The organism is Viridibacillus arenosi (assembly GCF_001955655.1).
In the GTDB taxonomy this organism is placed as follows: Bacteria; Bacillota; Bacilli; order Bacillales_A; family Planococcaceae; genus Viridibacillus; species Viridibacillus arenosi.
Genome location: NZ_MSPW01000001.1, coordinates 634,385 through 749,727 on the forward strand (window position 1 = coordinate 634,385; position 115,343 = coordinate 749,727).

112 protein-coding genes and 1 pseudogene (2 of these 113 running past the window's edge) are annotated in these 115,343 nt (G+C 36.1%); 26 read left to right on the plus strand and 87 right to left on the minus strand.

Annotated features, from left to right (window positions below; translation table 11 throughout):
* From ftsA to BK137_RS03215, 23 genes are all read right to left on the minus strand, one after another.
* Positions 1 to 550, minus strand: partial view of a cell division protein FtsA gene (ftsA, locus tag BK137_RS03105; RefSeq protein ID WP_038183863.1) — the 5' portion only. It extends 728 nt beyond the left edge of the window; only the first 550 of its 1,278 coding nucleotides appear in the window; its start codon is at positions 548 to 550; its stop codon lies off the left edge, out of view.
* 97 nt (positions 551 to 647) lie between these two features.
* Positions 648 to 1,016 carry a small basic family protein gene (locus BK137_RS03110; RefSeq protein ID WP_038183861.1) on the minus strand — a complete coding sequence of 123 codons (369 nt, stop codon included), beginning with the start codon at positions 1,014 to 1,016 and terminating at the stop codon, positions 648 to 650.
* Positions 1,017 to 1,019: 3 nt separating this feature from the next.
* A complete protein-coding gene (locus BK137_RS03115) occupies positions 1,020 to 1,739 on the minus strand; it encodes a DUF881 domain-containing protein (protein WP_038183858.1) in 720 nt (239 codons plus the stop codon).
* A 25-nt stretch (positions 1,740 to 1,764) separates the two neighbouring features.
* Positions 1,765 to 2,493 (minus strand): DUF881 domain-containing protein, encoded by a 729-nt coding sequence (locus BK137_RS03120; RefSeq protein ID WP_038183856.1) that lies wholly within the window; start codon positions 2,491 to 2,493, stop codon positions 1,765 to 1,767.
* Positions 2,471 to 3,265 carry a cell division protein FtsQ/DivIB gene (locus tag BK137_RS03125; RefSeq protein ID WP_038183851.1) on the minus strand — a complete coding sequence of 265 codons (795 nt, stop codon included), beginning with the start codon at positions 3,263 to 3,265 and terminating at the stop codon, positions 2,471 to 2,473. The genes BK137_RS03120 and BK137_RS03125 overlap by 23 nt, the downstream gene beginning before the upstream one ends.
* 24 nt (positions 3,266 to 3,289) lie before the next feature.
* Positions 3,290 to 4,339, minus strand: a complete 1,050-nt coding sequence (gene ftsW, locus BK137_RS03130) for a putative lipid II flippase FtsW (RefSeq protein ID WP_038183849.1) — start codon at positions 4,337 to 4,339, stop codon at positions 3,290 to 3,292.
* A 58-nt stretch (positions 4,340 to 4,397) separates the two neighbouring features.
* Positions 4,398 to 5,747 (minus strand): UDP-N-acetylmuramoyl-L-alanine--D-glutamate ligase, encoded by a 1,350-nt coding sequence (gene murD / locus BK137_RS03135; RefSeq protein ID WP_038183846.1) that lies wholly within the window; start codon positions 5,745 to 5,747, stop codon positions 4,398 to 4,400.
* On the minus strand, positions 5,744 to 6,718 hold the full coding sequence (gene mraY / locus BK137_RS03140) for a phospho-N-acetylmuramoyl-pentapeptide-transferase (RefSeq protein WP_038183843.1): 975 nt from the start codon (positions 6,716 to 6,718) through the stop codon (positions 5,744 to 5,746). The genes murD and mraY overlap by 4 nt, the downstream gene beginning before the upstream one ends.
* Positions 6,719 to 6,796: 78 nt before the next feature.
* Positions 6,797 to 8,710: a stage V sporulation protein D gene (locus tag BK137_RS03145; protein ID WP_038183840.1), complete on the minus strand. Its 1,914-nt coding sequence runs from the start codon at positions 8,708 to 8,710 to the stop codon at positions 6,797 to 6,799.
* An 83-nt stretch (positions 8,711 to 8,793) separates the two neighbouring features.
* Positions 8,794 to 10,926, minus strand: coding sequence for a penicillin-binding protein (locus BK137_RS03150; protein WP_038183837.1), 2,133 nt, complete (start codon positions 10,924 to 10,926; stop codon positions 8,794 to 8,796).
* A gap of 35 nt (positions 10,927 to 10,961) precedes the next feature.
* Positions 10,962 to 11,339, minus strand: a complete 378-nt coding sequence (gene ftsL / locus BK137_RS22790) for a cell division protein FtsL (protein ID WP_038183833.1) — start codon at positions 11,337 to 11,339, stop codon at positions 10,962 to 10,964.
* Positions 11,340 to 11,343: 4 nt separating this feature from the next.
* Positions 11,344 to 12,291 carry a 16S rRNA (cytosine(1402)-N(4))-methyltransferase RsmH gene (gene rsmH / locus BK137_RS03160; protein ID WP_038183819.1) on the minus strand — a complete coding sequence of 316 codons (948 nt, stop codon included), beginning with the start codon at positions 12,289 to 12,291 and terminating at the stop codon, positions 11,344 to 11,346.
* A 23-nt stretch (positions 12,292 to 12,314) separates the two neighbouring features.
* Positions 12,315 to 12,746, minus strand: a complete 432-nt coding sequence (mraZ, locus tag BK137_RS03165) for a division/cell wall cluster transcriptional repressor MraZ (RefSeq protein WP_038183816.1) — start codon at positions 12,744 to 12,746, stop codon at positions 12,315 to 12,317.
* 328 nt (positions 12,747 to 13,074) lie between these two features.
* Positions 13,075 to 14,691, minus strand: a complete 1,617-nt coding sequence (bshC, locus tag BK137_RS03170; RefSeq protein WP_038183814.1) for a bacillithiol biosynthesis cysteine-adding enzyme BshC — start codon at positions 14,689 to 14,691, stop codon at positions 13,075 to 13,077.
* 75 nt (positions 14,692 to 14,766) lie between these two features.
* Positions 14,767 to 15,162, minus strand: a complete 396-nt coding sequence (locus BK137_RS03175) for a DUF3397 family protein (protein WP_038183811.1) — start codon at positions 15,160 to 15,162, stop codon at positions 14,767 to 14,769.
* Positions 15,159 to 16,061 (minus strand): ketopantoate reductase family protein, encoded by a 903-nt coding sequence (locus tag BK137_RS03180; RefSeq protein WP_038183809.1) that lies wholly within the window; start codon positions 16,059 to 16,061, stop codon positions 15,159 to 15,161. The genes BK137_RS03175 and BK137_RS03180 overlap by 4 nt, the downstream gene beginning before the upstream one ends.
* Positions 16,062 to 16,132: 71 nt before the next feature.
* Complete coding sequence (locus tag BK137_RS03185; RefSeq protein ID WP_038183795.1) at positions 16,133 to 17,674, minus strand: acyl-CoA carboxylase subunit beta; 1,542 nt, start codon at positions 17,672 to 17,674, stop codon at positions 16,133 to 16,135.
* A gap of 39 nt (positions 17,675 to 17,713) precedes the next feature.
* A complete protein-coding gene (locus tag BK137_RS03190; RefSeq protein ID WP_038183783.1) occupies positions 17,714 to 17,926 on the minus strand; it encodes an acetyl-CoA carboxylase biotin carboxyl carrier protein subunit in 213 nt (70 codons plus the stop codon).
* On the minus strand, positions 17,913 to 19,283 hold the full coding sequence (locus BK137_RS03195) for an acetyl-CoA carboxylase biotin carboxylase subunit (protein ID WP_038183780.1): 1,371 nt from the start codon (positions 19,281 to 19,283) through the stop codon (positions 17,913 to 17,915). The genes BK137_RS03190 and BK137_RS03195 overlap by 14 nt, the downstream gene beginning before the upstream one ends.
* Before the next feature lie 197 nt (positions 19,284 to 19,480).
* Positions 19,481 to 19,867 (minus strand): transcriptional regulator, encoded by a 387-nt coding sequence (locus BK137_RS03200; RefSeq protein WP_235175720.1) that lies wholly within the window; start codon positions 19,865 to 19,867, stop codon positions 19,481 to 19,483.
* A 43-nt stretch (positions 19,868 to 19,910) separates the two neighbouring features.
* The gene (locus BK137_RS03205; RefSeq protein ID WP_038183777.1) at positions 19,911 to 20,672 is read right to left on the minus strand and encodes an enoyl-CoA hydratase/isomerase family protein; all 762 of its coding nucleotides are present in this window, start codon (positions 20,670 to 20,672) and stop codon (positions 19,911 to 19,913) included.
* Between the two features lie 516 nt (positions 20,673 to 21,188).
* Entirely contained in the window at positions 21,189 to 21,362 is a 174-nt protein-coding gene (gene rpmF / locus BK137_RS03210) for a 50S ribosomal protein L32 (protein WP_038183775.1), read from the minus strand.
* A gap of 24 nt (positions 21,363 to 21,386) precedes the next feature.
* Entirely contained in the window at positions 21,387 to 21,920 is a 534-nt protein-coding gene (locus tag BK137_RS03215; protein WP_038183773.1) for a YceD family protein, read from the minus strand.
* 127 nt (positions 21,921 to 22,047) lie between these two features.
* On the opposite strand from BK137_RS03215, the gene BK137_RS03220 reads away from it, so the two are divergent.
* Positions 22,048 to 23,259, plus strand: coding sequence for a nucleotidyltransferase (locus BK137_RS03220; RefSeq protein WP_038183768.1), 1,212 nt, complete (start codon positions 22,048 to 22,050; stop codon positions 23,257 to 23,259).
* A 3-nt stretch (positions 23,260 to 23,262) separates the two neighbouring features.
* On the opposite strand, the gene BK137_RS03225 is transcribed toward BK137_RS03220, so the two are convergent.
* Positions 23,263 to 24,318 (minus strand): SepM family pheromone-processing serine protease, encoded by a 1,056-nt coding sequence (locus BK137_RS03225; RefSeq protein WP_327192123.1) that lies wholly within the window; start codon positions 24,316 to 24,318, stop codon positions 23,263 to 23,265.
* Between the two features lie 115 nt (positions 24,319 to 24,433).
* On the opposite strand from BK137_RS03225, the gene BK137_RS03230 reads away from it, so the two are divergent.
* Positions 24,434 to 25,342 (plus strand): hypothetical protein, encoded by a 909-nt coding sequence (locus tag BK137_RS03230; RefSeq protein ID WP_155981179.1) that lies wholly within the window; start codon positions 24,434 to 24,436, stop codon positions 25,340 to 25,342.
* Positions 25,343 to 25,396: 54 nt separating this feature from the next.
* On the opposite strand, the gene coaD is transcribed toward BK137_RS03230, so the two are convergent.
* The 3 genes from coaD to BK137_RS03245 are packed head-to-tail and all read right to left on the minus strand — an operon-like array spanning position 25,397 to position 27,913.
* Entirely contained in the window at positions 25,397 to 25,882 is a 486-nt protein-coding gene (gene coaD, locus BK137_RS03235) for a pantetheine-phosphate adenylyltransferase (RefSeq protein WP_038183761.1), read from the minus strand.
* Positions 25,875 to 26,450 carry a 16S rRNA (guanine(966)-N(2))-methyltransferase RsmD gene (rsmD, locus tag BK137_RS03240; protein ID WP_038183758.1) on the minus strand — a complete coding sequence of 192 codons (576 nt, stop codon included), beginning with the start codon at positions 26,448 to 26,450 and terminating at the stop codon, positions 25,875 to 25,877. The genes coaD and rsmD overlap by 8 nt, the downstream gene beginning before the upstream one ends.
* 41 nt (positions 26,451 to 26,491) lie before the next feature.
* The gene (locus BK137_RS03245) at positions 26,492 to 27,913 is read right to left on the minus strand and encodes a hypothetical protein (protein ID WP_038183754.1); all 1,422 of its coding nucleotides are present in this window, start codon (positions 27,911 to 27,913) and stop codon (positions 26,492 to 26,494) included.
* A gap of 55 nt (positions 27,914 to 27,968) precedes the next feature.
* Here BK137_RS03245 and BK137_RS03250 point away from each other — a divergent pair, with 55 nt between their 5' ends.
* Positions 27,969 to 28,358: a DUF7147 family protein gene (locus BK137_RS03250; protein ID WP_038183750.1), complete on the plus strand. Its 390-nt coding sequence runs from the start codon at positions 27,969 to 27,971 to the stop codon at positions 28,356 to 28,358.
* 80 nt (positions 28,359 to 28,438) lie between these two features.
* On the opposite strand, the gene BK137_RS03255 is transcribed toward BK137_RS03250, so the two are convergent.
* Complete coding sequence (locus BK137_RS03255; protein WP_038183747.1) at positions 28,439 to 28,711, minus strand: YlbG family protein; 273 nt, start codon at positions 28,709 to 28,711, stop codon at positions 28,439 to 28,441.
* A 130-nt stretch (positions 28,712 to 28,841) separates the two neighbouring features.
* On the opposite strand from BK137_RS03255, the gene BK137_RS03260 reads away from it, so the two are divergent.
* Positions 28,842 to 29,741 (plus strand): glycerophosphodiester phosphodiesterase family protein, encoded by a 900-nt coding sequence (locus BK137_RS03260; protein ID WP_038183744.1) that lies wholly within the window; start codon positions 28,842 to 28,844, stop codon positions 29,739 to 29,741.
* A 54-nt stretch (positions 29,742 to 29,795) separates the two neighbouring features.
* Here the strand turns inward: BK137_RS03260 and BK137_RS03265 are convergent, their stop codons facing one another.
* Positions 29,796 to 30,242, minus strand: a complete 447-nt coding sequence (locus tag BK137_RS03265) for a YlbF/YmcA family competence regulator (protein WP_038183741.1) — start codon at positions 30,240 to 30,242, stop codon at positions 29,796 to 29,798.
* Positions 30,243 to 30,599: 357 nt separating this feature from the next.
* Here BK137_RS03265 and BK137_RS03270 point away from each other — a divergent pair, with 357 nt between their 5' ends.
* The gene (locus BK137_RS03270) at positions 30,600 to 30,887 is read left to right on the plus strand and encodes a YqhV family protein (protein ID WP_179078241.1); all 288 of its coding nucleotides are present in this window, start codon (positions 30,600 to 30,602) and stop codon (positions 30,885 to 30,887) included.
* A 75-nt stretch (positions 30,888 to 30,962) separates the two neighbouring features.
* Here BK137_RS03270 and BK137_RS03275 read toward each other — a convergent pair whose 3' ends face one another.
* From BK137_RS03275 to BK137_RS03285, 3 genes are all read right to left on the minus strand, one after another.
* Positions 30,963 to 32,204 carry an MFS transporter gene (locus BK137_RS03275; protein ID WP_179078232.1) on the minus strand — a complete coding sequence of 414 codons (1,242 nt, stop codon included), beginning with the start codon at positions 32,202 to 32,204 and terminating at the stop codon, positions 30,963 to 30,965.
* A gap of 130 nt (positions 32,205 to 32,334) precedes the next feature.
* Positions 32,335 to 32,961: a LysE family transporter gene (locus tag BK137_RS03280; RefSeq protein WP_038183734.1), complete on the minus strand. Its 627-nt coding sequence runs from the start codon at positions 32,959 to 32,961 to the stop codon at positions 32,335 to 32,337.
* A 513-nt stretch (positions 32,962 to 33,474) separates the two neighbouring features.
* Positions 33,475 to 34,947, minus strand: coding sequence for a UDP-N-acetylmuramoyl-L-alanyl-D-glutamate--2,6-diaminopimelate ligase (locus tag BK137_RS03285; RefSeq protein ID WP_038183731.1), 1,473 nt, complete (start codon positions 34,945 to 34,947; stop codon positions 33,475 to 33,477).
* 117 nt (positions 34,948 to 35,064) lie between these two features.
* Here BK137_RS03285 and BK137_RS03290 point away from each other — a divergent pair, with 117 nt between their 5' ends.
* Positions 35,065 to 35,835 (plus strand): amino acid kinase family protein, encoded by a 771-nt coding sequence (locus BK137_RS03290; protein ID WP_038183727.1) that lies wholly within the window; start codon positions 35,065 to 35,067, stop codon positions 35,833 to 35,835.
* Here the strand turns inward: BK137_RS03290 and BK137_RS03295 are convergent.
* Positions 35,802 to 36,872, minus strand: a complete 1,071-nt coding sequence (locus BK137_RS03295) for a CAP domain-containing protein (protein ID WP_038183713.1) — start codon at positions 36,870 to 36,872, stop codon at positions 35,802 to 35,804. The genes BK137_RS03290 and BK137_RS03295 overlap by 34 nt on opposite strands.
* Before the next feature lie 146 nt (positions 36,873 to 37,018).
* Between BK137_RS03295 and BK137_RS03300 the strand changes: the two genes are divergently transcribed.
* Positions 37,019 to 37,384, plus strand: coding sequence for a YugN family protein (locus BK137_RS03300; protein WP_038183710.1), 366 nt, complete (start codon positions 37,019 to 37,021; stop codon positions 37,382 to 37,384).
* 104 nt (positions 37,385 to 37,488) lie between these two features.
* Positions 37,489 to 38,544: a sporulation integral membrane protein YtvI gene (ytvI, locus tag BK137_RS03305; protein WP_038183708.1), complete on the plus strand. Its 1,056-nt coding sequence runs from the start codon at positions 37,489 to 37,491 to the stop codon at positions 38,542 to 38,544.
* Positions 38,545 to 38,586: 42 nt separating this feature from the next.
* Here ytvI and BK137_RS03310 read toward each other — a convergent pair whose 3' ends face one another.
* The 7 genes from BK137_RS03310 to cyoE form a co-directional block, all read right to left on the minus strand.
* Positions 38,587 to 39,048 carry a DUF420 domain-containing protein gene (locus tag BK137_RS03310; RefSeq protein ID WP_038183705.1) on the minus strand — a complete coding sequence of 154 codons (462 nt, stop codon included), beginning with the start codon at positions 39,046 to 39,048 and terminating at the stop codon, positions 38,587 to 38,589.
* A 29-nt stretch (positions 39,049 to 39,077) separates the two neighbouring features.
* Positions 39,078 to 39,998: a cytochrome c oxidase assembly factor CtaG gene (ctaG, locus tag BK137_RS03315; RefSeq protein WP_038183703.1), complete on the minus strand. Its 921-nt coding sequence runs from the start codon at positions 39,996 to 39,998 to the stop codon at positions 39,078 to 39,080.
* A 279-nt stretch (positions 39,999 to 40,277) separates the two neighbouring features.
* Entirely contained in the window at positions 40,278 to 40,610 is a 333-nt protein-coding gene (locus tag BK137_RS03320) for a cytochrome C oxidase subunit IV family protein (RefSeq protein ID WP_038183700.1), read from the minus strand.
* Entirely contained in the window at positions 40,610 to 41,236 is a 627-nt protein-coding gene (locus tag BK137_RS03325; RefSeq protein WP_038183699.1) for a cytochrome (ubi)quinol oxidase subunit III, read from the minus strand. The genes BK137_RS03320 and BK137_RS03325 overlap by 1 nt, the downstream gene beginning before the upstream one ends.
* Positions 41,236 to 43,107, minus strand: coding sequence for a cytochrome c oxidase subunit I (gene ctaD, locus BK137_RS03330; protein ID WP_038183696.1), 1,872 nt, complete (start codon positions 43,105 to 43,107; stop codon positions 41,236 to 41,238). The genes BK137_RS03325 and ctaD overlap by 1 nt, the downstream gene beginning before the upstream one ends.
* Positions 43,108 to 43,141: 34 nt before the next feature.
* Positions 43,142 to 44,227: a cytochrome c oxidase subunit II gene (coxB, locus tag BK137_RS03335; protein ID WP_038183693.1), complete on the minus strand. Its 1,086-nt coding sequence runs from the start codon at positions 44,225 to 44,227 to the stop codon at positions 43,142 to 43,144.
* Positions 44,228 to 44,323: 96 nt separating this feature from the next.
* Positions 44,324 to 45,241, minus strand: a complete 918-nt coding sequence (gene cyoE, locus BK137_RS03340; RefSeq protein ID WP_038183690.1) for a heme o synthase — start codon at positions 45,239 to 45,241, stop codon at positions 44,324 to 44,326.
* Between the two features lie 323 nt (positions 45,242 to 45,564).
* On the opposite strand from cyoE, the gene BK137_RS03345 reads away from it, so the two are divergent.
* Positions 45,565 to 46,485, plus strand: a complete 921-nt coding sequence (locus BK137_RS03345; RefSeq protein WP_038183687.1) for a COX15/CtaA family protein — start codon at positions 45,565 to 45,567, stop codon at positions 46,483 to 46,485.
* A gap of 60 nt (positions 46,486 to 46,545) precedes the next feature.
* On the opposite strand, the gene pyc is transcribed toward BK137_RS03345, so the two are convergent.
* The 3 genes from pyc to BK137_RS03360 form a co-directional block, all read right to left on the minus strand.
* Positions 46,546 to 49,977: a pyruvate carboxylase gene (gene pyc / locus BK137_RS03350; protein ID WP_038183684.1), complete on the minus strand. Its 3,432-nt coding sequence runs from the start codon at positions 49,975 to 49,977 to the stop codon at positions 46,546 to 46,548.
* Positions 49,978 to 49,989: 12 nt separating this feature from the next.
* A complete protein-coding gene (locus BK137_RS03355) occupies positions 49,990 to 51,159 on the minus strand; it encodes an FtsW/RodA/SpoVE family cell cycle protein (RefSeq protein ID WP_038183681.1) in 1,170 nt (389 codons plus the stop codon).
* A gap of 66 nt (positions 51,160 to 51,225) precedes the next feature.
* On the minus strand, positions 51,226 to 51,507 hold the full coding sequence (locus tag BK137_RS03360; RefSeq protein WP_038183678.1) for an Fpa/YlaN family protein: 282 nt from the start codon (positions 51,505 to 51,507) through the stop codon (positions 51,226 to 51,228).
* 178 nt (positions 51,508 to 51,685) lie between these two features.
* On the opposite strand from BK137_RS03360, the gene BK137_RS03365 reads away from it, so the two are divergent.
* Together BK137_RS03365 and BK137_RS03370 are read left to right on the plus strand one after the other, a co-directional pair.
* Positions 51,686 to 52,186, plus strand: a complete 501-nt coding sequence (locus tag BK137_RS03365) for a hypothetical protein (protein ID WP_038183675.1) — start codon at positions 51,686 to 51,688, stop codon at positions 52,184 to 52,186.
* Between the two features lie 14 nt (positions 52,187 to 52,200).
* Complete coding sequence (locus BK137_RS03370; RefSeq protein ID WP_038183673.1) at positions 52,201 to 52,404, plus strand: YlaI family protein; 204 nt, start codon at positions 52,201 to 52,203, stop codon at positions 52,402 to 52,404.
* A gap of 103 nt (positions 52,405 to 52,507) precedes the next feature.
* On the opposite strand, the gene BK137_RS03375 is transcribed toward BK137_RS03370, so the two are convergent.
* Positions 52,508 to 52,897, minus strand: coding sequence for a YlaH-like family protein (locus BK137_RS03375; RefSeq protein WP_038183669.1), 390 nt, complete (start codon positions 52,895 to 52,897; stop codon positions 52,508 to 52,510).
* A gap of 29 nt (positions 52,898 to 52,926) precedes the next feature.
* A complete protein-coding gene (gene typA, locus BK137_RS03380; RefSeq protein ID WP_038183666.1) occupies positions 52,927 to 54,768 on the minus strand; it encodes a translational GTPase TypA in 1,842 nt (613 codons plus the stop codon).
* Between the two features lie 184 nt (positions 54,769 to 54,952).
* Here typA and BK137_RS03385 point away from each other — a divergent pair, with 184 nt between their 5' ends.
* Positions 54,953 to 55,138, plus strand: a complete 186-nt coding sequence (locus BK137_RS03385; RefSeq protein ID WP_038183663.1) for a DUF5325 family protein — start codon at positions 54,953 to 54,955, stop codon at positions 55,136 to 55,138.
* A gap of 66 nt (positions 55,139 to 55,204) precedes the next feature.
* On the opposite strand, the gene BK137_RS03390 is transcribed toward BK137_RS03385, so the two are convergent.
* Entirely contained in the window at positions 55,205 to 55,996 is a 792-nt protein-coding gene (locus BK137_RS03390; RefSeq protein ID WP_038183661.1) for an inositol monophosphatase family protein, read from the minus strand.
* Positions 55,997 to 56,137: 141 nt separating this feature from the next.
* On the minus strand, positions 56,138 to 56,335 hold the full coding sequence (locus BK137_RS03395; protein WP_038183657.1) for a hypothetical protein: 198 nt from the start codon (positions 56,333 to 56,335) through the stop codon (positions 56,138 to 56,140).
* A 158-nt stretch (positions 56,336 to 56,493) separates the two neighbouring features.
* Between BK137_RS03395 and BK137_RS03400 the strand changes: the two genes are divergently transcribed.
* Positions 56,494 to 57,126, plus strand: coding sequence for a YktB family protein (locus tag BK137_RS03400; protein ID WP_038183655.1), 633 nt, complete (start codon positions 56,494 to 56,496; stop codon positions 57,124 to 57,126).
* A gap of 24 nt (positions 57,127 to 57,150) precedes the next feature.
* Here BK137_RS03400 and BK137_RS03405 read toward each other — a convergent pair whose 3' ends face one another.
* From BK137_RS03405 to BK137_RS03425, 5 genes are all read right to left on the minus strand, one after another.
* On the minus strand, positions 57,151 to 57,438 hold the full coding sequence (locus BK137_RS03405; RefSeq protein WP_038183652.1) for a UPF0223 family protein: 288 nt from the start codon (positions 57,436 to 57,438) through the stop codon (positions 57,151 to 57,153).
* 39 nt (positions 57,439 to 57,477) lie between these two features.
* Positions 57,478 to 58,440, minus strand: coding sequence for an NAD(P)H-dependent flavin oxidoreductase (locus BK137_RS03410; RefSeq protein ID WP_038183651.1), 963 nt, complete (start codon positions 58,438 to 58,440; stop codon positions 57,478 to 57,480).
* A gap of 134 nt (positions 58,441 to 58,574) precedes the next feature.
* Positions 58,575 to 59,252, minus strand: coding sequence for an LrgB family protein (locus BK137_RS03415; protein ID WP_038183649.1), 678 nt, complete (start codon positions 59,250 to 59,252; stop codon positions 58,575 to 58,577).
* The gene (locus tag BK137_RS22570) at positions 59,249 to 59,908 is read right to left on the minus strand and encodes a CidA/LrgA family protein (RefSeq protein ID WP_235175718.1); all 660 of its coding nucleotides are present in this window, start codon (positions 59,906 to 59,908) and stop codon (positions 59,249 to 59,251) included. The genes BK137_RS03415 and BK137_RS22570 overlap by 4 nt, the downstream gene beginning before the upstream one ends.
* A 164-nt stretch (positions 59,909 to 60,072) precedes the next feature.
* Positions 60,073 to 63,162 (minus strand): efflux RND transporter permease subunit, encoded by a 3,090-nt coding sequence (locus BK137_RS03425; protein ID WP_038183646.1) that lies wholly within the window; start codon positions 63,160 to 63,162, stop codon positions 60,073 to 60,075.
* A gap of 116 nt (positions 63,163 to 63,278) precedes the next feature.
* Between BK137_RS03425 and BK137_RS22945 the strand changes: the two are divergent.
* Both BK137_RS22945 and BK137_RS22575 read left to right on the plus strand, forming a co-directional pair.
* Positions 63,279 to 63,404, plus strand: a pseudogene (locus BK137_RS22945) (TetR/AcrR family transcriptional regulator); the annotation flags it as partial.
* Between the two features lie 165 nt (positions 63,405 to 63,569).
* Complete coding sequence (locus tag BK137_RS22575) at positions 63,570 to 64,103, plus strand: hypothetical protein (protein ID WP_235175717.1); 534 nt, start codon at positions 63,570 to 63,572, stop codon at positions 64,101 to 64,103.
* Positions 64,104 to 64,405: 302 nt separating this feature from the next.
* On the opposite strand, the gene qoxD is transcribed toward BK137_RS22575, so the two are convergent.
* The 9 genes from qoxD to pdhA all read right to left on the minus strand — a co-directional run bounded on the left by qoxD (position 64,406) and on the right by pdhA (position 74,866).
* Entirely contained in the window at positions 64,406 to 64,687 is a 282-nt protein-coding gene (gene qoxD, locus BK137_RS03440; protein WP_038184419.1) for a cytochrome aa3 quinol oxidase subunit IV, read from the minus strand.
* On the minus strand, positions 64,687 to 65,289 hold the full coding sequence (gene qoxC, locus BK137_RS03445; RefSeq protein ID WP_038183643.1) for a cytochrome aa3 quinol oxidase subunit III: 603 nt from the start codon (positions 65,287 to 65,289) through the stop codon (positions 64,687 to 64,689). The genes qoxD and qoxC overlap by 1 nt, the downstream gene beginning before the upstream one ends.
* Positions 65,289 to 67,232 carry a cytochrome aa3 quinol oxidase subunit I gene (gene qoxB / locus BK137_RS03450; protein ID WP_038183641.1) on the minus strand — a complete coding sequence of 648 codons (1,944 nt, stop codon included), beginning with the start codon at positions 67,230 to 67,232 and terminating at the stop codon, positions 65,289 to 65,291. Before qoxB ends, qoxC begins: the two co-directional genes overlap by 1 nt.
* 35 nt (positions 67,233 to 67,267) lie before the next feature.
* Positions 67,268 to 68,179, minus strand: a complete 912-nt coding sequence (gene qoxA / locus BK137_RS03455; protein WP_038183638.1) for a cytochrome aa3 quinol oxidase subunit II — start codon at positions 68,177 to 68,179, stop codon at positions 67,268 to 67,270.
* A 691-nt stretch (positions 68,180 to 68,870) separates the two neighbouring features.
* A complete protein-coding gene (locus tag BK137_RS03460) occupies positions 68,871 to 69,653 on the minus strand; it encodes an SDR family NAD(P)-dependent oxidoreductase (protein WP_038183635.1) in 783 nt (260 codons plus the stop codon).
* A gap of 343 nt (positions 69,654 to 69,996) precedes the next feature.
* A complete protein-coding gene (gene lpdA / locus BK137_RS03465; protein WP_038183632.1) occupies positions 69,997 to 71,412 on the minus strand; it encodes a dihydrolipoyl dehydrogenase in 1,416 nt (471 codons plus the stop codon).
* Positions 71,413 to 71,416: 4 nt separating this feature from the next.
* The gene (locus BK137_RS03470) at positions 71,417 to 72,739 is read right to left on the minus strand and encodes a dihydrolipoamide acetyltransferase family protein (RefSeq protein ID WP_038183629.1); all 1,323 of its coding nucleotides are present in this window, start codon (positions 72,737 to 72,739) and stop codon (positions 71,417 to 71,419) included.
* Positions 72,740 to 72,769: 30 nt separating this feature from the next.
* Positions 72,770 to 73,747 carry an alpha-ketoacid dehydrogenase subunit beta gene (locus tag BK137_RS03475; protein WP_038183626.1) on the minus strand — a complete coding sequence of 326 codons (978 nt, stop codon included), beginning with the start codon at positions 73,745 to 73,747 and terminating at the stop codon, positions 72,770 to 72,772.
* 3 nt (positions 73,748 to 73,750) lie between these two features.
* Positions 73,751 to 74,866: a pyruvate dehydrogenase (acetyl-transferring) E1 component subunit alpha gene (gene pdhA / locus BK137_RS03480; protein ID WP_038183623.1), complete on the minus strand. Its 1,116-nt coding sequence runs from the start codon at positions 74,864 to 74,866 to the stop codon at positions 73,751 to 73,753.
* 358 nt (positions 74,867 to 75,224) lie between these two features.
* On the opposite strand from pdhA, the gene def reads away from it, so the two are divergent.
* Complete coding sequence (gene def / locus BK137_RS03485; RefSeq protein ID WP_038183620.1) at positions 75,225 to 75,782, plus strand: peptide deformylase; 558 nt, start codon at positions 75,225 to 75,227, stop codon at positions 75,780 to 75,782.
* 54 nt (positions 75,783 to 75,836) lie between these two features.
* Here def and BK137_RS03490 read toward each other — a convergent pair whose 3' ends face one another.
* Positions 75,837 to 76,610, minus strand: coding sequence for a Cof-type HAD-IIB family hydrolase (locus BK137_RS03490; RefSeq protein ID WP_038183618.1), 774 nt, complete (start codon positions 76,608 to 76,610; stop codon positions 75,837 to 75,839).
* Positions 76,611 to 76,892: 282 nt separating this feature from the next.
* Between BK137_RS03490 and BK137_RS03495 the strand changes: the two genes are divergently transcribed.
* Positions 76,893 to 77,102, plus strand: a complete 210-nt coding sequence (locus tag BK137_RS03495; RefSeq protein WP_038183616.1) for a DNA-dependent RNA polymerase subunit epsilon — start codon at positions 76,893 to 76,895, stop codon at positions 77,100 to 77,102.
* Between the two features lie 4 nt (positions 77,103 to 77,106).
* Positions 77,107 to 78,774 (plus strand): ribonuclease J1, encoded by a 1,668-nt coding sequence (rnjA, locus tag BK137_RS03500; RefSeq protein ID WP_038183613.1) that lies wholly within the window; start codon positions 77,107 to 77,109, stop codon positions 78,772 to 78,774.
* A 134-nt stretch (positions 78,775 to 78,908) separates the two neighbouring features.
* On the opposite strand, the gene BK137_RS03505 is transcribed toward rnjA, so the two are convergent.
* From BK137_RS03505 to aceA, 7 genes are all read right to left on the minus strand, one after another.
* Complete coding sequence (locus BK137_RS03505) at positions 78,909 to 79,568, minus strand: potassium channel family protein (protein ID WP_038183611.1); 660 nt, start codon at positions 79,566 to 79,568, stop codon at positions 78,909 to 78,911.
* Between the two features lie 144 nt (positions 79,569 to 79,712).
* Entirely contained in the window at positions 79,713 to 80,171 is a 459-nt protein-coding gene (locus BK137_RS03510; RefSeq protein WP_038183608.1) for a TlpA disulfide reductase family protein, read from the minus strand.
* Positions 80,172 to 80,269: 98 nt separating this feature from the next.
* Positions 80,270 to 80,818, minus strand: a complete 549-nt coding sequence (locus BK137_RS03515; RefSeq protein WP_038183596.1) for a peroxiredoxin — start codon at positions 80,816 to 80,818, stop codon at positions 80,270 to 80,272.
* 361 nt (positions 80,819 to 81,179) lie between these two features.
* Positions 81,180 to 81,458: a hypothetical protein gene (locus BK137_RS03520; protein ID WP_038183590.1), complete on the minus strand. Its 279-nt coding sequence runs from the start codon at positions 81,456 to 81,458 to the stop codon at positions 81,180 to 81,182.
* Positions 81,459 to 81,752: 294 nt separating this feature from the next.
* A complete protein-coding gene (locus BK137_RS22500) occupies positions 81,753 to 81,875 on the minus strand; it encodes a YhfH family protein (protein WP_200866437.1) in 123 nt (40 codons plus the stop codon).
* 20 nt (positions 81,876 to 81,895) lie between these two features.
* Entirely contained in the window at positions 81,896 to 83,500 is a 1,605-nt protein-coding gene (gene aceB / locus BK137_RS03525) for a malate synthase A (RefSeq protein WP_038183587.1), read from the minus strand.
* An 18-nt stretch (positions 83,501 to 83,518) separates the two neighbouring features.
* The gene (aceA, locus tag BK137_RS03530; RefSeq protein ID WP_038183584.1) at positions 83,519 to 84,802 is read right to left on the minus strand and encodes an isocitrate lyase; all 1,284 of its coding nucleotides are present in this window, start codon (positions 84,800 to 84,802) and stop codon (positions 83,519 to 83,521) included.
* Between the two features lie 184 nt (positions 84,803 to 84,986).
* On the opposite strand from aceA, the gene BK137_RS03535 reads away from it, so the two are divergent.
* The 7 genes from BK137_RS03535 (at position 84,987) to BK137_RS03565 (ending at position 91,679) form a co-directional block, all read left to right on the plus strand.
* On the plus strand, positions 84,987 to 85,658 hold the full coding sequence (locus tag BK137_RS03535; protein WP_038183581.1) for a LytTR family DNA-binding domain-containing protein: 672 nt from the start codon (positions 84,987 to 84,989) through the stop codon (positions 85,656 to 85,658).
* A 385-nt stretch (positions 85,659 to 86,043) separates the two neighbouring features.
* A complete protein-coding gene (locus BK137_RS03540; RefSeq protein ID WP_038183578.1) occupies positions 86,044 to 86,586 on the plus strand; it encodes a helix-turn-helix domain-containing protein in 543 nt (180 codons plus the stop codon).
* A 15-nt stretch (positions 86,587 to 86,601) separates the two neighbouring features.
* Positions 86,602 to 87,708: an ABC transporter ATP-binding protein gene (locus tag BK137_RS03545; protein ID WP_038183575.1), complete on the plus strand. Its 1,107-nt coding sequence runs from the start codon at positions 86,602 to 86,604 to the stop codon at positions 87,706 to 87,708.
* Complete coding sequence (locus BK137_RS03550) at positions 87,698 to 88,522, plus strand: ABC transporter permease (RefSeq protein ID WP_038183572.1); 825 nt, start codon at positions 87,698 to 87,700, stop codon at positions 88,520 to 88,522. The genes BK137_RS03545 and BK137_RS03550 overlap by 11 nt, the downstream gene beginning before the upstream one ends.
* Entirely contained in the window at positions 88,506 to 89,309 is an 804-nt protein-coding gene (locus BK137_RS03555; RefSeq protein ID WP_038183569.1) for an ABC transporter permease, read from the plus strand. The genes BK137_RS03550 and BK137_RS03555 overlap by 17 nt, the downstream gene beginning before the upstream one ends.
* Complete coding sequence (locus BK137_RS03560; protein WP_038183565.1) at positions 89,306 to 90,379, plus strand: ABC transporter substrate-binding protein; 1,074 nt, start codon at positions 89,306 to 89,308, stop codon at positions 90,377 to 90,379. The genes BK137_RS03555 and BK137_RS03560 overlap by 4 nt, the downstream gene beginning before the upstream one ends.
* Positions 90,380 to 90,509: 130 nt before the next feature.
* Positions 90,510 to 91,679 carry an MFS transporter gene (locus tag BK137_RS03565; RefSeq protein ID WP_038183562.1) on the plus strand — a complete coding sequence of 390 codons (1,170 nt, stop codon included), beginning with the start codon at positions 90,510 to 90,512 and terminating at the stop codon, positions 91,677 to 91,679.
* 38 nt (positions 91,680 to 91,717) lie between these two features.
* On the opposite strand, the gene BK137_RS03570 is transcribed toward BK137_RS03565, so the two are convergent.
* The 17 genes from BK137_RS03570 to BK137_RS21825 form a co-directional block, all read right to left on the minus strand.
* A complete protein-coding gene (locus tag BK137_RS03570) occupies positions 91,718 to 94,318 on the minus strand; it encodes a VWA domain-containing protein (RefSeq protein WP_038183559.1) in 2,601 nt (866 codons plus the stop codon).
* Positions 94,302 to 96,071, minus strand: a complete 1,770-nt coding sequence (locus BK137_RS03575) for a vWA domain-containing protein (RefSeq protein WP_038183556.1) — start codon at positions 96,069 to 96,071, stop codon at positions 94,302 to 94,304. Before BK137_RS03575 ends, BK137_RS03570 begins: the two co-directional genes overlap by 17 nt.
* Before the next feature lie 10 nt (positions 96,072 to 96,081).
* Positions 96,082 to 96,957: a DUF58 domain-containing protein gene (locus BK137_RS03580; protein ID WP_235175716.1), complete on the minus strand. Its 876-nt coding sequence runs from the start codon at positions 96,955 to 96,957 to the stop codon at positions 96,082 to 96,084.
* A complete protein-coding gene (locus tag BK137_RS03585) occupies positions 96,954 to 97,949 on the minus strand; it encodes an AAA family ATPase (protein WP_038183553.1) in 996 nt (331 codons plus the stop codon). Before BK137_RS03585 ends, BK137_RS03580 begins: the two co-directional genes overlap by 4 nt.
* A 12-nt stretch (positions 97,950 to 97,961) precedes the next feature.
* On the minus strand, positions 97,962 to 99,458 hold the full coding sequence (locus BK137_RS22185; protein ID WP_038183550.1) for a hypothetical protein: 1,497 nt from the start codon (positions 99,456 to 99,458) through the stop codon (positions 97,962 to 97,964).
* 12 nt (positions 99,459 to 99,470) lie between these two features.
* Positions 99,471 to 100,319, minus strand: coding sequence for an ABC transporter permease (locus BK137_RS03595; protein ID WP_038183546.1), 849 nt, complete (start codon positions 100,317 to 100,319; stop codon positions 99,471 to 99,473).
* The gene (locus BK137_RS03600; protein WP_038183544.1) at positions 100,316 to 101,245 is read right to left on the minus strand and encodes an ABC transporter ATP-binding protein; all 930 of its coding nucleotides are present in this window, start codon (positions 101,243 to 101,245) and stop codon (positions 100,316 to 100,318) included. The genes BK137_RS03595 and BK137_RS03600 overlap by 4 nt, the downstream gene beginning before the upstream one ends.
* Positions 101,242 to 103,626 carry a DUF7408 domain-containing protein gene (locus BK137_RS03605; protein ID WP_051448681.1) on the minus strand — a complete coding sequence of 795 codons (2,385 nt, stop codon included), beginning with the start codon at positions 103,624 to 103,626 and terminating at the stop codon, positions 101,242 to 101,244. Before BK137_RS03605 ends, BK137_RS03600 begins: the two co-directional genes overlap by 4 nt.
* Positions 103,627 to 103,798: 172 nt before the next feature.
* Positions 103,799 to 104,929 (minus strand): N-acetyldiaminopimelate deacetylase, encoded by a 1,131-nt coding sequence (locus BK137_RS03610; protein ID WP_038183541.1) that lies wholly within the window; start codon positions 104,927 to 104,929, stop codon positions 103,799 to 103,801.
* Between the two features lie 13 nt (positions 104,930 to 104,942).
* Positions 104,943 to 105,656 carry a 2,3,4,5-tetrahydropyridine-2,6-dicarboxylate N-acetyltransferase gene (gene dapD, locus BK137_RS03615; protein ID WP_038183538.1) on the minus strand — a complete coding sequence of 238 codons (714 nt, stop codon included), beginning with the start codon at positions 105,654 to 105,656 and terminating at the stop codon, positions 104,943 to 104,945.
* Between the two features lie 63 nt (positions 105,657 to 105,719).
* Positions 105,720 to 106,628, minus strand: coding sequence for a transcriptional regulator CcpC (locus tag BK137_RS03620; RefSeq protein WP_038183535.1), 909 nt, complete (start codon positions 106,626 to 106,628; stop codon positions 105,720 to 105,722).
* Between the two features lie 96 nt (positions 106,629 to 106,724).
* Complete coding sequence (gene cbpB / locus BK137_RS03625) at positions 106,725 to 107,168, minus strand: cyclic-di-AMP-binding protein CbpB (protein WP_038183532.1); 444 nt, start codon at positions 107,166 to 107,168, stop codon at positions 106,725 to 106,727.
* Positions 107,169 to 107,367: 199 nt separating this feature from the next.
* On the minus strand, positions 107,368 to 107,610 hold the full coding sequence (locus BK137_RS03630) for a hypothetical protein (protein WP_038183530.1): 243 nt from the start codon (positions 107,608 to 107,610) through the stop codon (positions 107,368 to 107,370).
* A gap of 60 nt (positions 107,611 to 107,670) precedes the next feature.
* Positions 107,671 to 108,438: a 2,4-dienoyl-CoA reductase gene (gene fadH / locus BK137_RS03635; RefSeq protein ID WP_038183527.1), complete on the minus strand. Its 768-nt coding sequence runs from the start codon at positions 108,436 to 108,438 to the stop codon at positions 107,671 to 107,673.
* A 128-nt stretch (positions 108,439 to 108,566) separates the two neighbouring features.
* Positions 108,567 to 110,594, minus strand: coding sequence for a sensor domain-containing protein (locus tag BK137_RS03640; protein WP_051448680.1), 2,028 nt, complete (start codon positions 110,592 to 110,594; stop codon positions 108,567 to 108,569).
* A 195-nt stretch (positions 110,595 to 110,789) separates the two neighbouring features.
* The gene (locus BK137_RS21820) at positions 110,790 to 112,901 is read right to left on the minus strand and encodes an RNA degradosome polyphosphate kinase (protein ID WP_038183525.1); all 2,112 of its coding nucleotides are present in this window, start codon (positions 112,899 to 112,901) and stop codon (positions 110,790 to 110,792) included.
* 3 nt (positions 112,902 to 112,904) lie between these two features.
* Positions 112,905 to 114,443 (minus strand): Ppx/GppA phosphatase family protein, encoded by a 1,539-nt coding sequence (locus BK137_RS21825; RefSeq protein ID WP_038183522.1) that lies wholly within the window; start codon positions 114,441 to 114,443, stop codon positions 112,905 to 112,907.
* Positions 114,444 to 114,592: 149 nt separating this feature from the next.
* On the opposite strand from BK137_RS21825, the gene BK137_RS03655 reads away from it, so the two are divergent.
* On the plus strand, positions 114,593 to 115,048 hold the full coding sequence (locus BK137_RS03655; protein ID WP_038183519.1) for a YkyB family protein: 456 nt from the start codon (positions 114,593 to 114,595) through the stop codon (positions 115,046 to 115,048).
* A 67-nt stretch (positions 115,049 to 115,115) separates the two neighbouring features.
* On the opposite strand, the gene BK137_RS03660 is transcribed toward BK137_RS03655, so the two are convergent.
* Positions 115,116 to 115,343, minus strand: partial view of a chemotaxis protein gene (locus tag BK137_RS03660; RefSeq protein WP_038183517.1) — the 3' end only. It continues 675 nt past the right edge of the window; 228 of the gene's 903 nt are visible here — the last part of the coding sequence; its start codon lies off the right edge, out of view; its stop codon occupies positions 115,116 to 115,118.

Here is a 115,343-nt window from a genome sequence, read left to right on the forward strand (position 1 = left end):
AAATTTCTTGTATATCTAATCCCGCTTTTTCAACGCAACGGAGTACATTATGCAGGATTGTTTTAGAAGTAGTAATTAATGTACCATCCATTTCTAATCGGATACCAATCATACCTCGAGGGTCTTTGATTTCATCTAAATTATCTACTATAAATTGTCTAGGAACTAAATTGACTAGCTCTCTCTCTGGCGGAATAGACATCACTTGTGCCGATTCCATTACGCGATCTAAATCCTCATCGCCTATTTCACGGTTGTCACTATTAACAGCAACTACCCCTTTAACAGGTTGAAGCATAGCCTGATTGGCAGGAATACCTAGAATAACTTTATTAATAGTCATCCCTATCATTCTTTCGGCTTGTTCGACCGCTTTTTTAATAGATTGTACTGTAGCATCTATATCTACAATACTCCCTTTACGAATGCCAGTAGATTTTACATTACCTACTCCTATTACATGTAAAGTCTCATTATTTACTTCTCCAATAACGACTTTAATGGATGATGATCCTATATCTAGTGATACATATAATTCTGAGTGACTCAATCTGTGGCACCTCCTTCAACAACTCTTATCAATATTCTATTGTAAATTGAGTAACTTGTCTAAATAAATTCCTGTTTTTTTGAAAAAATTCCTTCTATTAGACTGCTTTTTCAGATTGCTTTGCTTTTTTATCATTCCATTTTGATAATAATATCCTTCTAATGATAGCAATATTTTGGAAAAGTCGCACTCCAAAAGCAAATACGGCTGCCAAATAAAGATCAACACCTAAGTGAACTCCTAAAAAAGCTAATCCTGCTGCTAGAGCAATATTAAAGAAAAAACCTGTCACGAATACATAATCATCATATACTTGTTGTAATTGTGCTCTTATCCCACCAAAGAGAGTATCTAAAGCAGCAAGGACTGCAATTGATAAGTAACTTTCGTATATTGTAGGTATTTGAACGTCAGTTAACAGACCAAGGGAAATACCTAATAGTAAACCTAGTAATGGTAACCACAAATTCTATTCCCCCTTTGTCGTTTCTGATAAAAATTTATTATGAAAAGAACGATCAAATCCATTTAAAGTTACCTTCTTCTGTGGTTTTCCAATTGATAAAGTTAAATTATCAAGATAAAATTCATCTGCTATGGATGAAGATTCCAAATAACTTGCAAGCTTATTAGCATCCGCTAAAGTACTTGTACCAATAGTTATCATAAATGGAGGTGTTCGAACAGCCAAACTATTAACTGTTGTTTGTCCATTAATATCACGAATAGCTGTCGTTTGAACGATTCTCTTACCATCAATCACAACTGCATTGCCCTTAAAACGATTAATATCATTGACAAGCTTTACTAATAAATCGGGCGAGATATTTGATACTGCTTGTCCTAATGCCTTTGCCTCAGGCGAAACATCAACTCTAAGTACTAAACCCGGAGATTTTATTTCTGCTAATCCCGCTTCTTGTTTCAGCCCTTGAACTGTTTCCCTCAATATGCGATCTGGACTATCATTATCCATATTCTCATATTTGCTAATCGTGGAATTTAATAGCTGAATGTTTGCTAACAGTTCTGAATGACGCTGCTTTTCTAGCGATAGTTCCCGACGAATATCCCATAAATCACGTGTATCACGTTGTTGTGGATTTTTCACTGTGTTATACTGCATCGCTAACATAAATCCAATGATGAAAAATACAATGATGAACGGTGTATGCATTTTACGCTTCAATCTATCGCCTCCTTACCTTAGACCATTAAGAATTTCCTTGGACAGCAGGCATGACGAGCTGCTTACTACCATCTATCGTCACAATAATATTATCATCAATGAGTTGGTCAAAAACGCCACCAGCTAGTGTTAAACCTGCAGACAATACCTTTGGATTACCTACTGCTTCAATGACAAATGGCGCTGGGAATTGGTCGTCATCAATCGTGATTACTGGACCATTACATTTAATATAAGAATTAGCTTTTAATCGATGACCATTAATGGCAATCGCTTGTGCTCCAGAAATCTTTAATTCATTTAATACTTTGAAAACGTGACTTTCATGAACGATATAGTCATTCGGGTTGACCGATTTCGGATCATATTCAGCATCTTGTAAGGTCACAGTAACACCCGATCCTCGTCCAGGTATTTTACCAAGTAAAAGACGTAAATCATCAGCCTGCTTCACTAAACCTTTATATCCCTCTTTACTACCCGAAAAGTCTTGTTCATAATCCTTTATTTTTTGTTGTAAAAGTAATTTTTCTTCTTCAAGTTCTTTATTACGCTCTTGTTGAGCAATTAAATCTTCACGTAATTGTTCTTTTTTTTCAAAATCAGAAGAGCTTGTTTCCGTCATCGTGTGATCTTTTGTCTTTGCCGTGTTATAGGCATATGCGAAAAGAAAGCCTAGTGCAATCGAAACTACTAAAAAGGCAAATTGATGTTTAAATGAATGTCGTTTTTTATTGGCCGGTTGTTTGGTCATCTATTTCCTCCCTTGAAGTTGGTTTACCATATTCACTCGAATACGAGCGATAGAATGAACCTACTTCTAAGTCAATAACCCCTTTTTCACCTTTTTTGACTTGCGAAATGATAGATGGATAATAACGCAATTTTTCAGCCAGTGTCGTAATAGTTGCACGAACTTCAAAACCATCATTCATAAATAAACGTACCGCATAAGGATTGGATTTTGTTGGAATAGCATTTACTTGAGATATTAAAGTCTTTAATTCTTGATCGACCTTGTCCAATTGTTTAATCATTTTAAGTAATAAGGCGTCTTCTTGGAAACCAACCAAGATGGGCAAATTCAAATCATGTGGTATTTCATCTAAGCTGTAAATTACGCCATTTTGCAACACTAGATTATATTGACCACCATTCTTAATAAAAGCTTTTTTATCGTACTCTTTTACTTTTATAGTCACAGTGTTTAACCAATTTCGTTCAACTGATACACTTTCGACCCAATCTTTTTTTTGAAGGGTCTCTTCAATTTTTTTCGGCTTAAATGCCCACAAAGAATCCCCTACACGGATCTTGCTATGTTTTGTGTAGTATTCTGCTTTTTTTAATTGACCACCAGTTACTTTAATTTCCCCTATATGACTTAATGATGATTGAAAATAAAGAAGTGCCAGTAAGATAATGCCGAAAATGGCTAGCAATATTGTAAACCGCTGATTCGTCCGTTTTTTACGACGTTCACGAAGCGTAGGAATACGTTCTTCTATATCTATAATTTTCTCCATACTGTGCACTCCTTCCTCTTTTATTTAAATTCTTTTTGTAAAATTCCAAATTACACCGACTATAAGCCAAGCGGACATTAGGGATGAACCACCATAACTTATAAAAGGCAAAGTCACCCCTGTTACAGGGAGTAAGCCTGAAACAACTCCAATATTCAAAAATGCTTGAAAACCTAGCATACTGATCAATGCTGCAACACTGTAATAATAGCTTAATTGCTGCGTTCTGACGGCCAAAGCATAACCAGAGTATAAAGCCACAGCAAAGGTTATAACGATCAATGCTGCGCCTATAAAGCCTGTTTCTTCGGCAATGATTGAAAAGATAAAATCATTTTGCGGTTCGGGTAAATAGAGATACTTTTGACGACTGTTACCAAAACCATGTCCAAACAGTCCAGCAGGTCCAATTGCAAGTAAGGATTGGATTGCTTGGAAGCCACTACCTAATGGGTCAGACCAAGGATCCAGATACGCCTCTATACGCTTTAATCGATAAGGAGCCGCCATTATTAAACCCACTAAACCACTAATACCAATCATCATTAGAAAAACGTAAAAACGAATTGGATAACCAGCTATAAACAGTAAAGCAAAGGATGATACGAGTAAAATAAACGCAGAACCAAAATCAGGTTGCAGCATTATAAGCGCTGCTGGCAATAGAATCAAAACAAAGTGACTTAGTTGAATAGTTCTTTCCGTACTTTTCTTACGCGCTAATACAAAGCTCAATTTTACAAGCAATGCAATCTTAGCAAATTCAGCGGGCTGAATACTAAGGGGTCCAAAAGCAATCCAGCTTTGAGAACCATTTCGCACAGCGCCTATTCCAGGAATCAATACCGCTATTAAAAGTAAGAGTGAAAATATGTACAGTATTGTCCAACTTTTTTCCATTCTTAGAAGGGAACTATTGGAAACAACATAAAATGCTCCGACTGCCACACCTAAATAAATTAGTTGCTTAAAAAGAAAAGGGGCAGTATTACCATAGTGTACCTTGCCCCAATATGTCCCTGCAGAATAGACGAAAACAATGCCTATCAATGTCAATAAAATGATTGCACTCATAAAAAGTGTGCGTTCACGTTGATTCAGCTATGGCATCCTTCCTGTTGTTCGAATTTCCTTACAACTTCATTGCAGCTTCGATGAACTTATCACCACGCACCTCGAAAGTCGGGTATTGATCCCAGCTTGCGCATGCAGGAGATAATAAGATGACATCTTCTTCATTTGATAAATCTGCTGCTTGTTTAACACCTGATTCCATATCATTAGCATATGCTATCTTTTCAACACCACATGATTCTGCGAATTCAGCAAATCGCTTAGCTGTTTCCCCAGCTACGACAACTGCGTGAACATTCCCCATATGTGGACGTAGTTCTTCAAATGAGTGCCCTCGATCTAAGCCACCTGCAAGTAAAACAATCGGCTGTGTAAAAGCTGCTAACGCACTGCGAGTAGCTAATGTATTAGTCGCTTTAGAATCATTGAAAATTTTACGACTTTGCCATTCTCGAACAAATTGTGTACGGTGCTTAACACCCGTAAATGATGATAAAACATGCTCTATCTTATCTTTCGGACAATCCATAATTATTGCTGCTGCAACTGCTACTAAAACATTCTCTAAATTATGTTGTCCAGGAAGAGCTATAATGCTACGTTTGATAAATGGTTTACCTAACCAGTAAACCATTTCATCATCTGCACTTATTCCTAGATAATTAATACCATTTGTTGTGAATGGAATTTTACGTGCATGTGATTTATTTGCATAACTCACAACTACTTCTTGATCTGCGTTATAGATTAAATAATCTGATGCATCCTGGTTGCGTGTTACAGCAAATTTAGCATTACTGTATTCTTCCATCGAACCGTGATAGTCAATATGCGCTTCATATAAATTCGTCCAAATCGCAATTTTTGGCTTGAAATGTTCAGTACCCATTAATTGGAATGAAGATAATTCTGTAACGACTACATTATCTGGTGTAGCATTTTCAGTGACTGAACATGCTACTGTACCTATATTTCCAGCGATGAGAGGATTTAAACCACCTTGTTTTAAAATATGATAAAGCAAGGTGGTCGTTGTTGTTTTACCATTTGAACCCGTAATACCAATCATTGGAGCCTCGCTAATTAAGTAAGCGAGCTCTATCTCAGTCCAAATTGGAATACCTCGTTTTACAGCATCTGCTACTAGAATATTTGTATAAGGAATACCAGGGTTTTTCACAACTAATTCGAAGCCTTCATCTAGTAAATCTTCTGGATGACGGCCACAAATCACTGTAATTCCTTGTTGTAACAGACGTTGTGCATCAGTGTTCTCTTCAAATGGTTTAGCATCATTCACAGTAACGAAAGCACCCATTTTATGCAGTAATTCCGCAGCTGCGACACCACTTTTAGCTAATCCTAGTACAAGTACTTTTTTATGTTCCATCTCTTTTATGCTTTTCATTTCAAGACCTCCGGAACCACTGCGATCAACGCTGCAACTACTGCTGTCAACCAGAATGTTAGAACAATACGCCATTCAGACCAGCCTGATAACTCAAAATGGTGATGTAGTGGACTCATTTTAAAAATTCGCTTACCTGTTAATTTGAAACTTGCTACTTGTAAAATAACAGATAGTGTTTCAGCTACAAAGATAATACCAATCAGTAATAGTAATACTTCATGCCCAACTAATACTGAAAGCATTGCAAGTGCTCCACCTAAAGCAAGTGAACCAGTATCTCCCATAAACACTTTTGCTGGATTAGCATTAAATAATAAGAAACCAAGTAAAGCACCTGTTACAGCAAATGCAAATATCGCGATATCAACTTGACCGTTTACAAGCGCTAGTACACCAAATGCAGTAAAAGCAATGGAAGCTGTACCCGACACAAGCCCATCTAACCCATCTGTTAAATTGACAGCGTTTGAGAAACCTACTAACCAAAAGATTAAGAATAAAACATAAAATCCACCTAAGTTAAAGGCGAAATCAGTAAGCGGTATCTGGATTGTATTATGGAAAACGCCTAGACCTAATAAGAAATAGGCAGCAATCGAAATAATAATTTGTCCGATTAACTTTTGGAGGGATGTTAATCCCAAATTACGCTTGAAAATAATTTTAAGACCATCGTCTAAAAAGCCGATTAAACCAAAGCCGAATAAGACGAGAATTAATACAACAGATTGTGAAGTAAAGGCATCATTTAGATAACCTAATACTATAGTTGTAACGATAATAGCGAATAAAAATATTACGCCACCCATCGTTGGAGTTCCCGCTTTTTTCTGATGTGATTTTGGTCCTTCTTCTCGAATACTTTGACCAAATTTCATTCGACGTAATAACGGAATAACAGCTGGTGCTGTGATAGCCGTTAAGACGAATGAAGTGGCCAAAACAATTAAAGTTGTTGCAATTGTCATGAAAATTCTCCTTCTAACCTTCTTTAGTACATGTACTATCATAGTAGTTTCAATTCTATTTTTAAAGACTAATACACGCTATTTTTCTAAATAAACGTGAATTATGCCATCTAGTCCGATTTGTGCATCTGCTTTTGGCAGTTGAGAGGCAATTTTGGAGCCATTTCCATGCCATTCTAAACGAAACGGATATTGTAATTTTGCTATATCTTCTTTTGTCTGACCGACCAAATCAGGTACGCGCACTTTTTCAACATCCCCCCATTTATATATCTTTTCTAATTGTCCCTTTCGCTCTGTAATACCGACTTTATCATGAACATCCTCAATGATTTGCCCTACAATTGGTGCCGCAATAACACCACCAAATTGCGTAACGTTCTTTGGATTATCTATTGCAACATAAACAACGATTTCTGGATCATCTGCTGGTGCGAAGCCGATAAAGGATACAATATATTCCCCATCCTTATACCGTCCATTTTCAACTTTTTGAGCTGTTCCAGTCTTACCACCTATGCGCAGGTGATCTCTAAATGCATTTCTACCAGAACCTAAAGCAACAACCGATTCTAATGCTTCACGAACTTTTTTGGACGTTTCGGGCTTAATGACTTGTCGTTTTTTTACAGGCTTGTAGCTTTTCAATATCTTGCCTGAATTTGAATCGATTAGATTTTTAACTATATAGGGTTGATAGAGTGTACCACCATTAATCGCTGCTGATACTGCCTGGACTTGTTGAATTGGTGTGACAGAGATTCCTTGCCCAAAAGACGTTGTAGCATGTTCAACAGGACCATATGCCTTTTCAGAGAACAATATCCCACTTGATTCTCCAGCCATATTCGATCCTGTTGTTTGCCCAAAGCCAAAATCACGTATATATTTTTGAAGTTTTGTTGGTCCTACTCTTCTTCCGAGCTCTATAAAACCTGGGTTACAAGAATTTTGTACGACTTCTAAAAAGGTTTCGCTTCCGTGGCCTTCACGCTTCCAACAACGTAGACGAGCACCTTCTACCATTGAGTAGCCCGGATCAAAGAAATGATCCTTATCTAAATCAACAACCTGTTCTTCTAACGCTGCACTTAATGTAATGATTTTAAATGTAGAACCTGGCTCAAAGGTCATCCACACTGGTAGGTTTCTGTTATAAATTTTGGAATCGACTTTGGAAAATGAAGGAGGAGAGAATGTTGGATAAGATGCTAACGCTAATATTTCACCAGTTTTAGGATTCATAGCAATACCCATTGCCTGGTCTGCCTCGTATTTCACCATAGCTTGAGAAAGTTCACGTTCTACGACCTTTTGAACATCAACATCAATGGTCAATTCCATTGTTGCACCGTCTTTACCATCTTTCCAACTATCTTGGACATGAGGAAGTGCTGAACCTTTAGCATCTGTAAATAGGCGAATTGCGGAAGCTTTTCCCATCAATAAATCATCATACTGATACTCTAATCCAGCTAATCCTTGCTGATCATAACCAGTGAAACCAATTAGCCTAGAGAGTAATTGATCATACGGATAATAACGTATGTAATCAAGCCCTGCGTAAATTCCTGGTATATTTTTTTGTTGTATTTTTTCGGCAAGTTCTTTAGATATGTTTTTAGCTTCAGGAGCAAGCTTTACTATTGACGTTTTTTGTTGCATTTTTTTTGCTAATGCTTGCTCATCTACTCCAAGTAATGTTGCCAACTCTTTTGCAGCATCTAAAGGTTTATCATTTTGCGCTGGCATAAAATACAATGTTGGGGCTAGTTTATTACCAACGATTAACTTACCATTGCGATCTACTATATTTCCTCTTAAACTTGAAACTGGTATTTCACGGTCCCAGCTTTCTTCTGCCCTTTTTGTTAACAAATCATGTTGTATAAACTGTACATGTACTAATTTCCCAATAAGCATGAGGAATAAAACAACAAAGACAATCCACATCCACTGCATTCTTTTTTTTGTACTTTTAGTGGCCCACATTGTTCGACATATCACACCTTTTTTTCTTACAAAGTATGATATGACACTCCGTACTATTCAAATTCTTTGCGAAATCACATGAACTATTTATAAATCTCCTCTGGTTTTTTCATTTTCAAAATAATTTTCTTATTTGCATTTAGCACAGTACCAGCTTTAACACTTTGTTTCTGTACGTAGCCTTCACCGTTAATTTCTATATTGGCACCAGCCATTGTTTGATACGTTAAAACGTTACGGAGTGACCAATCTGTAAAATCAGGTACTACCGAATCCCCATCTGTCTTCAAGAATACAAAACCACCAGATAAAACTTCTGATTTTTCTGCTGGGTATTGGTCCGTAATTTTATCACCATTACCTATGATAACCGTTTCTATGCCATTTTCTTCAAATTCTTTTTCAACATCCTCAACAAGTTGACCTTTTAAGTTCTCCATCGTTTGGGATTTTGTTTTTTTAATTTTTTGCGGCTTAATATTTAAGTACTTCAAACTACTTCCCATTACTGTATTAAATACAGTAGATGTTGGCTCTGAGCCGACATCTGTTGGTCCAAGCTTAGGTTTTTCCACCGCAATGTACATAACTAACTGAGGATCATCTGCAGGAGCCATACCCAAAAATGAATACAAGAATTCATTTTTTCCCCAGTAGTATCCACCAGATGCTTTCGGAATTTGAGCTGTACCTGTTTTACCGGCTACTTCATATTCTTTACTTGCAAAGTTTTGACCAGTTCCTTTTTCGGAATAAATGGTAGAAGCTAAAATCTTTCTAACTTCCTTAGCCGTTTTTTCAGAAATAGGCTGACCTTTAATTGTTGGGGTGTTCTCTTTGACGATTTTTTTCGTATTTGGATTCACAATTTTCTCAATTACATACGGTTGCATCATTTTACCATCGTTTGCGATGGCAGAAACAGCTTGAATTAATTGAATAGGGGTAACCGTAGATCCTTGGCCATAAGTAGTTGTGACACGATTAATTGGATATTTATCTAAAATTTGTCCTGTCGCTTCATTTGGTAAATCGATTCCCGTCTTTTCTCCGAAACCAAACTTTTTCATATAAGAAATAAAGGTATCATCGCCCATTAACTTTAATAAATGAGCCATACCTACGTTTGAAGACCGTTGGATTCCTTCTAAATAAGAGATACTTCCCCATCCAACTTGGTTACTATCTCGAATAGTTCGATCGAGCACAGTATACTGACCAGACTGAAATGTAGCATTCGGGAACCATTTATCTTCTTCGACTGCAGCTGCTAATGTAAATGTTTTCATTGTTGAACCCGGTTCAATCGTCAATTCTGTTAACTGGTTTAACCAGCTATTTTCAAGTCCAGTACCGTCTTGTGGATTATATGTTGGTCTTTGCGACACAGCAAGTATTTCTCCCGTTTTCGGATTGGCAACGACCGCTACCATCGATTCAGGATTATATTTCTTATAAACTTTAGACATTGAATCTTCTAAAAAGTTTTGAATGGTTTTATCAATCGTTAAATATACATCCGCACCATCTTTAGCAGGTTCTACCATCTTATTGCTATTAGGTAGCAAATAACCCCATACATCACTCTTATACTGAACCCTTCCATCCGTACCGGATAATTCTTTGTTATAGATGGACTCTAGTCCCATTTTACCTACGGTTTTAGTTTGTCCATCTTGCTGAGTATCCCGTTGTGCTAAGCCGATTAAGTTTGATGCAAAGATACCATTTGGATAAAAACGCTTTGTTTCTTCCATGAAAATGATGCCAGGTAGCTTTTCACTACTAATTTGCTCCATTACACCATGGCTAATATTACGTCCTGCAGCACCAAATTCTACTTGGCGAATTTCATTACCTTGTGCATTCTTTACTTTAGTATTTAATTTATCAAATATATCTTTCTCACTAATAGAAAGATATTTCGCTAAAATTTTGGCTGTTTTCTCTTTATCTGCTACGTGCATAAGAGTTTTAGTTCCTTCAGATGCCTTAGGACTAATTACAGCTACTAAGCGATAGTTAATAGTATCTTCTGCAATAACTTGTCCTTGCCGATCGAGAATGTTCCCTCTATTAGCTGTAATTACTTTTGATCTTTCGTATTTTGCTGCCGCTTTTGCCGCCAAAGCTTGCCCCTCTACTTGGCCCGAAGCTTGGATTCCAAATATACGGAAAAACATAGCAAAAAAGAGCCCTCCATAAACGATTAACATTAGAAAGGCTCCCCATTGAAACCGAAACTTTCTCTTCATTGTCCAGACACTACTTTCACGTTTTTTTCGTTCAGCTTCAAGCCTAATTCCTTCGCTTTATTCCAAATACGCTCATATGTAGAGAGTTCACTTACCTCGATGGACAATTCCGCATTTTGTTTCTTCGTTTCATCAATTTTATTTTCGATATTTTGAATTTCAACAGATGTTGTATTAATTGCAGATTGCGTATTTAAATTCATAACTGACAATAATGCTATTATTGTCACCATGGCCACAAGGAGAACCCTTTCCCCCTTAGACAATATTCTCTTGGAAGGTCTGGGTGTTGGCTGCTGGACGGTTCTTTCCGGTACTGTAGGCTGTGGCTGCTGGATGTACGTTTGTTGTTGTTGCCGATTAAGCAATGCCATTTAATCACTTCCCTTTTTCTTTGATTTTTTCAGCTATTCTGAGTTTCGCTGAGCGAGCTCGATTATTTTCTTCTAGTTCTTGCTCTGAAGGTAATATCGGTTTACGTGTAACAAGTTTTATACCTGGAGCTAATTCCTCTGGAATAACGGGTAAACCTGGTGGTAATTCTGGCAAAGAGGATGCTTCTTTGAAGATAGTTTTACATAATCGGTCTTCTAACGAGTGGAAAGTAATGACGCTAACTCGTCCACCTACATTAATGACTTCAAGTGCTTGTATTAATGAATCTTCCGCTGCACCAAGTTCATCATTTACAGCAATTCGAATGGCTTGGAATACACGTTTCGCTGGGTGTCCGCCTTTACGTCTTGCTGCAGCTGGGATACCTTCTTTAATTAAATCTACTAGTTCACCCGTGGTTTCAATTGGGCTTGTCTTTCTAGCTTCTTCAATTTTTCTGGCAATTTGTTTCGAGAACTTTTCTTCACCGTATCGATAGAAAATACGTACAAGATCTTCGAATGACCATTCATTCACAACATGAAATGCCGAAAGTTCAGCTGTTGTATCCATTCTCATATCAAGTGGTGCATCTTGGTGGTAACTGAATCCTCGTTCTGCGTTATCTAATTGAGGAGATGATACGCCTAAATCGTATAAAATCCCGTCAACTTTATCTATGCCTAATGCTTCTAGTTCTTCCTTCAAATAACGGAAGTTTGAATGTACGAAAGTTATTTTATCTAAATATGGTGCTAAACGTTCTTTAGCATTTTCAATGGCTGAAGTATCTTGATCAAAGCAAATAAGTCTACCTTTTGATGATAATTGGCTAACTAAATATTCACTGTGTCCAGCCCCACCTAAAGTACAATCTACATAAATGCCGTCAGGACGAACGTTCAATCCATCAACGGTTTCCTTTAATAATACAGTCGTATGATTAAACAAGGTTTGTCCCTCCTCTAAATTGGTTATATATCAAAATCAATCATATTCTCAGCAATGTCATTGAAGGATTCCTCAGATTCAGCAAAATAATTTTGCCAAGACTCTTTGGACCAAATTTCAATACGATTAGAAACGCCGAGTACTACACAATCCTTTTGAACATTAGCGTGTGTTAATAAGTTACTTGGGATATTAATACGGCCTTGCTTGTCCACTTCCACCTCTGTAGCACCTGAAAAGAAGAAACGCGTAAAAGCTCTGGCATCTTTCTTAGTAACAGGTAATTGCTTCAGTTTTTCCTCCAGCTTACGCCACTCCAAAATAGGATACCCGAATAAGCAATTATCCAATCCTCGGGTAATGACAAAGCCTTCCGTAAGGTGTTCACGGAACTTAGCAGGTATAATCAATCGGCCCTTCGCATCAATACTATGTTGATACTCTCCCATGAACATATTACTCACCCCACTATATGAAATTAATGTACCACATCCCCCCACATTCCACCACTAATTCATTGGAAAATAAGGGTGTTTACATTAAAATGCGTAAATCGTCCTTATCAACAACAATATTTCTACTAATTTTTACCTTTTTGTTAAAAAAACTTCATACTTCTTATTATTATTTTATTATTTTAATACCATATTGTAGTATTTATTTGATATTTTTAATAAAAAAAAGCTATCTCAATTGAGATAGCTTTTAATACCCTAAAATCAGGGTAATATTATATCTATTTTATTTTAAAAACAGCCATTTTTTAATCCGCATTATTCCATTTTATATATATATTACTTGATGCAATTCACTAACTTCTAATGGTAACTGTAAAATATCACCAATTAAAGTCATGCCATATTCATTCATATATTGGAATGGATTAAATACACGTTCCATTAAAATACCTTCAGGAATTAGCTGACCTTCCATCTCGTTGAATCTGCGAATAGCAACATCATGCTGAAGTAATACTTCTGCTTCGATTTTCTTTAATAGAAAGTCTAATTGGTTTTCATGAATATCTAGATTTTTTATTACTAGTTTATCTAGGTGCACATCATTCTTATGCAAATGCTTTTGTAAGTCCACATATTGCTGCTGTAGCAACGCTTTTGTTTTTTCAATAGCCTCTTTTGCAGCATCATCATATACTTCATTTACAAAGGTATGATGCATTTGGGCCACTTTACCACTTAATACTTCAGTAACAGATAAATCATGTGTCTCTAATAAGTGGGAGACTTGGCGATTAACAAGCGTCATATTCATACGTGGTACGAAAACTGGCACCTTCATACCAAGCAACTCGAAAGCGTCTTTTAATGTAGACCAATACGCAAGCTCTCCAGGCCCTCCAACAAATGCAAGTACAGGCAAGACCATATCCTGCATTAGCGGTCTTGTTACAACGTTATTACTTAAACAAGCAGGCTGTTCAATTGCTAGCTGTAACATGTCTTCTTTTGTAAATTGGACATTCGCGACGTTATTGATAAACTTGCCATCTTTACGCTCTAATAAGAAGCGTTCACCTTCCTTGACGTAAAAAAGGTTAGCATTTTCTTTCGTTGCACCTATCGGGGTACCATAACCACTATCGGCCAATAGTGCCTCGCGATTTGAAACTACATCTGCAATCTCTTCAGAGTGGTTCACTAATCTCTCGAAATACGGTGCCTCATAAGCACGCAATTTCGGATCAGCGGCATCTAATAGAAGTAACCCTTCTTCTTTGAAAAGCCAGTGCATTAATTGGGCGAAAAAGTCAGTATATGTATGACTCCTTACTAATAAAGTATCGATTTTCGCCAACAGCTCTTCTGTATATGCAGTTTCACCATATTGTTGGAAGACATTTTTTATAAATTTTCGTGTATCTTCAATATCTAAAGTTGTTGTTGAAGCCATTGTTTTTTTCTTTGAACGGTCTGGATGAATATGTTTTTGCAAACGACCATTTAACGCTGTAAATGTATGATTGATTTCATCAATGTCATGATCTTCACCAGCAATCCAAAATACAGGAACGACTGGAACATCTAATTTCGCGCGCTGTTCTTTAGCTAAAAGTAAAACAGAAATAGCTTTATGGACTGAATATAGAGGTCCAGTTAATAAGCCCGCTTGTTGCCCACCAACAACAACCACTGCATTGTTTTCTAATTCTCGTAAATGTTGTTCCATTTTTACCGATTTCTCAAGAGGTGCCATAAATTCACTAATGACTTTTACAAGCTCAGCTCGGCGAATCGGATGATTTTTTAAATCTTCTAAACGGCGTTCAAAAGATTCATCTTCATTTGTATAATGGAAAAACGACGAGATTGTTGATTTTTGATTTCGATAATCTACCAATAATTGATTGTTTACCGGTACATCTATTTGTTCCAGTTTCATATTAGTATAAACTCCTCTATATTGTTAACTACAATCGAGTATAGCATTTTAATCAGTTGGATTGAAAAAATACGCTCACGTCATCGTCACATATAAAATAATTCTTTGAACTATTATAATAATCCAAATAACCACGTAAGTAATGGTTAATGCTAAAAATAAAAAGCGCCAAATTTTCCGGAATAATGGTAGTATTTCAATTTCTTTTGTAGAGCGCCATTCAATTATCGTGAAAACTATCGCAATTATAATTGCAAAGATAAAAGTTATAAACCCGATATCATACCCCCATAAAAAATGAACAGATTCCGGAACAGAAAAAAACAGTAGAAATGTCGTTATATCTGCTGCCCTACCAAATACTTTCTCTCGCTTCTTAGGTAATTTTTTCAGTAGAGAATAAATAATGAGAAATAAGATGACTGGGCAAAGTACAATGAAATGCAAAAAAATTGACAGTATATACATCATCTTTCCACACCGCCTTGTTGCAATGTCATTAATATCATATAAAGCGTCTCTAATGTCGGCAGATCGTGACCACGATTTTGTGCTATTTCTAATATCCCACCAACAATCGCATCTACTTCCATTAGCCTTCCATTTAATCGATCTGTAAGCATAGAAGAAGTATTCATTGCTGTACTTGTACATAATGAAAGTACATCTTCAAATAGAAGCTGATCCTGTTGTTCCGGGAAGGCGCTCATGAGCTCTTTGTACAATTGCTCTAATAATATTAAGCTATGCTCATTCGTAATAAGAGAACCGTTTTTAACATTTAGTATAGTCGTTAAAGAATTTATTAGACAATTTAATAGTGCTTTTCGTATTAACATTTGTTCTGCATTCTCAATCCATTCAATAGGTAATTTAGAATCTGATAGCTGGGAAAATTCCTTAAACGGTTGTCCATCTCCTCTTCCTATAGCTATTTTCATCTTGCCAATCCCTCTGTGTGCAACGCTTGAATTCGATAGCTTCTCAGCTCCAAACTCTACTGAACTAAAAGCGATTTGCTTCTGTTGCAAGTTATTTGCAAATTGTAAGTGCTTCACACCATTTTGAATAAAAAGTAATGGCGTGCTTTCTGGTAATGCATTTAATAGATACTGTAAACTAGCTAGATGATGATATTTTACGGCAATTATCCATATTGCATCTGTCGGAAATACTTTAAAGTCCTGTGAAGCTTTAATATATGTATGGTGCGACTGTTGCAAGACATCGATTTGCTGTAGACCTTTGTCATTAAGTTCACTTGCTTGAGTTTCTCGGTGAACAAGAATATTCATCTGGTTGTGATCTTTTTGTAGCAAGGATGCTAGCAGTAATCCAACCGCTCCTCCACCTACAACAACAATTTGCATATCGATATCTCCTTTTAATAAAAATAGACTGAGGTCCACCTGATACAGGCAGACCTCAATAGCAACACTTATTATACAGGATAAACCGGATGTTTTCGATAAGGCAGTAAGATTTGTTTTGAGTCATAATAAGCCAAGCGTTTCGTAATGACTGTTCTTAAATCACTTGGCGCGACGATTTCATCGACAATCATTTCGGATGCCATTTTGTAGATATCAATTTCCTTTTTATATTCATCATGTTTTTCTTTAACAAACTGCATTCGTTCTTTCAGATCTTCAATAGCTTCAATTTTATTTGAATAAACAGCATTAACTGCCGCCTCTGGACCCATTACGGCAATTTGCGCAGTTGGAAGAGCAATACAGACATCAGGATCAAATGCCGGACCGCACATTGCATATAGTCCTGCTCCGTATGCTTTACGTACCACTACTGAAATTTTAGGTACTGTTGCCGAACTCATCGCTGAAATTAACTTCGCACCGTGGCGAATAATACCAGCACGCTCAACTTTTGTTCCAATCATGAAGCCTGGCACATCAGCTAGGAACAATAATGGAATTGAAAATGCATCACATAAATTAATAAATTTAGCCGCCTTATCTGCCGAGTCAACAAATAATACGCCGCCCTTTGCCTTCGGTTGGTTTGCAATAATTCCCACCACTTGACCATCCATACGCGCTAAACCTGTAATCAATTCCTGTGCAAAAAGTTTTTTTATTTCAAAAAAACTTCCCTCATCTATTAACTGATCAATCGCTTCATACATATTAAAAGGTGCATTTTGATTTTCAGGAATTATTTCTTCTAATTTGCGACCTTGTATTGGTTGTTTTCCATCAACAACTGCTGGCTTATCTGCGAAATTCGCTGGAAAATAATTTAAATATCGACGCGCTTCGGAAATAGCTTCTTCCTCAGTTGAAACAAGTAGATCTCCGCACCCACTAACAGTACAATGCATACGTGCTCCACCCATCTCCTCAAGCGACACCTTTTCACCAATAACCTTCTCAGCCATACGTGGTGAACCTAAGTACATGGAAGCATTACCTTCTACCATAACAACGATATCACAAAACGCCGGTATGTATGCTCCACCTGCAGCAGAAGGACCAAATAATAAACAGATTTGCGGAATCATTCCTGACATTCTCACTTGATTATGGAAAATACGCCCTGCTCCACGACGCCCAGGAAACATTTCTAATTGATCTGTAATACGTGCTCCTGCCGAATCTACTAAATAAATCATAGGTACTTGATTTTTCTCCGCTACTTCTTGGATACGGATAATTTTCTCAACAGTTCGAGAACCCCACGAACCTGCTTTAATAGTCGAATCATTCGCCATAACACAAACGGTTTGGCCATTTACTTTCCCCATAGCAGTGACCACGCCGTCTGCAGGTAAATCACCTGCTTCACAATTCGCAAAACGTCCATCCTCTTCATATTCTCCATCATCAAAAAGTAGCGTTAAACGATCTCGCACGAACAATTTATTTGTTTCTTTTAGTTTTTCATGATATTTCGGATGTCCACCTGCAAAAATCCCTTCAAGTTTGTCAGCTAGACGTTCGTTATATACTGTGTGTTCAGTCATATTATGTCCTCCCCTTTGTGTTAGACACTTACATCTACTTTAGCCTAAGACGACTAGTACATCATCCTCGTTAACGAAGTCACCTTCGTTCACTTTCACTTCAGCAACTGAGCCTGACACTTCAGCATCTACTGGAATTTCCATTTTCATAGACTCTAAAACGATGACAGTTTGACCAGCAGATACTGCATCTCCTTCTTTTACCTCAACACGAAATACTGTACCTGCCATCGATGCTTTAATTTCTCCCATAAATCTTATCCCCCTTGTGATTGGCTAACCATTCTGTTAGCGAACTTGTGTGATAAACCCCGGATTGGAACATTTCTTCTTGCAATAAGCGATCAAATAATAGCAAATTTGATTTTACCCCTTGTATATCTATGTCCTTTATAACCGTTTCAGAATTGGCCAATGCTTGCTCTCTTGTTTCCCCAAACACGACAAGTTTTGCAATAAGTGGATCATAAAACGGTGATACTCTATTCCCTTCAACGTAACCACTATCAATACGGCAATTCTCTATTTGAGGGAACATCAATACTTGCAACTTACCCGGTGACGGCAAAAACCTCTCTGGATCCTCTGCGTAAATACGATATTCAATTGCATGGCCAGTGCACTTTATAGCTGTTTGGTCTTTTATAGGTAATGTCTTGCCTTCTGCTACTTGTAATTGCCACTCAACAAGATCAAATCCAGTAATAGCCTCCGTAACTGGATGTTCAACCTGTAAACGTGTATTCATCTCGAGAAAATAAAAGTGATTTTCCGCATCCACTATAAATTCTACCGTTCCAGCATTGGTATAACGAACAGCTTTTGCAGCATCCACAGCGGCTTGCAGTAATTTTACGCGCTCAGCTTGTGGAAATTGAGGTGAAGGTGATTCTTCAATAACTTTTTGGTGACGTCGTTGAATCGAACAATTCCGTTCAAATAAATGAACGATATTCCCAGCATCATCGCCGAAAATTTGCACTTCAATATGACGCGCATTTGGAATATACTTCTCGATAAAAACGAGGTCATTCTTAAAATACGATTGTGCACGTTTTTTTACATTTTCAAAGCTATGACTGAGCGCTTGCTCATCTTCACAGCACACCATGCCAATACCGCCTCCGCCAGCTGATGCCTTCAGCATTACAGGGTATCCAATTAGACTAGCAAATTGCAATGCCTCTTCTAATGAAGTTAGACCTTCCTCTGAACCTGGTACAACTGGAACACCGGCAATTTTCATCGTTTGGCGCGCTTGAATTTTATCACCCATTTGTTCGATTACATCTGCATTTGGACCAATCCAGCGAATTCCCGCAGCCTCTACTTTTCTAGCAAAATCCGCGTTTTCTGATAGCAACCCGTAACCTGGATGAATATCACTTACCTGATGCTCAATGGCAAGTTGAATAATTTCATCAGCCTTCAAATAAGATTGTGCGACCTGATTTTCACCTATGCGAACAGCATTTGTCGCTTCTTTAACGAAAGGTAAATCTTGATCTGCATCTGAATAGATAGCAACTGTTTCAATACCTAACTTGTGGCATGTCGAGATAATTCTTCTCGCAATTTCCCCACGATTGGCAATTAGAACTTTGCGCATATTCATCCCCCTTTGCTTAAACCGTTTCTCCCTTTCCTTATTAGTCTAAACGAAATAAGAAAGCGATTTCAACTATTAACTAGCAAATTTTACTTATTATTGAGTATTTTTTCTTCTTTGATATTTTATTCACAATAAAAAGATCATTCCAAAATAGCTTTAGAATGATCTTCCATACGAAATATTCAACTGCATTTTTATTGTCTAACCTTCTCTAAACCTTGTTCGAGCCATTTTACTAAATCATCATGCTCATGCTTTAATGCTTCATGAGATTTCTTCAATGATTGATAAGCTTCAGATAATTGATCAAAGCTCATCAGTGCTTGTTTTAGATGCGAACGCATCATTTGCTTTGGTCTTGTTTTAGCATCTTCTAATTCAGCTTCATATTGCGCTCTTAATGTTTTATTCCATCGAAACCCACAAGCTTGCTTTGTACGACCTAACTCTTCAGCCGCTTCTTCAAAACCCGCAAGTTGTGATCGACCTTCACGAACAGCCATTAATATAATTTCCACCAAACGTGTATCATCTACAGCTAACCATTGATCTTTTCTTTTTTTAACTTCTATCTCAATCACCTCGCATTTTTATTACTATATGCGAGTTTTTCAATTTTAGAAGTTATTTTGATTTTGATAGAAAACGATTTACAGCTTGGTGATGTGCTTCACTTTCCCACAATTTTGCGCAGGTGTGAACTTCCTCCATAACACGATCAAATAGCCCCATTTCTCGCCATTTGCGTAACTCCATTTCTTTATAAGCTTTATGAACCGAAGGGTGGACTTTACGCATATCCTCTATAAACGTCTCAAGAGCCGCTTCTTTCCCCCCTTCAAATACACGCATAGCCCAACCGATTTCATATAAAAGTTCAGCTGGATACGCTTTAGCGTCCACTAACATTTTCAAGGCACGATCATGGCGTAATCCACGTTCAAATAAATATGTTCCGCCACCCCAGCCAGAAGTAATTGCTAAAGTCCCTTGAATGAAACCACATTTTGCTTCAGTAGCTACTAATCGGAAATCACAAGCTGTCGCAATTTCACAACCTCCGCCAACTGCAGCGCCATTAACTAAGGCAATAGTCGGAACTGGTAATGTTGCCAGATCATAAAGAATTTTAGCCATTTTACTTAGCATTCCAAAAGCTTGCTTTTCAGTTGTTAATGAATGAAACTCTGCTAAATCCCCTCCGGAACAAAATGCACGCTCCCCTGCTCCAGTGACGACTAAAAAACGTACGGTATCATGATCATGTACATATGTAATTACTTCTTTAAACCCTTCCATTACTTCATCATTTATGGCATTACGTCGTTCTGGACGATCAATAGTAAATGTTAATACTCCATCTTGTTCTTGAAAATGATACGCCATTTAACTCTACTCCTTTTAGAATAATTAGAAAATAGAAATAATATCATCATACCTGTTTTAATCGGACGATGCAAAGTGACCCACAAGTCCATCTCAAATGTTCCATACCATTTAAAGATGGTTTGAACCTTTTTAGCATTTGTATTTCTATGACATTTCTATATTAAAGGAGATACTAAGTCCACCCCGTAAACAAAAAAAGAATTTTAAGTAACCGGGTTCACTCCAAATCCTATTGACATTACTCCAGTGAATTTTTGGAATATTTTTAAAAACAAAGGACTTTTCAGAAGTTTTTTACATGACTTAATAGATAAACTAAGTTCAAAAACTATACCGCGGCTATTAAAGTTAATATTAATCCAATAAGTTGTTATGATTTGGTTCCATTAATGTTTATGAATTGAAGCATAAAAGTTATGTAGATCAAGACGGTTTTAAGATTAAAAACAAATAAAAAAAGACCACTAGAGAGCCATGGTCTCTCTAGTAGTCTTTTCCAGAACAAATACTGAATTATTTGCTCACAACTTCTTTACCTTTGTATTGACCGCATGCTTTACATACGTGGTGAGCCAATTTACTTTCACCACAGTTTGGGCAAGCAACCATACCTGGTAGAGCTAGTTTAAAATGTGTGCGACGTTTACGTTTCGCAGTTTTAGAAGTTCTTCTAAATGGTACAGCCATCGATGGCACCTCCTTACAGATCGGTTATTCGTCTGTTTGATCAAAATACTTTGCTAAATCAGCAAGTCTTGGATCTACTTTTTTTGTGTCATTCTGTTTTTGATAGGCTAACTCGTCCTCCGTTGAAAAACTCCAATCAGAGTTATTCTTAGGTGTCGGAATTGTCGCATCTTCTTTATACACTTGCATTGGAATTTCTAATAAAATTAGTTCTTCTAACACAGGGTCAACATTTACTACTTCACCTTCTACAATGTGAAGGTTATCATAGTCTGTTTCATTAGCAGTTTCTGACCAACTGAATATTTCGTCGGACTCGATATCAAATGAAAACTCAACGTCTTCCCATGTTCGTGCACAAGGAAGTGTTAGCGTGCCTGTCAATTGAAAATGACAAGTGATTTGGGATGCACCAAATGTACAGTGCCCTTTTACATGAACAGGTGTAATCTGACGGATGTCCGGGTTACGTTTCATCACATCATCCAATTGAACTAATTCGTCAATCGGCATCCCGTTTTGGCGATATTTAGATAATTGTGGGATTGCCCATTTCATACGTTTATCACCTCAAGACAACAAAGTTGATTATATAATGCTAAATTATAGATGTCAAGATATTTTCTTGTCACTACTACAAACTCTCCGTATAATTACGGATATAGATTGTAAATGGGGTGAAGATTTGATAGCAACCGGTGTAATTGTAGAATACAATCCTTTTCATAACGGCCACCTCCATCATATCAGACAATCACGTAAAGAGACAAATGCAGATATTGTCATTGCCGTGATGAGTGGTCATTTTTTACAAAGAGGTGAACCTTCTTTTGTCGATAAATGGACGAGAACTAAGATGGCTCTTGCTTCAGGTGCAGATCTTGTTGTCGAATTACCTTATGTGTACGCAACCGCTCAAGCATCCGATTTTGCTAAAGGTGGTATAAGCATATTAGACGCTATGTGCTGTGACTATTTTTCATTTGGTAGTGAAGAAGGTAATATAACACCGTTTTTAAACAGTTATAGCCTGTTACAAGAGCATAACGATACTTTACAACAAATGATAAGGGATTCTATTCAAACAGGTATAAGCTATCCTCAAGCATTAAATACGGCATATAAACAGCTTATCCCAACAAATGAACTGTCATTCGTAGATTTATCAAAACCAAATAATATTTTAGGTTTTCATTATATTGAAGCAGCAATTAAAATTCAGTCAAATATAAAAGCTGTAACAATCCAACGTATTAAAGCTGGTTATCATGATGAGATTGAAGTAGATTCAACGATTGCTAGTGCTACCGGAATTAGAAAATCTGTTTTCGAAAAAGATTCGATAGATGGAATCGCCACCTACATGCCTCTGGCTTCTTTTAAAGGATTAGAAGCATGGCAGCATTCAAATATCACTTTCGGAAGTTGGGAGGCTTTCTGGCCACTCTTACGCTTTACAATCATTCGTCATACACCACAAGAATTAGCAAGTTTTGCAGAAGTGACGGAAGGTATTGAATATTTGCTACTACGTGCTGCAAAAGAAAGTGAATCTTTCGTGTCGTTTATGCAAAAGGTTAAATCAAAACGCTACACATGGACACGTATACAACGTATGTTAACACATATTTTTACCGGCTTTACGTGGGACCGTTTAAAATCCTTTAAGCAGCCCTCATATATTCGCTTGTTAGGGATGACTGCAAATGGTCAAAGATATTTGTCCTCAAAGAAAAAGGATTTTACATTACCTATTATTAGCCGTGCAGCGAGCTCTGACGACGCAATGTTAATGCAAGATATTCATGCTACCGATTTGTACATGCTTGCGCTTAGCAGACCTGCAAATACAAAAAGAATGGGCTTGGATTATAAAACCCCGCCCATTCGTGTATAAAAATTATTTTTGTTTTAAGTCTTTTAAATAATTTAATGCATCATCTACTGTTTTAACAGGCACGATTTTCATTTTCGTGTCTATTTTTTTTGCGGTTTCAACAGCTACTTCATAATTTGTTTTGATTCCTGGATTTAATTTTTTCACTTCATCCGTTATTGTATCGTCTGGCGCAAAGAAAATTTCGATACCGCCGTCATCAGCAGCAATTATTTTTTTATCAATACCACCAATTCGGCCAACTTCTCCTGATTCTAACATTTCACCTGTACCTGCAACGTTATAACCTTTTGTTAGATCTCCTTCTGTTAATTGATCAATGATTTCTAATGTAAACATTAACCCTGCAGAAGGACCACCAATTTCATCCGCTTCGATTTTTACATTTGGATTAGTTGTAATTGATTTATTTTCTGTGAAAGTAATACCAATACCAACTTTCCCTTTTGTCCCAGGTATTTCTTTTAAAGTAACGGATTTTGTTTGCTCTTTTTCATCTCGAATGATAGTAAGTTTTACTTTTTCACCGGATTTTTTTCCAGCTAAGTAATCGATTAATTCTGTTTGACGAATAATTTTTTTTCCATCTATTCCAATCACTTCGTCACCAGGTTTTAAAATACCGTCACTAGCACCGTCTTCTAAAACATACACAACATAGACGCCGTTGTACTGTATCTCGTATTCTTTATTTGCCTTTTTGAAACCAACGTATTTGGCGTTAAATTGTGAATCCGTCATAAGTTTTAATTGACGTAAATTATATTCGTCCTCACTCTCATGTGGACTTCTTACTTGCGTTTCTGGAAGCAATTCTTTTCGACTACTTAACTTAGCACCAGCATAAGTAAAAGGCGTTGCTTTAGACATCGATACAGTCATAAGACTCATTGTTCCTTCGCTGTCTAATTTTGCATTTTCTACCTCTACAAATTGTGAAAGCTCATAAGCTCCACCTGGTTGCATAATATAATAAGGTAATGGATAGACAAAACCTAATACCGCAATTGCTGCAATGACTATAAAACCTATAAATTTCTTGATATTCAAGACATGCACCTCCAATTAACAAACTCTTAAGCTATGTATATGACGAAACATTAGAAGGTTTGTTCGATTTTTTCAAAAATAATTTTAGCATTTGTGAATTCGATTTACAAAAAGATAAGAATGGGTGGAGCTAATTCTCGTTTCTCGTATGAACATCATTATTTGTTGGGTACTTATTGCTTTATTACTCTTGCAACCAGGTATTGCTCATGAGGGGGCAGATGTGGGCATCAAATTATTTATGAACGCACTCTTCCCCTATTTATTGCCTTATTTAATACTGACTCAATGGTTACTACGCCTGACAAATCAAGGCAGTAGTAATCCTTCTAAGACAGCTCTTTACTTAAAAGCATATGGTATAAGTGCGTTAGGAGGATTTCCAACTGGTTCTGCTACAATTGCCTTTATGACAAAAGAACAGCAATTAACACTGCGAGAAAGTAAGTTTCTACTTGCTATTTGTCATGCCCCAAGTCCACTTTTTATGATTGGCTTTGTTGGTTATGAATTACTTGAAAATGCCTCAATTGGTTGGCGAATGTTACTGCTAATACATAGTGTAAATTTAGTGACACTTGGTATTTTCATATTATTTTCTAAACGCCCTTCTGAAACAACATCCGTGAAAAAGGAAATAAAACGCGCTTCATTTCCTTTAATCGAAAGTATGAAAGGTAGTATTCCGACTGTGCTTTTGGTTGGTACAACTGTCATATTTTTCACTACAATTAGCCATGTGATTGCAAAGACATTACTTCATTTCTTTCACGATTTACCTACAGTTTTGGCCGTTTCTTTATATGCAGTATTAGAAATGACTTCTAGCTTACATATTGCAACACAATCATTTGCAAGTTCGGCTTACTTGCCTTTATGGCTCATGACTATTTTAGCAATCCAAGGCTTGAGTATTCATTTGCAAGTTGCAGTTTTAGCAAAAGATGCTGATATCCCTCTTGTTCCATACTTTTTATTACGCTTGATTATGATACCTGTACTCCCTCTACTGTACTGGGTGATTTTCTTATGAAAATCACCGCAAAAAAGGCTGTTTTATGATGTACATCATAGAACAGCCTTACTTTTATTTCGAGTTGAACTTTTCTTTTAATGCAACTTCAACAATATCTGGTACTAGCCCATGGATATCTCCACCATATTGTGATACTTCTTTAACAATACTAGAACTTAAAAATGAGTATTGATTTTTTGTCATGATGAAAAATGTTTCAATTTGCTCGTCAAGGAAGCGGTTCATCGATGTAATCTGCATTTCATACTCAAAGTCTGAAACTGCACGTAAGCCACGTACTATGGCATCAGCATTACGTTTTTTTGCATAGTCGATTAATAAGCCAGAGGATGAATCCACTTTAACATTTGGCATGTCGCACGTTACTTGTGTAATTAAATCCATTCTTTCATCCACATTAAATAATGGTTTTTTCGAGGAATTATTCATCACAGCAACATAAACTTCATCAAAAATATCGGCGGCACGTTTAATAATGTCTAAATGTCCGTTCGTAATTGGATCAAAAGTCCCTGGTACAACAGCAATTTTATTCAATGGATTCTCCTTCTTCCTTCACCGAACGATAAAATGAAATAATAATACTACCATAACTCTCTTCACGTATTTTTTCGAAATGTAGGAAGTTGTCTGGTAAATCTGTATCGTGATCATGCTCACAAACAATCGTACCTGATCTTGAGATAACATTATTTGATACTATTTCTTCTACTAAATCATAATATGCTCGTTTTTTATAAGGTGGATCTAAAAAGATTAAGTCAACTTGTACACCCTTTTTTATAAGGGCTTTCATAGCTCTAACCGCATCGTTTCGAAAAAGCTCAGTATGTTCTTCATAACGACACTTTTGTATGTTTTCTTTTAGATTTTGGAAGGCACGGCCATCTTTTTCAATGAAAATACCTTTATCCATTCCTCTACTAATGGCTTCAATACCCAGTCCACCACTACCTGCAAATAAGTCCAAAACGGTTCCACCGTCAAAAAACGGACCTAGTATATTGAATAATGATTCTTTAACTTTATCTGTTGTTGGTCTAGTGGTTGTGCCAGATACCGCTTTTAAAGGCATCCCTTTTCTGTCACCAGCAATCACTCTCATTGTTTCACCAAACCTTCTCTTACTTACATTTTTAATCGATTTTAATTCAAAATAGCAGATGGCGCAATATTAATTTTGTCATCCGACTTTTCTACATCGACTAAGAATAACCTAACAAGCCATGCTTCTTCCACATAATAATCGTCACCAAATTTTTCGAAAGGTTGCGAAATGATATTATAGCGCTTTTGATTATACACATAGAATGACTCAGTCATTGGGAATCTGAAATTTCGATTATCACTTTCTATATACAATCCATTTTTCCCCTTGTTTACTTCATAGCCAAGACCATTTAATACCGGAACCGCTTTATAAAAAATACGACCATCTTTGAAAATAACTTGCGCATCATCATCCTCATTATCTTTCAAATACACATGTCTCGAATCTTCAAATAACAACGGAGCAATCTCAGTGCGATCATTGTCATTCATTTCAAAAAATGACGTTTGTAAATCAAGTGTTTTTGACAACAATTTATCGAGCACTTTTGGTGAGATTACTTCACCTTTTTGAGCGATCAAACTATTTTTCCATGCTATTGATTGTTCGTTTGTCATGTACTTATTTACAATCTGAGTGATTTCATGCGCCTTATCAGAGCCAATTTCTTTCCCAGATATAAAGGACGCAACTGCGATTGGTAACCAATTGTTATTACTTACAAAGTCATATTGTTGTCCAATCTGAGACATGACGATTTTCTTTTCAATAGACCCAACATTAAATACGGGTGTAAATAAAATTCGTGTTGATGAGTTTTTCTTTGAACTTTGCATAATCGCTACATGATTAAAGCCTTCCAAAGAAAAGTCTTTTAAATCTGTTTTTAAATCCTTCGATATCGCCTTGTCACTATACAAAGTGACTTGCTCATTTTCAAAGACAGTTTTCAACTTTTGTTTTTGCCAATATAAATCAGTCACTGCTCCGTAACCGCTATACATTGAATAATCTACTAGATCAAGTGTTTTTTGACCTACTAATTGTAGACCGGTAAACCATTGGCCACCCGATTTTGTCTCATCAGAAATGTGAACCTGTGTATGTACTGGATTCCCATTTTGAAGAGTTAAAAAAATATTACGTAAAATTTCACCTGAAGTAAGCCCTTTTTTAGATATTGGAATTTCATAAGAGATGGATTGTTTCTCTTCATCTCCTACTTTTAGCTGAGTAAGTTGCTCATTTAAACGTTCGCAACTTTTTACATCGTCTAAAAGACATGCCTTTTTCTTACTCTTAGTTGGCCAAATAAGCTTCACATTATCTTGAGGAAGGTCGGTAAAGTGATGATTCACTAGCAACTTTCCTTTACGATAAATCACTTCTATTTCTTGGTCATAGTTAAATACCCTATCCTCCTCAGACAATTGATCTGAAAAGACATGGTACTGAAAAGTTAACATTATGCCGTTTAAAAATAATAAAATTGAAAATAAGCTGGCAGCAAATTTCATGTGCTAATCCTCCTGCATCATGATACTATGTGTTAGGAAAGGATGTGTACGAACAATGATTCAACAATTTATTGAACTCGGCAAAGGTTTTGGTGACGTTTTTGAACTATGCGAACTTGCAGAAACAAATCAGCATCGCTATCGTAATGCCTTCATACTTGTATCTGAACATAACGGCAAAAGTGTAGCTTCTCTTGCAGTAGCTTTTAATCCAGTTGGTGAAAGTAAATTTACACCACTTTATATTTGTAGAGAAGGTATTTCGCATTCACAAACAAAGCCTTCTAAACGAGTTCAACTATTCGAAAATAAAATAACTGAAATCGGCAGACAAGCAATTACGTTAAACGTAAAACACTCATCTGAATTTGCAGAAAGTACTCTCTATTACCAATATCTTATTGGTATTATGCGTCTCAATCATTATATCCCATCCATGTACTAACTGATACGTTTCATCAATTTCCATTCAGTTTGACAACAATATACTGGATGCTCTTTTTATCGACAAATATAACCAAAGTTTTATAAATCAGTTTTATAATCGTATTCTTTTGCCTTATCAGGTTTGGCATTTTCAAACTCAGTTGATACAAAAGGACGATATGAGGGCACTACATTTTTAACATACGGAAGTCGTATCATTTTGGCCATCGTCGCTTCAATTTCATCTTGATCACAATAAAGTACAACATATTTTAATTTTCTTGAAATATAATGTACATGTCCATATCTTCGCAAAGATTTTGCTTGTTTTAAATGATGGACATACACAATCAGGCCTTGTCGGTCTTTCATATGGATTCCCTCTTTTCTTACAAACAAGAATACCATAGCTTGGAATTCAACCGCAACCAAGTTTAGCTGACAGCGATATGGTTTATCCGTTATAATAAAATTAGAAGTCTGCATTTAGAGGAGGACTATAATGGGAAAGAAAACGAAAGTTGCAATCGCAATTGCAGCGGCAAGCGCAGCAGCATGGGCAGGTTCAAAAGCTCTTTCAAAACCTCAAAAACGAAGCGATAAAGATGCATTACAGTATGACCAACCTATTGTACTTGCACATCGTGGCGGCTCACATTTAGCACCAGAACATACAATGTCGGCATTCCACAAAGCAGCAGATCTCGGCGTTCACGGCTTCGAAATCGATATTCGTTTAACAAAAGATGAAGAAATCGTTGTTTTCCATGATGAGTATGTAGATCGTACTTGTGACGGAACAGGTCGCGTAGCAGATTTAACTTTAGAAGAATTACAGTTATTAAACTTTGGCTATAATTTTGTTGATTTGGATGGTTACTTACCGTATCGCGAGGATAAACAATCAATCGTTACATTACGTTCATTGTTAGAAGAATTCCCTCAAATGCTCGTAAATATTGATATGAAAGATGCGCCAGATACATATGAGGGAGGACTAATGCCTTCAAAACTTTGGCGTTTAATCGAGGAGTTAGGTGTCGAAAACCGTGTTGTTGTAACAAGCTTCTTCGACGAACAAATAGACCGATTCAATCTTTATGCTCAAAATAAGGTTGCTTTAGGTGCTGGTCAAGGAGAAGTGAAAAAGGCTTATACTTCCTTTACTAGTCAATTCGGTCATCTATACCATCCAAAAGTCGATGTATTCCAAATCCCATCGAAATTTGGTGTTTTTGCTTTAGATAATGCTAGCTTTATACGTTTCTTAGAGAACTTGAATATTCCTGTACATTATTGGACTATCAATGACGTATCAACAATGGAACAGCTACTCTCAGTCGGTGCAAAAGGTATTGTCACTGATCGCCCTGATTTAGCAATTGAACTATTAAATGAATAACAGAGTTATATATAACAAAAGAGACTTATACGAAATTCGTATAAGTCTCTTTTCTTATGCTGAACAAGAACAACTACCGCCAGTTCCACAACCCGAACCACATGAGGAGCCAGAGTTTAAAAATGGGTTACTAACAGGTACTTTGACTGCCTCTGATACCGTTTTGCCGATTAACAAACTGATTTCATCTAGTAAATCTTGATAATCATTTTCTGCAACTTTCAGGGCTGCTATTTTATCGTTTAAATCGAGTTTACGTTTTTGCAAACGAATCGATTTCATAATTGTTTGGTAATCTGGATGATACTTCCCAAAACGTTGAACATCCTCATATTGCTCTTTCATTCGTTGGAATGAAGCAATTTCTTTTACAAGTTCAACATCGGAATAAACACTGTTGTAGGCATGCTGCAACATTGCTTTTTCTTTGGAGGATCGTATCATTTTACTCAGAACATCTACTTCATCAAGGATTTGTGCCCACTCCGAAGTAATCATCATATTTCATTCCCCCATTCCATTAATATCATAACAGATTTACTGTTTTATTGTTAAGTAAGGGATTGAAAAAAGTTATTCGCTTAAATCTCCTTATTCTTTTTCGTATTTTTCTTCTAACCAAATCTTAACTCTCCCATGTATAACTGCACTATAAAAGATATCCTAAACAACTTATCCTCACTTATTAACTGTCGCAACTATTTATCAATAAGTCATGACTTATTGATAATAGTGGAAAAGCATACATACACTATAAAAAAGCAAAAATGATAGTTACCAATAAACTAAATTTACATATTTTTCTTAAACCAGTTTTCACTACTTCTTTACGAGCTAAGTTATCTACTTACGATGAATATGAAAAATAAGGTGGTCATTTTTATCGAAAAAGCTCTTCTTTTAATTATTTTGTTAAGACTATGTTCAGGGAGTATTGAGGTAACAGCAGCACTTTTTATGATTAAGTACAATGATTTAGAGAAAGCATTTTATATCAATACTCTGCTCGCATTAGTTGGTCCAACTGTTTTAATTGTTACTACTGGAATTGGTTTAGCAGGTTTAGCTGAAAAAGTGTCGATACTTAAAATGGTTTGTCTATTCTCAGGAATTTTCCTCATCCTTTTCAGTTTGAATTCCAAGTAAGTAAAAAAATCATGCATTTTCATATCAAAAATAAAAAGGAACGATTCAGTTAAGTTAGCTGATCGCTCCTTTTTATTATGTGACGCTATTTTTTTGCCCGATTTTATCAATTTGAATGAACTTAAATACTAAAAACAAGATAATAAGCCCTATAACACCTGCTGAAATATAGCTCACATTTAGGTATTTCTCCATAACCAGTGACATAACAGGTGGCCCTGCCGCAACACCGATAAATCTAGCAGAGCTATAAAAAGAAGTGACGGTACCTCTCTCCTCTTTTCGAATATTTTCAGTAATGATAGCATCTAACACAGGTAATATTGCTCCGATTGCAACTCCTACAATACTGGTCACTACTAACAATAGGACCAACTTTTCTGCTGTATATCCTACAAATACAACACTAATAGAAAGAACAATTAAACAGATAATCATCAGCTTCTTAATGAGCTTCATATCCCCTTTTATCTTCCTTCCAGTAATAAAAGAAGCGATACAGAGCATCAGTAAAGGAATTGCTAACACGAATCCTTTTTTTACGCCTTTAATATCGTGTATTTTTTCAAGATTTTCAGATAAGAAAAATAACGCACCAAACAAAATAAGCATAACAAATGCCCCGTTTAGAAATACGGTGAATAACCACTTTCCTTCTTGCTTAAATGTGGTTTTAACATTAGTTAAAAATTCTTTTAGTTTTACTGGTTCATCTTTTTCTTTAGGTACTTTCACAAAGAAAAAAATTAAAACGATAGAGATTAAGCTAAAAGCAGATATAGAGAAGAATGGTAAAAACCATAAGAAAGCTGCTAACAATGAACCTAGAATTGGACTTAATACTTTTCCGAACGTGTTTGACGTTTCAATGATCCCTAAACAAGAACTTGTTTTTTCATCATCATCTTTATATAAGTCACCTACTAGCGGTAATACTATCGGCATAGCACCTGACGCCCCTGCACCTTGTAAAATCCTCCCAATAATAATACCCATATACGGATTTTCCATTTTCCAAGACGCTATACCAGCTATTAAGCCACCGATTAATGCTAAAATTAAACTCGGTAAGATGACCATTTTCCTCCCAAAACGATCTGATAAGTAGCCTGCAACTGGAATGAGAATAATTGCCGCTACTGAATAACTGGTGATAATCATACTTGATTGAAAAGAAGAAATACCTACATTCTTCTCCAAGATCGGTAACACTGGAATTAACATAGAATTTCCAAGTGTCATAACTAATGGAATTGAGGCCAAACTGATTAAACACCAGAGGCTGACATTGTCTTCACGATTATCCACATTCCCCATCCATACACCTCTATTAACTGTTAGATTAATTTCAATTATTAAAGGTATGGTTTCCTTGCTTATTCTTTTTATGCGTTAAGTTGCACATTATGTACACTAAGGAAAACAGCGTTGTGAACATAGTGACAAATTAAAAAATTGAATGGTAAGCTTGAATACCAAAATAAATACCGAATCCAATCATCGATAGAGATGAAATAATAGAAACGATTTTCAAAAAAGAGGACGATAAAATTTTTCTTGAACCACCTGAAATAGTGGCCATTATTAAATCGACTAAAGAAATTCCTAGTAATATAAATACACTATAGATAATTATTTCCATCCCTGATAATGTTCCCGCTCCTCCGACAAGGACCGATCCATATATACCTAACCAAAAAAGGATTGTTAATGGATTTAGCAATGCCATTAAAAAACCTGATAATAATGAATGTCTTAATCGAACTACTTTCCCAAATTTTGAATCCACCTCAATAGTATGTAATGTAAGAAGATTCTCAATCCCTGTGTACATAAGTACGAAAAAGCCGAATGACCAAAGTAGCGTTTTTATAAAAGGTATTTCTATAAAGTGTCCAATGCCAAAGTACACCATGACCATATATAAAATATCGGTGACGACTGCACCAAGCCCGAAAAACCAAGCATGGAAAAATCCATTTTTAATACCTGTATTTAATAAAGTTGCTTTTACAGGGCCAATTGGTGTAGCTAAAGATACCCCTAAAAAGAAGTAGGGAACTATGGAATTCATGAAATACCCCTCCGATATAATAGTGTCTTTGCATCATATTCAAGGAGCATTACTTGTACGACTATTTTAAAAAAAGAAAATTCTAAGAATACTTAAAACTAGGACTTATTATAATTATTAAAGGATTTTTTTCCTCACCATTAATAAATCATTTTCCAAATTACTTATTAGTCAATAGAAAAAACGAAGGATGTAAATATTCATCCTTCGTTTTGATAGAATCATTGTGATTTTCCTATAAATAATTTCAGGTCCCTCTAATTTAGGCAAATAATGTGAAATAAATTTATAAGAGAAACCGAATACGTCTGATTTCTAATGTTATTCAATTGAAAATTTGGGGTGTTCTATATAATAAGAACCTTACTAATATTTTATCAAGAAGTTTTTCTAAATATGAGTTGCAAACTACTTTACGATATTTTAACGAGTACCTCCATCAAAATAGTTGTACTTTCGTACTCGAATCTTCAATTAAAAAATAAATTGGAAAATATTTCATTTGCAACTGGCTCATTTTTCGTCATTAAGTCTTGTTTTTAATAGTTTTATATATTCTTTAGCAATTTCATAATCTGAAAATGGGACGACTTCATTACCAATTATTTGAGTCGTTTCATGCCCCTTTCCCGCAATTAAAACAGTATCACCCGGAATAGCCTCAGCTATTGCACTTTCAATCGCTTGTTTTCGATTAATTTTAATTGCATATGGAGTCAGATCTATGCCCTGTGCAATTTGGGCAATAATCATATCTGCTTGTTCTCTACGAGGATTGTCACTTGTTAACCATATTTTATGAGCGTAGCTATCCGCCACTTTCCCCATCTCACGACGTTTTCCATGATCCCGATCTCCCCCACAACCAAAAACAACTATTAATTTCTTTTTCGATACTAATTTTAGAGATTGTAAAACAGCTACAAGAGCACTTGGTGTATGAGCGTAATCTATGACAATTCGTATACCGAGATCGTTTTCTACTTCTTGTTGTCTTCCTGAAGGCAATTTGAGATAAGGAATGCTTGGCGCAATGATTTGGAGAGGGTATCCAAGTTGCTGTACAGTTGCTACTGCCGCTAATACATTTTGTTGGTGGTGCTCTCCTACAAATGGCATCGTTAGTTCAACTGGATTTTCCAAATACTGCACAAGTAAAACTGTGGAAGTACCTTCAATCTCTTTATGAATAACACTAATATCCGCTGATCGATGTCGACCAAAAGTAAAGGATCTTACATGATGCTGTTTCATATTTAAACAAAATGGATCGTCAGCGTTAACGATTATTTTATTTGCTAAAGTGGCTAATTTTCTCTTGGCTAATTCATACTTCTCCTTACTGCCATGTTCATCATAATGGTCTCTACTCATATTTAAATATACTCCGTAGTTAAATGGGCAATGATCTAATCGATGTTGCGACAATCCTAAAGAAGATGCTTCTATAATAATATACTTCACGCCCAATTCTACGCATTGCGCAAAAATCGGGTACAAATAAGTTGGAGGTGGTGTGGTCATAGAGGAAGTATTCTGATTCTGACGCTCACCATTTATCCATAATCCTAATGTGCCAAGTACAGCTACTTTAGCTCCTAGCTTTTGTAATATTTGCCCAATGAAATGTGTTACAGTTGTCTTGCCATTTGTTCCGGTCACCCCAATGATAGTCAATAACTCAATTTTATCCCCTACAATAGCTTTACATGCATAGGATAAAAATGTAGAACAATCTGGTACCCAAACATGCGGCACTTCTAAATGTTCAATTGGCTGGTCTTGATCATATACAATGGCTACTGCTCCTTTTGCCACTGCTTCGGAAACAAAATTCCAACCATTATGCAGTTTTCCTTTCCTTGCAACGAAAATATTACCTGGCTGGATTTGTTCTGCAACATCAGTTATTCCACTTATTTCTTCACGTATCGAGCCGCCCTGTACTTCACAAGGCCAATCCTTGATAAGCTCTGCTAAGATCAACTGCTTTCCTCCTGCACGTTTTTAACATCATCGAATACATTATTACAATCCGCTATTCACTTGTATCGTATGAAGAGAGTGCACAAAATGACACGAAGAAAGATGGGAGTATTCACTATGATTATTCAAAAGTTTGGTGGAATCGCAATGCAATCCGAAGCTTCGCGTAAACATTGCATCCTTCATATACGTAAGGCTATTCATAAATTTGAAAAGGCAGTTATTGTTGTTTCAGCTATGGGCCGCGGTGGAGATGCATATGCCACTGATACCTTGTTAACCTTAACAAGCGCTTTTAAAAATGATTCTAAATCCAAAGACCTCGTTGCAGCATGTGGAGAAATGATTGCCGCAGCTGTCATTTCAGCTGAATTAGAACAAAGTGGTATCAATAATACATTGTTATATGGTCAAGGCATTGGCATTGAGACATCTGATAACTTCGGTGACGCAGAGATCCACGCTGTTCACACAACAGCTATAGAAAAAGCATTAAGTGAGACTTCTTGCGTCATCATCCCTGGTTTTCAAGGTACCACTGCTGAGGGAGATATTACTACGTTAGGACGTGGCGGTAGTGATTTAACCGCAGCGCTACTTGGGGCTGCCTTGAAGGCACAATTTATTGAATACTATAAAGACGTCCCTGGAGTTATGACTTACAATCCTAAAATTAATGCTAACGCAGAATTAATTGCGAAATTAACGTATCCGGAATTCCACGAGTTACTGAATGATAGCCATCCCATAGTGCAAAAAAAAGCAGCGGAGACGGCTGAAAAACACCATCTCACACTGCATATTCGAAATACTTTTTCTATGGACCAAGGAACACTAATCATACCTGCTATTCATCATGGCTCATCTGATATACTATCTATACTTTGAATAAACACCTGTGAAAAGTGTTTACCGAAAGCACCTGAGCCGAGCTGATTATAATCTTCATTTAATAATGTGTCTCGGTGTTTCTCTGAATTAAGTAATCCATTAATTGCTTCAGGAGCATCTAAGTAATCCTCCGCAATATTTTCTGCTGCCATATCAAAATTAACAACTGCATTTTTTAATCGCTCTTTTAAAGTATCCGGCTGAATGCCCTCTTTTGAAAAATTACCAAGCGCTAAACTTGCAGCATGACTTTGAGCAATACTGTTTAAATCAATTGCTGCGTTTAAAGCTTGTAAACCTTTTTGAGTACGATAAACGTTCGTCAAATCAAAAAGTTGTCGCTGATTCGCTAAATCTATTTCAACTTGTAAATACGATGAAGGTACGTTTGGTGTAATCATATCGCCGACATATGTCATATCATAAGGCTGCTGTTTCACAAGCGTTTCTCCGTCTATAAAGCGTACTGCCTGTAAGGTTCGATCTGTCGCATCAAAATACATTTGTGCATATAAACCATCATACATCGTTAAAATACGTGTCTTCATATCTTCTTCATCTAAAATAAAAGTGTAAATATTTTCATCGATTTGCACATTGACTTCCGCATCAATAATAGTAGATCGATATATATCATCTAAAGACTGACCTATCTTAAAAGGATTCGCTGCACCATTAACACCTGCAATATACACTTGTGTTACTTTACGTCCCTCCACACCAACCATTAAATAATCATCATAACCCTCATCGTATACCCACCATTCATAGCCGTAAGCAGAAGGTTCTACTCGGTTAGGCTTGCCTTTTAATTTTTCTAAAGCATTAGTAGACTTTCCTACTAATATAGATAAGCCATCTTTTGGTCTAGGTATTGCCTTATCATTCACATTTGGAACATCTTGATTAGGTATTACTTTCCCTTGTGAATTTGGAGCTGTTAATAGTTCATTTTCCTTTACGGACTGATTTGTATAGAAGAAAACAACTAATATAGCTGCTAATATAATTAATATTCGAAATAACGCTTTCACATGGCCTCTCCCCAATTTGTTTAGTTATTATATTATACCAATTGCCGTGATGTATTCACAATGTTGTCATTGCAACCGATGCACTTTTGCTCTATTATAAAATGGAACGTATATATGGTACGATGAGTCAAAGGAGGACGAAATTTATGTATTTCGAAAATACAGGACTTGAAAACACTTTAGCTGACATTACACTTCTTGATGATCTTATGCGCGAACATGGTTTAATCCGTGCTACAGGCTGGGACTATGAACGCGTAACTTGGGACAGACGCTTTGATGTACGTGAAGGTACATTCTACCTACGTGTATTCGGTTTCACAAAAGACGGTGACATCGGCGCTAATGATGCAATGATTACACTATTAAAACCAGCTCTTGGTAAACACTACTTCCCACACGGCGTAGAATATGGTGAAGGTGAAGCATTCCCTGCTCATCTAGTAAAATCTTGCCAAGAAATTTTGAAATCTCTTGAAAAACAAATTAAATCATTTGAAATTCATGCTTAATAGTTTAATTGAAGTGCTGGTATCTTTCAGCACTTTTTTTTATTGGATAAAAATTAGAAATTTATCCATACTATGAGCGTAAATTTAAAAGATAGGTGATTTAATTGGCTAAATCCAATTTTTTTAGTACATTAAAAAAAGTCTTACTAACCATTATTGTTCTATTACTATTATACATTTTGATTCCAGCATCTATACCAATTTTACTATCTCTTGTGACTGCCCTGTTGCTTGAGCCACTTATACAACTTCTACAACGAAAATGGATTAATTCTAGACGATTTTCAGTCATCGTTTTATTCTCTCTCTTTTTAATCCTATTATCAAGTATCCTGTATTTCGCCATCACAAATGCTATCACTCAAGTCTCTCATTTATCAAAAATAGCTCCTGAACTTTTCGATCAATTAACCGCTTCTTGGATGAACCTTCAAAACCGATTAGCAAAGATTACTCACGATCTACCTATTGAAGTAATTACTGAAATTCAACTTGGTATTGACAGAGTCATCGAAAGGCTTCAATCCTCATTTATCAATTTTTTTAACTACGATAGGTTAAAAATGATCGTATCTAAGCTACCGTTTTTTTTACTCAATTTACTTGTTTATATGTTTGCTCTCTTTTTATTTATGTCTGAAATGCCGAAACTCAAAAAAAAGTTTAATTCATATATCTCTCAAAATAAGGCAGAAAAGTGGAAAGTACTTTTTCAAAAACTCCATATTGTATTATTTGGTTATATTAAAGCTGAATTAATCGTTAGCTTATCTGTTTTAGTTGTTACTTTTTGCGCTTTGCTATTCATTGTTCCTAAATACGCCATTATAATGGCTTTAATCATTTGGTTTGTCGATTTATTACCTATTTTAGGTGCCATTGTTATATTAGCTCCTTGGGCCATTTACGCTATGTTAACCGATCAAATGGCAATGGGTATCAAATTGGCACTATTAGCGATTGTCATTATAATTCTTCGCCAAATCTTAGAGACGAAGGTTATGAGTGCTCAAATCGGGTTACCTCCACTTGCTACATTAATCAGTATGTATATTGGCCTGCAATTATTTGGGTTTTTAGGTTTTTTTATAGGTCCATTAATTGTCATGGTATTTATAACAGCGAAGGAAGCTGGATTACTAAGTAAATTTATTAAATAAAAAAGCTGCTCCCAAAAATAATAAGGGAACAGCTTTTTAGCTTTAATTACTTAAAATAGCTTTAATAACTGAAGTTGTTTCTCCACCTTTGTATAATACATAAAGTAATGTATATACTGCTACGCCTGTAATGGCTGTGAAGAACCAAATTACACTTGTAATTGGTCCAATTTTACGATGACGTACAAGGTTATTTTGGAATCCTGCTAATAATGTTACGATACCGAAAACGGCACCTGTAGTTGCCAAGCAGATATGGAACACAAGGAAAATCGTATAATAGATTTTCAAATTATCTGGTCCACCAAATGCTGTATTACCAATAAATACAGTACGTGATACGTAAATGATAAAGAATAATAATGCTGATATTGCAGCTGCTATCATTGTTTTTTTATGCGCTTCAATTTTTCTTTGCTTAATTAGTGCCCAACCAATTGCTACTAAGATAGCACTTAATGCAATAAAGGTTGTACTAATTGTAGGTAAAATAGGTAAATTCATGCGTTTTTCTCCTAACAATCTTTTTGTAATTAGTGATATTGATTAGCATTTAGTTGTTGTCTTTCCAATAAAGCTTTTTGCGTAATTTCTTCCGCGTTTTCTTGTTCATTACGATACCATCTAACAAATACTTTACCTAATACAGATGCAAAGATAATTTCCTGAATAATCTTCATGATAATCCCGCCTAGCTGTTGATCGTACATAGGGTCCATATTAGTAAATAATTCAGGTCCTGATAATGATAGTCCTGCTAATGTTGATACAGGTACACATAATTCCATTGCTTTCATCCACAATTCACCATCTGTATATGTAGCATAGAATGGAGATGAAGCAAAAATAATTAACGCACAAGCAGGTGTAATAAGAACCGCATTTCCGATAATATAGCCAACTTTGTGTAAATCCTTCATACGAGGTTGTCCCTCTACAGAATTAATAAGCGGCCAGTACATAAATAATGCTGATACGAACAGAAGTAATGTATACAACCCATGTAACGTTTCATTTAGTTTTATATAGTCCAAAATCATTGGAATATGATAAAAAGAGAATAATGCAACGAAAAATGCTAATGCAAACATAGGTTTAGTCATAAAATGAAATACAGGTTTGATATAAGGTAATTCAATGACATACTTCCATAACCAATTTGGAATCCCTTGAATCAAGAAAATCGGTATTAATAAAAGTAGTAAAGCCATTTGCACCATATGCATTGTAAACATAATATGAGCCATTAAATCGACTGGCGAACCCATAACAATATATAGCAATATCATACTGATTACGAAATTAATCGCCTCACGTTTCTTCAAAGGTTCACTATCTTTGAAGTCCGTTCTCCATTTAACAGTAATAAGAAAATATAGTACAGTTAAAAACAAAATGACGCCTATTAAATAAGGGCTCCACATTGCTTGAAATCCAAATATACTTAGAGGCATAGTATTTCGCTCCTTTAGTCTCAATACCTCCATTATAAGTCCCAACCCCACGAACTTCAATGAACGAATCATGACAATTTTTACTTTAATGCTTAAGGCGCTCGTTCAGACTCGACAAGCACTGGAATTTTTGAATCAAAGTCATCTTTTCAGAGTTTGACGTGAGAAAAAAACGATTCGAGACTTTAATACTTAAAGTTTAATCACTTCTTCAAACACTATCTAGCAAAAAAGCAAAAAACCGAGCCTGTAGTAGACTCGGTTTTTTTGCTCTGGTTCTTACCACCAAATGATTGTTACAAAAGCAAGAATCATTGTAAAAGCGATAAATGCTGCAGAGTACATGAAGAATTGTGCCATTCCATGACCTTTTTCGCTCCAGTGCATAAAGTAATACAATTGTAGCGCTACTTGTACAGCTGCAAATAATAAAATAAGTGGTGCAACTAAGTAAGCAGACATTCCTGCTTGAACTGCAGCAAATGCGATGAATGTTAAGAAGATCATAATCGCAAATACTGTTACTTGATTACGCATACCTTGGTTTGCGCGTTTACGAGCATATTCATACTCGTGTTTACTTCTTGTACGTGCTTCAACGTCATGTGACATTAGCCCAACACTCCCATCAAGTAAACTACAGTGAAGATGAATACCCAAACTACGTCGATAAAGTGCCAATATAATGAAGCTAAGTAGTACTTAGGCGCATTATAAAGGTTTAAACCACGTTTAGAGTTACGTAGCATTAGAAGGATAAACCAAGCTAAACCTAGAATTACGTGCAATCCGTGAGTACCTACTAAAGTGTAGAATGAAGAACCGAATGCACTTTGAGTAAATGTAAAACCAAGATGTACATAGTGATAGAACTCATAAATTTCAAGACCTAGGAATCCTAAACCTAATAAAACAGTTACGATTAACCAAGCTTGCATTGCCTTGAAATTATAGTTTTTCATATGATACATAGCGTAAACACTTGTTAATGAAGAAGTTAATAGTAACATCGTCATAATAAAAGCAAGTGGTAACTCAAAAAGACTTTGAGTTGAGAATTCCATTCCAGCTGGTCCTTTATTTTTTAGCGCTAAGAAAGTCGCAAATAAAGTCGCAAATAAAACTGTTTCACCGCCAAGGAAAATCCAAAAACCTAATGTTTTGTTTTTCCCTTCAAGTGTAGAGTTCTCTGGATGTGCTGGCCAAGATTGTGGGGTAAATTTCTTATTTAAATCCATTAGTGTTTACCCCCTTTTTCATTCATTAATTCCTCTTTATGAATATGATAACCTAAATCATCTTTAAGAGAACGAGTAATCATTGAAGCGAATGTAATCGCTAAACCAATAATTAATACTGGAATTGACCAAGTTTTATCTGCATCTTGGTGATAAAGTGCACCAAATGCTGCAACGAATAAACCAAGTGAAATCATGAATGGAATGAATGAGTTGTTTGGCATATGGATATCTGAAATAGGCTCAGCATATGTCATACCCTCTTTGTTTCCTTCCATTTTTTCAATCCAAAAAGTATCTAATCCACGAACAAGTGGAGTTTGTTTAAAGTTATAATATGGTACTGGTTGTGGAATAGCCCACTCAAGAGTACGTCCATCTTTCCATGGATCGCGTCCTGCTGGTTCGTTTTTAATAGCAGTGATAATTACGTTTACTACTAGTAAAATAACACCGATTGCCATTAAGAAAGCACCAACCGTACTAATTAAGTTGAATTGGTCCCAACCTTGTCCGCCCATGAATGTGAACACACGGCGTGGCATACCCATTAAGCCTAAGAAATGTTGAACAAAGAATGTACAGTGGAACCCAACAAAGAAGAATACGAATGTAATCTTACCAAGAGTTTCATTTAACATTTGATTGAACATTAAAGGCCAGTAATAATGTGCTGAAGCAAATAATGCTAATACGATACCACCAACGATAACGTAATGGAAGTGAGCTACGATGAAATAAGAATCATGTAGTTGGTAATCAAGAGGTGCAGATGCTTGCATTACCCCTGTTACCCCACCAGCTACGAATGATGGGATGAAACCTAATGCATAAAGCATTGGTGTCGTAACTTTAATGTTACCGCCCCAAATTGTTAATAACCAGTTGAATACTTTCATACCCGTTGGTACAGCAATCGCCATTGTCGCTACTGCGAAGATTGCGTTTGCAGTTGGTCCAAGGCCTACAGTAAACATATGGTGAGCCCATACCATGAAGCCTAAGAAACCGATTAAGATAGTCGCGAATACCATTGAAGAGTAACCGAATAAGCGTTTTCTTGCGAATGTCGCGAAAATCTCAGAGAATAAACCGAATGCAGGAAGTACTAAGATATATACTTCAGGGTGACCAAAGATCCAGAATAAGTGCTCCCAGATAACTGTATTACCACCATTAATATGATCAAAGAAGTTAGCATCGAACATACGGTCGAAAATCATGAAGAATAATCCCACTGTAAGTGGAGGGAATGCGAATAAAATTAAAGCAGACGCTACAAATGTAGTCCATGTGAATAATGGCATACGCATATATGTCATACCTGGTGCACGCATGTTAATAATCGTTACAAGGAAGTTAATCCCCGCGATTAGTGTACCCGCACCTGAGATTTGTAAACCTAAAGCATAAAAATCAATACCATGACCTGGTGATGCTAGAGATAATGATGCATAAGAAGTCCAACCTGCATCAGGAGCTCCACCTAAGAACCATGAAAGGTTTAAGAAAATACCACCAAATAAGAATAACCAAAAACCTAAAGAGTTTAGGAATGGGAAAGCAACATCACGTGCACCAATTTGTAATGGTACAGCGGCGTTCATAAATGCAAATAACAATGGCATTGCAGCTAAGAATATCATTGTTGTACCATGCATTGTAATAATTTCATTGAAAAGACCCGCACTCACAAAATCGTTATCTGGTTTTGCAAGTTGGATACGAATAAGCATTGCTTCTATACCACCGACTACGAAGAAGAACGTACCGGCAATAAGGTAAAGAATGGCGATTTTTTTATGGTCTACTGTTGTTAAGTAGTCCCAGATAGTTGCGCCAAAGCCCTTTTTCTTTGCTGTTGAGCTCACAACTTTAACCTCCCTCAATATGATTTAAATCAAATTATTTTTCTACAGATAGACCCATTAAGTATGCGGCTAAAGCATCAAGCTCTTCATCTGTGAATTCTTTACCATTATTTAAAGCTTTTTCTTCTGGCATTATGTTCCCTGGTTTAAGCTCTTGTGAGTTTTTAATCCAGTCTTTAATACCATCTTCTGAGTGTTCAAGGAAACCAGCAACACGGTTACGATCTCCAAATGCAGCTAAGTTAGGTGCAACTCCGCCTCCAGTACCTTCACCAGAAACTGCGTGACATGAAATACAACTATTAGCGAATACTTGTTCACCTAAATCAGTTGATTTTTTATCAGCTGTTTTCCCTTTAGTAGCTTGCATGTTATCAACCCAATTGTCGAAGTTATCTTGGCTTAGTGTCTTAACTTTGAAATCCATTAAAGCATGTGAAGGACCACAAAGTTCAGCACATTTACCATAAAATACTCCGTCTTTCAAACCGTCTGATTCTTTATCAAATGTCAAATAGAACTTGTTGATATTATCAACGTTCGTATCCATTTTACCACCGATAGCTGGAATCCAGAATGAGTGTTTTACGTCAGCAGCTTTTAAATTAAAGTAAACTTTCTGACCTGTCGGTACTACTAATTCTTGAGAAGTTACGATACCTTGTTCAGGGTATTCGAATTCCCACCAATATAATTTAGCAGTTACGTTTACAGTAACCGCTTTCGCGTTACCATCAGCGTCTTTCGCTTCCATCGCTTTAGTATCAGCGAATTTGTAAGTTAAACTTACAGTTGGTACAGCTAAGATTAATAATAAAACGATTGGAATTGCTGTCCAAATAATTTCTAGTGTATGGCTACCTTCAACTTGTTTTGGAATTGTATTTTCCCCAACTTTTTTACGTCGGAACTTAACAATAGCAAGCACGTAGATGATAACCACTACGATAATAACAAACGTCATAATTGCAGTTGATAATAGCAGTAGATTGTATTGATCTTTACCAACTTGACCCGCTGGAGTTAAAGTTGATAAATACTCTTCGCCACAACCTGAAAGGAAAATCGTTAGTGCTGCTAGCAATCCGAATAGACGCCATTTTTTAAGCCCTTTCATCATAGCTTAATTAAACCCCTCTTTCTTTGTTGTATTTACATGTGTAACTAGGACTGTGGTTCATTCTATATGAATTCCTTTAAAGAAAGAATCCCAAAGTTAGGCAAAGACAGAGAAAATGATCATTGAAACAAATAAAATAGTCATATAATTTAATGAATAAATAAACATCTTATTCGCCCATTTTATATCATCTGTCGCTTTAAAACCCGTTAAAGCAAGTGCGAACCAACCAAGGTTCAATACTGTTGCGAGAATAATAAATCCTATTCCGAGCTTCATAAGCAGAAATGGTAATGGGAATAACAATAATACCCATACTAACATTGAACGTTTAGTTCTTGCAAAGCCTTTAACAACTGGAAGCATTGGAATATTGGCTGCTCTGTATTCTTCTGTACGTTTCATAGCAAGTGCATAAAAATGCGGTGGTTGCCATACAAACATTATCAAAAATAGTGCCAATGCTCCAAAACCAAGTGACGGTTCAACAGCAGCCCAGCCGATTAGTGGTGGAATAGCTCCTGAAATACTTCCTACAACGGTATTACTTACATGCCTTCTCTTTGACCACATGGAGTACAAGACTACGTAACTTAGTATGCCTGCAAGTCCCCACACACCGGCAGCAAAAGATGCCATAAATAACAAAAATTCACCTACAATTAAAAGAGAGAGAGCGATTGTCAATACAAGGCTCGGTTTAAATCTACCTGTAACTGTCGGTCTTGACTTTGTCCGTTTCATTATTGGATCAATATCTTGATCAATATAATTATTCATCGCTCCAGATCCTGCAATAATGAATGCCGCACCTACTAAAGTAAAGAACATGATATTCAATTCTTGTAAAAAATGTTTATCCGTGAATTGAAAGGCCAACCAAAGTCCTGTAAAAGTAGTAACTAAATTGGAATTAACAATGCCAATTTTGATAAGTGCTAAAAAGTCTTTTACTAGAGAACTTGTTTCAGGTTCCGAGTTTCCATTAGCAGACAATATACGACCATTTGACATATTACCCCTCCTTTCGATTGGTAAGCATATTCCGTTAACCCTACTATAACGAAAAATAGCGTTGATTTCTAGACAGAAAGTGAAATTTCATGTCGAAGGGTAGATGTAACCGGTTTCTCTGACACAACATATCTATAGTAAATCATTTTCTTGTTTTAATTGTGAAGGTTCTTGTACGAAATTATGAACAATTTGTGAAATCATTTTCTCTTTAGAATGACAATACTCTATACAAGTTGTTTTTTGGTCCTATTTTCGCTATCATCAGAAAGGCAGGTACCACCTTTAAAAGGTGATTACTATATATAAAGTAGGTGGCAATTATGCAATATAGTAAATACATGAAATGGTTTGCTGTTGCTGCAACAATTGGAATGTTGCTCATTTTACTGGGCGGAGCACTCGTCACAAAAACTGATAGTGGTATGGGCTGTGGTAGAAACTGGCCTGATTGTAACGGTTCTCTAATACCAAAAGAAATTACTACAGAAGTGTTAATCGAATTTTCCCATCGTGTTGTAACTGGAGCTGTGTCATTTCTTATTTTGATTTTGACAGTTTGGGCTTGGAGAGTATTAGGACATATTCGTGAAGTGAAATTCTTATCTTTCATGGCATTATTCTTCTTAATTGCACAAGCATTAATCGGTGCTGCTCAAGTTTTATGGGGACAAGGCGATTTTATATTAGCACTTCATTTTGGTATATCACTTCTTTCATTTGCAGCAGTACTCTTACTCACATTAATTATTTTCGAAGTTGACCAAAAATTTGATGCGGACAAGGTCATTATTGGCAATACGTTAAAGAGACATACAATAGGTGTTACAATCTATTCTTATCTCGTAGTATATACAGGTGCCTTAGTACGTCATACAAATGCTAGTTTAATTTGTCCAGATTGGCCATTATGTAATAACAACAATATTGGATTACCTACTAATTTCTATGAGTGGGTTCAAATGGGGCATCGCTTTGCAGCTGGATTAATCTTTGTTTGGATTTTATTCATTGCTATTCATGCTATTAAACATTATAAAGAACAACGTGTCCTCTATTGGGGTTGGATCATTGCACTAATAATAGTTTCTCTTCAAGTGTTAGCGGGTATGGCTGTAGTACTTTCTCGCTTAAATATCTTATTAGCATTACTACATTCACTATTAATCACATTATTATTTGGTTTATTGTGCTATATGATTCTATTATTATCTAGAAGTCGACAAAATCAAAAAAGTAACTAAATATTTTAACTAAACAATATAAAACACGCCTTTGCAAATGCAAAGGCGTGTTTTTTCTAGTTATTCCATTTCGATTAGTAAATCACCCGTTGAAATTGCATCTCCAGCAGCTACATAAATTTCTTTTATCACGCCGTCCTTAGGTGCTTGAACAGTCGTTTCCATTTTCATAGCTTCTGTAATCAGCAAATGCTCACCGCGTTTTACAGGGCTACCTTTAGAAATAGCTACTTTCAATACTGTACCTGGCATTGTTGCGCCAATTTGATCTGGATTTGCAGGGTCTGCTTTCGCTTTACGATCTCCATCTACCTCAACTGTCATATCTTGAATAATAATTTCACGAGGTTGACCGTTTAATTCAAAGTAAAGGACACGTGTACCATCATATTGAGCTTCCCCAATGGATACTAGCTTAATGATAAGTGTTTTACCTTTTTCTATTTCAACTTCAATCTCTTCGCCAAGTCTTAAACCATATAAGAATGTTGGCGTATCTAATACTGATACATCTCCAAACATATCTACTGTCTTCATGTAATCTTCAAAGACTTTTGGATATAAAGCTGTCGCAAGTACTTCATGACTTGTAATCGGACGATTATATTTTTTAAATAATTCATCGCGAAGTTCTTTTAAATCTATTGGCTCTAATAATTCTCCCGGTCTTACAGTAATCCCTTCACGGTCTTTTAAAATTACTTTTTGTAATTCTTCTGGGAATCCACCATATGGCTGTCCTAAATAACCTTGGAAGAATTCAATTACTGAGTCTGGAAAATCAATTGTTTTACCACGTTCAATGACTGATTCTTCATCTAAATCATTTTGAACCATGAATAATGCCATATCACCTACTACTTTTGAAGAAGGTGTTACTTTAACAACATCTCCAAATAACAAGTTTACGCGGGAATACATACTTTTCACTTCTTCCCAACGGTCGCCAAGTCCGACACCTTTAGCTTGCTGTTGTAAGTTACTATATTGACCTCCCGGCATTTCATGAACGTATATTTCAGAATGTGGGCTATTCATGCCACTTTCAAAGTCGCTGTAATATTTTCGAATATCTTCCCAATAATAAGAAAGTTTTTCTAGTCCTTCAATGTCTGCTCTTACTTGGCGTTTGCTACCTTTCATCGCATAGTAAAGTGAATTAGCACTTGGTTGCGAAGTTAGACCTGCCATTGAGCCTAGCGCTGTATCAATAATATCAACACCAGCTTCAATTGCTTTAGCATATAAATAGATACCATTGCCACTTGTATCATGTGTATGCAAATGAATTGGTAAATCTGTCGATGCCTTTAATTCAGAAATTAACCGATAAGCTGCTTCTGGCTTTAATAAACCTGCCATATCTTTAATAGCTAAAATATGAGCTCCAGCAGCCTCTAATTCCTTCGCCATGTCTTTATAGTATTGCACTGTATATTTCGCTCTAGAGTCATCTAGAATGTCTCCTGTGTAGCAAATAGCAGCTTCTGCAATCTTACCCGACTGTCTTGTTGCATCAATGGCTATTTCCATACCTTTAATCCAGTTCAAACTGTCGAAAATACGGAATACATCAATTCCTGCATCTGCTGATTTTGAGATAAACTCTTTAATAATATTATCTGAATAGTTTTTATAACCTACTGCGTTCGCACCACGCAATAGCATTTGGAATAGCACATTTGGCATTTTCTCACGTAGTTTAATTAAACGATCCCATGGGTCCTCTTTTAAGAAACGATATGCAACGTCAAAGGTTGCACCTCCCCACATTTCTAGTGAGAAGAAATTATGCATAATTTGTGCTGTTTCATCTGCAATATTGAACATATCACGTGAGCGTACACGAGTCGCCAGCAATGATTGGTGAGCATCTCGCATAGTTGTATCTGTTAACAGTACATCATCTTGCTCTTTTATCCATTGTACAAGACCTTCTGGACCACGTTCATCTAAAATTTGTTTAGTGCCAGATGGAATTGATTGTACAATTTTAATATCTGGTTTATGGGGTTTCGAGAAAATTGGTTTCTGTTGATATTCAATACCAGGGAAGCCATTAACCGTAACATTGCCGATATAACTTAATAATTTTGTACCACGGTCTTTACGCGGTGAGAATAAAAATAGTTCTTGCGTTGTATCGATGAAACTTGTATCAAACTTACCATCTATAAAATTCGGATGACGAACAACATTTTCTAAAAACGGAATATTCGTTTTAATACCACGAATACGGAATTCTTGTAGATTTCGATCCATCTTAGCTGCTGCTTCTTTAAATGTCATTCCCCAAGTTGAAACTTTAACAAGTAATGAGTCATAATATGGTGAAATAACTGCCCCTTGGAAGCCATTTCCTGCATCTAAGCGTACTCCAAAACCTCCACTTGAACGATAAACCATCAATTTACCCGTGTCAGGCATGAAATTATTTAATGGATCTTCAGTCGTTACACGAGATTGAATAGCAAATCCAAAAAGTGGGATTTGTGATTGCTCAGGGATGCCAATTTCTTCACTATGTAAAGATAAACCCTCTGCAATTTTAATTTGTGCATGTACAATATCAATCCCTGTAACCATTTCTGTAATCGTATGCTCTACTTGGATACGAGGATTAACTTCGATGAAATAAAATTGATTACCCGCTACTAAAAATTCTACAGTCCCAGCATTTATATAGGACACATTTTTCATTAATTTTATTGCAGCTTGGCATATTTCTTCACGTAATTCAGGTGTAATTGAGTTTGAAGGTGCAATTTCAACAACCTTTTGATGACGACGTTGAATAGAACAATCACGCTCATATAAATGAACAATATTGCCTTCTTTGTCTCCTAAAATCTGTACTTCAATATGCTTTGGCTTGTCTACAAATTTCTCAACATACACTTCATCAGATCCAAATGCTGCTTTCGCTTCTGACTTGGCTCTATCATAAGCTTCTAATGCATCATCAGCAGAGTGTACAACGCGCATACCGCGTCCTCCACCACCAAGTGCAGCTTTTATCATTAATGGGAAGCCATACTCCTCACCAAACGCTAACACCTCATCAATAGATGCAACAGGTCCATCTGTTCCAGGAATCACTGGAATATTGGCTGCGACAGCTTGTTCACGAGCTTTTACTTTGTCACCAAACATATCTAAATGATTAGAAGTTGGACCGATGAAAATAACGCCCTCTTCTTCACAACGTTTTGCAAAATCTAAGTTTTCAGATAAAAATCCATAACCGGGGTGGATTGCGTCTACTCCTGCATCTTTTGCTATCGCTAAAATTCCTTCTATATCTAAGTATGCATCTATAGGTTTCTTACCATCACCAACAAGATATGCTTCATCAGCTTTGTAACGGTGATACGAGCCACTATCCTCTCTCGAATAGATTGCTACTGTTGTTATATTTAGTTCCGTACACGCTCGAAACACGCGAATCGCTATTTCACCACGGTTTGCCACTAGAATTTTTTTAATTGCCATTTCCCTTACCCCCTAGACTTTATTCCTTTCCCTTTTAACAAACATGGAGACGTTTATGAGAATCCCCATAGCTAAAGATAACAAAATTATCGAAGTTCCGCCATAACTAATAAAGGGCAGCGGTACACCAGTTAACGGTATAATCCCTGTTAATCCACCGACATTTATAAACGTTTGAAACCCTATCATACTAGCAATACCAGCTGCTATCATTCTTGCCATTGGATCCTTTGTTCGTAAGGCAATAAGCAATGCTCGAATTACAATAAAGCCTAAACCACCTAACACAATCGCGACCCCGAATGTGCCCAATTCTTCTGCAATAATCGCTAAAATAAAATCTGTTTGCGGTTCTGGTAAATAACCCATTTTTTGTACAGATTGACCTAAACCTAGCCCCTTAATGCCTCCAGCACCTATCGCTAAGTAACCATTAACCATTTGATAGCCAAAAACTTGTTCATCTTCAAAGGGATTAAAATAAGCTTGAATACGCCCCATACGTTTTTCAGTAAAAATACTATCTCTTATAAAGAAAATACCAATCGAAGCAATTGCCATACATCCTATTAAAACGCCTAAAATTTTATTGAAGGTTTTTAATTTGATCCCACTCGCCGCAATAACCGATACACCAATAAATAGAATGATCAGTAGCGTACCTAAATCCGGTTCAATAAAGACAAGGAAAGACGCGGCAAATAATACAAGAATAGGCGGTATGATAGATTCATTAATATTATCTATCTTTCCCTTTTCATATTTCTTTGCAAATACAGCTGAGAAATAAAGGATGATAATAATCTTTACAAATTCTGATGGTTGTAAATTAGCAAACCCAAGTTTTAGCCAACTTTTCGCTCCTGAATTACCAGGACTAAAACCAAAAAAGTAAACGGCTAATAACAAAGCGAACATGACACTTAACATAAATACTATCATCTTATTTTCTTTATAAATCTTGTAGGGAATAAACGCCCCTACAACAAATGCTACAGAACCAAGACATAGATTCGTAATTTGCTTTTTATAAAAATAATCTGCACTGTAACCTAGTTTACTTGCTGACCAGACCATACTGGCACTATAAATCATTACTAGCCCAAAAAGGCATAGTAATAAATATGTAAAAAACAGTGGATAATCGAAATTCCTTGCATATCTTTTTAAGTATGTTTTCATGCGAATACCTCTTTTACTCATCTTGTAGCAAAAAAACCCAAACAACAGCGTGTTTGAGTTTTTTACTTATTTCTCTGTAAATGCATCATGCAACACAGATAATTCTTTTTCCAGTGAATCAAGAATCTCTCTTCCCTTTTCACGTTCAAGCAAGCCTAACTTAACTGCAAAATCAATTTCGCGTGATAAGCCAAACATTTGTGTATCTAAAACCTCTTCGTATAGTGGGCATTGTGGCATTGTTAAATGCTCCATCTGCACTCTAATAAGCTTAGCAATTTTATCTGCGTCAGCAATAAGGAGTTCCAATGCCTTCTCCTGATATGAACTTTGCGATTTTGTATCCATGAGGACGCCCCCATTACCTGATATTTCTTCTATTCTATCTTAATAAAGTTTATCTTTTGCGCAGTAAAATTGCAAGTATATAACTAAGTAAACCGTGTAACCAATTTTATTTCTTTATTAACTACATAAATTAGCTGTATACTGAGATATGGAATGTACTATTCAAGGAGGAATTAACATGGAATCTATCATTCAAATTAAAGGTGCCGTGAATTTTGCTATCACATTAGATCCAACCGTTTGGATTTTTGATGATCGTAAATTAGATCTAGACACATATTTTACTGAAGAACGAGTAATTGTAAACGCTGACGAAGAGTACATGGAAAAAGCAGGTAAGCACTGGTCACGTGAAATTATGGAGGGCGCCACATTTCCACCAACTTTAAAATCCGAACGGAAATTCGAGAAAAAACACATGATGACCGGCACATTTGGTATCATATTAAAACCTTTCCTTAACAATGCAGAAATTAAAGATGGTGCAACTTCAGTTATTCTAGAATGCCGAGATGGCTCTGAATATAACTTCTCCATAGAAGATGCTGAGTCCCTTATCTTAAAATATAGCCAAGACGGTAAAATGCTAACTGATAACGGTCCTGTTTATGTAATCAACGGTGACGGTTCAAATGTAGAGAACCCAATTAAAGGTCTTGTAGCGATTCGAGTAGAATAGGAGGGACTTAAACGATGCGAGTTAAGTGTGTCATTTGCGATTCTATTAATGAATTACCCGATTATTCACCAGAAGCAAAAAAATTGCGAAATCGTCCTATCCATACGTATATGTGTCCTATATGTCATGATCGGATTTCAGAAAGAACAAATGCCCGTATAGCAACTGGTCGATTTATCTTTAGAAAAAAACACTCGCTTGTCGAAGATGAATTCTAGTTATTCTATGTAATGTTGGTTAAATAAAATATAAAAAGAGCAATTGAGATTCAGCTAATTAGCTTGTCCTCAATTGCTCTTTTTTATGTGATTTACTAGACCATTATTGTACTGTTTGTGCTTTTTTATCTCTACGCAAACCAATTTTATACATGATTAGCACAAGTGCGATAATCAATAATCCTTCTACTACAGGTAAATAAGTTGCAAAGAATGTCAAAAAGATACAGCCAACAAACAAGAAGAAATAAATAACGATATTTTGCCAAAACTTAAGTTTTTTCGCAAACCCTAGATTGTAAACAACAATCGATAATGCAAAAATAACCACTAACAAAATATTACTAGCAACACTAAAATCAGATGCAGTTTGATAAACATACTTGGCTACCGGATACATTTTATCAAATACAAATGCATCTTTATTTGATACATCAGGTGCGGCAAGTTGAATAAAATTCAGTTCACTTAAAAAACCGGATTTAATATCCAAGACTTTCCTTCCTTTCGTTTAGCGAATGATTACTCAGCGCTACGTGATTTCTTAGCTGCTTTTTCGCGTTCGTTTTTATTTAGAATTTGTTTACGAAGGCGAATAGATTCTGGTGTTACTTCACAGTACTCATCATCAGCCAAGTATTCTAATGCTTCTTCAAGAGTTAAAATACGAGGTTTTTTAATAACATTCGTTTGGTCTTTGTTAGCTGAACGGATGTTTGTTTTTTGCTTCATTTTGATGATATTAACAGTAATGTCTGCATCACGTGTATTTTCACCAACAATCATACCTTCATAAATATCAGTACCTGGTTCAACAAATAGTGTACCACGGTCTTCAATTTGCATCATACCATAAGTAGTTGATTTACCTGTTTCCATAGAAACAAGTACGCCTTGACGACGTCCACCAATTTTACCAGATAGTAATGGTTGATAGCTATCGAATGTGTGGTTGATAATACCGAAACCTTTTGTTAAAGACATAAATTCAGTTGTGTAACCAATTAATCCACGAGCAGGTACCATGAAGATTAAACGAACTTGGCCACTACCATTGTTCACCATATCTAACATTTCACCTTTACGTAAACCTAATGATTCAATAATTGAACCTACAGCATCTTCAGGTACATCAATTTGTACACGTTCAAATGGTTCACATTTTACACCATCGATTTCTTTAATGATAACTTTTGGTTTAGATACTTGTAATTCATAACCTTCACGACGCATGTTTTCGATTAGAATCGATAGGTGAAGTTCACCACGACCTGAAACAGTCCAAGCATCTGGAGAATTAGTATCTTCTACACGTAAACTTACATCTGTTTGTAATTGAGCGCGTAAACGTTCTTCAATTTTACGTGATGTTACCCATTTACCTTCGCGACCTGCAAAAGGTGAGTTATTTACTAAGAAAGTCATTTGTAATGTTGGTTCATCGATACGTAATGGTGTTAAAGCTTCTTGGTGTTCAGTTGGACAAACAGTTTCACCTACGTTAATGTCTTCCATACCTGAAACAGCAATTAAATCACCTGAGTATGCTTCTTCAACTTCTTCACGTTTTAATCCGAAGAAACCAAAGATTTTAGTTACACGGAAATTTTTCACAGTGCCATCAAGTTTCATAAGTGCAACTTGTTGTCCAACATGGATTTTACCGCGGAATACACGACCGATACCGATACGGCCAACATAGTCATTATAATCAAGTAATGCTACTTGGAATTGTAAAGGTTCATCACGAGTATCAGCTGGTGCTGGGATGTGACTAATAATTTCCTCAAATAAGCATTTCATATTATCTTCTTGTTTAGCTGGGTCTGAATCAAGTGATGCAGTACCATTTACACCAGAAGCAAATACGACTGGGAATTCTAATTGATCTTCATCAGCACCTAATTCGATTAATAAATCGATTACTTCATCCACTACTTCTGTAGGACGTGCTGAATCTTTATCGACTTTGTTTACTACTACGATTGGTGTTAATTTTTGTTCTAATGCTTTTTTCAACACAAAACGAGTTTGAGGCATACAACCTTCATATGCATCTACAACTAAAAGTACACCGTCAACCATTTTCAGGATACGTTCAACTTCTCCACCGAAATCGGCATGTCCTGGTGTATCTAGAATATTGATACGAGTACCTTCGTAGTTTACTGCTGTATTCTTCGCTAAAATTGTAATACCACGTTCACGTTCGATGTCGTTCGAGTCCATTGCTCTTTCTGCGACATTTTCGTTTGAACGAAAAGTACCAGATTGTTGTAATAATTGGTCAACCAATGTCGTTTTACCATGGTCAACGTGAGCTATAATTGCAATATTTCTAATGTCTTGACGTAAATTTGTCATTATTCCACTCCACATTCTATTTTCGAGTCCATAACTGTGTTATTATAACACAAGAGATGTTTTTTGTCTTTTCTTAACAACTAGTATTTCAAATTTTTTTATTATTTCACAGTATAATTATTAGTTCGACATTAAGTTATAATCACTTATAAGTCAAACAAATTCATCAACTGGAGGATTTAAAATGAAAAATGCTAAAGTCGTTATGGCTTTTTTTGCGTTAGCAGCAGTGCTAGCTATGTGTTCAATAGGAATTGCAGTTGCCTTTAAAAGCGTAATTGGTATCTTTGGTGCCATTTTATTAGTTTGTGCTATTATGGGCTATGGCTTCAAAACTAAACGTCAATTTCGCGATAAAGGTTTACTGTAACTCTTCTCAAATAAAAAGAATGAACTGGCAATTTGCGAGTTCATTCTTTTTATTTATATCTATATTCTATTTCAAATGAACGTATTGTTCAATGATTGTCTTATGAATTTTAGGATTTGCAATAATAAATGTATCTTGTTCTTCCAAATTAATCGCTTCATTTCCTAAGTTTGACACAATCGCACCGACTTCATTAGCAATCACTGCACCACCAGCAATATCCCAAGGTGATAATCGCATGGACATATAAGCATCCATCCGTCCACATACTACTGAAGCAATCTCTAAAGTGGCAGAGCCGTAAGATCTTGTCCCTCTAACATGATGAACAAGGTCAATAATCTTATTGTGGTCAATGTAGCGATTTGGTGTAACCCAAGTAGCGTTTATTCCAATAATTGCTTCATGTAACGGTAACGATTGCAGTCGCTCTAACTGACGATCATTCATATATGCTCCTTGTCCTTCGACAGCATAATACAAATCATTGCGCATTACATCGTATATGTACCCAAGTTTTCCAATGCCATCAACATAAATGCCAATTGAAATCGCAAAATTACGATGTTGTCGTATGAAATTCATCGTCCCATCAATCGGATCAATTATCCATACGACACCATCCAATGATTCAAGGGGTTCCCCCATCCCTTCCTCACCGAGAATTTTAAATGCAGGATCATAAGCATGAATTTGTTCAATAAAAAATAATTCTGTTTCACGATCAATATTCGTTACAAGATCATTCGCATTAGCCTTTGTCTCGATTTCTAACTTTTCAGAAAGTGATTGACGAATTCGTTCGCCTGCTTCATGAATAATTTTAACTGTAAATTCATGTATTGCTGTAATTTCCACCATAGCCCCACCTTTCGAAGCAAAAAAAACATCATTTCTATAAGTACAAGTTAATGTTTTTTGCCTATCTCTATTATAGCAAAAAAACATCTGCTTCTCATTTGATTAGCAGATGTTCACCGGCGAATTTTGATTCTCTCTTTAGGCAAAAGCATGAAATGCCTCCAATTCCAAATGAAGTTCAGAAAGGCGAATTTTGCTTAATTCAATTTGTTTTACATCCTCATCTTGCAGAGCGTCAAATAATGTTGCTAGTTCATAATCCATTTCTAATTGCAGACCCTTCACATATTGCTTTTCATAATCAACTTTGCGAATAATGTGTACTACTTGTTTCATACTAACCAGCTCCTTTTTATTTTGTTTGTGCAAGCTAGGACTTAAAGTGTCTTACTACATTATATGCATGATGTGAAAAATGATAAGTCCTTCTAGAAGATTTTTTCCCAAATTTCTAATAAAATAAACATAAACTTTCAAAAGGAGTTAAATTATTTATGCCAAAAACAAAATGGACACAAAAGGATTTCGACGTTTTCTCCATCGATGGTTTAGAACCACGAATGGAAGCACTTATCAATACCGTAAGACCAAAATTCGAAGAATTAGGTACGGCATTTTCTACATATTTCTCCGCAAAAACTGCAGATGAATTTTACCCACATGTAGCAAAACATGCACGTCGTAAAGTAAACCCACCAAAAGATAGCTGGGTCGCATTTGCTCCTTACAAACGCGGCTATAAATCAATTCCTCACTTTCAGCTTGGCTTATTTGGTACTCATCTATTCATAATTCTTTGCGTTATTTATGAAGCACCAAGTAAAGTTGAAATTGCTGATCGTTTGCTAAAAAAACAGAATTCATTTAAAAAGCTTCCAAAAAACTTTTATGTTTCAGGTGATCATTTTTCACCAGAAGGCATTAATATTAAAGATGCTTTGAATGATGGTCAGCTAGTCGGTTTACTTGAACGTTTACGTGATGTAAAAAAAGGAGAATTTATAGTTGGTCTACAAATTCCAAAAGAGGATGCGGTCCAATTAACTGCAGAGGAATTTGAGAAATTAACTGAAGAAACATTCGATGCACTACTCCCTATTTATAATACTATGGTCAACAAAAAGTAAAAGAACAGGCATAAGCCTGTTCTTTTACTTTCTTTTTCTTGATTCACCTTTAATTTTTGAACCAGCTGGAGCATCTTTCATTTGCTTAATAATTGAATAGCTCACATAGTCACTAACTTCTTCAAATTCGCGGAAAATGGTTTTTTCTTCAGCCATCGCTGGCACGATTTCTTTGAATCGTCTATATTTCGACATTAGATCTTCGCGTTGAACACCTGTTTCATATGCTTTTTCTATTGCTTGGAAGAACGCAATTACATCTACAATCTCTTCTGTAGACCAGTCCGTTGAGAACGGATAAGAGTATTCCATAATCTTACCTACCTTTTGATTCAGGCTAATATAGCCTTTTTATTGTTCTCCCCATTTTAAGCGTATTTCCGTTGCCTGCGCAACCATTCGCTGTATAAGTTCCTCTACAGTCGGTTCATCTTGGATTAAACCTGTTATCTGTCCAGCCCAAGCAAACCCTTCATGTTCTTTACCTTCATATATATATTTTTTATTTGCTTGACCACTTATATAATTTTTTAAAGCTTCGTATGTTGGAGTTACTTTTTCAATATCAAGAATTTGATCCGTCCAACTATTTCTAATTGCTCGTGCTGGTGCGCCTATAGTTCGTTTAATTACAGTCGTGTCTGCTTCCGTGCTATTAATCAAAGCGTTTTTATACACAACAGATGCATTGATACACTCTTTCGTTGCGATAAAACGTGTCCCCATCTCAATACCTTCTGCACCTAACGCAAGGGCTGCCATCCACCCACGTCCATCACCTATACCTCCTGAAGCAATCACAGGAATAGAAACAGCATCTACAACTTGAGGTACTAATACCATTGTCCCGATATCATCCCTACCTAGATGGCCACCACCTTCTTGTCCTACAACCATAACGGCATCTGCACCTAATTCTTCAGCTTTTTGAGCTTGTCTACGCGCAGCAACTAATACCAGCTTCTTAATATCTGTTCCCTCTAATTGCTTAAAAATCGGTGCAGGATTACCACCTGTCATTGATACAACTGGCACTTTCTCTTCAATTGCTACTGCTAACATATTCTCAAATGGTCGACCATGCTGGCCAATAGCGTAATTGACACCAAATGGACGATCTGTTAATTCACGTACTTTGTGAATCTCATTTCGTAATGCTTCAGGATCATCTAAACTCATCGCTGTAATTTGACCTAATCCTCCTGCATTTGATACAGCAGCGGCTAAATCTGCATAAGCTAAATAAGCAAGTCCACCTTGAATAATTGGATACTCTACACCTAATAATTCTGTCACTCTTGTTTTCCATTTCATTTGTTTTAACTCCCCCTTATTTTCCTATAATAAATTGGTTCGCCGAAAAATAGCAAAAACCTTTTTTCATTATTATTTCCCAAGAAATAATAACAGCATGTGAAAAATTCAAAAGGAATTTCCACATGCTGTTTTTAAAATATAAGCATTGCAAATAAGGGACAAATAAATGCACCAATAACAGCACTTAGTGTCATTGATACAGAGCCCATGGATAAGGTTTTTTCTCCGTATTCAGTAAGTTTGGAAACTCCGAATCCATGTGCCCCTCCTCCCATCGAGATTCCTCTGCTTACAGCGGTATCAATTTTACACACGCGGAAAATAAAAGGCCCCAGAATAGCGCCAGTAAACCCTGCTACCATAACAAATACCGCTGTCATTGCTGGAATACCACCTAAAGAGCCACTTACTTGCATTGCAACTGGCGTTGTAATCGATTTCGGCAGTAACGATCTCACCATTTCATCATCTAATCGTAATAACTTTGCCAAGGCAAAAACACTAATCAGTCCTGAAATCATAGCTACAACAACACCCGAAATAATTGAAAGTTTATATGTTTTAATCATATCCCGTTGCATATACAATGGATATGCTAAACTTACAACTGCAGGTCCAAGCATTGTATCAATCCATTTCCCACCAGTCATATAAGTTTCATACGAAATATTACTTAATGCTAGCATCAAAACGCCAATAATCGTTGTTGTTAAGATAGGCAGTAAAAATGGAGTCGAAAAACGAGCATATAATTTTGACATTAGATAAAAAATTAAAATAGTTATAAGAATAATGGCTACAGCTTTCATTTTACGCCCTCCTTCATTTCTTTAGATCCTACTCTTTCTTTCCCTTCTAAATATTTACATATTTTACCTGAAAAAATAATTGTGAAAATAGTACTAGCAATAACTGTGAGTAATAGCAAAATACCATTCAAGGATAATAATTCAGGATGCTTAATAACACCTACAGTTGCCGGTACAAAAAACAATGGTAAAATTGCTAACATGAAGCCTGCCCCATCTTCAATTAATGCCACTGGCATTATTTTACTAAGCAACAGAGCTAATAAAATGAGTAAACCAACAATACTACCTGGAAATTTGACACCTAATAAATTTACGATAGTCGTACCGACAAATGAAAAAATATATAGTACTACCATTTGTAAAATTATTCGCATCCATTTAATTGATTTTCGTTTTACAGTATTCATTTTCTCAGAGTATTTTTGTTTCAATTGTGTTGAATCCACTTGTGTTGTTGAGTAGTCTTTTACTTCTATTTTCTGTTCTGCAATTTCACTTATTTCAGATTCATTTACCTCTGGTTCTTTTATCCCAGACTCATTTTCAACTATTTCGCTTACTTCTGGCTCTTTTACTTCTAGCTTTTTAATAACTATCTTGTAATTGCTTGTTTTGTGTTTAACTAACTTGTAATTGCCTATTTTAGATTGCATTTCGAAACTCTCCTTTTAACACATACCTTGTTTATGAAGTAATACGAAATATTGTACGCCTATCTTTCCTAGATGTCTATGAATCTAACTGGAATAAAAAAGAAGCTATCCTTCATTAACTATGTAATGGTAGGTAGCTTCTTTCCTATTTTCATTTATTAATATTAATCGTCAAAATTTTCAGTTGCACGATTCTTTTTAAGCATTTTAGACAATAATTCATAAACAAGTGGTACGATGATTAACGTTAAAACAGTAGAACTGATTAAACCACCGATTACTGTTACGCCTAGGCCTTTTGAAATCAAGCCGCTTCCTTCTGCACCAATGGCAAGTGGAATTAAAGCACCAACTGTTGCTAGTGCAGTCATTAAAATTGGACGAAGACGTGTTGCACCGGCTTCTAATATCGCTTCACGCATTGTCATTCCTTCATGCTCCATATGAATAACACGGTCGATTAATACGATCGCATTTGTCACTACGATACCTATTAACATTAAAAGACCAATCATTGAAGATACACTGATTGTTTCGCCAGTTATCCATAGCGCTACTAAAGCACCAATTACGGTAAATGGTAGTGAGAACAGGATTGATAATGGTGCTAAACCTTCACCAAAAGTAACTACAAGGATGAAGTAAACAATCGCAATTGCTGCTACCATAGCTAAACCTAATTGAGTGAATGCTTCAGCCATATCTTCTGCTACACCGCCACTATTCACTTCAACATTGTTTGGTAAATCTAGTTTATCAATGTCTTTTTGTACAGCACTAGACGCTTTTGTAATGTCTTTAGAAGTGACTGTTGCTGTTACACTCGCAAAAAGTTTTCCTTTACTACGATTAATTTGAGATAAAGTTGTACCCTCTTTGACATCAACTACTTCTGAAAGTTTAACTTCCATACCAAGTGGTGATTTTATTTTTTGTTTCAATACATCATTAAAATCATCAGGTGATGCTGTTTCTTTATGAACAGAAACTTCTATTTTTTTGCCGTCCTTATCAATTGAAGTTAATACTTCTGATTGGACGTTTGGATTAATCGCCATAGCAATTTGTCCTGTAGTTAAACCAAGTTTTTTCACTTTATCTTGGTCGATTACTAATGTATGTTCATCATAAACTTCAGAAAGAGATGCTTTTACATCTTTTAAATCATCGCGTTTATTCATGATTTTTTCGATGTTTTTGACAACTGGTTTGATGTCTTCCATCGTATTACCATAAACTGAGTAATTTAACTCACTGCTTGAACCTGACATAGAGAAATCTTGGTTTTTCCAAGTTCCTGTTTGGTTAACTGCAACGACTTCTTCTACTAATTTAGTTTTTACATTACTAAAATCTTTTGTATCTGGATCATAGATAATGTACATTAAAGCACCATTCGAAGCACCTGGCATCATAGGATTAGCTCCACCTATTGATACTTGAACTGTTTGAACATCTTTTTTGTCCATTACCATCTTCTCTACTTCTTCAACGTCTTTAATAACGCTATCACGTGTTTCTCCTGGTTCTGGAGTATACGTTAAGTAGACCATTTTCTGTTCATCTTCTGGCATGAAACTAAATCCTACAAACGGAGCCAAGAATAGACTTGCTACTAAAATAACAATTGTACCAATTGAAGTTACTAGTTTATGGTCAAGTACCCAACTAAGTAATTTCTTATAGCTTTGTGATAACTTACCATGTTCTTCTTTTTTCGATTGTTTTTTACCATACAGCTCTTTTTTAAATAGAGAATGTGCTAAAACTGGTACAACAGTAATTGCGACAATTAACGATGCCCCTAGAGCAAATGCCATTGTTAATGCAAACGGCATAAACAATTCGCCAACCATTCCTCCTACTAATCCTAGAGGTAAGAATACAGCTACTGTAACTAGTGTTGAAGATAGAATTGGCTTGAACATTTCAATCGTTGCCTCACGAATTAAAGCACGACCATGTAATTTCTCACCTTCTAAATATATTCTTCTATAAATATTTTCAACTACTACAATAGAGTCATCAATTACACGACCAATCGCGACCGTCATAGCAGCAAGCGTCATCATATTTAATGTAATATCCATTTGTTTCAAAATTAATACAGAGATTAGTAGTGATAATGGAATTGATATAATCGATATGATTGTAGAACGAATATTACGTAAAAATAGCATGATAATAATAACGGCAAAAATAGCACCGAATAATGCTTTATCTAACATTGTTGATACAGACTTCTCAATAGGTTCACCTTGGTCCATCGTGATATCAATTTTCATGCCTTTATTATCTTTTTCAAATTGTTTTGAAGCTTCTTTTACGTCATTTACAACCTCAACCGTATTGGCTTCTTGCGATTTTACTATTTGAACCGCAATTGCCGATTCACCATTTGTACGAGAAACCGATTCTACGTCACCGATCAGTTCGATTTTAGCGAGTTTACCTAATTTCACAAACGGTTCAGCTAGAGGTTGTTGCTGAGTTAATCCAGCCCCTGCTTGAGGTTGAACAGGAATATCTAAGTTTTTCAGCTCTTTTAAAGTTGTTAATTTACCATCGACTACGACCGATTGCTCCGCATCCTTAAATTGGAACATGCCAAGAGGGACTTTAATATCCATTGCTTGAATGTATTGCTTAACCTTCGATTCATCTAGACCATATTGTGCTAATTTCTTTTGGTCATATGTTAATTGAACTTTTTCAACTTGTTGACCAGTTACTGATACTGAAGCAACACCGTCGATTGCTTCCATTTTAGGAACGAAGTAATCTTCTACTGTTTTTGTTAACTCTTCGATTGTTTCTTCTTTATCAGAAACACTTAACGCTACTACCGGGAAGGCATTAATATTAACTCGATCAATGGTTGGTACTTGTGCAGTTTCTGGAAGATCAATTTTTTCAATTGCTTCCTTTACATTGTCAACTGCTTCTTTCATATCCGCACCATATTTAAACTCAATTTGAAGACTTGAGGCGTTTTGATATGAATTTGAGTAAACAGATTTTACTGATTTTAAATTATTAACTGCCTTCTCAAAGGGAATTGAAATATCATCTGTTACTTGCTCTGGTGTAGCACCAGGATAAACTGTTGTTACTGTAACTATTGGAATTGAAATATCAGGAATTGATTCAAGCTTCATTTTCAAGCCTGCATAAACCCCCGCCACAGCTACGATAATTGTTAATAACCATACCGCTAGCTTGTTTTTTAGCATAAATTTAATTATAGAATGCACCTTTGCACCGCCTTTTTTGACTATTTGGTCACTATTCTATATAATAATGACTGATTAGTCAGTTGTCAAATGCTATGAATAGGGAGTGAGTTATTATATCTAAGCAACAATTAATTATTGAAAAGGCAGTAGAATTATTTGCGAAAAATAGTATAGCATCGACCTCTATTCAAGATATAACAGATGCATGCGGTATTTCTAAAGGAGCCTTTTATTTATCTTTCAAATCAAAAGATGAGTTATTCATTGCTATATTTGAACATTTTTTACGAGAAATTATTGGTCAATATAATGATTTATTGGAAAGTGACATACCTCCAAAAGAAAAGATTAAAAACTATTTTCTTTTCCATTTTCAACTATTTGAAGAAAAATTACCATTAATATCTATGTTTATGAAGGAACAAATGCATCCAATTAATGAACAAATTCTTCAAAGATTAAATTATTATAAAGATCTTAGTGATAAAACTACTCTAGCATTATTAACAGAAGTATATGGAAAGCGTATTGCTCCCTTTCAATATGACATTCTCATTTCTTTAAAAGGAATCATGCATGGATATTCAGAATTTATCCTTTTCCATAGACAACCATATGATTTCGTTCAATTAAGTTCTACTCTTATTGAAAAAGTAGATATTCTTGTAGAGCATTCAAAAAACACTTTCCTTACTGAACAATTATGGAACTCAAAACCACATTGTATGCAGGAGTATTCTGTGACTGCATTCGAAGTTCAAGAAGAAGTAAATCGTTGGCATGAAATTTATAAAGGACACCCTATCATTGAAGACACATTATCTTTAATAGAAGCTGAATTAAAACTTACAAATCCTCGTCCTGCTTTATTAAATGGAATGATGGCGAACCTTAAACAACATGATAACTTACAATGGCTAGCCTTATTACTAAAACAATATATAGTACACCTTTCATAAACACAAAAGAGATAGTCGTACCAATGCACGACTATCTCTTTTTATAATTTGTGAAAATCAAAATTAACACTTGTTCCAAACATTATACTCGACTTTAAAAAGATTTATGACTAGACGGTCATTATTAGAAACTATACTTTCATCTTCACTCTTAAATTCAAAGAACTTTCAATTTAAACATGTATGTTAGCTTATAATTAGCGCACTATCAGACTCCGAGTAACAGTAGTTAATTATTTCTTTCCAAAAATAAAAAGCAGTCCAAAGTATTTAAACTTTGAACTGCTTTTTCTATTATTATCTTAGTATCCCCAAATCATTGTTAACAATGAACCAAAGACTGTCACAAGACCAACTACTACAGCGTAAATGACACTTGTATATAGAGTTTTTTTATCTTCTGTTTCTCCGATATGCATGAATAACACAAGTTGTACAACAGCTTGCGCTAGTGCAGTTACACTTAAGATAATCATTGCAATACCTTTAGACATATCAAATGTAATTACACTTAGAGCAGCGATCGTTAAAATAAGGGAGCCAACAAAACCTACAACATGTTCTTTTGGAAATAATTCTTTCATCATCCCAACACTCCTTTCAGATAAACGAAGCTGAAGATGAAGATCCATACGACATCTAAGAAATGCCAGTATAACGAGAAGATAAATGCTTTGTTTGCAGTTTGAGCATTTAATCCACGTTTAACTACCTGTACGATAATCGCAATACCCCATAGTAAACCGAAAGTTACGTGAGCACCATGCGTACCTAATAGTGTCATTAATGATGACAAGAATGCGCTTGTTGTAATTGTTGCACCTTCATTAACATATGTTACGAACTCAATTACCTCAACAGTCAAGAAACCTGCGCCAAGTAGCAATGTCAAGATATAGAACACTATCATTGCTTTGACACGACCAATTCTCATCGCATGTACACCAAGTCCAATCAAGAAACTACTTGTTAATAATAAGAAAGTTTCTATTAAAACTGGTGGCATTTCGAAGATGTCAATACCAGCAGGACCTGAACCTGTGCGATCCGTTAATACAAAGTACACAGTAAATAGAGTTGCAAATAACATAATCTCAGCACCTAGGAAAATCCAAAAACCGAAAATCTTTAATCTATTTTCCTCTGTACGATATTCTAATGGAAGTGATGTGTTTTCTTTAGACATTATTTGTCACCTCTCAATTGACGTTCAGTTGCTTCAATTTCAGCCACTTCAATATAGTGACCGTGATCTTTTTCAAATGAACGGAATGCCATAAATCCAAGAGTAGCTATACCAAATACGATAACAGCTGTCCATACACTAAATACAAAGAAGAATGAGAATAGGAATAGTACGCCGGCCATCCACATTGGAGCACCACTATTATTAGGCATATGAATACGTTCATATTCGCCTGCCGTAATATCGCGACCTTCTTTTTTCGCATACCAATATTCATCCAATTGATTAACTTCTGGTACAACCGCAAAGTTATATTCAGGTACTGGACTATGTGTTGCCCATTCAAGAGAACGCGCATCCCAAGGGTCGCCGTTTTCGTCGCGTGGGCTGTGGCGGAAGCTGTAGTAAATGTTGTAACAAATAAGCGCAAATCCGACTGCCATACCTAGAGCCCCTAGGAAGGAAATCATATTTAATGTACCGTAACCAGTACTTGCAGAATAAGTGAACATACGACGTGCATAACCGTCTAAACCAAGAATGAATAACGGGAAGAATGCAACATTGAATCCAATTGCAATGCACCAGAAAGCAGCTTTCCCTAATTTTTCATTTAAGCGGAAGCCAAATATTTTCGGCCACCAGAAATGGTACCCTGCTAATACACCGAATACGGTACCCGGAATTAATACATAGTGGAAGTGGGCAACTAAGAACATCGTATTGTGATATTGATAGTCAGCACTTGCCATTGCTAGCATTACCCCTGTTACCCCACCAATAGTGAAGATTGGAATAAATGCAAGCGCATAAAGCATTGGGGTTGTAAATTGAATCTTACCATGCCTCATTGTAAGCAACCAGTTAAAGATTTTAACCCCGGTCGGTACAGCAATTAACATTGTAGAGACTGAGAAAATACTGTTTACCATAACTCCATGGCCCATTGTATAGAAATGGTGAGCCCATACCATAAATGATAGTAAAGAAATTACGATCATACTCATAACCATTGATTTATAACCAAATAAGTTTTTACGTGAGAATGTTGAGATTACCTCACTGAAAATACCGAACGCTGGTAAAATAACGATATATACTTCAGGGTGACCCCAAACCCAGAAAAGGTTAGCCCATAACATATCCATACCACCGTCAGACATGGCAAAGAATTTAGTACCAAATTGACGGTCTAATGTCATAAGCGCAAGTGCCACTGTTAAAACAGGGAAAGCAAATGTAATGATGACATTTGTAATTAATGCTGACCAAGTGAACATAGGCATTTTCATTAATTTCATACCTGGTGCACGCATTTTCATGATTGTAGTAATGAAGTTAATACCTGTCATTAACGTACCTAAACCTGATAATTGTAAAGCCCATGCATAATAGTTATTCCCAACATTTGGACTGAATTCAATACCAGCTAGTGGGAAGTATGCGGTCCAACCAGCATCTGGTGATCCACCAATGATGAAGGAAACATTTAATAATCCTGCACCTGCAGCAAATAGCCAGAAGCTAAGTGCATTTAATCGTGGAAACGCAACGTCACGTGCACCAATTTGTAATGGTACTACAACGTTCATTAACCCGATAATAAACGGCATTGCCATGAAGAGAATCATGACTAAACCATGAGTTGTAAAGATTTCATTATAGTGTTGTGCATTTAATAAGTCATTTTCAGGAACAGCAGTTTGTGCACGCATTAATAATGCGTCAATACCACCTCTAAATAGCATGACTAATGCAACAATGATATACATAACACCGATTTTTTTATGGTCAACTGTAGTTAACCAATTTTTATAGAAATAGCCCCATTTCTTGAAGTAAGTCAAACCAGCAACAATTGCAATGGCACCTACAACGATACTAACGGCCGCACCCATGATCATTGGTTCTTTCATCGGCTCAAATAATTCTTCCATGCTCATTTTTGTAACTCCTTTCAATCATCTAATCTAGCTATCTAGTGATTAGAATGGTCCATTTCTCCATCAGACATATCCATTCCATCCATTTCTCCATCAGACATATCCGATGATTTTCCATGATGCATTTCTGGAGCCGGACTGAATGTTAAATGTGTAGAAGAGAAACTTTTACGTCCTACGAAGTCTGTATCTAATAATTCATTGAATGTTTTCTCTGTTAACTCAGGCTCTTTCGCTTTTACGTCAGATACCCATTCGTCAAATTTCTGTTGAGACATTGTTTGTGCTTCAAACTCCATTTGTGCAAAACCTTGACCATTAAAGTTTGAGTTTCTACCAAAAAATGATCCTTCTACATCTGCTGCCATATGAAGTTTATTGACCATATCACTCATTGCATATTTTTGACCAGCTAATTGAGGAATCCAGAAACTTGTAATTGGACCAAATGAATATAGTCTAAATTCAATTGGACGATCTGTTGGAATGTTGACATAGTTTACCGTCTCAACGCCTTCTTCTGGATAGCTAAAATGCCATTTCCAGTTAGAAGATGATGCGTATATTACAAGAGGTTTTGTATTGTCATAACCTGTTTGTTGACTTTCAACTTTCGATGTTGTGCTAATCGTAACTATTGATAGAGCAGTTACGATAAGAATCGGAATAACTGTCCAAATAATTTCGAGTTTTGTACTACCTTCTTCATGCGGTGGTTCATAATCACTCGCAGATTTAGATGCGCGATATTTCAAAAGCATATTCGCTAATAATAGATAAACAACTAACAATATAAATGCCATCACGATAATGGATAGAATGATTGTATTCGATAAAGTCTTCGCATTTGGACCTTTTGCATCAAAAATCATTAATGGTTCACAGCCAGATAAGAATAAAGCCATGATTGACATCAACGCCGGCAAGATTAGCATTTTTTTCTTCATGTTGTACTCCCTTCAAAAAAACAACTTACTTGCTTAAATGTTTTAGAATATTAAATCGACCTTTTTAAAAATTGTCCTCCTAAAAAATAATAGTATTCCAAAACAAAAAACACATTTTGAATTCGCAAGATTATTAAAGGTTACTCCTTTTGTTTGGAACAACGATGAGACAATTCATAGTAGTCTCAATGTTTTAATAGCCTACTTAATTGAGGGAAAGCATTAAATACATTCTCACGTTTCCAATAGGAGAAATTAGGCACCCAGGTTTTCGCGCCTAAGACTCTTCAGAGGAACTTTCACATCTCTTGCTTGATTCAAATGAAATTATAACTCCTTATACTTAATAAAAAAATCAAAACCTCTCCATAAACTTAAGATTTTCACATCATTATGAACGTTCTATGTACGTTTTTTGTACAAAATGTGTACTGGCAATAATTACATTGGTCTATTTAATTCATATTTAACAACTCTTCCTTAATAAGGATTATTACATATTTACTATAACTTTAATTAAAGGAAGAATGTACTATCGTAGTTAATGAATATGCAAAATAAAAACACCACCAGGAAGTTTGTCTAAACAAAGACATCCAAGTGATGTTGTTATTTTAATATTTTAAAAGTTTTTCATTCTGAAAAACTAATTTCCTTCTACTTTAAAACATAAAATCGTATTTTTTCATAATTAAAGTACTGGCGCAGAGCCACCATCGATATTAACTGCAGTACCACTAACATAAGAAGCTGCATCTGATACTAAGAAAGTGATAACATTTGCTGCTTCCTCAGTTTCACCAATCCGACCAAGAGGAATATTTTTCCCCATTTCTTCAGAAAATGCATTCCAACTAAGTCCCGGAGCGTTTGTTTGCCATTTCCGCTCTATTTGTGAGCTACGAATTAGTCCGATACAAACAGTATTTACACGAATCTGCTCTTTCCCTAAATCTTTACTCATCGCTTTCGTTAATGCTAACCCAGCCGCACGACTTACAGACGTGGGTAATGATGATTCGGACGGTGCTTTTCCTTTTACAGCAGTAACATTCACAATTGCTCCTCCACCTACCGCCCTCATATGAGGAATCGCAAATTTAGAACAATTCACAGCACCATATAGTTTTAAATCCAGATCATCTTGCCAAAGCTCATTTTCTACAACTTCAAATGGACTAGCAGAACTTGTACCGGCATTGTTCACTAGAATATTTATTTGTCCATAATGTTCAATTGTTTCATTTATTATTCTCTCGCAATCTTCTTTTATCGATACATCCGCACACACAGTATGTACTTTCTGCCCTGTTTCCAAAAAAATCACTTTCGACGCATGTATTAAATTCTCTTCATTACGTGCACAAATTGTAACATCGGCACCCTCATTAGCAAGCTGTAAGGCTGTAGCAAGTCCGATTCCTTTACTGCTTCCTGTTACAATCGCTACTTTTCCTAGTAAACCTAAATCCATTTTTCAGCACTCCCTTGTTGTTCTGAATAAATAAATTCAATTCCGATAAAAAAGTACCTTGTCGTTCACCCCTATAAATACAGGATTATTATACCATATTTATATATAGCTACTTTGTAAATTAATTATTAATATTACATACCTATTAATCCTGCATATAATATAGAGGGAATTTTTTTGGCATTCATAATTTAAGTAACTTTTAATTCTCTCTATATTTATATTCTATTAAATTCAACTTCTTATAATGACAATACAATTGCATTGAATCTAGATATTTTCTCATAAAAAAACCTCTTGAAGTCCTAGAACTTCAAGAGGTTTACTAATTGGCAAAGCCATTTTATTTTTTAGCTACGATGTGAATTGGATTTCCAAGTAATACTTCAGCAGTTTCCATAGTGATTTCACCTAGTGTTGGATGTGCATGAATAGTCATGGCAATATCTTCTACAGTCATACCTGCTTCGATTGCTAAACCGATTTCAGCGATCATATCAGAAGCACCAGCACCAACGATTTGACCACCTAGTAATAAGCCATCAGCTTTACGAGAAACTAATTTCACGAAGCCTTCTGTTTCATTTAATGCTAATGCACGGCCGTTTGCTCCGAATGGGAATTTACCAGCTACTATTTCATAACCTTCTGCTTTTGCTTGGTCTTCTGAAAGACCTACAGTTGCCATTTCTGGATCTGTGAAGCAAACAGCAGGGATAGCTAAGTAATCTACTACTGATTTTTCACCAGCAATTGCCTCAGCAGCTACTTTACCTTCGTAAGAAGCTTTATGAGCAAGTTGTGGTCCAGCAACGATATCACCGATTGCATAAATGTTTGGTATATTTGTACGGCATTGTTTGTCGACTTTTAATAATCCACGTTCACCAAACTCAAGACCTAGTTCTTCTAAGCCAATTTCGTCAGTATTTGGACGACGACCAACAGTTACTAATACGTAATCAGCTTCAACAGTTTTTGCTTCGCCTTTTACTTCATATTTAACAGTAACGCCTGTTTCTGTTTCTTCAACGCCTTGAGCAAGTGCGCCTGTTTCGATTGTAACGCCTTTTTTCTTAAGACCTTTTTTAACAATCATTGTCATTTGTTTTTCGAAGCCAGCTAGAATATCTTTGCCACCTTCTAGAATTGTTACTTCAGAACCAAGGTTAGCAAATGCTGAACCAAGCTCAGTACCGATGTAACCTCCACCAATAACAACAAGTTTCCCAGGCACTTCTTGTAATGAAAGTGCGCCTGTAGAGTTTATTACGCGTTTAGAAAATTTGAAAGTTGGGATTTCAACAGGGCGTGAACCAGTTGCTAAAATCGCATTTTTGAATGTATACGTTTGTGCAGAGTCTTCGTTAATAACACGGATTGTGTTTGCATCTACAAAGTAAGCTTCTCCACTTACTACGTCTACGTTGTTGCCTTTTAATAAGCTTGATACGCCACCAGTTAATTTTTTAACTACGCCGTCTTTAAATTCTTGCGCTTTTTTGAAATCGATGCTAACTTCAGGAGCCACAATACCCATGTCTGCTGAGTTTTTAGCATGTTCTAAGCGGTGACCGACTGAGATTAATGCTTTTGAAGGAATACAACCAACGTTTAAGCATACGCCACCTACGTGTTCTTTTTCAACAACTGTTACTTTTTGTCCAGTTTGTGCTGCACGGATTGCTGCAACATATCCACCTGGGCCTGCGCCAATTACAAGTGTATCTGTTTCGATTGGGAAATCTCCTACTACCATTTTCTTACGCCTCCATTAATAATAATTCGGGCTCGCTTAACAAACGCTTAATATGATTTAACGCATGTTGCGCTGTAGCACCGTCGATCATTCGATGATCAAAGCTCAATGATAATGCTAACACAGGTGCCGCTACAATTTCACCATTTTTTATTACAGGTTTCTCTGCAATTCGACCAATTCCTAATATAGCTACTTCAGGATGGTTAATTACTGGCGTAAACCATTGGCCACCTGCAGAACCTATGTTTGTAATCGAACAAGATGCACCTTTCATTTCATTTGGTGCTAATTTACCGTCACGTGCTTTTGTAGCAAGCTCATTAATCTCGTCAGATACGGCAAATACCGATTTGCGATCTGCATGTTTAATAACAGGAACTAGTAAGCCTTTATCTGTATCGGCAGCTATACCGATATTATAATAGTGTTTTTGCACAATTTCTTGTGTTGCGTCATCAAGTGAACGATTAAATTCAGGGAATTCACGTAATGCGCTAACTAAAGCTTTTACTACATACGGTAAATAAGTTAGTTTGATACCTTTTTCAAGAGCTATTTCTTTGAATTTCTTGCGGTGTGCTACAAGTTCTGTTACATCCACTTCATCCATTAATGTTACGTGTGGAGCTGTTTGTTTTGAATGAACCATTGCTTTTGCAATAGCGCGACGAATACCCGACATTTTCTCACGTGTTTCAGGGAAGTCGCCTTCTAATACTGGTTGTACAGAAGCTTTATCATTAGTTTTTCCAGAAACTGTAGACTCTTCTGTAACTGGTGATTCTACAGCCTGTGATTCAGCTTGTGATGGGCCACCACTCATAAATGATTCCACATCATCTTTGACAATTCGTCCATTTTTACCTGAACCCGATAGTTGTTTAATATCAACGTCATTGTCACGTGCAAACTTACGGACTGATGGCATTGCAATAACACGTTTGTTCGGGTCAGCTTCCACAGATGGTTGTGATGCTACTGTTGTTGTTTCTGCTTTCGGAGCTTCTTCAACAGCAACTTTTGTTGGTTCTTCTTTTGTCGGTTCTTCTTCATCATGATGACCTTTTAGTTGAATATCTTCATATCCAGGAGCGTCTACTCGTAGTAAAACTGTACCAACTGTTGTAAGAACTCCTTCTTCAACAAGGACTTCTTCAACTGTACCTTCTACCGGAGAAGGGATTTCAACGACCGCTTTATCATTTTGTACTTCACAAAGCACGTCATCTTCTTGAATTTTGTCACCTGCTTTTACAAACCATTTTACAATTTCACCCTCATGGATTCCTTCACCAATATCTGGTAATCGAAATTCAAATGCCATATGTTTCACCCTTTCTGTTTCGAAAACGAATTAGAATGTTAGTACTTTTTTCGCTGTTTCAACAATATCTTTTGCATTCGGCAACCAAACTGCTTCTGCTTGTGGGAACGGGTAGATTGTATCCGGCGCTGTTACGCGTAGTACCGGCGCTTCAAGGCTAAGGATAGCGCGCTCTGTAATTTCAGCCACTACATTAGCAGCAATACCTGCTTGTTTTTGTGCTTCTTGAACAACAACCGCACGACCTGTTTTTTCGACAGAAGCAATAATTGTTTCAATATCTAATGGTTGAATAGTTCTTAAATCAACTACCTCAACTGAGTACTCTTCTTTTTCTAATAATTCAGCAGCTTTTAGTGATTCGTGCACCATTGCACCATATGCAAAGATTGATAAATCTGTTCCTTCTCGCTTTACATCAGCTTTTCCTAGAGGAATAGTATAAGACTCTTCAGGAACCTCTTCACGGAACGAGCGATATAATTTTAAATGCTCTAGGAAGATCACTGGGTCATTATCACGAATAGAAGAGATTAATAAACCTTTTGCATCATAAGGAGTTGATGGTACAACTACTTTTAATCCCGGTTGAGATGTCATTAAACCTTCTAAGCTGTCCGAGTGCATTTCTGGTGTATGTACACCACCGCCGAATGGAGAACGGATTGTAACAGGTGCACCAAGTGCTCCACCTGTACGGTAACGCATACGCGCTAATTGTCCGCTTACAGAGTCCATTACTTCATATATAAAACCAAAGAATTGTATTTCTGGAACCGGACGGAAACCTTGAAGCGCTAGACCGATTGTTAATCCACCAATTCCTGATTCTGCTAGTGGCGTATCGAAAACGCGATCTTCTCCAAATTCTTTTTGAAGACCTTCAGTTGCACGGAATACCCCTCCGTTGACACCAACGTCTTCACCGAACACTAAAACGTTTTCGTCATCTTTTAATTCGCAGCGTAGTGCGTCTGTAATTGCTTGAATCATCGTCAGTTGTGCCATCGGTTACTTCGACTCCTTCTCTTTGAAGATTTCGTATTGTTCTTGTAAATTATATGGTAAATCGCCATCATTCATATTACGGATCAGTTCTGTTACTTTTTGTTTCGGTGCCGCATCCGCTTCTTTAACAGCCGCTTTAATTTCTTCTTTAGCTTTTTCAATTACTTCTGCTTCTTTTTCTTCGCTCCATAAACCTTTTGCTTCTAAGTATTTTCGGAAACGTACAATTGGATCTTTCTTTTCCCATTGTGAATCTGTGTCAGAAGTACGGTAACGAGTTGGATCATCTCCAGCCATAGTATGTGGACCATAACGGTAACACATTGTTTCAATTAATGAAGGACCCTCACCATTTACGGCACGTTGTCGTGCATCGCGAGTTGCTACGAATACTGCAAGTGGATCCATTCCATCTACTAAGATACTAGGAATACCTGCCGCAATACCTTTTTGAGCGATTGTTTTCGCAGCTGTTTGCAATTCACGTGGTGTTGAAATAGCAAATTGGTTATTTTGAACGATGAAAATTGCTGGTGAACGAAACGCTCCTGCAAAGTTAATACCTTCGTAGAAATCCCCTTGAGACGAACCACCATCACCTGTATAAGTTACAGCAACGGATTTTTTGCCTCGTTTTTGCATACCAAGTGCAACTCCAGCTGTTTGAATATACTGAGCACCGATAATAATTTGTGGTGGTAACACATTAACATCCTCTGGAATTTGATTACCTATGAAATGTCCACGCGAGAACAAGAATGCTTTAGAAAGCGGTAGTCCGTGCCAAACGATTTGAGGCACATCGCGATATCCCGGTAAAATATAATCTTCTTTTTCAAGTGCATAGTGTGAAGCAATTTGAGAAGCTTCTTGACCAGCTGTTGGCGCATAGAATCCTAGGCGTCCTTGACGATTTAATGAGATTGAACGTTGGTCTAAAATACGCGTGAAAACCATTCGGCTCATTAACTCAACTAATTCAGTATCCGATAATTTCGGATCTGCATCTTCGTTGACAATTTCGCCTTCCTCATTCAAAATCTGAAACATTTCAAATTTTTCTTCAATCTCATGCAAGTTTGCAACTGGATCGAATTGCTTTGATTTTTGTGAAGCCATGTTACCACATCTCCTCTGTGTCTGTATTATAAATATTCTTCGTTTTAGTAATACAACGTTTCTTCATTTTCAGTATACTGAATTAAAATAAATAGGTCAATCATTGTTATGATAATGCTTACATTATTTTTTTCTTACTATTCGGAAAAATCTGTACCATAAACCCTCAGACAACTGTATTATACAACAGATTCATTTTCCCACTCTTTACTAGAACAGACTTTTACCACGTATTATGTATTCCCAGTTGTCGTAAAGTTAAACAAATAATCTTCTAAGAATCTCTCTTTTTCATTGAACGATTGTCGTTGTACGTTATACTATGGATATAGATTTTGTATCGAAAGGAAGAAACGAAATGATTTTAATGGATAATGTAATTCGCGAAGGCCATCCAACATTACGTACCCGCGCGAAAGAATTAACTTTTCCCCTAACACCTGAGGATAAAAAATTAGGTCAAGACTTACTTGAATTCCTTATTAATAGTCAAGACCCTGTAATAAGTGAAAAATATGACTTGCGTTCTGGAATAGGTATTGCCGCTCCGCAAATAAATGAATCAAAAAGAATGTTTGCTCTTCATTTACATGATGACAATGACAATCAAATCAGCTTCGTCGCTGTAAACCCGAAAATCGTTAGTCATTCAGTTGAAAACACTTATTTAACAAACGGTGAAGGCTGTTTGTCAGTTGATCGTAACGTAGCTGGTTACGTACCACGCCATGCACGTATTACAGTTAAATACCATACACTTGATGGTGAAGAAATAAAAATGCGCTTAAAAGGCATACCCGCAATCGCGTTTCAACATGAATTAGACCATTTAAATGGTGTCATGTTCTATGATCATATCAATGAATCCAACCCATTCGCTGATGTACCAAATTCTCAACCAATTGAAAACAATTAAAAAAAAAGCCTTACTATGAATCGTAAAATCATAGTAAGGCTTTTTTATTGTTTTTTATACCAATTGTAATTTTTCCATTGCTTTTACTAATCCATCTTCATCTACATGATCAGTTACAAAACTCGCTACAGTTTTCGCTTTAACATGACCATTTCCCATTGCCACACCTGTTCCAACTGCTGTTAACATTTCAACATCATTTAAACCATCACCGAAAGCTATCGCATCTTGCATTTCAAAATTAGTATATTCAAGTAAACGTTCAATCCCATATGCTTTAGAAACACCTTTATTTAATACATCACAACAATAAGTATGCCATCGAACTAACTGCAACTCAGGAAAAGCCGCTGCATATTCTTTTTCTTCTTCGACACTTACATACAATAAAACTTGATAAATAGGATGATTTAAGTAGAAATGTTTATCCAGTCTTGGCATAGGATAGAGTAATGAAGTCAAGCTTTCCTTTATCTGATGATGCTCTGGAACAGAAGTAACCATCTCTTGATCATCTAAAAAGACTAATGGTTTATCCTGTTTCTCCACATAGTTTACAAGAGCCTTCAATTGTTCAAGTGGAACTGGCTTCAATGAGATAGGGTTCCCCTTATACACAACATATTGCCCATTAAAACAAACATAAGAGTCTACTTTTAGCGTTTCAAGAACTTCCTGAATCATAAACGGGGCTCTACCCGTAGCAATAACCACTTCATGACCATTATCTTTTGCCTTTTTGACCGCATCAATTGTTGTCTGTGGAATTTCTTTTTTCGAATTATAGAGTGTACCGTCAATATCAAAAAACAATATTTTTTTCTGCATATTAAATTACTTCCTCTCTTTTCTTGTATTCCCATTTGTTAAGCAAAAAGACTTTACAGTAATAACTTAATATTGTATAATGTCCACGAGGAGTGATATGCCATGTTTAAACGCCTTAAAAAACAATTGTTGAAACGGCTTAATGGCTTGCTCGGAAAAAAAACAATCGCTTAAGTATATTTGCCCTTCATAATTTTGGAGGGCTTTTCTTTATTTTAAGTTACTAGCGTGATAATATAAAGGAAATGCAATTATTTTGAACGTGTTAAAGGAGAGCATATTATGATTTACAAAGTTTATTATCAAGAAAATGCGCTTGAAGTACCAGTTCGCGAAAATACTCAATGCTTATATTTAGAAGCGGTAGATGAGCGTGAAGTTCGTCAAAAACTTAAAGACCGTAACTACAATATCGAATTTATTCAATTGCTTGAAGGAAACTACTTAGAGTACGAACAAGCAAGCGAACATTTCCACGTGGAGAAACTCTAAACGTATGAAGTTTGTCAAAAATGACCAAACAGCGGTTTTCGCACTCGGCGGACTGGGCGAAATCGGTAAAAATACGTATGCCGTACAATTCCAAGATGAAATTATCTTGATTGACGCAGGAATTAAATTCCCTGAGGACGATCTATTAGGTATTGACTATGTTATACCAGACTACACTTATTTAGTAAGAAATGTAGACAAGATTAAAGGTCTATTCATTACTCATGGTCATGAAGATCATATTGGTGGTATTCCTTATTTGCTTCGTCAAATTAACATTCCTGTATACGGTGGCAAGCTTGCACTAGGTTTGTTACGTAATAAATTGGACGAGCATGGTTTACTTCGCCAGACAAAAATGATTGAAATCCAAGAAGAGGACATTATTAAATTCCGTAAAACTTCTGTGAGCTTCTTTAGAACAACCCACAGTATTCCGGATGCATACGGTATTGTTGTAAAAACTCCTCCTGGTAATATCGTTCATACAGGAGATTTCAAATTCGACTTCACTCCTGTCGGTGAACCAGCAAACTTAACAAAAATGGCTGAAATCGGACGCGATGGCGTGTTATGTCTACTATCTGATAGTACAAATGCAGAAGTTCCTAATTTCACAATGTCTGAACGCAAAGTTGGAGAAAGTATTGATGAAATTCTACGCAAAGTGGAAGGTCGTCTTATTTTTGCAACATTCGCTTCAAATATTCACCGATTACAACAAGTTACGGATGCCGCTGCTAGACACGGACGTAAAATTGCTGTATTTGGTAGAAGTATGGATAACGCTATTACAATTGGCCGTGAATTAGGCTATATCACTGCACCAAAAGAAACTTTTGTTGATTCACAAACGTTAAATCGTTTGCCAGCTAACGAAGTATTAATTCTTTGTACAGGTAGCCAAGGTGAACCAATGGCAGCACTTTCTCGTATTGCCAATGGGACTCACCGTCAAATCCAAATTCAACCTGGTGATACTGTTGTATTTTCATCTTCACCAATCCCAGGGAACACAATTAGCGTTAATAAAACAATTAACTCATTATTCCGTGCAGGTGCAGAAGTTATTCATGGTTCATTGAATAATATTCATACTTCTGGTCACGGTTCTCAAGAAGAACAAAAACTAATGCTTCGTCTGATTAAACCAAAATTCTTTATGCCAATCCATGGTGAGTACCGTATGCTTCGTATGCATGCTGATCTAGCTATTGATTGTGACGTAGAACCAGACAATACGTTCATCATGGAAAATGGAGATGTCCTTGCACTTAGCCCTAATACGGCTGCTGTATCGGGCCGAATTCCTTCTGGTGATGTTTATATCGATGGTAACGGAATTGGTGATATCGGTAATATCGTTTTGCGCGATCGCCGTATCCTTTCCGAAGAAGGTCTAGTCATCGTTGTGGTTAGCGTGAATATGGAGACACAGAAAATTGTTTCCGGCCCAGATATTATCTCTCGTGGTTTCGTATATATGCGTGAATCCGGAATGATGATTAATGAAGCTCAACAAATGTTGAACCGTCACTTACAACGTACATTACAAGACAAAACACCTCAGTGGTCAGAACTGAAAAATGATATCACTGATGCATTAGGACCATACTTATTTGAAAAAACAAAGCGTCGTCCGATGATTTTACCGATTATTATGGAAGTTTGATTACAAAAGGGTAGAGATTTTAAAATCTCTACCCTTTTTATATTTTTATGGCGAAAGTCTAAAGTTCGCATAAATCTTCAAAAAAATTATTCATCACTAGCTCTCAAAATAAATAACCCCAAAGCATTATGCTCTTAATTCATCATTTTCTTCTCAAAACGACTAATATCAACATCTGCTCCGATAACAATTAAAATATCACCTTCATGAATGACCTCATCCGCTTGCGGTGAAACGATGATTTCGTGCCCTCTTTTAATCGCTACAATATTAATACCATATCTTACCCTGATGTCTAAGTTAATGATTGTATGGCCTTCTAATAAATGATTTGCCTTAATCTCCATAATTGAATGTTCATCAGATAATTCCAAGTAATCGAGTACATTATTTGACATCATATTATTCGCAATACGAATCCCCATATCACGTTCTGGATGAACAACATGATCTGCCCCTATTTTTCGTAAAACTTTTTCATGGTAATCATTTTGGGCTTTCACAGTAATCTTCTGCACCCCAATTTCTTTTAACATCAATGTAGTTAAAATACTCGATTGGATGTCGTCACCAATTGCTATGATTACATGTTCAAAGTTGCGAATCCCAAGTGATTTCAAAACTGATTCATCCGTGGTATCTGCTACGACTGCCTGCGTGGCGATTGGAGCAAATTCGTCGACTCTTTCTGGTTGTTTATCTATTGCCATTACATCAGCACCTTGTTGTATCAGCTCCGAAACGATACTGCCGCCAAAACGACCTAAACCAATGACAACAAATTCTTTTTTCATGAAAATTTCCCCCGATACTGTAAAGAATGGACATAGTGTAACACAATACATTTAAGCATACAAACACAGCTATTGCTATTTTTTCCAATAAAAAAAGAATTATCCTTATAAAAACAGGACAATTCTTATGATATTCGAAATGACTTATGCGTCAGCGTTACGAACTTCGTCTAATACACGGTTTACGCGTTTTTCAAGCATTTTCATACCGCTACCACCTGCTTGGAAATGACGAAGTTGACCTTCTTTATCAAAAACATAATAAGCAGGTACATATTGGTTATCGAAAGCGTCAGTTAACTTCATTTCACCGTCAACAAAAATTGGTTGTGTAATATCATGTTCAGCTGCAGTTTCTTTAATAACGTCCAAGTCTAAATCACTTTCAGAACGCGGCATATGCACTGCAATAACATTTAATTCTTTACTGTATTCATCACGGAATTTATTGACATCTGGCATTGCTTCTTTACATAAATGACAGCTTACAGACCAGAAATGGATTAGTGTTGGTTTATTACCGATTAAGCTCGCTTTTGATACTTTCCCGTTTAACCAAGCTGTTTCGCCTACCAATTCAGGCATTTGAGCACGTAGTTTCATGTTTAATCACCTCATAATGGAATTCGTACATAGTATATTCTCATCTTTCAAAAAAAGACCTAACATTTGTTAGGCCTTTTTGATGTTAAAAATCTAATTTAAACTTCAAGAGTTTTTTGACCTGGGCGCCAGTTAGCTGGGCAAAGACCGCCAGTTTGTAGTGCTTGTAGTACGCGAAGTGTTTCATCTACATCGCGACCAATGTTATTGTGGTTAACAACTTGATATTGAAGTTCGCCTTCTGGATTGATGATGAATAATCCGCGAAGTGCAACGCCTTCTTCTTCAATTAACACGCCATAATCACGAGATACACGTTGATTGTGGTCAGCTGCTAATGGGAATTTTAATTGACCAAGACCATTTTCAGTACGATCAGTGTTAATCCACGCTAAATGAGTGTGGATTGTATCAGTTGATACACCAATTACTTCTGCATCAAGATCTTCAAATTCATCGTAACGATCTGACATTGCAGTGATTTCAGTTGGGCATACAAATGTGAAGTCCATTGGATAGAAGAATAAAACAGTCCACTTGTCATTTTTCATGTTTTCTTCTAAATTAACTTTACCGAATTCTTTATTAGCTAATACTGCTTGCATTTCAAAGCGAGGTGCTTGATTTGCTACTAAACGTTCTGCCATGTTGAATCCCTCCAAATATTGTTATATATGCTATTGCGAAAAACTAAAATTTTCGCATTAATCCAATTCCTACAATAGCAAATCAACATTGTGAAATCAATCATTTACACTTAATAATTATTCTAATCTATCTCTTATTGTGACAAATAATCGACATTTTATTCTTCAAAGAATTAAAGAACATATCTTCAATAAGATATGATTAATTATATAAAAAAAATGATAACAAAAGAAAAAACCCCATAAATGGAGTTTAAATTCGATAGAAAATATGATAAATATAGGCTTTTTAGTCCATGTAATCGTATTATTTATGGATAAATACCCCACCTATTGATTACTGTGTATTTTTCAAAATCCATCACAAAGGTCGATTAGGCCGGCCTTGACAGTTATCGCAGGAGGGATCCTCACATACCTCTTCTCGCCATTCATTGCAATTTGCACAAAATAATGCATCATAATCATCTGAATAGCGTAATAACCCTAAACATTCAGGACAATAATCCTCTAATGCAATCGCATCGATTAAACGATTATTCGCCATTAGGAATGTACCTTCAAAAACGGGATCACTTGGGACTTTCACCGCACCCTGTCGTTCTTTAGGATCTAGATAAAAAAACAATTTCTTTCCCAATATTTCCGCCTCCTTAGACACCTAGTTTAGCATAAATCACCGCCATTTTTCTCTATAATACTTTTTATTTTTGAAGAACATTTCGGTGAACTATTGCATATGTTCATAAATTACTTTCATGGCGGACTAGTACTATTTAGACATAATATCAGGAATGTAGAATGCGGTTAAAAAAAATCGAAAAATCCACATTTCAAATACATTATCTAATCATGCATCATGCTATAAAATATTTACAACAAAAAAACTCACCAGCCTATTGTTGACTGACGAGTTTAACTTTTACTATTCGTTTTATTCTTCGTTTATGCCGATGCAGCGCTCACACTCATAAAGAGTTGATTCTACACGCTCAACAATTACGCATCCGCACTCACGACAATGTTTTTTTGCTACTTCTTGTTTCGTTGTTTTCATTGTAATCTCCTCCGTTTTTGTTATTGAATATGACTATAGCTTGGTAAAGTTAAAAATTCTTCAAATGTCGATTTTAACGTCAAGAACTTGAAGATGTCTGCCGCTTCTTCATAACGACCATTTTGAAAGTTTTCTTGACCAACTTGTTGCTCAATTTCTGCAAGTTCTTGTTGTAATATTTCAATAAATAACAGTTCATTAATATCACGACCATCATCAAGCACCCCTTGAGGATGACGAATCCATTGCCACGTTTGAGAGCGTGAAATTTCTGCTGTAGCCACATCTTCCATCATATGGTTTATCGGAGCTGCTCCATTACCCCGTAGCCATGAAGCGATATATTGTACCCCTACACTGCAATTGATTCGTAAGCCAGCCTCTGTAATTGTTCCTACAGGTACTTCTAACAAATCTTCTGCTGTTACATGCACATCTTCCCTCTTACGATCAATCTGGTTTGGTGTTTTCATATGTTCATTGAATTGCTCCATAGCTACTAAAACTAACCCTGGATGTGCAACCCAAGTTCCATCATGACCATCTGATGCTTCACGACGCTTATCTTCTCTTACCTTACCAAAAGCGATATCATTTGCCTCTGGATTATCTTTAATCGGAATTTGTGCAGCCATTCCTCCGATGGCTGGCGCATTCCTTTTATGACAAGTTTGCACACATTTCAAAGTGTACGCACGCATGAATGGCGATGTCATTGTCACTTGACCACGGTCAGGTAAAATAACTTCTGGTTGATTGCGTAATCGTTTCAAATAGCTGAAAATGTAGTCCCATCGTCCACAATTTAGACCTGCTGAATGCTCACGCAATTCATATAATATTTCATCCATTTCAAATGCAGCTGTAATCGTTTCGATTAAGACAGTCGCCTTAATTGTTCCCTGTGGAAGATCAAGTTGCTCTTGAGCATAGATAAATACGTCATTCCATAATCGTGCTTCTAAATGGCTTTCAAGTTTTGGCAAGTAAAAATATGGACCTGATCCACGGGCTACTAACTCCTTCGCATTGTGGAAGACATATAAACCGAAATCAAATAGACTTCCAGCGATTTGTTCACCGGCAATTTCTATATTCTTCTCGAGTAAGTGTAACCCTCGTGGGCGAACAAGTAAGACAGCTGGGTTGTCATTTAATTTATATGTTTTACCGTTTGATGGTTGTGTAAAGAAAATTGTTTTTCGAACTGCATCTCGCATATTCACTTGCCCTTCAATCATATTGGCCCAAGTAGGTGACGTGGCATCTTCAAAACATGCCATGAACATTTTTGCACCAGAATTAAGTGCATTAATGACCATTTTACGATTAACAGGCCCCGTAATTTCTACTCGACGATCTTGTAAATCTGCAGGAAGTGGAGCAATAGTCCACTCTCCATCACGGATTTCTTTTGTCTCTGGAAGAAAATCCAGTTTCTCGCCAGCATCGATGCGCTGTTGTCTATTTTGACGTTCTTCTAATAATTCTTTTCTTCGTTGATCAAACTGGCGGTGTAACGAAGCTATAAATTGCAAGGCTTCAGTTGTTAAAATTTCTGCGCTTGCTGCCGATTGTCTCCCTAAAATTTTTATATCTTGAGAAGTTACTTGTTGAGTCTTCATAGCCCATCCCCCTTTTGATTAAATGAATTGTGCTGTTTCTGTAGACCCCTTCATAGCAGTTGTAGAAGATGTTCCCCCTGAAATCACTTGTGAAACATCATCAAAGTAACCAGTTCCTACCTCACGTTGATGTTTTGTAGCTGTATAGCCTTTTGTTTCATTAGCAAATTCAGCTTCTTGAAGTTTAGAGTACGCAGCCATGCCATTGTCTTTATAATCATGCGCTAATTCAAACATGCTGTGGTTTAGAGCATGGAATCCTGCTAATGTTACAAATTGGAATTTGTAACCCATTTTGCCTAGTTCAACTTGATATTTAGCGATTGTTTCATCATCTAAGTTTGCTTTCCAATTGAATGAGGGAGAGCAGTTATACGCAAGCATTTTATTTGGGAATTTCGCACGAATTGCCTCAGCGAATTTTTTCGCCTCTTCTAAGTCTGGTGTAGATGTTTCGCACCAAATTAAATCTGCATAAGGCGCATAAGCTAGACCGCGTGCAATCGCTTGATCAATACCCGCTTTTGTACGGAAGAAACCTTCAGGAGTACGTTCCCCTGTGATAAACTCTGCATCTCTTGAATCGATATCACTTGTAACCATATCTGCTGCATCTGCATCAGTACGTGCAATTAAAATTGTAGGTACATCTAAAACATCAGCTGCAAGTCTAGCAGAGATTAGATTACGAATTGCATTTTGTGTTGGAAGTAAAACTTTACCACCCAAATGGCCACATTTTTTCTCCGAAGCTAATTGGTCTTCTAAGTGAACCCCTGATGCTCCTGATTCAATCATTCCTTTAACTAATTCAAATACATTTAAAGGTCCGCCAAAACCAGCTTCAGCATCTGCTACAATCGGTGCGAACCAGTCAAAGCCATCTTCTCGCCCTTCAGCATGATCAATTTGATCTGCTCGCTGTAATGCTTGGTTAATGCGCTTAACAACTGCAGGAACACTGTTAGCTGGGTATAGGCTTTGGTCAGGATACATTTGACCTGAAAGATTTGCATCTGCTGCTACTTGCCAACCACTTAGGTAGATTGCTTGTAAACCCGCTTTTACTTGTTGAACAGCTTGATTACCAGTCAATGCACCTAAAGCATTGATAAAATCTTCTTCATGTAAAGATTTCCATAAACGTTCAGCACCTTTTTTGGCTAATGTATGTTCAATAATTACTGAACCGCGTAATTTAACTACCTCTTCCGCGCTATATGGACGTTCAATTCCTAACCAACGCCCCTCTTCAGTCCAGCTCTTTTCTAATTGCTCCACTTGTTTTTGTTTCGATACCATAACAATCCACACCTTCCAATAAATTTACGTTAAAGTCTGTTTAAATTAATTGTTGCATAACAGATAACGTTGTTATAAATTAATATATAACAGTTTCTAAATTTTGTTATTATTTTGTGATAAAAAACCATTTTTTTACGATGAAAGAACGTTTTTCCAAGATGAATTGAGGGGGGCGCTTCAAATGGTTGAGGATAAAGTTGGTTTTGCAAAAGGTTTAGTTGATCAATACAAGAATTTGTTAGCGGATTGGATTCCACAGGAGGCAACGCTGGCGATTGCTATCGGAGACTCTTACATTTATTATGTGGCAGGTGCTTATGATGTACATTTAAACAATGGCAAAGGGATAAAAAAAGGGAGTATTGCTGAACGAGTCATTCAAGAAAGAAGAAAGATAGAAGCTGTTGTAGAAGAAGAGGTATTGGGTACACCCTATTATGGCATTGGATATCCCATCGACTTACATGGCCAACCTGCAGCACTACTAGTCATATTACCACCCAATCATCATCTAGCTGTAAAAGAACCTTTCCGCTTTATAACTGGTAAACAACAAGATGAATGGGCGCCCATCGCCATTGAAAAAGTTTCGCATTTCGAAAGCTTAAATAAAAAAAGCTGGTTTTATGCTAAAAGTGAACAATACAAAACGAACTTAACATTAAAAGAGTTACATAAACGATTACCTGATTGTTTTTTAAGAATTCACCGCTCTTATATAGTGAACATTCACTCCATTCAAAAAATAACGAGAGATTTCTCATCAAATTTAATGGTTGTTTTGAAAGATAATACTGAACTACCTGTCAGTAATACCTATATTAATGATGTGAAGAGAGCTCTAGAGTTTTGAGATTAATATTAGTGAAGTCTACCGAATGCGAAGATGCATTCGGTTTTTTATATTTAATAACTTCGGCTAATCAGGGACGTCAACGTCATGTTAAATATTCCTAATTTCTTTATTACTAGAACAACTTTACTAAATCATCTCCTATATAAATAGAATACTTTATCTCCATTTAGGGTATGAGTTTAAAGAGAATGCAATTTTCATCTTAAAACATCAGATATTTTCTCATAAACTTTCAATACTGCTATTATTTTTTTCTAAAAACGGTTGAAAAATGCTGTCAATTTTGTATAATAGATATCGTTTGAGTAAACTAAAAGTTTCGTTAAAGTAAACTTTCGATTCTTTAAGTTTACGAATAGTAAACAATCGAGGAGCAAGGTAGATGCAAATCGGCAAAAAGATTAAAAGACTTCGCCTAAAAAAGGGACTTACCCAAGAAGAGTTAGGTGAAAGAACAGATTTGAGCAAAGGTTACATCTCACAATTAGAAAGAGATTTAAATTCCCCTTCTATTGAAACTCTCTTCACATTACTAGAAGTTCTTGGCTCAACACCGAAAGACTTTTTTGATGATGAACAAGAAGAACAAAAGGTCGTCTACACAGATGAGGACCAAACAATCTTTACAGACGAAGATAAAAAATATCGTATTCAATGGCTTATTCCAACTTCTAATGAAAAAGAAATTGAACCTGTCATTTTAACATTTGAACAAAACGGTGAATTCAAACAATTTGAGCCTTCTCTCTCTGAAACATTTATCTATGTTTTAACTGGGCGTGTTCGACTTGTATTAGGTAAAGAAGAATATATCGCAACTGCAGGAAATGCGGTCTATTTCGATGCTTCAGATACTCATCAACTGTTTAATGCTCACGCAGGAAAAACCGAGCTTTTACTCGTCGCAACCGAATCTTATTTATAGTTTAGGAGGCCCCACATGACTGAAAACTCAATTATCCGCTTTGAAAACGTGTCGAAGTCTTATTCTGATGGCACTGTCGTATTAAAAGACATCAGTTTTGAATTAGAGAGAGGTGAATTTTACACGCTACTAGGTCCATCCGGTTGTGGTAAAACTACAATTCTCCGCCTAATCGCTGGTTTCATGGAGCCAACGAGTGGCTCGATTTATTTCAATGGGAAGAAAATCAATAATATTCCTGCAAATGAAAGACAAGTGAATACAGTATTCCAAGACTATGCCCTATTCCCACATTTAGATGTGTTTGAAAATGTAGCATTTGGATTGCGTATTAAAAAACTAAAAAATGCTGAAATAACAACTCGTGTAAATGAAGCATTAAAATTCGTTAACTTAGAAGGCTATGGCAATCGTGAAATTTCTGAAATGTCTGGTGGGCAACGTCAACGTGTCGCTATCGCTCGGGCAATCGTGAATGATCCTGAAATCATCTTATTAGATGAACCATTATCTGCATTAGATTTAAAGCTTCGTACAGAAATGCAATATGAACTGCGAGAATTACAACAACGTCTAGGTAAAACATTTGTATTCGTCACACATGACCAAGAAGAAGCGTTAGCAATGTCGGATGAAATTTTCGTTTTAAACGAAGGTACTATTCAACAAAGTGGTACACCGGTAGATATTTATGACGAACCAATTAACCGATTCGTTGCTGATTTCATCGGCGAATCAAATATAGTGCCTGGGACGATGATTGAAGATTTTGTCGTGAATTTCGCTGGCAAAACATTCGAATGTGTTGACCAAGGTTTAAATCCAAATGAAAAGATAGACATCGTAATTCGACCTGAGGATTTAGAAATTACTTCCCTAGAAAACGGTAAGCTAGAAGTAACTGTAGATACACAATTATTCCGCGGTGTACATTATGAATTATCTACCTATGATGAAGATGGAAATGAATGGCTTGTACACTCATTAAAAAAAGCAACAGTTGGTACGAAAATCGGACTAGATTTTGATCCTGAAGCCATTCACGTTATGCGTCTAAACGAGACAGAGGAAGACTTTGACAAGCGTTTAGAATCATATGGAGATGAAGAAGATGAGAAATAACAAAAACAGTCCATTTACACTCGTTCCATATTATTTATGGATTGCTCTCTTTGTAATTGCCCCTATTATATTAGTTGTGTATTACTCACTTCTTGATTTAAATGGTAATTTTACATTCGCGAACTATCAGAACTTCTTTACGGGCGTTTATTTGAAAATGACGCTAAGTTCATTTTGGTACGCATTTCTGATTACAGTATTTTCATTATTAGTTTCTTATCCTACGGCCTATTTAATTACTAAAACAAAGCAAAAACAACTTTGGCTTATATTAATTATTATTCCATCATGGATTAACTTACTTTTAAAAACGTACGCATTTATTGGGATTTTCGGTATGAGTGGTCCTATTAATGCATTTTTGAAAACAATTGGCATTCCAGAACAACAAATCTTATTTACTGATGCTAGTTTTGTTTTTGTGTCTGTTTATATTTTCATCCCGTTTATGATTTTACCGATTTTCAATGCATTGGATAAACTAAATCCAGCACTTATTTATGCTTCTCGTGATTTAGGTGCTTCAAAACTTACTACATTCCGTCGAGTTATACTACCACTGACAATGAACGGTGTTAAATCAGGAATTCAAGCAGTGTTTATCCCTTCATTATCTCTATTTATGATTACTCGACTTATTGCAGGTAACCGCGTTATTACACTTGGGACTGCAATCGAACAACAGTTTTTGGTTACTCAAAACTGGGGAATGGGTTCGACAATCGCAGTTTTCTTAATACTATTTATGTTCATCATCATGCTACTCACTGGTCAAAAAGAGAAAGGGGCATCACAAAATGGAAAAGCTAAGTAAAGGTTCAAAGCTGTATTTAGCTTTGGTTTTTGTCGTTTTGTATGCGCCTATTCTGTTTTTAGTATTTTACTCTTTTAACAGTGGCGGAACGATGACAAATTTTGAATCATTTACGTTGGAACATTACAAAGCTGTATTTGAAGATACACGTTTGATAAACATTTTGATTAATACAGTTGTAGTAGCATTATTGTCCGCACTTATTTCCACTATGATTGGGACTCTTGGTGCGATTGGAATTGTTTCGATACGCAATCACAAACTACGTAATACTGTTCTTTCGCTTAATAATATTTTAATTGTAAGTCCAGACGTTATTATTGGGGCATCTTTCTTGATCTTATTCACAATGGTTGGGGTTAATTTAGGCTTTAGTTCTGTATTATTAGCACACGTTGCTTTTAGTATCCCAATTGTTGTCATTATGGTTTTACCTAAGTTACAAGAAATGAGTTCTTCTCTAATCGATGCCGCACTTGATCTAGGTGCATCACGTCGTGACATTCTAACTCGTGTTATTTTACCTTATATCAAACCTGGTATTTTCGCAGGATTCTTTTTAGCTTTAACTTATTCCCTAGATGATTTCGCAGTAACGTTTTTCGTTACCGGAAATGGCTTTAGTACTTTATCCGTTGAAATCTATTCGATGGCACGCGCTGGTGTGTCTTTAACTGTTAATGCTATTTCAGGCTTAGTATTCTTTGTTACGATGTTACTTGTGCTCGGCTATTACTTCATCACAAACCGTAGTAAAGGCGCTCGTGGATCGGAGGTTCCTAAATGAAGTCATTAGTACGCTATACAGTTGGCATAATTCTTGTTTGCGCAATACTGATGTATGCTGCAAGTGTAATGGACCAAACTTCCGGTAAATCAGGGAAAGATATTTTAACCATTTACAACTGGGGAGAATATATTGACCCTGACTTACTGAAACAATTTGAAAAAGAAACTGGTATTCACGTTATCTACGAAACATTTGATTCAAACGAAGCGATGATGACGAAAATTGAACAAGGTGGTACATCTTATGATATTTCGATGCCATCTGAATACACAATTGAGCAAATGAAAGAACGTGAATTATTACTTCCGATCGATTACAAACAAATTCCGAATATCAAGAACATCGATGAAGATTTTTTGAATTTGGATTTTGACCCAAAGAATAAATACTCTGTTCCATATTTTTGGGGAACTGTAGGAATTGTTTATAATTCTAAAATGTTAAAAGGACAAAATTTCGATAGCTGGGACGATCTTTGGGATCCATCTCTAAAAGGAAAAGTTATATTAGTTGATAGTGCTCGTGAAGTTTTAGGTGTTGGTTTAAACAGTATGGGAAAATCACTTAATTCTACTGATACTGATGAATTAAAGGCAGCAACTGACAAATTAATAAAAATGGCTCCGAATGTCAAAGCCATTATCGGGGATGAAGTAACACAATTAATGGTCAATGGTGATGCCTCTGTTGCTTTAACTTGGTCAGGTCAAGCTGCTGATATGATGTATGAAAATGAAGACTTAACATACAATGTGCCTTCAGAAGGTTCGAATTTATGGTTTGATAACATGGTTATTCCTAAAACGTCAAAAAACGTTGCAGGTGCGCATAAATTCATTAACTTTATGTTAGATCCTGAAGTGGCTGCTCAAAATGCAGATTATGTAGGATACTCTACACCGAATAAAGCTGCATTAAAATTAATGGATCCTGAAGTAGTAAACGACGAACGTTACTATCCATCAAAAGAAGTTCGAAATAATTTACATGTGTACAAAAATTTAGGTAAAGAAAAAATCGGTGAGTACAATGAATTTTTCTTGAAATTTAAAATGTCCATACGATAAAATAAAGAAGCTCGGTAGGTGTAAACCTCACTGAGCTTCTTTTGTTGCTTAACATCTGAACAAGCTGTATAATTCTAACAGCGACATTAATTAGCAACACGAAATACTTCTTCAAGAAAGAGAGTAATATATGAAATCCTCTAATAAATTGGCATTGATTTTATTAATGTTTAATATGTTTATCACGATGAGTGCTGTTGGTCTTATTATTCCTGTAATGCCCACATATTTAAAACTGTTTGGTGCAGCTGGACAAGTACTCGGCTTTTTAATAGCTATAATAGCTTTTGCGCAGTTTCTGTTCTCCCCTATTGCAGGTAATCTATCTGACAAAATAGGTAGAAAAAAATTAATAGTTTTTGGTCTAATTTTAAACGGTATTGCACAAATCTCTTTTGGCTTATCTACAGAACTTTGGATGCTATTCGTTTGTCGATTCTTAACAGGAGTCGGATCTGCCTTTATTGTACCGCCAATTATGGCCTATGTAGCAGATATTACAACCATTGATGAACGTGGAAAAGCAATGGGGCTAATTGGAGCAGCGATTTCACTAGGCTTTATGATTGGACCAGGAATTGGTGGCTTTTTGTCTAACGTTAGTTTACACTTTCCATTCTATTTTGCTGGTTCTGCTTCTATCATTGCAGGCGTTTTATCTCTCATCTTATTACCAGCGACAACACCTATAATACAGAATGTTGTGAAAGGTGATAACATATTCAAGCAATTAACCCGTTCATTCCATGCATCATATTTTGTACTACTTATTGTTGTCTTTGTCTTCTCATTTGGAATTTCAAATTTCCAAGCGACTCTATCAATGTTCTTAACTTATAAGTTTTCATACACAGCAACTGATATAGCTATTTTAATGACAGTTGGTGGTTTTGTAGGTGTCATTGTTCAAGGCTTTGCATTAAATAAGTTATTTAAAAAATTCGGCGAAATGAAAATTATTTTATTTGGTCTTGCAGTTGCCTCCATTAGCATGCTTGGTATATTATTCGTTAGTGGATTCTTTATCATGTTGCTTGTGGCAACAATATTCTCAACAGCAACAACTTTAATTCGTCCTGCTGTCAATACTCTAATTTCAAAAACTGCTGGCAATGAACAAGGTTTCGCTGCTGGTATGAATAATGCATACATGAGTTTAGGTAATATGATTGGTCCTGCACTTGCAGGAATATTATTTGATTGGAATATGAATAGTCCCTATGTTTTCGGAACGATTATTCTTGTTAGTTGCTTCTCTTTAACTGCGGTTTGGGCAAAGAGAAAAACAACGCTTGCTTAATTATATATAAAAAGGCGGCTCAATCTCGAGCTGCCTTTTTAACGTGTTTTTTTATTTTTTAACAGTTCGCCAACATTGAGGTGTTCTCCATGTTTGGTTTCTTTTTTTGTTCTACGAATGCCCTTTGGAATATTAAGTAATGTAGTCAAGCCGAAACGTCTTAATGTGATATCGATAAAGAACAATAACATTGCAGTTAATACCAACCATTGTACAATGCTCTGTTGGTTTGAACTCGAAGAAGTATGCTTACGAAAGGCTTCTTCTGGATCTGTTATTTCTTTACCATTAGTTTTTGTTGATAGCTCTTTTAATAACTTCGTATTGTCTGGCTGTATTTTATATTCTGCACTATAAGGGATAGTCAGTCCCGCTTGATACATACCTTTTTCATCATTTGAAACTCTGAAGAATACTAATCCAGGTCCATGATCAAATTTCACACGTGTTTTTCCAGGCGCTAATGGTTCTTCTATGATTGATAACTCTTCACCTTTTTCATCTACAACAACTATGTCCATAAAGGCAGATTTTGCTGTCGGATCTGAAACGATAAAAGAACCGTCGCTTTGCTGTTGGATATTATAGGGTACCTCATTATAAGCAGGGAGTAGCTCTGACACGGTCGTGTTCCAAAAATCCGACCACCCTTGAAAGCGAGCCCAATCTCCACTCCACTTGCCTTTGGAATCTGATGTGAAGGCCATTGTCTTTCCTAGTCCGTATTTCCATTCAGCAAGAACAGGATCATCCTTTTCACTTTCAGCAATGACATTAGCCGTTTGCTTTGCTGTAGTAGCGATGTAAGCATTCATTTTCGGTACGCCATCTTTAAATAGACTTTGCCATTTCGTCCCTCCACCTATGATGGGATAAAACGGATTGTCTTCAATATATGTGCGAGTCAACATCGACGTTTCACGAGATAATATAGACGGAATTGTTTCTTCATCCGCCACATCATAAAATCGACCTGCTCCTGCTTCAGCTAAATATTGAAGTAAACCTCGATCAGAATCTTGGCCAATTGCAACTGTAGAAAGTGTGATATTCGCTTTTTTACCTTCTTCAATTAGTTGATCATAGGAACTATTTGTGGCTGCCTGACCATCTGTTAACAATATAATATGCTTGCGCTGTAACTTTAAATCTTGCATACGTTCATAAGCTAAGCTTAATGAAGTATAAATTTCGGTTCCTCCATTTGGTGCAACAGATAAAATTTGCTCGATCACCTGCTGCTTATCTTCTAACGGAATTGGCGGTATGATTTCCCATGGACGGTCGTCAAACGCGATGAATCCAAATGTGTCGTCTTCACGCAATAATTCCACTGAGCGTGCAGCTGCTTCTTTTGCTAAATTAATTTTGTTACCACTCATACTCCCAGAACGGTCTAAGACAATTGTTAAGCCTAGAGAAGGAATTTGTTCTTTACCTTTCACTTCCATTTCAACAGGCAAAATGGTTTCAATCGGCGTTTTAAAATATCCACCGAGCCCAAAACTATTTTCCCCACCAATCATCATAAATCCCATCCCAAAGTTTTTCACTGCCTGTTCAATCATCGCCATTTTCTTTTCTCCGACTAAATGCCCTGAGACATTATCAAAAATAATAGCATCATAGCCAATATAAGATGACTGCATTGACGGTAATTCTATCGCTGAGATGTCATCTATCTTTAACGTACTTTGGTCAATGACATTAAAAAGAGTACTTGATTTCACATCATCACCGTGTACTAATAATATATGTGGTGTTCCTTGTACTGTAGTGACACTTGTTAATTCATTATTTTCAAGGAAGGCATCTTCTGCCATTTTAAGTTGGGCCTTATATTTAATGAGACCGTCACCTTTTGCCGTATGGCGGAATGTAACTGTATTTGAGCCACTATCTAACTGTACTTTTTGTTTTTCAATTACTTTATCATTCGCCGACAATAGTAATTCACCTGTCGTATTTGTGGAAGCTTCAACTTGCACCGTTAACTGTTGCCGTTCACCTTTATATGCCACAGGTGGCGTTTCAAAAGATGTAATGGCAACATCTTGTTTTACTGGTTTATCTACTTTTACTGTATCAATTTGAATATTACTATTTTGTAGCCGACTGAGTTGATCCATTGTTGAACCCGCTGTTTCTACGCCATCTGAAAATAATACAATACGAGTAGCCTTATTACTATCTACTACATTGGATACTAGCTGTAAGGCATTTGCTAAATTGGTTTGTCCACTATCTTTAATAGCTGGCCATACTGGTAAATTGATGTTATCAGCGGTTAAGCCTAGATCAGTTTGTACTCCTGAAGCAAAGCTATAGACCCCTTTAGATTGGTAGTCCTTACTACTTTCAATACTTTCTTGAATCCAACTCGCAATATCTTTTTCAGTTCCTTCCATTGAGGCAGAACGATCTACTAAAAAGACTACTTGTTCTTCCTTTACCGGCAATAAAATATAAGGGGCACTCAATGCAAAAATAAGTAAACTGATTGCTACTACACGCATGTAGAAAATAATTTTATGTTCTTTATTATAACGTTTGCTACTTTGTAGCCATGCCCACCCAAAATACATTAGAACTGGTATGAATAACAAAAGATAGAGGGGGTGATCAATGCGTAAATCCATATCGACGTTGCACCTCCCATTCAACTAGTAATAATGTGATAATCAACAATAATAATAATGGCACTAGGGGTTGCTGTACAAAATTTGTTGCTTTCTTATCCATAGTCTCTCCATATTCAAATGAAGTCCCTTTAGTAATTACTTTCTCTTGCTGCTGTAATGTAACTACGAAGCGTTTTTCCTCATTACCCGATTTCATCATATAGAGTCCTGGTTTAGTAGGTGCGATAAAACTGTTACCATCTTCAAAGCTACGAATATATTCCCCGCCTTGAGTAAATATTTCATACCCTTTTTCTCCACCACCTGTTCCGGCCAAAGAAATAATACGTCTTTCATTCGGTGAAAACGTGCCAATATCACTACCACTACTAGCGAGGCTTTCTTTTGCACTCCATAAGAATAAAGGGAATGAAGGGTGAAGCGGCCAGTCTGTCATTTGTATATCCGCTAAGACGGCAATATGTCCTACAGGTGAAATTTGAATAAATGGCGCATCTCCAATTGTTGCAATTGTTTTATAATCTCTAAACGCAGGATACAACTCATTGACGTATACATCCTTTATTGGAGCATAAGCAAAGAGGTTAGAATCCTTCGTTTTCAGTTCTCCCTTTACTTCTTTTGCTTTTTTATCATCACGCCCAATTAAAAGAACAGGTTGCTTTTTTTGTTCTAACAACCTCGTTTGGTTTGTAACGATGATTGCATCATCCTTCGAATCTCCTAATTGTAACGATGGTACTATGCTTACTGGGAAATCCATCGCCTGAAAGGCTTTTTGTACTAATTGCTGTAACCCTTGATCGACTAAAATTTTAGATATATTCTGCTGTATCAAAATGGTTATTTCGTTATCTACTTTGTAGTCATCTTCGACCTTTAACTTAGCTGTTAGAGCTGTTTGATCAGGAAGATTATCGAAGAGAACACGTTCTTCTTTATTTGCAGGGATAATAATTTTCTTATTTGTTAACACTTTACCTGTCTCATTAGTAATTGAGATTGTTACTTGTTGTTCTTTACTCGTATCATTTTTCACTTGAGTAATCGCCTTCAGCTGACCTTCTACTTTTGTGGCACCAAAACGCTGCAATGAAATGTTCTGTAGGTTATCTGGTGCCCCTTTAACAATCCATTTAACGTCTGGTAATTCCAATGGTAATTGGTCACGTTCTATTGCATCCGTGAACAAATAAATAACTGTTGATTTCTTACTAATGAATGTTTGTAAAAAGTCTAACGTTGTTGGAAACTGTTCATTAGCATATGTAACTTCTAATGATTTTACGGCGTTTTGAATAGTCTTAGTATTAGTTTCATTACGCAATATTACTTGAGGTTCTGTTCCAGTTGTTATAATCGTAACAGCTTTACCGCCAAGTCTATTTGTTAAATCTAGCATTTCTTTTTGATGTCCCTCAAATATCGTTTGCCCATCTTTTTTTGATAGCATTGTCGCTGACGTATCTACTACCCATATAATTTGATCACCAGCAATAGATTTTGTTTTCCAATACGGCTGTAATAAAGCAATAACAAGTAAAATAAGGCCAAGCATTTGCAAATAAAATAAGGTATTTCTTTGTAAATGTTGTAAATAAGGTGAAGCTTTCGTTTCTTTCATTACTTCGTCCCAAAAAAGCGTGGTGGAAATTTGTTTCTCCACATATTTTTTTCGGAAAAAATAATAAATTAATACCGTTAGAGGAATGATTGCTGTTAATAGAAACGGTAGTTGATTAAATCCCATTTACTTCACCTCACTGTAACCATTTTGCTTTGACTAGTTGATTAAATAGAACGTGTTGGAGCCCGTCTACCACTTGCACAGTTAAATGCTGTACACCATATTTTCTACATATTGTCTCAAGCTCTAATTGATGTTCCTGTTGTTTCTCTTCATATGATCGAAGTACATTTTGTGACATTGATACATTTACACTCGATGAAGTCTCAACATCAACTAATCGTACATCCCCAGAGTAAGTTGGTAATTTTTCGTCAGGTGACTGTACTTGGAGAAGTCGAACATCCTTTGCAAATCTCGGCGTTTTACTTAAAAAAGCGCTCCACTTTTCAAGTGGTTCAAGTACATCTGAAATAATTATCAATATCGTTGCATCCTTAGGCAAAGTTTGTAAAGCATGTTCAGCAAAAGATTCGGTGAAAAACGGTTCCGATAAATCTGATACCGTCTTTTCATATGCCCTTTGATAAGTTGCCCCCTTGCGACGAAATGGTGGTGTCGGCTTGTCTACATATGAAAATGATAATCGATCATCCTTATTTAACACCATAATGCCTAAAGCGGTCGTTAGCTGTCTTGCGAATAGCCATTTTGACTCCTCACCCATCGATTTCGTTGTATCAAGTACTATATGAACACGCATCTCTTGCTCATCTAAAAAGCGTTTAATAAAGAATTTCTCAGTTCTCGCAAAGACATTCCAATCCAATTGTCGAACATCGTCACCTGGATGATATTCTCTGAAATCAGAGAAATCTAGTGATGCTCCAAATCGTTGTGACCGATTCGCTCCTTTATGATGTCCACGTATTTTTGTAGCTGTATTTAAAGACAACCGGCGAATTTTACTAGCCCATTCATTTGGCAGCAAAAAATTTGATTGCATCATACAACTTGCCCTTGCTTCATTTTTTCAAGTAAAGTATTTAGTACATCGTCAACTTGTAAGCCCGCAGCCTCTCCTTCGTAATTGAGCATTATTCGATGGCGGAGAGCTGGTTTTGCTACAGTTTTTATATCTGCAATAGACACATGATAGCGACCATTAATTAGTGCACGTGCTTTTGCAAGTTTTACAATACTTTGCAATCCACGAGGACCACTACCATACTCGATAAACTGTTTCACTTCATCAATCGTATCAGGACTATCTGGATGCGTAGCGACAACTAAATCTACCGCATAAGAAAGCATATCATCAGCTATGATTACCCCTTTCACCATTTCTTGTATTTCAACAATTTCTGTATCGTTCATTATTTTTTGTAGTTTAATTGAAATGGAACCTGTCGTTCTTTTCATGATTTCCATCAGTTCTATTTTTGATGGAGTAGGGACTAGTATTTTACAAAGGAAACGGTCCATTTGCGCTTCTGGTAAAGGATAAGTTCCTTCCATTTCGATTGGATTTTGTGTAGCTAATACAAAGAATGGTTTTGCCATTTTCTTTGTATCACCAAGAACAGTTACTGTTTTTTCACCCATTGCCTCTAGTAGTGCACTTTGAGTTTTTGGCGTTGCACGATTAATTTCATCGGCTAAAACCATTTGACTGAATATAGGCCCTTTTTGGAAAGAAAAGCGCTGATTTCCATCTACTGAACGTTCAATAACACTCGTACCTGTTATATCTGTTGGCATTAAGTCTGGCGTAAATTGAATACGTGAAAACGATAAGTCAAGAACTTCAGAAATGGTTCGAATCAACATCGTTTTCCCTAACCCTGGAAGTCCTTCTAGTAAAGCATGGCCATCAGCAAGAACAGCAAACATCGTATAATCGATTGCCTCTACCTGCCCAACGATAAAGCGACCAATTTCCTCTCGAACAACTTGTAATTTTTCACTCATCGCTACATATTGCTCCGGTGTGTATGACATGGATATCCTCCTCTATTTGTTTTCAATCGTAGAAAAATAATTTTGAACAATATTCTGTAATTCTTTTGGTAATTGCAGGCGATCTGTTGTTTGGAAATACGAATCTTTATAACTTCCAACGACTTCTTCATAAGGTCGTATTGATCCTTTGTGAACTGGGCCCTTTTCTGTTTCATGAATTTCTGCAGCACTACCCTCACCCATTTTACCGGAGTCTACTGATGTTTCCCATTTACTGCCAATACGATCTGGAATTGCTAGCAAATTACGATTGCCTTGACCAATTCCTGCCCCCTGACCAGTGCTTGAACCTGAACCATCGCCTTGACCTTGACCTTGGCCTTGACCTTGACCTTGGCCTTGACCTTGGCCTTGGCCTTGACCTTGGCCTTGACCTTGACCTTGGCCTTGACCTTGGCCTTGGCCTTGGCCTTGGCCTTGGCCTTGGCCTTGGCCTTGACCTTGACCTTGACTTTGATTTTTTCCATTCTGATTAGGACTACTTTGCGTATTTGATTGAGATGTACTACTATTTTGTGAGCTACTTCCATTTTGATTAGAACTCTGACTAGCATTGCTATTTGAAGTAGCCGATTGATTTTGATTTTGAACATTAGTTTGCTGATTTTGCAACGCCGATTGAAGGGATTGAGATAGTGGCTTTCCCTGTTGACTCATCGCAGTTTGTGCATCCTTCGCCTTATTCATCAATAAGTCATTCGCTTTTTGCAAATCGGCTAATTCTTTCATTTCCGCCTCTGATAATCCATTTCCTTTGCCCTTTTCATTGCTTTTGGCTATTTCCTTTTTCTCTATTAATTGCTGCTCTTTTAATTGTAATTCCTTTTGCTTTTTCACGAGCTCACGCAACGCTTCTTCAGATGTTTTCGTTTCTTTTAGCTTTTCCTGTAGCTTCGCTAATTCTTTTTTTACTTCTTCTGATTTTGCCTTTTTCTCAAGCTTTTTCACTTCTTTTTTCATGTCTGAAATGATCTTATTTTCTTGCTCTGCATCTTTTGCAGCTAATTGCGTTGTTGCTGGAAATAAAGTAAGAGCGAAAATCGCAACGGCTATTAAAAAACTACCTAATATGAAGGGTACGTTCAGAATTTTCTTCTCTCTTGCTTTAAATTTGAGTAACGCTGTTTCAGCATGTTCATCTGTCTGTTTCAATAAATGTTGAAACAATGGCGTCGATGTATCGTCTACCGAAAAAACTGCTCGTAATTGATTATGAGGAAAATAGCCATCAAGTGCATATATTGAATGCTCTTTTGATGGCTTCGTCCACAAAATATAAAGTACCCAAGAAACAAAAATTACGGTAGCTACTATGAATGCAATTTGTGAATAGTAAGGAAAAACAAAGAATCGAGAAACGATCATTAATATAAAACTAACACTCAATGCGACTAGTAGTCCCAACTGAATTTTAGTAAATAAATGCTCAAGAAAAAGGCTCGTTTTTGCCTTTTTCAATGCGTGTGCTAAACGACTTTGACCGTTCATCGATTACCCTCCTCATTTCGCTTTTTTCATGTTAACACGTAGTCTCTTGATTGCTATAAACAGACAGACAAAGGTTACAATTGAATAGAAAATTAAATAACCTGCCCAAATTGGAAAATGAATCTTCGTCACTTCATAGAAACTCTCCAACATTTCAGGGCTAATGAGTGTCATCATTAAAGCAATTGGATTAATCGTACCCCAAAAATAAGCAAAAATTGATGGGTTACTTGTCACACCCGTTGTGCTTGAAACATTCATCTGCACTGAGATTAAAAAGAAAAACGCCGTAACACCTGTTAAAAATAGCATCGATCCATACGTTACTATCATAGAGAGAATAGTTTTCCTAAGTATTGTCGAGAACATGACTCCAATACTTCCTATAGCAAGCATTGTCAAAATCAAAAATGCGAAGATAACAAGTAATTGTGTAGGTGAAACGCCACCAAATAAAAACACTAAACTATAAATTGGTAACCCTGCAATTAATAACAGTATTAAAAAAACGATGGATGAGCTCATTTTCCCAAAAATGATTTGGAAAGAAGATTGCGCTGTCGTTAGGAGAATATTTAACGTTTGTTTTTCACGTTCAGAACTAATTGAACCGGCTGTCATACCCGGCGTAATGAACAATGTTAAAGCTAGTTGGACAAAGGTCAACAAACTAAATAAAAGTACGCTTTCTTGCGAATTAATAAAACCACTTAAATTAAACTCCATTGATACAAAAATGAAACCAAAGACAAATATGCTAAGTGCTAGTAAATAAAACATGATGCCTGAAAAGCTTTTAAAGGCGCGGAATCTTAGCTTAAGTTCTTTTATAAGCACTGGATTAGTGAACAACGATCTCATTCTTCATCCACTCCCTTCGTAATAGCCATAAAGACATCTTCTAAATCTTTTTCTTCTTCCGCAAATGATAATATAGGAATATTTGCAAGTACTGCTTTTTTCAACAGTTCCATTTGCTCTTCATCTGAACCTCGATAACGGAAACTTAATTGCTGTTCACCTGTTTCAATTCCTGTTACAAAAGGATCTTCCTCAAAGAAACTTATAGCTTTTTCAAAACCATTTTTCAGCTTTACAGTCAATACTTTTTCACCTTGTAATCGTGTTTGAATAGCTGCGACTGATCCATGAGCTATTAATTTCCCATTATCAATAACACCAATTTCATCACACATCTCCGCAAGCTCAGGGAGGATATGCGAAGAAATTAAAATCGTCTTACCCATTGATTTTAGCTGTTTCAAAATATCCCGCATTTCTATTCGAGCACGGGGGTCTAGACCCGATGCCGGTTCATCCAAAATAAGAACTTTAGGATCATGAATAAGTGTTCTAGCTAAACAAAGACGCTGCTTCATACCGCGTGATAGTACATCTACATATTCATAACGTTTATGTGTTAAATTGACTAGTTCTAATAGTTGTGGAATTAACTTCTCACGCTCCGCTGCTGGAATACCATAACTTGAACCAAAGAAATCTAAATATTCATCTGCCTTCAATTGGTCATAGACACCAAAGAAATCCGGCATATATCCAATTAGTTTACGAATCTCCTCAGATTGTTTCGTTACACTTTTACCATTAATCCATGCATCACCAGCTGTTGGTTGCAGCAATGTTGACAAAATAGAGAATGTCGTTGACTTACCCGCCCCATTTGCTCCAACAAAACCAAATACTGTACCTTCACCAATTGAGAGATCCAGTCCTTGTAAAGCATAAAAAGAACCGTATTTTTTTGTTAACCCTTTAATTTCTATCATTCTTGGACCTCTCCTTTCAATTGCAATTCTGGTAACACAGTCCTCGGATCATTATATTTCCCTACATTCTTTATTAATTTATAAACAACTTGACCATCTTTTGAAATATATTGCGATACGTCTTTATCTACTATAGATCTTGCATCGGATACTTCTTCAAACTTATCTTTTTTCACATTATATAAATTGATTGTTAAAGTTTGCATATCGGTATTGGCTAGTTGTAATTCTGTCCATTTCACTTTCTTATCTAAAATGGAATCAGGTATTGTCCAATTCACATCATATTCGCCATCATCAAGATACCAAGAATTATTATCCTCAAAGGTTTGTTCAACGTACCCGCCCATCGTTGAATTAATCTCCTTAGTCATTGCGTTTGCAGGTAATACGAATTCACCAGATAAATTTGTTTTGGGATTAAAATTTTGGACAATTAAATTCAATGAAGATCTCTCAGCTTTTTGCGTTTTTAATTCAATTGGTAACAGCGCTTCATCTACCCATGCCACAATGGCTGGTTGATCATTATCAACTAACATTTGATAAGCTAAGTTTTGAGCACTCTGCTGTCGATTTTTTATAAGCTCTTTTTTATTTTTTGCTGGTTCTACTCCTACCATGCCCATTTGCATAGGCGGTAATAATATAGACCCATTAATTGTTTGAGTTACTTTTAATGTCTCATCTGGTTCAATATCACCTAGTTCCAACCACTTTACACCTGACCAAATTGAAACATCCTTAATTTTAAATGGGAAGTTATTTTTAACTGTACCTTTCACAGCCCCATTTTCTACGTCTAACTGGATATCTAAACGACCAATATCTTTAATTTGCGTATGACCAACCAAGCTATTTACAGCCCAATACCGGCTATTTCGAATCGTCAAGGATTGATGGTCGGCATATTGTTCCAACACCGCCTTTTGATGTACATCATTTAAGCTTTTGAAACCTGAATATGTAGTAGACATAGTCATTGATGTATCTTTTGGTGCCGTAAATTCAAAATCACCACTGCGATTTGATAACAATGCTGATGCATAGATACCTGATAAGCTATTATCCCCATTAACTTTAAATACAGCAGTTTGCTGAATTTGCGGATTTAATAGACGATCTTTTGCCCCGTACCAAAAGATGAACAATGAAGTGACAATTGCTAATACGGGAATAATCCACCATGCATGTTCTCGTTTATCTTTATTTTTTAGTAAGAAATAGAGTACTGGTCCTAAAATGAATATATATATAACAACAATCACTAGTAATAAAATAGCAGAGACTTGGAATGATGGAAAAATCTCATTTTGACTGACTAATTCCCAATTCATTTGACTTATTGTTGATTGTAGCGACTGGTTATTAACTTTCAAAGGAACTATTTTTTCAAGAAGTTTTGTGTAATCATCTTCTTTTGCCAAAGGAGCATTTCCTAGAGAAAAGGCCGTTTGAATAACCTCCCCCTTACCAACAGCAAGTGTAGCAACAAGCGGAGATTGATTTGCTTCTAATACCATTTCTGCATTTTCATTTAATTTGGCTTCGTAAGCTGTTACGTTTTCTTTAAAATTACCGCCTTTTGTTAACTTTCTGAGTGTCTCTTTAGATACTGTTCGCTCTTCGCCTAAAGTCAACGGCAAATATTCTTTCAATAAACCAACTTCGGCATCTACGTTAATAGAAGCTCCGATAATTGCTTTACCACCATTTTTCACCCATTCAATAATGGCTTGTTGTTGTTCTTCTGATAAGTCAGCTAATTTATATTCGTCAATGACAAGTACATCCCCCGCTGACCAAGACGCTGCTTTTGATGGTATTGTGAAGTTAGTTAACTGTGCAACATCTATTACTTCCATTCTAGTTGCATTATTTTTGCCGAGTTTAGTGAAGCCTAATAACCGATCCGCATTACTTGTTAATGTGAAAACAATTGGAATATCGGCTTCAAGTAGTTGTGGATTGATATTTGCTTTACCAGTGTACTCAATAGATTTCCCCTTTTTCCAACCACCTTCATAAAAATGAATCATTTGTTGATTTGATCCATTCCCAATGTAAGCATCAGAAAACTGTTCGAATGCTACTTCTATCGACTTCGTTTCATTTTCTCCAATTTCTACAGGGATAGCGATACCACTACCAGTATTATAGTCCTGCATTGAGTCAATAACGATATCGCCAGAAAATGCTGTTCCTGTATTCTTGACTGTTATTGTAAGAGGTAATCCTCTGTTATATTTTCCTTTATTTGCAAATCCAACTGATGTCTTCACATCAAGCTTTGGTGCCGCAAATGCTTCCATTTGAATACCTGGTAAAAAACTAAATATTAATAAAAAACATGAGACCAATAGTAATAACCTACTTCGCAATGGAAATTCCCCCCTCTTTCTTCTTTTAAATTAATACGTTTTTTTAGTAATTTGGTTGCATAGATAACAAAAATATATATTTTTACAAAACAAGGAAAATATTTCTTATTATTTAAAATGATCTTTTAATACGCAAAAAACCTATAGTGCAAAATTACACTATAGGTTTTTATTATTTATAAACAGTAAATGAACGTAAAAATTGTTCTACAAATTGTATATTAACATTAACTAATTCTTCATCTGGTTGTATAGCAGAATGATGAAGACCATATGGCGTATTTGCTCCTGTCCAGAACATAGCACCTGGTAAGTCTTTTAAAAAGAATCCAAAATCTTCGCCAGTCATTGCTGGTGGGCATTCATAAGCTACAACCCCAGGAAACTGCTCGGCAAAGCGTAGTAAATCATACGCACAGTGCTCATCATTTTCCACTTGATAATAAGATGAACCATAATCAATACTTACTTTACATTCATATGCTATTTCAGTCGCTCTACAAAGTGCTTCTATACGCTTTTTAATCAACTTCATCGATTCTGCCGACATCGTTCGAATTGTACCCTCTAGCCGTGCATCTTCAGCAATTATATTCTGAACAGTACCCGAAGTCATCTTACCTATCGTTACTACAGCGCTATCTAAAGGATTTATATTCCGACTGACGATTGTTTGAAGTTGAATCATTAGATTAGCAGCTGCTACTGTCATATCTCTCGTATTATGAGGATATGCCGCATGTCCACCTACTCCCTTTAAATCGATAAAAAGCTCAGAGGTATTTGCAAATAGCATACCTGGTCTAGTTGCGATAGTCCCCACAGGATATTCAGGAGCGATATGTAAGGCGAAAATAGTATCAGGTACTAAATCAAGTCTTTCTCTTTGTAGCCATTCAAGCATAGGCTTTGCACCACCTGGACCTTCTTCAGCTGGTTGGAAGTATATAATTACAGTGTTTTCTGGTTGATTTTCTGAAAAGGCCTGTACTAACCCTAATGCGATAGTCATATGGAAGTCATGGCCACAAGCATGCATAAAACCTTGATGCTCTGAAGAATAAGCCAATCCTGTATTTTCTGAAACCGGTAGACCGTCAATATCCGTTCGCCAACCAATTTTCAACTGTGGATTTGAGCCATTAATCGTCACAATAATACCCGTTCGCCAAACGTCAATTTGAATATATGGTTTCCACAATTTTTCAATGATCGTGAGTAAATACTTTTGAGTTTTTTCTTCCTTAAAACCAACTTCCGGAATTTTATGTAGCTCTCGTCTAATTTCCAGTAAACTTTTCATCTTATACACCTGCTTATAATTTACGAAGATCTTGCATAATTTCAGTTTTTGATTTTGTTTTCTCATCAATTTCTTTAATGACTTTTGCTGGCATCCCTGCAACTACTGTATACGGTGGCACATCTTTAGTAACGACTGCTCCTGCTGCAACTACAGCACCTTCTCCTACCCTACAGCCTTCTAAAACAACTGCATTAGCACCAATCATTACTCTATCTTCAATAATAACTGGAGATGCGGAAGGTGGCTCGATTACACCCGCTAACACAGCTCCTGCTCCAATGTGACAATCTTTTCCTACCATTGCACGCCCGCCTAATACAACATTCATATCAATCATTGTACGATCGCCAATTTCAGCTCCAATATTAATGACACTCCCCATCATAATGACACAATTATCTCCTATAGTAACTAGATCACGGATAATAGCGCCAGGCTCAATACGAGAGTTGATACCTTTTAAGTCAAGAGTTGGTACCGCAGAATTTCTTCGATCATGTTCAACAACAAAATCGGCAATTTGTGCTTCGTTAGCTACTAAAGCTTTTTCAATTTCTGCCCATTCGCCAAATACAACAGCTGAATTACCTTCACCAAAAACTTTACTTCCCTCACCAAATGAAAGCTCTGCTACTTTTTCACCTTTTACATAAACTTTCACTGGTGTTGCTTTTTTTGCATTAGCTAAATAAGCAATAATTTCTTGCGCGTCTAATTTCTGCATTGGTTACGTCCTCCTACTATTCTGAAAATATGGACTAATTGTACACGAAAAATAATAGTGTTGTCATTTCTTTTCTTCTGCACTATTCGAATAATCATAAAGACATTCTGCGTGTTTTTTCACAAGGTCTACAAATGCTGCTACTTGGCGCAATTCAAAAGAAGATTCATAACCAATAAGCCATGTATCGCGTGTTAACTCAAACTCCTCTTCATTATTCGTCAGGGGGATCGTATTAACATCCTCATGCCCACTTAATGTAATAGAAGGTAAAATAGCGTATCCAATTCCGTTCAATGCCATTTGTTTGCAAGTCTCAATTTGATCTACCGTAATTTGCCGACGAGGATTAGACTTAAAATGACGTTGCCACCATTGTTGTATTTCCTGATAGTAATTAGAATCACTTTTAAATTGAATAAATGGACGATCTGTTTCGAAAACTTCATCAATCTCTTTAATTTCTTTATCAACTAAGTACAACGTATCACGGAACAAGTGAATCTTCGAGCCTTTCCAATCTGTATGTCCACGCACTATACCTACATGCGCCTCTCCTTCATAGAGAGATTTAACAATTTCTGAGCTCCAACCTGTGATCAGTGAAATTTTAGCCTCGGGATATTGTGTCATGAAATCTTTCAATACTTTCGGTAACCAAGTATGCCCTACAATCGATGCACATGCTATTTTCAATGTTCCGTGTACTTTCGAATTCAACGACTGAATCATTTCATAAATTTCTTCTTTTTTTGAAATTGTATCAATCGCATATTGTATGACTAACTCCCCTGCTGGTGTAGGTGTTAATCCTTTTTGAGAGCGTAAAAACAACTGTGCTCCCCAATCTTTTTCAATGGATTGTAAACGTTGAGAAAGTGCAGGTTGGGATAAAAATAAACGTTCAGCTGCTTTTCTCATATTGCCTTCCTCAGACAATACTTTTACAATTTGAGCTTCTGTTGTTGTCATCGAAAAGTAACCTCCTGTTCGTCCATATATGGCTTAAATCATTTATTATAAATAAAGAAGGCCCCATTAATGGCGACCTTCTTTCATTTTGTCATATTAAGAATTGAATTGATAGATGTGTTTTTTTAGCTGTTTTAATATTACACGACGTGTCATAATCCCCATAAAGGTACCTTCATCATCAATTACGCATAAAAATGCATGATTAATTACAAGGTCTAACGCTCTTTGGAAATTATCCCCAATGTTTAATGTAGCCACTTTCTTATCCATTATTTCATCTACTTTAATATCTGTTAATCTCTCATACTCTATATGTTCCATTCCCAAAATTGGTTCTGTGATCATACGCATGCTTAGCATGCCATGCAGACGGTATTTTGCATCAAGCACAGGTATAGACGAATAGCCAGTTTTCGTTAGGACAAGCAAGGCGTGCTCTGCATTATTCCCCATTTGAACATGTGCAACTTTCTCAGAAGAAATGATAAAATCAGTAATTGGCATTTCAAGGAACTCTCTGCTATTTAAGGACATCATAGTATTCTACTCCTTTTTCTGTTCCTCGTTTTAGAACAGCAAAATACTTATTAATCATATCACAGTCCCTCATAAAATTTCCATTTCTACAAATAAATTTTTAATACAACATAATATAAATCCGCAAAATTGTATATTAATACAACTACACTAATAAAAAGATGTGAAGAGGGAATACTAAATATCCCTCTTCACATCTTTATATCCATTGGTATTTCACGATATTGTAAAAAATTACAATGAAAACAAAAACAAAAGCTAGGCCATATACCCAAATAATTGGATTAAGCATCGTTGGATTATCTTTAACAGCTTGACTAATCGGTTGATCATTATTATGAACAGCTTGTTGCTCCATTTTCGCAATGCGTCTCGTATAAGCATACCCGATACCGCAAATAATTAATATTACTCCCATTAATGGCCAAGTCCACGTATCCATAGCGTCACTTCCTTCTTACTTGTTTCGCTAAGTATGTGCATTAATTTGCTATTTTAGTCCCTAGAATGGATACTGATTTAAGTGTTGTCCACCATCAAGGGTGACAACTTCCCCATTCATGTAAGATGCCTTATCTGACATCATAAACGTTGCTAAATCAGCAATTTCTTCCGGTTTTCCTAATCGACCAAGTGGCACTGACTGTAATGTACGCTTCGCTGCTTCTTCAGATTGCCATAACTTATCAGCTCCGCCAGTTCTTTCAATCGGCCCAGGAGCAATTGCATTAATTCTGATACCATACTGTCTTCCCCATTCAACCGCAAGTGTTCTAGTTAAAGATAATACGCCAGCTTTTGCTGCTGCTGAATGAGCAACTCCTGGACCAGCATCCCACGCATATGTTGCGACCATATTAAGAATGGAACCTTTTATTTTGTTATCCATCCAATACTTTCCTACTTCTTTTGAACAATAAAATGTGCCATTTAATACGATATCAATAACAGATTTCCATCCATTAGGTGATAAATCCTCAGCACGAACGATAAAGTTTCCTGCAGCATTATTTACCAGGCCGTCTACTTGCCCAAAGGTATCTACTGCAAACTTTAACATTCCTGTAACATGCTCAGGTTGCCTTACATCCATTTGGAAGATGGCAATATTGTTCCCGTCTCTTGAAATTTCATCCTTTGCGTTTTTTAGACGCTCTAAATCACGACCTGTAATGACAACGTTTGCACCTTCTTCTACAAACGTCTTTGCCATGTATTTCCCCATTCCATTTGAACCGCCTGTGATAATAATTGTTTTCCCCTTTAACAATTACGATTCCCCCTTTGAATGAATATTCATTCATAATTTTACCATACTTCGGAATTGCTGTCTTTATTTCGGAATAAAAATAAAAACCTTAATGGTTGTTAGCTCATTAAGGTTTGCATTTATTATGTCTAACAAAAATACATTTCGGTAATACTTTCAATCGGCACTGGTCTGCTAAAATAGTAACCTTGTGCCTTTTCACAATTTACTTCTTTTAAGATTTCTACATGATCTTTTTTCTCGACACCTTCAGCAATTACTTTCATACCTAAACTATGTGCAAGATGAATAATTGTTTTTGCTATTGCTTCATCTTTTTCATCTTGTTCAATTTCCTTAATGAAAGACTGATCGATTTTTATAATATCAATTGGGTATCTTTTCAAATAGCTAAGAGAAGAATATCCTGTCCCAAAATCATCAATAGAAATAATTACACCCATTTTCTTTAGTTCTTCTAAAATTGTAAGAGTTTCATGGATATTTGTCATTGAACTTTCGGTAATTTCAAGTTCTAAAGATTGCGGGTTTAATTCATATTTGTAAATATATTTTCTAATAGCATTAGCGAAAGCTTCTTGTTTAAATTGCTTGGATGAAATATTAACCGCAATTCGAACATCTATAAATCCTTTAATTTGCCATTCTTTTAACTGAATACATACTTGATTTAGAACCCAATCGCCTATCTCTAAAATGAGCCCAGAGTCTTCTGCAATGGGAATGAATACACTTGGAGGCACTAAACCAAACTTTGGATTATTCCATCTTAGTAATGCTTCAAAACTATTTATTTTCCCAGTATCTAGATCCACTTGGGGTTGATAATGTATTGATAATTCGTTTTTTTCAATCGCACGTCTAAGATGAGATTCCATTACTGCCCCATTATTAGAAGTGTCAAGCATTTTGCTATGATAAAAACGAAATGTTGAGGGTCCTCTCTCTTTTACGTACCTTAGTGCTTGATCTGCCTTCTTTAGTAACACATCAAATTCCACTCCATCTGATGGGTACATAACACCACCGATAGAACCTGAAATATTCAATTCTAGCTCATCTATACAAAAAGGCTTTTTGAATAGTGCTAATACCTTTTCAGCAAAGTTTTCCGTATTATTGACATCTGATTGTTGTAAAAGAAAGATAAAATCATCACCATTTTGTCTATAGATTTGGCTATTAGCATCTGACAGAGTAGAGAGTCTTTGCACAACTTTCTTTAACAACTCATCTCCTTTATTGAAGCCGATAGAGTCGTTGATCTTTTTAAACCGATCCAAATCTAAAAGAATTATCGCCATCTGATTACCCCGACACTTGGCAATTCTTTCTTCTTCTTTAAAATGCTCCTGTAATGCGTGTTTATTCCAAATGCCTGTTAATTGATCGTGATATGACAAGTAAAAAACAGTCTTACCAGATTCACTATGCCTTGATATATCGCGCAATATAAGTTGTATTTCTTTTACTTCATTATTATCAATAATTGGGATACTTTTTACGTATACCACTATTGTTCTACCCTCGACATTTTTAATACTACATTCGTTTAATTCTATAGGTTGCTTTTGCTCGAGTGTTTGCTCTATCAATTTCAACAGTTTTAACTTATCTCGCTTGGATACAAGTTCTAAATAAGGCAGTTTTATTAAAGCATCTTGTTTATATCCAAATATAGAAGTTGCAGCTCTATTACTATTTATAATTTGCCCACTTTGATTAATCGTAATGACAGGATCTAAATTGTGATCCATTAGCGAACAATACATTTCATTACTAATCACTTTAGTAAATGACAAATAAATTACTTTGTGTTGTGTCGTTGTATCTGCAATCACACCAACATTAAAGGTATGTAGTATCGTTTTCTTCCTTATTGTGATCTGCTTATTATATGGTTCTATCACTTCACCTTTTTGTAATAGGAAATCTTCTAGATTAGTTCCCATTTGAAGTGTAAAAAATGATGATGCAAGCACTTTATGTTCAAATGTATGTTCAAAAAAAGTTTTGAACGATTCATTTACGTATGTAATCCAATATTGATTGTTTGAATCTTGCTCTATTAACATTGTCATGGATTCAGGATACAACCTTGAAAACTTTTGTATAAAATCTAGAAATTGTTGAGGACTCAATGATGAATTATACATATAATGCCTCCATTAACAGAAGTAGTCTACTATGTATTATCATAATTGATTTTTATTCGATTGAATACAATTTTATTTATTCTTTTATATCTATTGGCATATTATCTATATTGGATTTTAAAAAAGGATATTTCAACTAAGGGAAGAAGACTATCGTCATATTAACAAAAGTCTTCGTTTATAGAATATAATGCATTATTCTTCATCTATTAGGACACGGTATGCTTCTTTTAAGAAGATTTCCTGACTGTTTATACATTTATCTCCATCTTTTTTCTCGTTATAATAGTAAACACCATTCTCATCTTGAATGCGTGCCTTAACATTATCACGGAACTGAGTCTTAATAGATTTCATAATACGTTTTTTTATTTCAGTATCAAAAATTGGGAATAGTATTTCTACACGTTTAATCATATTTCTTGTCATCATATCTGCTGAAGATAAGTATAATTTATTTTCTCCATTATGATGGAACCAATATATACGTGCGTGTTCAAGAAAACGCCCAACAATGCTTATCACTGTAATATTTTCACTAATCCCTTTGATACCCGGGCGTAAACAACATATCCCACGGATAATTAAATCTACTTTTACTCCCGCAATTGAAGCTTCATACATTTTCATAATCAGTTCTTTATCGGTTAATGAATTCATTTTCGCTCGGATATGTCCTTTACCATACTTCAAATGATAATTGATTTCGTCATCAATTAATTTGATAAATTCAACTCTAATATCATTAGGTGACACCACAATGTGATGGAAGTTTGGCTTCTCCGTATATCCACTTAGAAAATTAAAGAAGTTCGTCGCATCAATTCCAAATTTCTTTTTCGTCGTTATAATACCCATATCCGTATAAATTTTCGCTGTTGCATCGTTGTAATTTCCTGTTCCTAAATGGACAAAACGCTCAATCTTGCTTTGTTTTCTTCTCACAACTAGCGTGATTTTTGAATGTGTTTTTAAATTATGCATACCATAAATAACTAGACAACCTGATTGTTCTAATTCCTTTGCCCAGTGTACATTGTTTTCTTCATCAAATCGTGCTTTTAACTCCACTAGAACTGTTACTTGCTTTCCATTTTCAGCAGCGAGCTTTAATGCTTGAATTACTGGTGAATTGCCACTGACACGATATAATGTTTGCTTAATGGCTAAAACACTGGGATCATTCGCAGCTTCCGTAACAAATTCCACGATAGGAGTAAAAGATTCATATGGATGATTAAAGAAGATATCCTGAGTTAACGCTTTCTCAAAGATATTTTCATCCGACCTTAAATCTTGAGGTGGCTGAGGAATGAAACTTTCATATTCTAAATGCTCTCTGCCTTCACCTACAAGTTTTACAAATGAAAACAGAAATGTTAAATCTAAAGGGCAATCTACACTATACACTTCCGCTTCCCAATCTTCTAATTCGTTCAGCAGAAATTGAAGTACTCCTTTATCCATTTCTCCTGTACGAACTTCTAGTCGAGTAAGGGCACCCCATTTACGCTTTTTCAATTCTTTTTCAATTTCTAAAAGTAAATCACGTGCACCTTCTTCATGAATAGTTAAATCTGCATTACGTGTTAGTCGGAAAGATTGTACAGATTTAACATGATAACCATAAAACAATTTATTAATATTAGCACTAATTATATCTTCAAGAAGTACCACTGAGATTTCATTCCCTTTAGATGGTACTTGAATGAAACGTTCTAAAACAGATGGTACTTGGACAACTGCTACTTTTTCACAAAACTCTGGCTCTACATTGTCTTGTTCTAAAAGTATTATCATATTTAAAGTTTTACTGATTAATGTTGGAAAAGGGCGATACGCATCAACTGCTACAGGTGTTAACACTGGAAATATTGTCTCTTCGAAATATTCATTGATAAAATTAGTCTGTTCTTCATTTAGCTCTACTATTTTACGCGTATGAACATTCTCTTTTGGTAATAGTTTTTTCATTAATTCTTTATAAATTGCTGTTTGTCTTGAAACAAGTGCTTGAGTTTTCTCAGAAATCCGAGCTAATTGTTCCTTTGGTGTTAAACCTGATTTATTCTCCGGTTTATGAAATCCAGCTTTCACCTGATCTTGTAACCCTGCTACACGTACCATGAAAAACTCATCCAAATTTGAACTGAATATCGCCAAAAATTTCAATCTCTCAAGTAATGGATTTTGTGCATCCTCTGCTTCCTGTAACACGCGTTCATTGAATGCTAGCCAACTTAACTCACGATTGTTGTAGTATTCTGGTTTTGTAATTTCTGTATGCTTAACTTGGACTAATTCCATTGTTTACCCTTCCTTTTCTATAAAGTGTAGTGTTACTTCCCCTTTAAAAATTCGATTTAAATGCTTCTTTTGGCGGTTGGCTTGATACATTTCTGCCATAGCATTACCTTTTGTGAAAATCTTTAGTTTTACATTATCGCCCGATTGTTCCATAGCAATCGATTCGACAATATTTCGTTTCGAGGCATCTAATGCATAGACAAATTTAAGTAACGCTCCGATATCACGCATTTTTTTAAACTCATCCTTCGAAAACCACTCCATAAATGGTTCCGAATAACGGCTGAAATCATCCTTGTTCTTGTAAGAAGCAATTAACGCTAAACGAACACGCTGACCATGGTTTATCCCATCAATTGAGCGATTGGACAGCAAGTAGAATGTATGTTGACTAGCTGCATCAACTTCAATGTACTCGCCTATATGAAACAATCTAGCGGCTTGCTTCAACATATGTAAATCTTCTGCATTATACAAAAATGCCCCTATTTTACAAACTTCAAAATAAGCAATTCCCGTCAGTTGTACAAAATGAGCCGTCTTTTCTAAAGGTTTATCAAATTCTGCAGCTAAAAATTTTGTACTCCTCTCAAAAACATTGTATTTGTTAAAAGCTGTAGGATTGTCCTTTAGTATGCGATCAATTACCAGACCTTCACGTAATCCTTTTCTACTAAATTGAAATGTTTCACTACCCACAATATCCATCAACGCTTGAAATACTATAATCACAGGTGTAATAATATCTGCACGATCACTTGAAAGTCCATCAAGTTGTTTTAATTCTTCGTATGTCAAAGATGTTACTTCGCGGCTAATATTTGTGAAGTCCTCTTTCGTCATCTCATATTGGTGGATACCTGAAATAGGATAATCCTTTTTACGTTGATCTAGCTTTGCCATGTTACGAGCACTTCCTCCAATACCGATAACAGGCAACTGAGCATCTTTTAGCCATAGCAATGTCTCAAAGTTACTTTTTGCAAATTCATAAATCTTTTCGCCATCCTCATTTGTCATTGTGTCACCTTGGATAAATTGTTGCTTTAAGGACACGGATCCAAACGGAAAACTATGAGAACACTGCAGTTCTTTATCTTTAAAATAGGTTAACTCAGTACTACCACCCCCAATATCGATTGTTATAGCTGATGGTGTTTCTAATGTATGGGTAACAGCAAAATAGCCAAAATACGCCTCCTGCTCACCTGATAATAACTCTATCTTTATCCCTGTATTGTTCCACATACGCTCAATAATTTCGGAACTATTTTGTGCTTGACGAATTGCAGCAGTTGCAATGGCTCTTAGATCTACTATGTGATAATCATTTAAAATGTCTTTAAAGAAAAGCAATACTTGTTCAAGTTCCTGTACACCTTCTTCAGACATTACATTATCTACTTGTAAATAATTTCTCAGACGGGCTACCGATTTAATATTTTCTACTTCCTTTAAGCCTCTTAGCGGATCATACGTATAAAGTACAAGTCGGATTGTATTTGAGCCGATATCTATAATAGCTGTTTTAAAATAAGTCATTTGGGGCACATCCTTAGAATTTTTCTTGTCTCTCTATACAACGGAGAGTAATATTGGTATTATAATGTATATTATAAATTGAATGCTCTGAATTTTCTTCTAAACACAATCAATTACAGACATTAACTTAAGTAGAAAGGCGGTATTTTATGCAAAGAGAATATTGTGATGAACAACTAGCTACTGCTATTTATACTGTAAATAGACACGCAAAAACTGCACCAGACAACAAACCTCTTTACGAGCTGAAACGCCTTGCACTTGAGAAAATGATTCTTGACAGTAGAGCGAAAAAAATTGGTTTACATTTTGTAAAAAATCCTCGTTTTAGTAAGCAACAATCATCAGTACTCATTCAATGCGCAGATTACTATTTCCATACTCTACCGAAAAAAGATGACTTTGCTTCATTACCCCATCTAGGACATCTTGATGACAGCTATCGTAACCCCCAACGTAAAATGAGCTTAAACACAGCTAGAAATGTATTAAAAGACTATTTAGGAATAAAAACCCAACAAATAGTAAAAAAAGGAACGGGTAGTAGTTCAAATCCCAAAAAGAAGCCTATAATTAATAATACAAGTTATTTCTACGGACATTAGATGCTCTAATAATTATAAAACCGGATTCCTCATTTATTAAGGTATCCGGTTTTTTGCATTCATATACTTATAAGATATACTGATCTATTTTTAAGATGAGCTCGGCAATCTCTGGTTTACTGATTTGATCTTCAGCCCCGACTTGATCTCCTTTATGTCTTAAATCATCTGTTATTAAACTAGAGAAGATAATAACAGGTAATTTTGACAATACGGGATGGGTTTTAATTTGTTTTGTTAAATGATGACCATCCATTTGTGGCATCTCAATGTCTGTTACGACTAATTGCACAAC

Excerpts from the sequence above, each read along its gene's own strand:
- BK137_RS03175 (WP_038183811.1), bottom strand. The coding sequence starts at position 15,162 with ATGATGTATATACTGTCAATTTTTTTGCATTTCATTGTACTTTGCCCA.
- coxB (WP_038183693.1), bottom strand. The coding sequence starts at position 44,227 with ATGATGAAAGGGCTTAAAAAATGGCGTCTATTCGGATTGCTAGCAGCA.
- murD (WP_038183846.1), bottom strand. The coding sequence starts at position 5,747 with ATGAAAAGCATAAAAGAGATGGAACATAAAAAAGTACTTGTACTAGGA.
- BK137_RS03120 (WP_038183856.1), bottom strand. The coding sequence starts at position 2,493 with ATGACCAAACAACCGGCCAATAAAAAACGACATTCATTTAAACATCAA.
- BK137_RS03560 (WP_038183565.1), top strand. The coding sequence starts at position 89,306 with ATGAAGTCATTAGTACGCTATACAGTTGGCATAATTCTTGTTTGCGCA.
- lpdA (WP_038183632.1), bottom strand. The coding sequence starts at position 71,412 with ATGGTAGTAGGAGATTTCCCAATCGAAACAGATACACTTGTAATTGGC.
- BK137_RS03385 (WP_038183663.1), top strand. The coding sequence starts at position 54,953 with ATGAAAAATGCTAAAGTCGTTATGGCTTTTTTTGCGTTAGCAGCAGTG.
- BK137_RS03510 (WP_038183608.1), bottom strand. The coding sequence starts at position 80,171 with ATGAAACTACGTGCTCAAATGCCTGAATTGGTAGGCGAAACAGCTTGG.
- pyc (WP_038183684.1), bottom strand. The coding sequence starts at position 49,977 with ATGGCAATTAAAAAAATTCTAGTGGCAAACCGTGGTGAAATAGCGATT.
- BK137_RS03215 (WP_038183773.1), bottom strand. The coding sequence starts at position 21,920 with ATGAAATGGGCAATCCCACAATTATCTAAATATCGCCAAAACGGGATG.
- BK137_RS03145 (WP_038183840.1), bottom strand. The coding sequence starts at position 8,710 with ATGTGGGCCACTAAAAGTACAAAAAAAAGAATGCAGTGGATGTGGATT.
- BK137_RS03320 (WP_038183700.1), bottom strand. The coding sequence starts at position 40,610 with ATGTCACATGACGTTGAAGCACGTACAAGAAGTAAACACGAGTATGAA.
- BK137_RS03370 (WP_038183673.1), top strand. The coding sequence starts at position 52,201 with ATGCGAGTTAAGTGTGTCATTTGCGATTCTATTAATGAATTACCCGAT.
- BK137_RS03610 (WP_038183541.1), bottom strand. The coding sequence starts at position 104,929 with ATGAAAAGTTTACTGGAAATTAGACGAGAGCTACATAAAATTCCGGAA.
- BK137_RS03540 (WP_038183578.1), top strand. The coding sequence starts at position 86,044 with ATGCAAATCGGCAAAAAGATTAAAAGACTTCGCCTAAAAAAGGGACTT.
- rnjA (WP_038183613.1), top strand. The coding sequence starts at position 77,107 with ATGAAGTTTGTCAAAAATGACCAAACAGCGGTTTTCGCACTCGGCGGA.
- BK137_RS03195 (WP_038183780.1), bottom strand. The coding sequence starts at position 19,283 with ATGCGCAAAGTTCTAATTGCCAATCGTGGGGAAATTGCGAGAAGAATT.
- BK137_RS03395 (WP_038183657.1), bottom strand. The coding sequence starts at position 56,335 with ATGAAACAAGTAGTACACATTATTCGCAAAGTTGATTATGAAAAGCAA.
- BK137_RS03490 (WP_038183618.1), bottom strand. The coding sequence starts at position 76,610 with ATGCAGAAAAAAATATTGTTTTTTGATATTGACGGTACACTCTATAAT.
- BK137_RS03475 (WP_038183626.1), bottom strand. The coding sequence starts at position 73,747 with ATGGCACAACTGACGATGATTCAAGCAATTACAGACGCACTACGCTGC.
- BK137_RS03460 (WP_038183635.1), bottom strand. The coding sequence starts at position 69,653 with ATGGATTTAGGTTTACTAGGAAAAGTAGCGATTGTAACAGGAAGCAGT.
- dapD (WP_038183538.1), bottom strand. The coding sequence starts at position 105,656 with ATGCAGAAATTAGACGCGCAAGAAATTATTGCTTATTTAGCTAATGCA.
- BK137_RS03180 (WP_038183809.1), bottom strand. The coding sequence starts at position 16,061 with ATGCAAATTGTTGTTGTAGGTGGAGGAGCGGTTGGATTACTGCTAGCA.
- BK137_RS03360 (WP_038183678.1), bottom strand. The coding sequence starts at position 51,507 with ATGGATACAAAATCGCAAAGTTCATATCAGGAGAAGGCATTGGAACTC.
- ctaG (WP_038183703.1), bottom strand. The coding sequence starts at position 39,998 with ATGCCTCTAAGTATATTTGGATTTCAAGCAATGTGGAGCCCTTATTTA.
- pdhA (WP_038183623.1), bottom strand. The coding sequence starts at position 74,866 with ATGGCTTCACAAAAATCAAAGCAATTCGATCCAGTTGCAAACTTGCAT.
- BK137_RS03255 (WP_038183747.1), bottom strand. The coding sequence starts at position 28,711 with ATGAAAGACCGACAAGGCCTGATTGTGTATGTCCATCATTTAAAACAA.
- BK137_RS03400 (WP_038183655.1), top strand. The coding sequence starts at position 56,494 with ATGCCAAAAACAAAATGGACACAAAAGGATTTCGACGTTTTCTCCATC.
- aceB (WP_038183587.1), bottom strand. The coding sequence starts at position 83,500 with ATGAAGACTCAACAAGTAACTTCTCAAGATATAAAAATTTTAGGGAGA.
- BK137_RS03620 (WP_038183535.1), bottom strand. The coding sequence starts at position 106,628 with ATGACAACAACAGAAGCTCAAATTGTAAAAGTATTGTCTGAGGAAGGC.
- BK137_RS03275 (WP_179078232.1), bottom strand. The coding sequence starts at position 32,204 with ATGGGGAATGTGGATAATCGTGAAGACAATGTCAGCCTCTGGTGTTTA.
- BK137_RS21820 (WP_038183525.1), bottom strand. The coding sequence starts at position 112,901 with ATGGAATTAGTCCAAGTTAAGCATACAGAAATTACAAAACCAGAATAC.
- BK137_RS03190 (WP_038183783.1), bottom strand. The coding sequence starts at position 17,926 with ATGGGAGAAATTAAAGCATCGATGGCAGGTACAGTATTTCGTGTTGAG.
- mraY (WP_038183843.1), bottom strand. The coding sequence starts at position 6,718 with ATGACAATTGCAACAACTTTAATTGTTTTGGCCACTTCATTCGTCTTA.
- BK137_RS03310 (WP_038183705.1), bottom strand. The coding sequence starts at position 39,048 with ATGAATTTACCTATTTTACCTACAATTAGTACAACCTTTATTGCATTA.
- mraZ (WP_038183816.1), bottom strand. The coding sequence starts at position 12,746 with ATGTTCATGGGAGAGTATCAACATAGTATTGATGCGAAGGGCCGATTG.
- BK137_RS03575 (WP_038183556.1), bottom strand. The coding sequence starts at position 96,071 with ATGGGATTTAATCAACTACCGTTTCTATTAACAGCAATCATTCCTCTA.
- BK137_RS03580 (WP_235175716.1), bottom strand. The coding sequence starts at position 96,957 with ATGATGCAATCAAATTTTTTGCTGCCAAATGAATGGGCTAGTAAAATT.
- bshC (WP_038183814.1), bottom strand. The coding sequence starts at position 14,691 with ATGAAACTGGAACAAATAGATGTACCGGTAAACAATCAATTATTGGTA.
- typA (WP_038183666.1), bottom strand. The coding sequence starts at position 54,768 with ATGACAAATTTACGTCAAGACATTAGAAATATTGCAATTATAGCTCAC.
- qoxD (WP_038184419.1), bottom strand. The coding sequence starts at position 64,687 with ATGAAAGAATTATTTCCAAAAGAACATGTTGTAGGTTTTGTTGGCTCC.
- BK137_RS22570 (WP_235175718.1), bottom strand. The coding sequence starts at position 59,908 with ATGCAATCTAAAATAGGCAATTACAAGTTAGTTAAACACAAAACAAGC.
- BK137_RS22575 (WP_235175717.1), top strand. The coding sequence starts at position 63,570 with ATGCATCCAATTAATGAACAAATTCTTCAAAGATTAAATTATTATAAA.
- rpmF (WP_038183775.1), bottom strand. The coding sequence starts at position 21,362 with ATGGCTGTACCATTTAGAAGAACTTCTAAAACTGCGAAACGTAAACGT.
- BK137_RS03205 (WP_038183777.1), bottom strand. The coding sequence starts at position 20,672 with ATGGCGTATCATTTTCAAGAACAAGATGGAGTATTAACATTTACTATT.
- BK137_RS03570 (WP_038183559.1), bottom strand. The coding sequence starts at position 94,318 with ATGGATTTACGCATTGATCACCCCCTCTATCTTTTGTTATTCATACCA.
- BK137_RS03290 (WP_038183727.1), top strand. The coding sequence starts at position 35,065 with ATGATTATTCAAAAGTTTGGTGGAATCGCAATGCAATCCGAAGCTTCG.
- BK137_RS03245 (WP_038183754.1), bottom strand. The coding sequence starts at position 27,913 with ATGAAATTTGCTGCCAGCTTATTTTCAATTTTATTATTTTTAAACGGC.
- BK137_RS03600 (WP_038183544.1), bottom strand. The coding sequence starts at position 101,245 with ATGATAGAAATTAAAGGGTTAACAAAAAAATACGGTTCTTTTTATGCT.
- BK137_RS21825 (WP_038183522.1), bottom strand. The coding sequence starts at position 114,443 with ATGACTTATTTTAAAACAGCTATTATAGATATCGGCTCAAATACAATC.
- BK137_RS03515 (WP_038183596.1), bottom strand. The coding sequence starts at position 80,818 with ATGGCAGAACGTTTAGTAGCAAATCAAGCACCTCGCTTTGAAATGCAA.
- BK137_RS03250 (WP_038183750.1), top strand. The coding sequence starts at position 27,969 with ATGATTCAACAATTTATTGAACTCGGCAAAGGTTTTGGTGACGTTTTT.
- BK137_RS22185 (WP_038183550.1), bottom strand. The coding sequence starts at position 99,458 with ATGAACGGTCAAAGTCGTTTAGCACACGCATTGAAAAAGGCAAAAACG.
- BK137_RS03495 (WP_038183616.1), top strand. The coding sequence starts at position 76,893 with ATGATTTACAAAGTTTATTATCAAGAAAATGCGCTTGAAGTACCAGTT.
- BK137_RS03545 (WP_038183575.1), top strand. The coding sequence starts at position 86,602 with ATGACTGAAAACTCAATTATCCGCTTTGAAAACGTGTCGAAGTCTTAT.
- BK137_RS03555 (WP_038183569.1), top strand. The coding sequence starts at position 88,506 with ATGGAAAAGCTAAGTAAAGGTTCAAAGCTGTATTTAGCTTTGGTTTTT.
- cbpB (WP_038183532.1), bottom strand. The coding sequence starts at position 107,168 with ATGATGTCCTTAAATAGCAGAGAGTTCCTTGAAATGCCAATTACTGAT.
- ftsL (WP_038183833.1), bottom strand. The coding sequence starts at position 11,339 with ATGGCATTGCTTAATCGGCAACAACAACAAACGTACATCCAGCAGCCA.
- BK137_RS03655 (WP_038183519.1), top strand. The coding sequence starts at position 114,593 with ATGCAAAGAGAATATTGTGATGAACAACTAGCTACTGCTATTTATACT.
- BK137_RS03265 (WP_038183741.1), bottom strand. The coding sequence starts at position 30,242 with ATGATGATTACTTCGGAGTGGGCACAAATCCTTGATGAAGTAGATGTT.
- BK137_RS03325 (WP_038183699.1), bottom strand. The coding sequence starts at position 41,236 with ATGGATTTAAATAAGAAATTTACCCCACAATCTTGGCCAGCACATCCA.
- BK137_RS03150 (WP_038183837.1), bottom strand. The coding sequence starts at position 10,926 with ATGTTAATCGTTTATGGAGGGCTCTTTTTTGCTATGTTTTTCCGTATA.
- qoxC (WP_038183643.1), bottom strand. The coding sequence starts at position 65,289 with ATGTCTAAAGAAAACACATCACTTCCATTAGAATATCGTACAGAGGAA.
- BK137_RS03280 (WP_038183734.1), bottom strand. The coding sequence starts at position 32,961 with ATGAATTCCATAGTTCCCTACTTCTTTTTAGGGGTATCTTTAGCTACA.
- BK137_RS03355 (WP_038183681.1), bottom strand. The coding sequence starts at position 51,159 with ATGAAAACATACTTAAAAAGATATGCAAGGAATTTCGATTATCCACTG.
- BK137_RS03405 (WP_038183652.1), bottom strand. The coding sequence starts at position 57,438 with ATGGAATACTCTTATCCGTTCTCAACGGACTGGTCTACAGAAGAGATT.
- aceA (WP_038183584.1), bottom strand. The coding sequence starts at position 84,802 with ATGGTATCGAAACAAAAACAAGTGGAGCAATTAGAAAAGAGCTGGACT.
- BK137_RS03410 (WP_038183651.1), bottom strand. The coding sequence starts at position 58,440 with ATGAAATGGAAAACAAGAGTGACAGAATTATTAGGTGTAGAGTATCCA.
- BK137_RS03505 (WP_038183611.1), bottom strand. The coding sequence starts at position 79,568 with ATGAAAAAAGAATTTGTTGTCATTGGTTTAGGTCGTTTTGGCGGCAGT.
- qoxB (WP_038183641.1), bottom strand. The coding sequence starts at position 67,232 with ATGAGCATGGAAGAATTATTTGAGCCGATGAAAGAACCAATGATCATG.
- BK137_RS03550 (WP_038183572.1), top strand. The coding sequence starts at position 87,698 with ATGAGAAATAACAAAAACAGTCCATTTACACTCGTTCCATATTATTTA.
- rsmD (WP_038183758.1), bottom strand. The coding sequence starts at position 26,450 with ATGAGAGTGATTGCTGGTGACAGAAAAGGGATGCCTTTAAAAGCGGTA.
- BK137_RS03415 (WP_038183649.1), bottom strand. The coding sequence starts at position 59,252 with ATGAAAGCTGTAGCCATTATTCTTATAACTATTTTAATTTTTTATCTA.
- BK137_RS03125 (WP_038183851.1), bottom strand. The coding sequence starts at position 3,265 with ATGGAGAAAATTATAGATATAGAAGAACGTATTCCTACGCTTCGTGAA.
- qoxA (WP_038183638.1), bottom strand. The coding sequence starts at position 68,179 with ATGAAGAAAAAAATGCTAATCTTGCCGGCGTTGATGTCAATCATGGCT.
- BK137_RS03565 (WP_038183562.1), top strand. The coding sequence starts at position 90,510 with ATGAAATCCTCTAATAAATTGGCATTGATTTTATTAATGTTTAATATG.
- BK137_RS22500 (WP_200866437.1), bottom strand. The coding sequence starts at position 81,875 with ATGAAAACAACGAAACAAGAAGTAGCAAAAAAACATTGTCGTGAGTGC.
- BK137_RS03365 (WP_038183675.1), top strand. The coding sequence starts at position 51,686 with ATGGAATCTATCATTCAAATTAAAGGTGCCGTGAATTTTGCTATCACA.
- ftsW (WP_038183849.1), bottom strand. The coding sequence starts at position 4,339 with ATGAGTGCAATCATTTTATTGACATTGATAGGCATTGTTTTCGTCTAT.
- BK137_RS03585 (WP_038183553.1), bottom strand. The coding sequence starts at position 97,949 with ATGTCATACACACCGGAGCAATATGTAGCGATGAGTGAAAAATTACAA.
- BK137_RS03270 (WP_179078241.1), top strand. The coding sequence starts at position 30,600 with ATGAAAAATAAGGTGGTCATTTTTATCGAAAAAGCTCTTCTTTTAATT.
- BK137_RS03535 (WP_038183581.1), top strand. The coding sequence starts at position 84,987 with ATGGTTGAGGATAAAGTTGGTTTTGCAAAAGGTTTAGTTGATCAATAC.
- def (WP_038183620.1), top strand. The coding sequence starts at position 75,225 with ATGATTTTAATGGATAATGTAATTCGCGAAGGCCATCCAACATTACGT.
- BK137_RS03300 (WP_038183710.1), top strand. The coding sequence starts at position 37,019 with ATGTATTTCGAAAATACAGGACTTGAAAACACTTTAGCTGACATTACA.
- BK137_RS03630 (WP_038183530.1), bottom strand. The coding sequence starts at position 107,610 with ATGGATACGTGGACTTGGCCATTAATGGGAGTAATATTAATTATTTGC.
- BK137_RS03595 (WP_038183546.1), bottom strand. The coding sequence starts at position 100,319 with ATGAGATCGTTGTTCACTAATCCAGTGCTTATAAAAGAACTTAAGCTA.
- BK137_RS03260 (WP_038183744.1), top strand. The coding sequence starts at position 28,842 with ATGGGAAAGAAAACGAAAGTTGCAATCGCAATTGCAGCGGCAAGCGCA.
- cyoE (WP_038183690.1), bottom strand. The coding sequence starts at position 45,241 with ATGTCAAATGGTCGTATATTGTCTGCTAATGGAAACTCGGAACCTGAA.
- BK137_RS03185 (WP_038183795.1), bottom strand. The coding sequence starts at position 17,674 with ATGACTGAACACACAGTATATAACGAACGTCTAGCTGACAAACTTGAA.
- BK137_RS03470 (WP_038183629.1), bottom strand. The coding sequence starts at position 72,739 with ATGGCATTTGAATTTCGATTACCAGATATTGGTGAAGGAATCCATGAG.
- BK137_RS03640 (WP_051448680.1), bottom strand. The coding sequence starts at position 110,594 with ATGTATAATTCATCATTGAGTCCTCAACAATTTCTAGATTTTATACAA.
- BK137_RS03345 (WP_038183687.1), top strand. The coding sequence starts at position 45,565 with ATGCAATATAGTAAATACATGAAATGGTTTGCTGTTGCTGCAACAATT.